Source organism: Streptomyces sp. NPDC051738, from assembly GCF_044453205.1.
Classification (GTDB): domain Bacteria; phylum Actinomycetota; class Actinomycetes; order Streptomycetales; family Streptomycetaceae; genus Streptomyces.
On record NZ_JBITCM010000017.1, the window covers coordinates 113,814 to 229,156 of the forward strand.

The following is a 115,343-nucleotide window of genomic DNA, read 5'->3' on the forward strand; positions in this document are numbered from 1 at the left end:
CCACCTGCACGGACAGGTCGCGGTACTGGACGCCCACGAGCAGCGACTGGTCGTTGACGTAGGCGTCCGCGCGGCCCTGCCGAACGGCCTGGACGCACTGGCTGTTGCCCTCGAAGAGCATCACCTGTGCCTTCGGCGCGAACTTCTTGACGTTGTTGGCGGCCGTGGAGCCGCTCTGTACGCAGACGTTCTTGCCGTTCAGGTCCTTGACGGACGTGATGCCGGAGTCGCCCTTCTTGGTGAGGATCGCGTTGCCGGAGGAGTAGTACGGCCCCGCGAAATCGATCTTCTTGGCCCGCTCCGGGGTGATGGAGTACGTGGCGAAGACGGTGTCGACCGTGCCGTTGCGCAGCAGCTGCTCCCGGGTGGCCACCGTGACCTGCACGAGCTTGGTGTCCGTGCTGCCGGTGATGTACTTCGCCAGCATCGCCGCGAGACCGGCGTCGAAGCCGGTGAGCCTGCCGGTGACCGGGTCCTTCAGGGAGAACAGGGCGGAGGTGTCGGTACCGCCGACGGCGAGCGTGCCGCGCTTCTTGATGGTGGCCATGAGGCTGCCGGCGGGTATCTGGTCGGCGGTGGCGACGGGGGCCGCGTCGAGGATCTGCTGGTAGGCGTCGGACGATCCGGCGGCGGTGGAGGATCCCGCGGAGCCGCCGGGGGCGGGGAGCGCCGCCGAACCCCCGCCGCACGCGCCGAGGGTGAGGGCGAGCGCGGCGGAGGCGCAGACGGCGGTGAGGACGCGGGAATTTCTCATGGCGGGAGCCCTTTCCAGGCGGCCGGGGAATTTGACGATCGGTGGACAGTCGGTCAGTCAGCGGGAAAGGACCTTGGAGAGGAATTCCCGGGCCCTGGCGGTACGCGGCTCGTCGAAGAACCGGTCGGGTGTCGCGGCCTCCGCGACCCTCCCGGAGTCGAGGAAGACCACCCGGTCCGCGACCCGGCGGGCGAAGCCCATCTCGTGGGTGACGACCAGCATGGTCATCCCGTCGGCCGCCAGCGCGGCCATCACGTCGAGCACCTCGCCGACCATCTCCGGGTCCAGCGCGGAGGTCGGCTCGTCGAACAGCAGCAGCTCGGGGTCCATCGCCAACGCCCGGGCGATCGCGACACGTTGCTGCTGCCCACCGGACAACTGGCCCGGATACGCGTCCGCCTTGTCGGCCAGACCGACCCTGGCCAGCAATTCCCCGGCCCGCTCGGCGGCTTCGGCCCGGGTCCTGCCGCCCACCCGCACCGGGGCCAGGGTGATGTTGTCGCGCACACTGAGATGCGAGAACAGGTTGAACGACTGGAAGACCATGCCCACCCGCGCGCGCAGCCGCGCCAGCTCCCGGCCCTCCTCGGGCAGCGGTTCCCCGGCGAGCGTGATCCGCCCGGAGTCGATCGTCTCCAGCCGGTTCACACACCGGCACAGGGTGGACTTCCCGGACCCGGACGCGCCGAGCAGGACCACGGTCTCACCGGTGTGCACATCGAGGTCGACGTCCCGCAGGACGTGATTCTCCCCGAAGTACTTGTTCACTTTTTCCAGGCGTACGAGAACAGGGTCGGCAGGCACGGGACAAGCATCGTGCGGACGATTCCGGGACGTCCAATTCGGGTTTTACGCGGAATCAATAAAAGCTCTTTATGCTTGGCTCGGTGTACGACCCCCGACAGTTGCAGGTCCTTGCCGAGGTCGCCCGAACGGGCACCTACACGGCCGCCGCCGAGGCACTCGGCTACACCCAGCCCGCGATCAGCTACCAGATGCGGATGCTGGAACGCGCCGTCGGCATTCCCCTGGCCACCCGCCGGGGCCGCGGCATCCGCCTCACCCCCGCCGGCCAGGCCCTGGCCCGGCACGCGAACACCGTGCTCGCCGCGCTGCGCTCGGCCGAGGAGGAACTCGCCGCCCTGAACGCCCCCGGCGGCGGCCGGGTCCGGCTCGCGGCCATGCAGAGCAGCTGCGTCGCCCTGGTGCCCCGCGCCCTCGGCGCCCTGCGCCGCACCCATCCGGAGCTGGAGGTCACGGTCACCCAGGCCGAGTGCCAGGTCTCCCACGGTCTGCTGCTGAACGGCGAGATCGAGCTGGCGGTGATGTGCGACGTGGACGCGGTCGACCCGGCCGCCGAGCCGGAGACCGGCCGCGACTCCCTCACCATCGAGATCGATCCGCGACTGAGCCGTATCCCCCTGCTCACCGACCGCCGCTGCGTCCTGCTGCCCGCCGACCACCCGGCCGCCGCCCAGCCCTTCGTCTCACTGGCGGACCTCGCCGGGGAACGCTGGGTGCTGGAGTCCGGCCGGGCCCGCTTCCTGGCGGCCTGTCGCGACGCCGGTTTCACCCCCCGGATCGCCGCGACCGTCGACGACCAGCTCACCCTGCACCACCTGGTGGCCCACCGCATCGGCCTCGCTGTCCTCAACACCCTGGCCGTAACCGCCCACAGCGACCCTCGTGTGGTCGCCCGCCCGCTGACCGGTTTCCCGGTCCGCCGCGTCTTCGCCCTGCTCTGGCCGGACGCCCGGAACATCCCCGCGGCGGCGGCCCTCCTGCGCGCCCTCAGCGACGCGACCCGCCCGACGGCCGACGGCGTGCCGGGCATCCTGCCCTCGGCCGTCACCGGTCCGACGTGACGTGATCGGCCGACGCGGCGAGTGACGTGCGGCGACCTAGACTCCCGCCATGAGCCTGCCCTCCCTCGCCGCCGACCTCGCGCCCACCGGTGTCCTGCGCACCTCCATCAACCTCGGCAATCCCGTCCTCGCCCAGGGCACGCCGGACGCGCCGAGCGGCATCACCGTCGATCTGGCCCAGGAGATCGCGGCCCGGCTCGGCGTGCCCGTGGAGTTCCTCTGCTTCGACGCCGCCCGGAAGTCATTCGAGGCGATGGCCGATGGACGGGCCGATGTGTGCTTCCTCGCGATCGACCCCGCCCGCGAGGCGGAGGTCGCGTTCACAGCCCCGTACGTGCTCATCGAGGGCGTGTACGCGGTGCCCCTCGACTCCGAGCTGACGAAGCCGGGGAACGTCGACGCACCCGGGGTCAGGATCGGCGTGAAGTCCGGGTCCGCGTACGACCTCCACCTCACCCGAACCCTGCGCCACGCCACCCTCGTTCGCGGTGACGAAGGCGTCGACGTCTTTGCCGCGCAAGGCCTGGAGGCGGGCGCGGGCATCCGGCAGCCGATGACCGCCTACGCGCACGCACACCCCGAAGTGCGGCTGATCCAGGAGGGGTTCATGCAGATCCGCCAGGCCGTCGGCACGACCAGGGCCCGGCGTCCGGAAACCGTGCGATTCCTGCGGGAGTTGGTCGAGGAGCTCAAGGCGAACGGCTTCGTCGCCGCGTCGTTGCGCCGCGCTGGGCAGTCCGAGAGCCTGGTCGCTCCGCCTGCCCAGCGGTGACAGGAGCCGCCCTGCAGTGTGCACGCGCAGGACAGCGGGTCAGGACTCCTTCGCGGCCGGTTCAAGGCCGAAGGGGTCGATGACCTCGACGGGTGGCTGTTCCTTGTCCCGGTGGCGACCGGGCTTGCAGCCGGCGAAGGGGCCCGAGGGGGCGCGCAGGCTGTCCATGACCGGGCCGAGGAAGTCACGGTGCCACGAGGCCGGTCCCGTAAGGCCGGCCTCGGCGCTGGTCAGCTCCTGCCAGGCCAGAAACAGCCCATGAAGACTCATCACGGCCTCCTGGTGCAGCCACCAGCGTGAGCACCACAGGGCATTGGAAGTCGTCTCGCGTCCGTAGACGGGCAGCAGTACGTGGTGAGTCCAACCGGTCAGTTCTCGCAGGGCCTCCGTGTACGCCTGCGCGCGAGGCGAGGTACTGCACAGAGTTGTAGGGCACGATCAGGAGCCCGTTGCGCTCGCGGACTCGCCCTGTGTCAATGGCAAGAGGGGGCTCGTACTCGCTCTGACTGTCCGCGAGAAACGCCACCGCGAGCCGCAACGCTTCGTCCTGCTCCATCAGTCGCCTCCGATCCCTCGGCTCGACGAAGGCACCCTAGCCCTCCTGGGATGATCTTCGCGTGGCTGGTCTGATCACGGCGTCCGAGCCGTCCTGGACAGCCCCCTTCACCGGGCCGAGTCGGCAGAAGTTCGCCAGGCTGATCACCGCGTCGCGACGTGAGAGTGCCGGGTGGCAGCCCTGGCGGACGGCTGAGTACGGAACCTCGTCCCGGGGGCATCGGGAAGGTCATCCGGTTCGTTGTCCAGGCGAATCCGCGACCTGGTCAGCGATGGACGACTTCCGGTCAACTTTGATGCGGTAATCGCGCCAACTTGACAGGTCTTCACGTCTGCTTCACAGGTAATCCCGAGCTTGAGCACGGAAGTTGTGCACGTCCAGATCCGTGAGCCTCGACTGGCACGTTTGCCCCAGCCAACCCCGACATCAAGATTTGACTTGTCCTGTCCCGTTCATGTGCGCGTATGGTGATCGTCGCGACGGGCGGCTTCTGACCACTCCGCCATCGCGTGTGTCAACCGGCGGCCGGGGGAACGGTGTCGCCACGGGGAGAGGTTGGTCGTCATGCCGCGAATCCGGCACTTCACGCATGCTGTTTCAGCCTGCTCCGCCCGTTGCTCCGGTCTCCGTACCGAGACGACGGCCTGATCTCCCCTGTCGCTTCCGCCTCTTCGGACGGTCGCCCCCGCCTGCCTTCCTTTGCGATGAAGGGATGCTCTGTTGCGCCCGAGACAAGGGTTCTTCAGCTCCAGAACCAGTACCAGATCAAGAAAATCCGGTTTCCTCACTCCCGTCGTCACGTCCGTCGTGGCCGTCTCCATGCTGAGCGGTCTGGCTGTCCAGCCGGACGTGCTCCAGTTGACCGCGGCGAAGACCGCGGCGGCGAACGACTCGTACGACTGGAACGAGGACACGGCTGCCGAGCAGTTGCGGCAGGACCAGTGCCTGATGGCCGATGTGCTGCGCCTGGGTGGGCCGTCGATGGCCACGACGGCGCAGGACGGTCTCAACCAGACTCCGGCGCAGCTGCGTGAGCTGGCCAACCGGGACCACTGGGAGAACACCCCGCTCTCCGCGGCGTACCAGAAGGACAAGGACGCGGCGAGCAAGGAGCTGAACGCCCTCAACGCGCTGCGGGACGGGTGGGGCAAGCCCCTTACCGGGCTGACCACTCCGGCCGGCTTCACTGAGACCGGCTTCCACTGGCCTCCCGGAACAGCCAATGACGGCAAGGACGACTTCTATGGCCAGACCGGCCTGACGAAGTGGACCGCGGAGCGGTTCTGGAAGGACGAGGGCGACTTCTACCAGGACTCCACCCCGAGGGCTGATGCGGCGACGGTCAAGGCGGTCAAGGACCTCGGTGCCCCGCTGTACGGCAAGGACCCGGATCCGGGTCTTCCCAGTGACGAGTGGAATCGTGCGCTCGCCGAGCGGGACGCCTTCAAGCACCTGTCCGACTGGTCGCTGGAGCCCACCGGCGCGGACAACGCCCGTCTCTTCCTCGCCTCCGGTGGCTTCCCCCGTACGTCCCCGCAGCCGGGCACGGTGGAGTACCGCATCGCGGTCGAGGACCTGAAGAGCCGGTTCTCGGCGTGTGCGTGGCGGGATCCGATCGACCCGAGCAAGGTGCTGGACGGCATCTCCTCCACCGCCGCCACCGAGTGGCAGCAGGAGGTCTCCGCGCAAGCCGCGCAGCGCAACCAGATCCTGGGCGCGAACAAGGACGCCACCACGGCGCTGGCAGCGGGCGCGAAGGCGCTGGGGGACATGCTGGGCCACTCCTGGACGGCCGACCACCTCACGCGCTGGCAGGACTACTGGTCCGCGGGCGGCGTCGGATACGTCGGTGACGCTCCGGCGGTGATCGAGGTGCCGGGCGCGTCGGGCAAGTGCCTCGACATCCCGGGTGGTGCGAAGACCAACGGCTCGCCGGTGCAGATCTACACCTGCAACGGCAAGGCTCAGCAGCAGTGGGAGGTCTACGGCGACGACAAGGGCCTGCACCTGCGGAACGTCAACTCCCTGAAGTGCCTTGATGTGTCGGGGGCCAGTGCGGAGAACGGCACGAAGATCCAGATCTGGACTTGCAACAGTTCTCCGGCGCAGACGTGGGAGTACAACCTGCGCGCCGCCACGGCCCTGAAGAACACCGCCACGGACAAGTGCCTGGACCTGGCCAACTTCACGAACAGCACTGACGGGCGGCTGTGGACGTGCTCCGGCGGCAACTCGCAGAAGTACAGCATCAAGCCGTCCGGGCACACCGGGACGGTTCCGCCGAAGGCACAGTTCGACAAGGCCAAGGCCGGTATCACGGCCGCTCAGGCGGCGGCGAAGAAGCAGCTCGCTGTGCTGAAGGCCCAGCTGGCGGCAGCGCAGAAGGCCGTCACCACTTCCGACACTGCCGAGCAGGCCGCCTACACGATCGCTGACCAGGCGGGTGCTCCGCGGGGTCGTGGTCTGCTGGTGGGTCAGCAGAAGGCGCAGGTCACCAAGGGTGCGGCGGCTGCGCTGACGGCCATGGTGAAGGCCGGTGAGACCGCTGAGGCGGCCACCCGTGCCGCGGCCGCGGACAGTGAGACGATCACGCAGCGTGCGCTGGCCCAGGCCGCGCAGGCGAAGGCGGAGTTCCGTAAGAAGGCCGCGGAGGCGGCCGAGTGGCAGGCCAAGGCCGCAGCGGATGCGGCGAAGGTGCACCGCGACAACGCCAAGAAGGACAAGGAGACCGCTGAGGCCAAGCTCGCCGTCGCATTGAAGGCGGAGGGTGACGCGAAGGCGGCTGCAGCCGACGCGCACGCCAAGCGGCTGGCCGCGGAAGCCGAAGAGAAGACCGCGAAGGCGGAGAAGGAGACCGCCGAGGCCAAGCAGGCCGAGGCAGCCCGCCACAAGGAGAACGCCCAGGCGGAAGCGTCGAACGCGAAGGAGGCCAAGGAGAAGGCCGAAGCCGCCGAAAGCACCGCGGTCGAGAAGAAGAACGCCGCCGTCCAGGCCCGCGACAACGCCAAGGCCAAGCGGGACGATGCCTGGGACGCGGAGCACAAGGCCAACGCCGCCCGAGCCAAGGCCGCGGCCAAGGACGCGTACGCCGAGGCCCACGAGTCCGACAGCAACGCGCAGGAGTCCAGGGCGGCCGCCGACGCGGCGGACGGACACGCCGACGATGCCGAAGCCGCAGCGGGCAGGGCGCGTTCCGAGGCCAACGCCGCCACCCAGGCCGCAGCAGACGCGGACGCTGCCGCCACCCGTGCCGAGGCGGCCGCCAAGCGCGCCCGCGCCCACGCGGACGGTGCTCAGGCGGCGAAGCTGCGGGCGGATGCCGCGGTGAAGACCGCGACCGCCGCTGTGGCCGATGCCATCAAGGCCGCCGCGCACGCCGCCGCCGAGGCGAAGACGGCTGTTGAGCTGGCCGATGAGGCGGAACAGCACGCCAAGACCGCCAAGTCCCAGGCGGACGAGGCGAACAAGGAGGCCGCCAAGGCCCTGGTGGCCTCGGCCAAGGCAGCAGGCTTCGCCCACGTCACCGCCCAGGCCGCCGTGGACGCGGGCAACGCGGCCGCGCAGGTTGTCCAGCCGGCCAACGACGCGATCCAGCTCGGCTCGCCCTACGTCACCACCGACTCGGCCGCCGGCTTGGTCGTCCTGACCGGGCAGGCGTCGAAGTCGATCGCCGAGCAGCAGAAGGCCGTCGCCGACGCCCACGCCAAGAACGCCCAGGAGGAAGCAGCCGCCGCCAAGGCCCTCGCCGTGCAGGCGAAGGGTGACGCCAAGGCCGCCTACCAGCACGCGGCCAACGCGGCAGGGCACGCGGCCGACGCACGCGGCTACGCCAAGGAAGCCCTCGGCTACGCCGCCGACGCCGCCCTGGCCGCGTCCAAGGCCAGCCAGTCACTGGCCCGCTCGATCGAGTACCAGCGCCAGGCCACCGAAGACGCAGCCGCCGCCGACAAGGCAGCCGGCCGCGCCGAGGGCTACGCCAAGGACGCCCGCGACGCCGCCGACCAGGCCGCCCTCGACGCCGCAGCGGCCCGCGCCGCGGCCTCGGAAGCCGAACAGGCCGCCAAGGACGCCCGCGCCGCAGCCGAACGCGCCGACGCCGCCGCGACCGAGGCCGAGGAAGCGGCCAAGGACGCCCAGAAGTACGCGGACTCGGCCCAGCAGGCGGCCGACCAGGCCGGCCGCGAGGACGCGAACAAACAGGTGCAGGCGGGCGCGGGGACCGGGGTCGGCGGGGTCTTCTCCGTCATCGACGACCTCAAGCAGAAGGGAGACCCGCAGCGTCTGCCCGACGACTGCTCGCGCCTTCCGTGCGACCTGGTGTACGAGGTCACGTTCGACGCTGTCGTCAGCTACTACCTCTGCGCCAACCCGGACGTGCCCGCCACCGAGTCCGGCTGCCCCGCCGAGGACACGTTCTTCCTCACCACGAAGACGTTCCCGAACCTGACCAAGACGGTCAAGGTCTCCTCCTGGGAGGCGACCAAGAACCTGTGGAAGGGCCTCTACGAATCGATCATCGGCGACTTCACCGGCTGCTACCACAAGCTGAACGGTGATGGCTCTGGAAGCTACGGCGACTGCGCCTGGGCCGCGTCCAACTTCATCCCGAACAAGACCTTCGACCTGCTCGCCGACGCGATCCGTGCCCTGAACACCGCCCTGCGCCGCGGGGACGGTGTCGCCGACGCGCTGAAGTCGCTGAAGGAACTGGACGTCGACCCGGAGACCCTCGCCGACATCGAGCGGACGGTGGACAGGTACGAGGAGGCGCGGACGGCCTGCAAGATCAACAGCTTCCCCGGCGGAACCGAAGTGGTCCTCGCCGACGGCAGCCGCAAGCCGATCCGGGAGGTGCGGTTCGGCGACCAGCTCCTGGCCACCGACCCCGGCACCGGAACCACACGGGGAGAGGCGGTCACCCGCACGTTCTCCCACACCACCGAGGACCTGCTGGACATCACCCTGGCGGACGGGGGAAGCCTCACCAGTACACCGGGTCACCAGGTCTTCGTCGTCGGCCGCGGCTGGACTCTCGCCTCCGACCTGCGCACCGGCGACCGCCTGCGCACGCCGGACGGCACCCTTCGCACGGTCACCGCACTGCGCGACCGGGACGAACCGAGGCCCCGGACTGTGTACGACCTGACCGTGTCCGGCCTGCACACGTTCTACGCCGTGGCGGACGACACGCCGGTCCTGGTCCACAACTGCAACGACCTCATCGTCGACGAAGGCAAGTACCCCGGCCAGGCTCACATTCTTGAGAAGCATGTGGACCAGACCCAGGCCGAAGCGCTCGCGATGGCCCAGGCCGACGGTGAGAAGGTCAGTGTGTTCATCGACCTGCAGACGGCACAGCAGGTCGTGGACTACGCGATCGTCAACAAGGCAGGAGAGATCGCGACGTGGCTTCGTGGCTCGCAACAGAAGAAGACGTTGACCGGTACGTTCGGCGGGAGAAACTCCCTCGGTTGGGTCGCCCATCCGGACGGAAGAAGGATCACCCAAGCCGGAAACCGGTACACCCTCGTCCTGAAACGGGCCCCAGGTCATAAGAGTGGCTTCTACGTCTTCACCGGGTACCCAGGGTGACATGTGATGGAGCGACACACGGAGTTCATGTTCGGCGTCCCGTGGATCATGGAATTCTTCCACCAGGACTGGAAGCTCGACGCCTCGACGCCGGCAGAAGCGGTGGCCAACGAGTTCGTGGAGGAACTTGAGCCGGCGGCCGTGCTGTCGGTGCGGCGTGACGCTCTGCTGCTCCTCGACAATCTCACCTCCGCCCAGATCAAGGCGTTGTGGAAGGGGGGCGCGGAAGCGACGGAGTCCTTCTTCCAGCGCCATGTCGGGGAAGGCGACGAGTGGATGCGGCAGGTGATCGGGGTGTGCGATGCGTGGCTGTCCCGCCGCGTGGACACCCCGGCTCTCTCCGACGCCGACCGGTACGGGGGTGTGGAGCTGGCCGGTGACGTCCTCGCGGAAGTGCACGAGTTCAGGAGCGTCCTGGACACGGAGGTGACGGATGCACTGGCCGAGTGCGCCCGCAGCTGCACTCCCGATCTCGCCCTCAGGCTGCTCCTGCGAGCTCTGCCCAAGAAGAGTGCGTCGTTGTCCCCGGAGTACCTGCATCTGTCCGAGGAGCAGTACGCGGGGCTGGAGGCACTGGGGAATGCGTTCCACTACGGGGAGTACGTCGTGAGCGACATCAAGTACCTCGTGGACACGTAGGCCGACACCCGGCTCACATCGCTCGGCCCGCGCCTTTCTACCAAGGGCGCGGGCCGCCTTCGTTGTCCACCGCGACGATGCATGGTGGAGTACCTGTGGTTCTGGGACTGCCCAGCGATGGTGTGATCGCGGGTCGGAACGAAGGTGCCGTCCACGATGAGCACGGCATCCTTGGCGAACCTCCTACGTGCCTGGAGCGCAAGCATCGGCCCAAGGTGGTCAACGATGCGGGCCGCGGCCGACTTCGAAACCCCGAACAGCGGCGCGGGTCGTCGCCAGACCAAGTCCCGACTAGCCACCGGTGACGATCGCGGTGCTGCCGGACAGGTCGATCCCGCTCAGGACGTCGTCCGCGGTGCTGAGCTATCGCAGTAGGACATTGCACGCCCCTAAGCCCCGATGTCGCCGCCGACCGCGTTGACGGTGTCATCGAGGATGTCGGTGAAACCATGGTCCAGGCCTGCCCGGTCAAGCCTTTTTCGAGGCCTCGATGACCGCCTGCTCTACCCATTCCGTGTCATCGGACTCGGACGACTGGACATGCGACCGGTTCGCGGTCGAGTCCGTCGCCACCGAGATCCGCCGGCGAGACGTTCGCGTCGGCACCCGCGGCTCGGTCAACAGGGCCAGGTCGGAAAATTGGTTGCAGCTGAAGATCGTGACATTGATGCTTCCATCGTGAAGATGCACGCCAACCAGCTGACAGTGTCACCTGAGACAGTGCGCGTATTGGTGGATCAGCAGTTTCCTGAATGGCGGGGCCTGCCAGTCAGGAGCATCCCTTCGCAGGGTACGGTCAACGCGATCTTCCGCATTGGCGATCGGTTCACAGCTCGATTCCCTCTTGAGTCCGCGGACGTCGAGTCGACGCGGCGCCAACTGGAATCCGAAGCCGCAGCGGCTCGCGAATTGGCGGGGCGCACGCGTTTCCCCACGCCCGAGCCCGTCGCGCTGGGCGAACCCGGGGCAAGCTATCCCCTTCCGTGGTCGGTGCAGACGTGGCTGCCCGGAATCGTGGCCGCCGATGAGGACCCAGGCGAATCGTCGGCGTTCGCCCGCGACATGGCCGATCTCATCGGCGACCTGCGCGCGGTCGACACACGTGGTCGCGCCTTTGCCGGCACGGGCCGGGGAGGCGACCTGCGATCCCACGACGCGTGGATGGAGACCTGCTTCGAACACAGCGAGCAGCTCCTGGATGTTCCCCGGCTTCGCCGTCTCTGGGCAACGCTGCGCGAGCTGCCGCGCGGTGCCGCGGAGGACGTGATGACCCACGGTGACCTGATTCCCGGCAACGTGCTCGTGTCCGCAGGCCGGCTGGCGGGGATTCTTGACGTCGGCGGCTTCGGGCCGGCCGATCCTTCGCTGGATCTCGTGAGCGCGTGGCATCTGCTCGATGCCGGGCCGCGGCGGGTTCTCCGCGATCACCTGGGGTGCGACGACCTTGCATGGGAACGGGGCAAGGCATGGGCCTTCGCTCAAGCCATGGGGTTGGTCTGGTACTACGTCGAAAGCAACCCGCCCATGAGCCGGATGGGCCGACGCACCTTGGAACGCATCATGGCGAGCACCTGAGGACGGCTCGGTGGCCGCAGAGGTGAGGCCAGAAACATCACTACGATCGCCGCCATGGACTGGCTTGATCGTCTCGCGAAGTTGCGGCAGTGGACCCGGAGCGGCACACGCGCTCCGCACAAGCCTCTGCTCATGCTGTATGCGCTCGGCAGGTTCCAGGAAGACTCCGACGACGAGTTGCGGTACAGCGTGGTGGAGGAGGACCTCCAGCGTCTGCTGACCGAGTACGGCCCGCCCAACAACACGACGCCGGCCTACCCGTTCCACCATCTGATCAGCGACGGCGTGTGGGAAGTGCGTACCGACCGCGGGCACGGCAGCCCCGGGAGCGGGGTGCGAGATCTCCGGGAGACCGGTGCCACCGGTCGGTTCGCACCAGAACTCAGAACCGCTCTGCGAAGCGAGCCCGAACTGCTGGGGCGTATAGCAAGGTTGCTGCTCGACCTGCACTTCCCGCCCTCGCTCCACAGTGAGTTGTGCGAAGCCGTCGGCCTTGATCCGGAGCCCACGGAGACCGAGCAGTTCTCAGTCGTGCGGAGGCGGCAACGAGACCTGGCCGGGCGTCATTCCGGGACCGGGAGGGCCGGCAGCAACTGAGGCACCGTGGTTTCCGTGCCGCCACTCGCGTCTCCGCCCGTCGCCGTGCCCTCGTCCGACTGGTCGGTGCCGGCCTCCTGGGTGACGACGACCACGGTGCTTCCCGCCTCCACCTCGCTCCCCGCCGCCGGGGTACTCGACGTCACCACCGCGTCCGACGCCTGGGAGTACCAGGTGACGACGGTGACCTGGAGGCCGAGCGCACCCAGTTCGTCCTGTACCTCGGAAAGGGTCTTGCCGACGATGTCGGTGGGGATCTGGACCGTCTGCACGGCCTTGGCGACCTTGACGTCGATCGCCGTACCCGGCTCGACCTCGTCACCGGAAGCGACGCTCTGCCCCACCACGGTCCCCGACTCGGCGTCACTCTCGACCTCGGTCGTGTCGCCCACCTTCAGGCCCTGAGCGGCCAGCAGCTCCTTGGCCTCGCTCACGGGCGCGCCACTGAGGTCCGGGACCGTGGCCTTCTCCGCCTCCTTGGCCACCGTGAGGGTGATCTCGGTACCCTTTTCGGTCTTCTCCCCGCCGTCAGGATCCTGCTTGAGGACGGTTCCGGGATCCTCGGTGTCGGATACGACGTTCCGCAGCTTGACCTTGAACCCCTTGTCCTCCAGGATCCGGGACGCATCGTCCTCGTCCTTGTCCGTCACGTCCGGCACCTCGACCTTGGGCGCCCCGGTGGAGACGGTGACCGAGACCGCCTCGCCCTTGGCGAGCTCCCCTTCCACAGGGCTCTGCTCGCAGATGTGGCCGCTCGGCTGGTCGGCGCACGGCTCCCGCTTCGCGACGGTGACGGTGAGGTCGACGTTGTCCGCGCTGCGCCGGGCCTCCGCCAGGGTCTGGCCCACGAGGTCGGGTACATCGGCCTTGCCGTCGTCGGCCGTGCCACGCCCGAACATGAACCAGCCCATGACCAGCGCCAGGACCACAACCGTCACGCCCGCCGTGATCAGAACGACGGCTCCTCCGCGCCGGCCGCTGTCCTCTTCCGGGTCGGCGTCGTCGTACGGGAAGTCGCCCTCCGCCGACGGAGGTTCGGCGCCCGACACGAGCAGGCCCGTACCGAGGTACGCCTCGACGTCGGCGAGCATCTGCTCGGCGGACTGATAGCGGTACGCGGGGTCCTTCTCCAGGGCACGCAGGACGATCGCGTCCACCTGTGGGCTGACCTCGGGGTTGTACAGGCTCGGCGGCCGCGGGACGTCTTGGATGTGCTGGTACATCACCGCCATCGGCGTCTCGCCGGTGAACGGCGTGCGGAAGGTCAGCAGTTCGTACAGCAGGCAGCCGATGGAGTACAGGTCGGACCGCGCGTCGGTCTCCCGCCCCATCGCCTGTTCCGGCGAGAGGTACTGGGCGGTCCCGATCACGACCGACGTCTGCGTCATGCCGATGTCCCGAGCGTCCCGGGCGATCCCGAAGTCCATGACCTTGACATCTCCGGCCCAGGTCAGCATGACGTTGGCCGGCTTGATGTCGCGGTGCACAATGCCGTGCTGGTGGGAGTGGGCGAGGGCCCGCAGAACTCCGGCCGTCATCTCCAGGGCCCGTTCGACGGTCATCGGCGGCCCGGAGTACAGGGCGTCGCGCAGGGTGGTCCCGTCGACGTACTCCATCACGAGGTACGGCAACTGGGCCCCGCCGTATGCCACGTCCTCCCCCGTGTCGTACACCGCGGCGATGGCGGGATGGTTGAGCGACGCGGTGGACTGCGCCTCCCTCCGGAACCGTTCCTGAAGTGCCGGTTCGTGGGCGAGGTCGCCGCGCAGGGTCTTCACGGCCACGCTGCGGTCGAGCCGGAGGTCGTGCGCGAGATGCACCTCGGCCATGCCGCCGGAGCCGAGCAGAAGGCGCAGCTCGTACCGGCCGCCGAGGAGGGCCACCGGGTGACCCGAGTGGGGGAGGGTCAGGTCGTCTGGTCCGCCGAGGTTCACTGCGCTTCTCCACAGAGGGTAGGAAGTCTGGGCCGGGCAGGACGCGACAGCCGCGCCGTCCACGAAGCCAGGAGCACAGGAAAGATAATTGCACGCGAGCGAGCAATTATGTTGCGGGCAGGAGACCGGAGACTGAGAGGCTCGTCACGGTCCACGGTCCGGCGCCCGACACCCTGGGCTCCACCCGGACGACACAACGGACAGCAGAGGACTCTGCCCCGGCGTGGTGCGCCGGGGCAGACAAGATCGCTCAGGTGTCAGGTACGACTGCGACGACGACTCAGGCGTCGGCTGCGGACTCCACGGTCACAGCCGACGCGACAGCGCCCTGGTGTTTACCGCCTCCAGCAACGCGACCCGTCATCGCTTCCAGCGGGCAAGGGCCCTCTCGACCCGACTCCGCCTTCGCCCGTTCGACACCGGCCGCGACTGCGGACCGAAGCGTTTCGGAGGCTTCCTCGACGAGGGCTTCCAACAGCGCCGCCCGCCCGGGGAAGTGACCGAACAGGGTACGCCGTACGACACAAATCGCAGGTCAGGAGCCCTTAGCCGCCGGCTCAAGAATGGCGACGCACTCCACATGATGAGTCATCGGAAACAAATCAAACGCCCGCAACATCCGCACCCGATACCCCCCATCCCGGAAGTACCCCACATCCCGAGCCAACGCCGCCGGATCGCAGGCGACATACGCGATCCTCCGCGCCCCGAGCGCCGCCAGCTGCGCCACCGTCCCCCGCCCCGCCCCCGCCCGCGGCGGATCCAGGACGATCAGATCCACCTCGGTGATCCCGGTGCGTGGCAGCACCGCCTCCACCTTGCCCTGCTCGATCCGCACCCGGTCGAAGTCGGCGAGATTGTGCCGGGCGTCCTCGACCGCGCGCTTGCCGGACTCGATGCCGAGGACCGCGCCCTTCTCGCCGAGGCGGTCGGCCAGGGCGCCGGCGAAGAGGCCCACGCCGCAGTACAGGTCGAGCGCCATCTCGCCCTTGCGGGGCAGCAGGCCCTGCATGACCGCCGTCACCAGGGTGTCCGCGGCCTTCGGGTGGACCTGCCAGAAGCCACCGCTGCCGACCCGGTGCGTACGGCCGTCCGCGCGCTCGCGGACGAAGGGGCGGCCGTGGACGCGGTGGGTACCGCCGTCCTTCTCGCCGATGCGCATCACCGACACCGGGCGGTCCAGCTCGACGATCGGCAGGCGAGCGCCCGGCCGGGGAGTCAGGATCACCTGCCGGTCCTGCGACCCCGTCGCGGCGATCGCCTCCACCGACGCCATGCCCGTCCAGTCCCGCTTCTCGATGCCCAGCTCGCTGACACCCTCGGCGGCGATCATGCAGTGGTCGACCGGCTCCACCTCGTGTGAGCGGTGCCGGCGCAGACCCGCACGGCCGTCGGCGTCGACCGCGTACTGCACCCGCGTCCGCCACTGCGGCACCTGCCCGGCCGGCAGCTTGTCGCCCTCGGCCGGCATCACCGTGCCGTCCCAGCCGACGTCCTCCGGCGTCAGCCCCGCGAGCCGCTGGAGCTGCTCGACGATGACCTCGCCCTTCATCCGGCGCTGCGCCCCCGGCTTGGCGTGCTGCCAGTCGCAGCCGCCGCAGCGGCCGGGGCCGGCGAAGGGGCAGGGCGCCTCGATGCGGTCCTTGGAGGCCGTGAGGATCTCGACGGCGTCCGCCCGCAGGAAGCGGTCGCCCTCCTCGCCCTCGGTCACCCGGGCCACGACCCGCTCGCCGGGCAGCGTGTGCCGGACGAACAGCACCTGGCCGGCGTCGGTGCGGGCGATGCAGTGCCCACCGTGGGCAACGGGGCCGATCTCGACCTCGTACTCCTCCCCCACCAGCGACTTCTTCTCTTCTGCCTGCATGGTGGGGTGACTCCAGATCAAGAGGGGGGCACGGCCCTCTCCAGAGGTCTCCTGAGGGCCTGACAACAGCCGACCAGTCTACGTGCTCCCGGCCCCCGTCACTTCCGGGCTTCCGTCTCCTTGGTCCCCTCCTGCGCCGGCCCCCGCCGCACCGCACCCGGCGCGTTCCACTCCTGCCGCTTGCCCGCCCGGGCCTTCGCCACCTCCGAGGACTGGAGCTGGTACGGCACCGAGGTCACCATGATCCCCGGCGTGAACAGCAGCCGGCCCTTCAGGCGCAGCGCGCTCTGGTTGTGCAGCAGGTGCTCGTACCAGTGGCCGACCACGTACTCGGGGATGATCACCGACACGGCGTCGCGCGGGGACTCCTTGCGCAGCCCCTTCACGTACTCGATGATCGGCCGCGTGATCTCGCGGTACGGCGAGTCGAGCACCTTCAGCGGTACGTCGATGCCGCGCCGCTCCCACTCCTCGCGCAGCGCCTTGGTCTCGGCCGGATCCACGTTGACGCTGAGCGCCTCCAGGGTGTCCGAGCGCATCAGCTTGGCGTAGGCAAGGGCCCGCAGGGCGGGGCGGTGGATCTTGGAGATCAGCACGACGGAGTGCACGCGGGACGGCCGTACGCTGTCGTCGCTCGGGCCCTCGGGGGCGGCGAGTTCCTCGGAGACGTGGTCGTAGTGGCGGCGGATGGCCGTCATCGTCACGTAGAAGATCACCATGCCGAGCAGGGCGACCCACGCGCCGTGCGTGAACTTGGTGACGAGGACGACGACCAGGACGAGTCCGGTGAAGAAGGCGCCGAAGGTGTTGATCGCGCGGGAGCGGATCATGTGGCGACGCTTGGCCGGGTCCGTCTCCGTCGCCAGGAGGCGGTTCCAGTGGCGGACCATGCCGATCTGGCTGAGCGTGAAGGACACGAACACGCCGACGATGTACAGCTGGATCAGGCGGGTGGAGTCGGCGCCGTAGATCCATACCAGCAGGATGGCCGCGCCGGCCAGGAGCACGATGCCGTTGGAGAAGGCGAGGCGGTCGCCTCGGGTGTGCAGCTGGCGCGGGAGGTAGCGGTCCTGGGCGAGGATCGAGCCGAGCACCGGGAAGCCGTTGTAGGCGGTGTTGGCCGCCAGGAACAGCACCAGCGCGGTGGCCGCGGCGAGTACCAGGAAGAAGAAGCTGCCCTTGCCGAAGACGGCCTCGGCGACCTGGGTGATCACCGGGTTCTGGACGTAGTCCGCGCCGACCGCGACACCGTCCTTCAGCAGGTCGACGGCCGGGTTCTCGGCCATGCGGACCTTGCTCACCATGGCGAGCCCGATGATGCCGCAGAACATGGTGACGGCCAGCAGGCCCATCATCGCGAGCGTCGTCGCGGCGTTCTTCGACTTGGGCTTGCGGAAGGCCGGGACACCGTTGGAGATCGCCTCGACACCGGTCAGCGCGGCACAGCCGGAGGAGAAGGCGCGCAGGAGAAGGAAGACCAGCGCGAAGCCCGCGAGGCCCTCGTGCTCCGGCTTTATCTCGTACGACGCCGTGGGCGCCCGCATGGTCTCGTCCAGGACCAGCCCGCGGAACGCACCCCACGCGATCATGATGAAGACGCCCGCGACGAAGACGTACGTCGGGATCGCGAAGAGGTTGCCGGACTCCTTCACGCCGCGCAGGTTCATCAGCGTCAGCAGCACGATCACGCCGACCGCGCACTCGACCTTGTGCTCGACGACGAACGGGATCGCGGAGCCGAGGTTCTCGATGCCGGAGGAGATGGAGACGGCGACGGTCAGGACGTAGTCGACGAGCAGGGCGCTCGCGACCGTGAGGCCCGCCTTGGGGCCGAGGTTGGTGGTGGCCACCTCGTAGTCGCCGCCACCGCTCGGGTAGGCGTGCACGTTCTGTCGGTAGGAGGCGACCACCGTGAACATCAGCACGACGACCGCGACCGCGATCCAGGGGCTGAAGTGGTAGGCCGACACGCCCGCGATGGAGAGGACCAGCAGCACCTCTCCGGGCGCGTACGCCACGGAGGACAGCGGGTCGGAGGCGAAGACGGGCAGTGCGATGCGCTTCGGCAGGAGCGTTTCCGCGAGCCGGTCACTGCGCAGCGCGCGCCCGATCAGAATCCGTTTGGGCACGTCGGTCAGTTTGGACACAACAGTGAATCGTAGGCCCCCCGCCTGGAGCAGAGCACATCCGGGTGAAATCGCGCGAGGCGCGGGGGTGAATTCCGTGCCGCGCTCGCGCCGGGCGCCGGTCCGGGCGGCGCGCGCATGCCTCCATGACCTGCGTCGGTACGCTCATCACATCCGGGAGGCCTCATGTCGCAGACGACCGCTCAGCTCGTCGGAGCCCTCGTCTCCCTCGTCGGACTCGGCGTCCTGGCACTGGCCAGCCTGCGCAGCTTCAACCGCCGTTGAGGGCTCGTACGGGACACGGCGAGCCGGAAGTTACGGTGGAGCGAGGCGCACGCGAGCCCACGATCCGAACCGCGAGGGATCATCCACGGCATTCCCCGGCATGATGTTGCCCAGCGGTCCGCCACCGGCCCGCGCCTGTTGCCCGGCGAACCGAGAGAAGGATATGAGCACCACGTTCACGCAAGTCAGACGCCTCACGAGGAGTGCGGGGTAAGCGCCGTGCACATCGTCATCATGGGTTGCGGAAGGGTGGGCTCCGCTCTGGCGCAGACCCTGGAGCAACAAGGGCATACGGTCGCCGTGATCGACCAGGACCCCACCGCGTTCCGTCGGCTGGGCCCCGGGTTCGGAGGTCGCCGGGTGACCGGCGTCGGCTTCGACCAGGACACCCTGCGCGAGGCGGGCATCGAGGAGGCGGGCGCCTTCGCCGCCGTCTCCAGCGGTGACAACTCGAACATCATCTCCGCGCGCGTTGCCCGCGAGATGTTCGGCGTGGAGAACGTCGCGGCCCGCATCTACGACCCCCGCCGCGCCGAGGTCTACCAGCGCCTGGGCATCCCCACCGTGGCCACGGTCCGCTGGACGGCCGACCAGATGCTGCGCCGTCTGCTGCCCTCGGGCGCCGAGCCGCTGTGGCGGGACCCCACCGGTGGCGTCCAGCTCGCCGAGGTGCACGCGTCCACCGAGTGGGTGGGCCACAAGATCAGCAGGCTTCAGGAGGAGACGGGCGTCCGCGTGGCGTTCCTCACCCGGCTCGGGGAGGCGATCCTGCCCACCTCGCAGACGGTGCTGCAGGAGGGCGACCTGGTGCACGTCATGATGCGCACCGACGAGGTCGACAAGGTCGAGGCGTCCTTCGCCAAGGGTCCCGAAGAGGAGGGCGGTCACTGATGAGGGTCGCCATTGCCGGTGCCGGTGCGGTGGGTCGCTCCATCGCGGGCGAACTGCTGGAGAACGGCCACGAGGTCCTGCTCGTCGACAAGGCGCCGACCGCCATCTCGGTCGAGCGCGTCCCGCAGGCGGAGTGGCTGCTGGCCGACGCCTGCGAGATCACGTCGCTCGACGAGGCGGCCCTGCAGCGCTGCAACGTGGTGATCGCCGCGACGGGCGACGACAAGGTCAACCTGGTCGTGTCCCTGCTGGCGAAGACGGAGTACGGCGTCCCGCGCGTCGTGGCCCGCGTGAACAACCCCAAGAACGAGTGGCTGTTCAACGAGTCCTGGGGCGTGGACGTGGCGGTCTCCACCCCGCGTCTGATGTCGGCCCTGGTCGAGGAGGCGGTGAGCGTCGGCGACCTGGTCCGCCTGCTGCGCTTCAGCCACGGCGACGCCAACCTCGTCGAGCTGACCCTGCCGGAGGAGTCGGCCCTGGCCGGAACCACGGTCGGTGACGTGGAGTGGCCGGAGGACACGTCCCTGGTGACGATCATCCGCGGCACCCGTGTCCTCACCCCGTCCCGCGAGGACTCCCTGGAAGCGGGCGACGAGCTGCTGTTCGTGGCGGCCCAGGCCCGCGAGGAGCAGCTGGAGGACCTGCTGTCGGTGCGGCGCGAGGACACTGCGGGCTGAGCCCTTCGGGGATACGACGGCAAAGGGCGCCCCGAGTACTCGGGGCGCCCTTGCTTTCAGCCCGTCCGGCGTTTGAGGACGAGGCCCGTTCAGGGCCGAAGCGGGGGTCTGGGGGCCGCAGGCCCCCAGCGAGGCCCGCCCGGACGACGCCGGGTGCCTACTCGGCCGAGCCGGCGGCAGCCTTCCGCTCTTCCTCGGCCTTCTCGGCCGCCTCCATCTCCGCGAACACGTCGATCGGCGCGGGCGCCTTCGCCAGGAACACCCACGTCAGCCACACGGCCAGCAGGAACGGCGGGATCTTCAGGGCGACCAGGACCCAGCCGAACTGGGTGGTGTCGGCCCACCAGTACAGCGGGAAGAGGATCGCGCACTTGGCGAGCAGGATCAGGCCCCACGCGTAACTGGCCTTCGCATACGCCTTCTTGCGACCGGGGTTGCGCTTGCGCCAGGAGAGGTTCTCCTTGAACACCGGCCCGAGGATCAGGCCGATCAGCGGCACCCCGCACAGCGTCGTGATGATGTACGCGAGCCCCAGCCCCAGCGTGTAGAGCATGCCGGGCAGATAGAAGTCCTTCGCGTTGCCGGTCATCATCGCGAACACGACACCGAAGGCGACGCCGAAGACACCACTGAACGCGTGCTTGACGGTGTCCCGCATCACCAGGCGTACCACCACGAGCAACAGGGACACCCCGAGCGCGGCGATGGCCGACAGGTGCAGATCCTTGTTGATCGTGTAGATGGTGACGAAGAGCAGACCGGGCAGCACCGTCTCGATCATGCCGCGCAGGCCGCCGAAGGCCTCGAACAGCGCGGCCTCGGTCACCGCCCGGGCGTCATGCTCGGCGCCTGTGGCGGTGTCGGTGGTGTCTTCAGTCGGCTTGTCGAGCGACGTCACCGGCTACTCCCGTCCGAGGGGTCTCAGTTCGTATTTCGGGTTGAAGAGCACCCGGCGGCCCCGGCTCATGGAGATCCGGCCCGATGCGATCAGTCGGCGTCCCGGCTCTATGCCGACGATGGAGCGCCTGCCGAGCCACACCACGTCGAGGGCGGCGGAGCCGTCGAACAGCTCGGCCTCCAGGGCCGGGACTCCCGCACGCGGCCGCAGGGTGACCGTGCGCAAGGTACCAGTAACCGTCACTATCTGTCGGTCACGACAGTCACCGATCTTGATACAGCCGGCCGTCTCGGCGTCCTCACGCAGCTCCTCGGACTCCAGGTCCTCCTGCGACGAGGAGAGCCGGTCGAGCATGCGCCGGAAACGGCCCACCGACTTTTCGGAACGAGGAACAGCACTCATGACTTGAAGCCTACCGGGCATCACTTCTCGAACCGATAGCCCATCCCCGGCTCCGTAATGCTGTACCTCCCGGGGGATAACCCCCGGACCCCCAGCCGCCTCGCAGCTCACCTCTCGAATCGGTATCCCATCCCCGGCTCCGTAATGAAGTGCTTCGGGTGCGAGGGGTCCGCCTCCAGCTTTCTGCGCAGCTGGGCCATGTAGACCCGCAGGTAGTTGGTCTCGGTCCCGTACGACGGCCCCCACACCTCCTGGAGCAGCTGCTTCTGGCTGACGAGGCGCCCGGTGTTGCGCACCAGGACCTCCAGGAGGTGCCACTCCGTCGGGGTCAGCCGGACGTCCTTGCCGCCCCGGTTGACCTTCTTCGCGGCCAGGTCGACGGTGAACTCGTCAGTCTCCACCATCACGTCCTCCTCGCCGCCCCCGGTGGGTTCGGCCCGGCGGACGGCGGCCCGCAGCCGGGCCAGCAGTTCGTCCATGCCGAACGGCTTGGTGACGTAGTCGTCGGCGCCCGCGTCCAGCGCCTCGACCTTCTCGTCGGAGGAGTGCCGGGCGGACAGCACCAGGATCGGCACCCGGGTCCAGCCGCGCAGCCCCCGGATCACCTCGACGCCGTCCATGTCGGGCAGACCGAGGTCGAGGACGACCACATCGGGGTGGCGGGCGGCGGCGAGTTCGAGGGCGGTGGCCCCGTCGTGGGCCGCGTCGACCTCGTACTTGCGGGCCTTGAGGTTGATCACGAGGGCGCGCACGATCTGCGGCTCGTCGTCGATCACCAGCACCCGGGTCATGTGGTCTGCCTTTCGGGTCGTACGGAATGCGAGAACTCGTCGGAGTGAAGAGGCCGGTCGAAGTGGCCGGGTTCCCCGCCGGGCGATGCCGCCGCCCGGAGGGTGAGCACCATGGTGAGGCCGCCTCCAGGTGTGTCCTCGGCGTTCAGGGTGCCGCCGACGGTCTCGGCGAAGCCGCGCGCCACCGCGAGACCGAGACCCACTCCGGCGCCGCGAGGGGCATCACCGTAGCGCTGGAAGGGCGCGAAGATGCGCTCCTTCGCGTCATCGGGTACGCCCGGCCCGCGGTCGACCACCCGGACCTCGACCCGATCGGCGATGGCGCTCGCGGAGACGAGGACGGTGCTGTCGTCCGGGCTGTACTTGACGGCGTTCTCGACCAGGTTGGCCACCGACCGCTCCAGCAGCCCCGGGTCCACGGCGACCATGGGCAGCGTCTCCGGGATGTCCAGCTCAACGCTGTCCTCGGGCACCCCGCCGAGCGCCATCGGCACGACCTCGTCGAGGTCGATGTCGCGGATGAGGGGCGTGACCGTGCCGGTCTGCAGCCGGGACATGTCGAGGAGGTTCCCCACGAGGTGGTCGAGCCGGTCGGCGCCCTCCTCGATGCCCTCCAGCAGCTCCGCCTCGTCCTCCTCGGACCACGCCACGTCGTCGGACCGCAGGGAGGAGACCGACGCCTTGATGCTCGCGAGAGGCGTACGGAGGTCGTGGGAGACGGCGGCCAGCAGGGCCGTGCGGATGCGGTTGCCCTCGGCCAGCTCCTTGGCCTGGTCGGCCTCGCGTTGCAGCCGCTGGCGGTCCAGGACGACGGCGGACTGCGCGGCGAAGGCGGCGAGCACCCGGCGGTCCTCGGCGGGCAGCACCCGGCCGGTCAGCGCGAGGGCCATGTGGTCGCCCACCGGTACGTCGACGTCCGCCTCCTCCGGACGCGCCAGCTCGCGTCCCAGCCCGACCCGGCCCGCGCAGGTCCACGGGTCCACGTCGCTCGCCCGCTCCAGCAGGGCCGCCGACTCCATGCCGAAGGTCTCCCGGACGCGCTCCAGCAGCTCCTCCAGGCCGGTCTCGCCGCGCAGCACGTTGCCCGCGAGGAAGGCGAGGATCTCCGACTCGGCGCGCAGCCGGGCCGCCTGGTGGGTGCGGCGGGCGGCGACGTCGACCACGGAGGCGACCGCCACCGCCACGCACACGAAGATCACGAGTGCGAGGAGGTTCTTCGGATCGGCGATCGTGAGGTGGTGCATGGGGGCGGTGAAGTACCAGTTGAGCAGCAGCGACCCGACCGCCGCCGAGGCCAGGGCGGGAAGGAGCCCGCCGAGCAGGGCCGCCGCCACCGTCAGGGTCAGGAACAGCAGCATGTCGTTCGCGAGCCCGAGATCGGCGTCGACGTGGGTCAGCAGCAGGGTGAGCAGCATGGGACCGCCGACGCCGACGAGCCAGCCCCACAGGATCCGCGGCCGTCCGAGGCGGGCTCCCCTGGCCACGGGCAGTCCGCGCCCCTTGGCGATCTCCCCGTGCGTGACGATGTGCACGTCGAGGTCGGGGCCCGACTCCCGGGCCACCGTGACGCCCACGCCCGGTCCGAGGACGTACTGCCAGCTCTTGCGGCGTGAGGAGCCGAGCACTATCTGGGTGGCGTTGGCCCCGCGTGCGAAGTCCAGCAGCGCCGCCGGGATGTCGTCGCCGACGACGTGGTGGAAGGTTCCGCCCAGGTCCTCGACGAGGGTGCGCTGGACGGCCAGTTCCTTGGGCGAGGCGGAGGTGAGGCCGTCGCTGCGGGAGATGTAGACGGCGAGCACCTCACCGCCGGCGCCCTTCTCCGCCAGCCGGGCGGCCCGGCGGATCAGCGTCCGCCCCTCCGGGCCGCCGGTCAGACCGACCACGATCCGCTCGCGCGAACCCCAGATCTTCGACACCCGGTGATCGCTGCGGTACTGCTTCAGGTACTCGTCGACCCGGTCGGCCACCCACAGCAGGGCCAGCTCGCGCAGGGCGGTGAGGTTGCCCGGACGGAAGTAGTTCGACAGGGCCGCGTCGACCTTGTCCGACTTGTAGATGTTGCCGTGCGCCATGCGGCGCCTCAGCGCCTGGGGCGACATGTCGACCAGTTCGATCTGGTCGGCCCGGCGCACCACCTCGTCGGGCACGGTCTCCTGCTGCCGTACGCCGGTGATCGACTCGACGACGTCGCCAAGCGACTCCAGGTGCTGGATGTTGACGGTCGATATCACGTCGATCCCGGCGGCGAGGAGTTCCTCCACGTCCTGCCAGCGCTTGGCGTTGCGCGAGCCGGGGATGTTGGTGTGGGCGAGCTCGTCGACGAGCGCCACCTGCGGGCGCCGGGCCAGGACGGCATCGACGTCCATCTCGGTGAAGGCGCTCCCCCGGTACTCCAGTTTCCGGCGCCGTATCTGCTCCAGCCCGTGGAGGATCACTTCGGTGCGTGGCCGGTCGTGATGCTCCACGAAGGCGACCACGCAGTCGGTGCCGCGCTCGGCACGGCGGTGCGCCTCGGACAGCATCGCGTACGTCTTGCCGACGCCCGGTGCCGCACCGAGGTAGATCCGAAGCTTGCCGCGTCCCATGGTCCCCATTGTGTTCCGGCCACTGCTGCCTACGCAGCGTCGACCTTACGACCAAGAATCGCGACAAATGGGACCGGGTACGGCGGCGGGACCGTCTTTGACAGAACTCTGACGCTCCCGCCGCCGCCCCCCGCGCCTCAGCTGGGGTTGTCTCCGTGGGTGAGGGTCTCCCAGGCCACGAAGAGGTTGTTGGTGCCGGACGGGCGGTTGCGCTCGGTGAGCGCCTCGGTGTTGGTCATGGCATGGCCGAGACGGTTCGCCAGGGCGTTGTGCCCGACCTCGGTGACCGGGCCGAGCCCGAGCTTCAGCGAGCCCCGGCACAGCCAGCTGGGCACGGCCCCGCCCAGCTCGTACTTGGCCTGGAACCCGAGCGCGTGCCGCAGCCGCTCGCCGACGTCGGTGCCGTACAGGTCCTGCCCCTGGATCCGGCTGGTCTCGGCCACGTGCGAGATCGCGGAGATGCCGTATCCGGTGTGCGTGAGGTCGCGGCAGGTCTCCTGGGTGAGGCCGGTGACGAAGGTGGACTGCCCCTGCCAGTAGTTGACGATCTTCTCGCGGGTGTCGAGGTTCTGGCTCGGCACGGTCTTCGGCAGATCGCCGTCGGAGGACAGGTAGACAAAGGCGGCGGTACGGGTGCGGAACTTCGCCATGGCCTTGTCGTACGACGCCTTGTCCTCCAGGAAGACCGAGATGCCGACGGCGGCCTCCATCATCGACAGCTCCCAGTTGCCGTTGGAGTTCGAGCCGTTGATGATCTCGGGCAGATAGACGGTGCGGAGCATGGTGGCGAACCGGCCGGAGTTCGCCCAGCTCCCGGTGTACGTGTACTTGATGATCTCGGCCGCCTTGGGCCAGGAGGAGCCGGCCCAGCCCGTCTGCAGGGGCGCGTTGCTGTTGGTGTGGTCCCTGATCACCGCGGACCAGGCGTCCATCAGCTCGATGGCCTTCTTCGCGTGCCGCTCGTCGCGAGTGAGGTACCAGGCGAGGGCGTGGGTGTAGGCGGCTATCGCGTCCTCGCGCTCGTCGGTGCAGCCGTAGTTGGGGTTCGAGTACGAGCCGCACTCGACGACCGCGCGCGGTTTGGGGACACGGTTCAGATCGGCGTACTTGCTCGCCATCATCCGGTCGAAGGCGCCCTTCCAGGGCTGGGCGCCGGCGTCGACCTTGGCGCGGGTGAAGTCCAACTGCCCCTTGGAGACGGTGACGCCGGGGTGGGCGAAGGTGGCGGGTGCGGCGTCGGCGGGCCAGGCGAGGACACCGGCGACGAGGGCGGCCGAGGCCGCGAACAGTGCGGTTCTGCGCATGCGTGGGGGGCCTTCCGTTCTCGTATGTGAACGTGAAGCGCCTTTATGAACAGACGCGTTGGCCGGAGACGGTAGGTACAGACCAATGCGTCGTCAAGGGTTCACGCACGAGAAAAGGCATGAGCCGAGAAGGGGCATGAGAAAGGGCCGCACCCCTGAGGGGTACGGCCCTTGGTTGTCTCTACGAAGCTCAGCGCACCTCGGTGATCTCCGGCCCGCGCTGGAGCTGGCCCATGCCGCCGGAGAAGCGCGAACCGGCCTCCTCCTGCTGGACGCCCTCGGGCACCATCTGGGCGTCGTTCGGCAGCTGCAGGACGATCGGGTCACGGGGGGCCATCGGACCCTCGCCACGGAGCACGACCGTGTCCCGGAAGATCTGCTCCAGCAGACCGGCCGCCTGCGGCTGCACCGCGCCCTGGCCCGAGATCACACCGCGCAGGAACCAGCGGGGACCGTCCACACCGACGAACCGCACGACCTGGAAACCACCCGTGCCGTCCGGCAGCTGTACCGGCACCTGGGCCCGCAGCTCCCAGCCCAGCGGCCCCTCGACCTCGTCGATGATGCCACCCTGCTGGGTGATGCCGGAGCCGATCTCCTCGCGCACCTCGCCCCAGATGCCCTCGCGCTTGGGGGCGGCGAAGGCCTGCAGCTGGATAGCGCTGTCGCGCAGCACCACGGTCGCCGCGACGATCGCGTCACCGGCGACCTCGACGCGCAGTTCCATGCCGTCGACTCCCGGCACGAGCAGGCCGCCCAGGTCCACCCGTCCCTCGCCGGGATCGCGGACCTCGGAACTGTCCCAGGGCCCGTCGGGCCGCGGTTCCGGCTCGAGCCGTACGCGCGCGCGCTTGCCGTCGTCGTCCGCCTCGGTGTCGATGTCGACGACCTGCTCGGGCTCGCCGGCCGCGTCCTCGGCGGCACCCTTCTTCTTGCGACGTCCGAACACGTCACTGTCCTTCCCGGTCGGATACGACCGAAGCGTATCGATTCCCACCCGCCCGGCCGCCGTCGGCGGCCTGACCGCTTGTGCTGCTTGCGCCGCCCACCGCGGCGTGGCCACCGGAGGACCCGAAGCCCCCTTCGGCCCGTACCGAATCGGGAAGCTCCGCGACCTCCTGGAAGCGAACCCTCTCGACCTGCTGGACGACCAGTTGGGCAATCCGGTCGAAGCGCTCGAACCGCACGCTCTCGTGCGGGTCGAGATTCACCACGATCACCTTGATCTCCCCACGGTACCCGGCATCAACCGTCCCCGGGGCATTCACGAGGGCGACACCGAGGCGGGCGGCGAGACCGGAGCGCGGGTGCACGAAGGCCGCGTACCCCTCCGGCAGCGCCACAGACACCCCGGTGGGCAGTACGGCCCGCTCCCCCGGCTTGAGTTCGCGGCTCTCGGTGGTGCGCAGATCGGCTCCCGCGTCACCGGGGTGCGCGTACGTCGGCAGCGGTACGTCGGGGTCGACGCGACGGATCAGCACGTCGAGTTCTCGACGGGGCTCACGGCTCACGGGTTCACCTCGAAGGCACGGGCACGCCGGACCTGGTCCGGGTCGTCCATGGCGGCCCGGATCTCCTCCGGACGGCCGTTGTCGATGAAGTGGTCGACCTTCACCTCGATGAAGAGGGCGTCGGCACGGACGGCGACGGGCCCATCGGGGCCGCCGATCCGCCCGGTGGCGGAGGAGTAGATCTTGCGGCCGGCCACCGCCGTCACCTCGGCCTCCAGATACAGCACCGTGTCCACCGGAACCGGCCGTACGAAGTCGGTCTCCAGCCGCCCGGTCACGGCGATCGTGCGCAGCAGCCAGTTGAGCGAGCCGAGGGTCTCGTCGAGGGCGGTCGCGAGCACACCGCCGTGCGCGAGCCCGGGTGCACCCTGGTGAGCGGGCTGCACGGTGAACTCGGCGGTGAGGCTGACGCCGTCCCCCGCCCGCGCCTCCAGACGCAGCCCGTGGGGCTGCTCGCCGCCACAGCCGAAACACTCGCCGTAGTGGGCGCCGAGAAGCTCTCCGGGCGCGGGAGCATCCGGGTGCCGCACGGGTTTCACCGCGTCGGCCGGGGGCTTAAGAGCTGCGGAAGTACCTCTCACAGCCGCAGACCTTACCCGCCCGCCCGTCTCCCACCGCCGCCCTGCCTGACGGCGCTTCGCGCCGGCCCCCCTGACTCCGGACGTAACCGGACACCGTGCCAAGCTTGGCTCCATGCAGCTTTCCGCCGCCCCGTACGACGAACGTCTCACCGCCCCCCGCTCCTGGTGGCTGGTCTCGTTCCTGGCCGGGATCTCCCTGGCTCTGATCGTCCTGCCCTTCGGCACGCTTCCGATGCTCGCCGGCCTGGTCGGCGGCACCGCCGCGGCGGCCGTCATGGCCAGCTCGTACGGCTCGCTCCGCATTCGTGTGGTGGGCGACTCGCTGATCGCGGGCGAGGCGAAGATTCCGGTACGGGCGCTGGGCGAGGCGCATGTCCTGGACCCGGAGGAGGCCCGTGCCTGGCGCACCCACAAGGCGGACACCCGGGCTTTCCTCCTGCTGCGCGCGTACATCCCCACGGCCCTGCGCGTGGAGGTCACGGACCCAGAGGACCCGACCCCGTACCTGTACCTGTCGACCCGTGAGCCGGAGCGGCTGGCGGAGGCGATCAAGGCGGCGAAGGCGTCGCTCTAGCACACTCGAACGGGCCGTCACCGGTCCGGTCAAGACTTGGCCCGCCGCTCGCAAAGACTTCGCCGCGCCACGAAAACCGGGCCGCGACAGCCGCGACAACCCCACGGCCTCTCGGCTGCCGGGGGCTCAGCCGCCCCCGAGTTCCTTGCGTCTGCGCGGCCGCATGATCTCCCCCATCTCCAGTGGTTGCGCGGGGCGCTCCAGCGGGGGCAGTTGCGGCAACTCGTCCCACGGCACCTGGACCTTCCGCAGGTCCGCGCGGATCCGCGCGGCGAGTTTCTTGGTGTCCCGGCGGTTCATGACCGCGCCCACGGCGGCGCCCACCAGGAAGGGCATCAGGTTCGGCAGATTGCGGACCATCCGCTTCATGATCTGCTGGCGCAGCTCCCGCTTCATCTGCCCGCCGAGCGCGGCGTTGACCGTCGCCGGCTTCATCGGGTCGATCCCGCGCTCCTCGGACCACGAGGTCAGATAGGCCATGCTGCGGCCCTTGAGGTTGCCGGGCGGGCGTACGCCGTAGACCTCGTGCAGTTCGGCGATCAGCTTCAGCTCGATCGCCGCCACACCGGTGATCTCGGCGGCCAGCTCCGTCGGCATCGCGGGTGGCACCGGCAGCATCGCCGCCGCGCCGACTCCCGCGCCGACCGTCGAGCTCGCGTTCGCCGCACCCGCCACCAGCTTGTCCGCCAGCTGCTCGGGCCCGAGGCCCGGGAACTGCCGGCGAAGCGCCGCGAGGTCCCGTACGGGGATACGCGGGGCGATCTCGATGATCCGGTCCGCCAGGTACCCGAGACCCGCTCTGGCGCGGCTGCCGCCCTTACGGACGCCTTCCCGGGCCTTCTCCCGGATCACCGCCGCCCTGCGCCTCGTGACGGGCGCGGGAGCCTCGACCGGCGCCGGGAGGTCAGCTCCGGACGTCGGTTCGAGCGAGGCCCCCTTGCCTGATGAGCCCCGCTCGTCGTCACGCGCGCCGTACGAGCCGTCGGACGGCCCTTGGTCCGCTCCCCTCTTCAGGAAGCGGCGCTTCCGAGGTGGGGTCGAGCCAGTCATGCCCGACCCGACCTCAGTCGCAGTCGCGGCAGATCGGCTGACCGTTCTTCTCCCGGGCCAGCTGGCTGCGGTGGTGCACCAGGAAGCAGCTCATGCAGGTGAACTCGTCCTGCTGCTTGGGCAGCACCCGGACGGCCAGCTCCTCATTCGAGAGGTCCGCGCCGGGCAGTTCCAGGCCTTCGGCAGCCTCGAACTCGTCGACGTCCACTGCGGACGTCGACTTGTCGTTCCGCCTGGCCTTCAGCTCTTCAAGGCTGTCCGAGTCGACGTCGTCGTCGGTCTTGCGTGGGGTGTCGTAATCCGTTGCCATGTCGCTCTCCCCCTCTGGGTGTCTGCGGTGTCTCCAGCGCACGTAACGCGTGAGAGGCCGGACTTGTGCCCGACCCGAGGCGGAGATTTTGCCTCACATCAAGGTCTGTTACTCAATCGACACCCAACCGGACTCCTCAAGAGTGATCGGCTTGGATGGCGAACGGGACCGTACACGGTCCTAATGCCGCAGTTCAAAGGCGTCTCACCGTGTACTTCCCGTGATCAAGACCCCCGAAAACCCGGATTTTCCCGGCTTTCCGACTGGGCACATGATCACGGAGAGTAGATGGCCGGAAATTCGCCCTTGTGATCGATCACACACGGGGGTGCTCGATGATTGCCCAGAAAATTCCGCGCAAAGCGAACATCCCCGTGTACCCGGTGTCTGTCGGCGCACATGGTCTCAGATCGGGAGGGTGACCCGCATCACGAGTCCTCCGCCCTCACGCGGCCGCGCCGAGATGTGCCCGCCGTGCGCCCGCGCCACGGACCGCACGATGGACAGTCCCAGACCGACCCCCTTGTCGCTGCCCGTGCGCTCGGTACGCAGGCGCCTGAACGGCTCGAAGAGGTTGTCGATCTCGTACGCCGGCACCACCGGCCCGGTGTTCGAGACGAGCAGGACCGCCTGTCCGTGCTGGACCTCGGTGGTGACCTCGACCCAGCCGCCCTCCGGGATGTTGTACCGGACCGCGTTCTGCACCAGGTTCAGCGCGATCCGCTCCAGCAGCACACCGTTGCCCTGGACGACCGCGGGCTTCTGTTCGCCGCGGATCACCACGCCCTTGGCCGCCGCCTCCGCGTGCACCTGGTCGACGGCCTGCTCGGCCACCTCCGCGAGGTCCACCGGTTTGCGCTCGACGATCTGGTTGTCGCTGCGGGCGAGCAGCAGCAGGCCCTCGACGAGCTGCTCACTGCGCTCGTTGGTGGCCAGCAACGTCTTGCCCAGCTGCTGGAGCTCCACCGGCGCGCCCGGATCGGACAGGTGCACCTCCAGAAGCGTTCGGTTGATCGCGAGCGGTGTGCGCAGTTCGTGCGAGGCGTTGCCGACGAAGCGCTGCTGGGCGGTGAAGGCCCGCTGCAGCCGCTCCAGCATCTCGTCGAACGTGTCGGCCAGCTCCTTCAGCTCGTCGTCCGGACCGTCCAGTTCGATACGGCGGGACAGGTCCGAGCCGGCCACGGCGCGGGCGGTACGGGTGATCCGGCCCAGCGGCGAGAGCACCCGGCCGGCCATGGCGTAGCCGAAGGCGAAGGCGATGATCGCGAGACCGAGGAGGGCGAGCAGGGAGCGGCTGAGGAGGTCGTCCAGGGCGACCCGGCGCTGGTCGTTGATGCAGGAGCTGATCGCCTCGTTGAACTGGGGGATCGTGAGACCCGCCTTGATCGCGCGGCAGTCCTCGCTGGAGACCTGGAGTTCCCTGCCGTCGACGATCTTGAACAGCGGTTCATTGCCCGTGTTGATCGCCTGCGCGGCCAGCAGATAGATGATCGACAGCAGCAGGATCCCGGCGATCAGGAACATGCCGCCGTACAGCAGCGTGAGCCTTATGCGGATGGTGGGGCGCAGCCACGGGAAGGGCGGCTCCGCTCTCCGGGGGTCCCACGTGGGCTTGGGGGGCGCCTGGGGAGGCGCGGGGGTCGCGGCCATGGTCGATCAGATCCGGTAGCCGGAGCCGGGCACGGTGACGATCACCGGGGGTTCGCCGAGCTTGCGGCGCAGCGTCATGACGGTCACCCGGACCACGTTGGTGAACGGGTCGGTGTTCTCGTCCCAGGCCTTCTCCAGGAGCTGCTCGGCCGAGACGACCGCGCCCTCGCTGCGCATCAGCACCTCCAGGACGGCGAACTCCTTGGGCGCGAGCTGCACCTCCTTGCCGTCGCGGAAGACCTCCCGGCGGTTCGGGTCGAGCTTGATGCCGGCGCGCTCCAGGACGGGGGGCAGCGGGATGCTCGTACGGCGGCCGAGGGCACGCACGCGTGCCGTCAGCTCGCTGAAGGCGAAGGGCTTGGGCAGATAGTCGTCGGCGCCGATCTCTAGCCCTTCGACACGGTCGCTGACGTCGCCGGAGGCCGTGAGCATCAGCACGCGTGTGGGCATGCCGAGTTCGACGATCTTGCGGCAGACGTCGTCGCCGTGCACCAGCGGGAGGTCGCGGTCGAGGACGACCACGTCGTAGTCGTTGACGCCGATGCGTTCCAGGGCGGCCGCACCGTCGTACACGACGTCGACGGCCATGGCCTCCCGGCGCAGTCCGGTGGCCACCGCATCGGCGAGCAGTTGCTCGTCCTCGACGACGAGTACGCGCACGTCGCTTGTCCTTCCTGTGTCCACCCGCGTAGCGCTGGTCCGGCGCGCGGGCAGGGTCTTGTCGGTGGTCGGTGTGGTTCTCGGCCTCCATCCTGCCCTTTTCCGCCATAAGTCGGCGGTAAGGCGGGTGGGCGGGCCAGGAAGGGCGGCCGTGGGGCCCGGGAATGCGAGATTTTCTCGTCCGGTTGAGGTTTCCGTGGAAGGGAGCGGGGGGAGGACGGCTTGTACACCCCGCGATCACGCTCTGCATGTACCGCACCACCATGCGGTACAGCGCAATCCGCTTTCCGCAGAGTGGGTGTGGGTGTCCGGCACCGTCGCCGCCCAGCATGGGCAGCGCTGGGCATCTACTGGAGACGTGATCGCCCCTTCCGAACGGCACACCCCCGTGCCACCGACCCACGACCCAGGACGAGGGGGCGCAGCATGGACGCATTCACCGCAGGACTTCTGCAGCGCATAAAGGCGACCGAGTCCGACCTGACGCGGGCTCTTGACGAGGGCGACGACTTCCTCGTCGAGGTGGAGCAGGGCGAGCTCGACGACCTGCGCCGCCTCGCCGCCGAGCACGGTGTGGAAGTCAGCGTCTAGCGTCTGACCGGCGTGTAAGCACTGCAGCGGGGTCCCGGTGAATCCAGCGCCGGGGCCCCGCTCTTGTGCGCTCAGTCGTGCCAGGCTCCGAAGTCCTCCAGGAGCTGCTGGAGGGGCTCGAAGACGCCCGGGGTGGCGGCGACCGCCAGGTCGGTGGACGGGCGCTCTCCGGGGCGTCCACCCGTGAGCGCGCCCGCTTCCCGTGCGATCAGGTCGCCCGCGGCCATGTCCCAGGCGTTGAGTCCCCGCTCGAAGTAGCCGTCCAGGCGGCCTGCCGCGAGGTCGCACAGGTCGATCGCGGCCGAGCCGCCCCGGCGGATGTCGCGCAGGAGCGGGATGAGCCGACGGGCCACGTCGGCCTGGTGGGTGCGGACCTCGGTGACGTAGTTGAAGCCGGTCGAGACCAGGGCCTGGTCCAGCGGCGCCGTGGGCCGGCAGGTGAGTCCGCGTGCGCCGTCCCAGGGTCCCGTGGCCCAGGCACCGCCGCCACGAACCGCGTGATACGTCTCGCCGCGCATCGGCGCCGCCACGACCCCCACCACCGCCTCGCCGTCCAGCTCGGCGGCGATGGAGACGGACCAGGTCGGCAGTCCGTAGAGGTAGTTGACCGTGCCGTCGAGCGGGTCGATCACCCAGCGGACACCACTCGTGCCCTCGGTGGAGGCACCCTCCTCGCCGAGGAAGCCGTCGTCGGGGCGGTGCTCGGAGATCAGGTCGGTGATCAGCTTCTCCGCCGCGATGTCCATCTCCGTGACCACGTCGATCGGGCTCGACTTGGTCGCGGCGACGGCCAGGTCGGCCGGACGGCCGTCGCGCAGCAGCTCACCCGCGCGACGTGCGGCCTGCTGGGCCAGTTCGAGCAGTTCCGTGTGCAGGGCGTCGGTCACAGGGCTCCTCATACGTAGGGGCTGTCGGCGCCCGCTGCGGCGGGCCTGGGCGCGCGGGCCGGGCAGCAGCCCACCGGGCAGAGGTTGTGGCTCGCGCCGAGCCCGCCGAGGACGCACGGCGTGACCTCCTCGGCACGCTCCACCGCGGCGCGCTCCAGGACGAGGTCACGGACCGCCTCGGCGAACCGCGGGTCGTCGCCGACGGTGGCCGAGCGGCGCATCGGCAGCCCGAGCTCCTCGGCCTTGGCCTTGGCCTCGGTGTCGAGGTCGTAGAGGACCTCCATGTGGTCGGAGACGAAGCCGATGGGCGCGATGACGACGGCCGGTGCGCCGGCCTCGTGCCGCTCCTCCAGGTGGTCGCAGATGTCGGGCTCCAGCCACGGGATGTGGGGGGCGCCGGAGCGGGACTGGTAGACGAGCTGCCAGGGGTGGTCGACGCCGGTGCGCTCGCGGACGGCCTCGGCGATCAGCCGGGAGACCTCCAGGTGCTGCTCGACGTACGCGCCGCCCTCGCCGTGGTCCTCGACGGGGCCGGAGGTGTCCGCGGAGGCGTTCGGGATCGAGTGGGTCGAGAAGGCGATGTGCGCGCCGTCCCGAACGCCCTCGGGCAGGTCGGCGAGGGACTCGAGCACGCCGTCGATCATCGGCTCCAGGAAGCCGGGGTGGTTGAAGTAGTGCCGCAGCTTGTCGATCTCGGGGAGTTCCAGGCCTTCGGCTGCCAGGGCCGCGAGCGAGTCGGCGAGGTTCTCGCGGTACTGGCGGCAGCCCGAGTAGGAGGCGTACGCGCTGGTGGCGAGGACCAGGATGCGGCGGCGGCCGTCGGCGACCATCTCGCGCAGGGTGTCCGTCAGGTACGGCGCCCAGTTGCGGTTGCCCCAGTAGATCGGCAGATCCAGGCCGTGCTCGGCGAAGTCCTTGCGGAGGGCGTCGAGCAGGGCGCGGTTCTGGTCGTTGATGGGGCTGACTCCGCCGAACAGGAAGTAGTGCTCGCCGACTTCCTTCAGGCGTTCCTTGGGGATGCCCCGCCCACGGGTGACGTTCTCCAGGAACGGGATCACGTCGTCCGGGCCCTCGGGGCCGCCGAAGGAGAGCAGGAGCAGGGCGTCGTAGGGGGTGGCATGGCGCGCGTCTGGCATGGATCGATCCTGTCATCCGGTACTGACAGCCGGGAAACGGCGGGGTGACCACCCGGGTTCCCGGTTCGTCCGGACAGGTGCGTTAGGGTCACCTAACTCGTAAGCTGTATCGGCCACCCACGCGCCTTACTGAGTCGCTCCTGAACTGCCCTTGCGCTGCCCCGAGTTGCTCCTGACGTGTCCGCCGATGCGCCCCCCGATGCGCCCCGATCTACCCCTTATTCGCCCCGAGCCGCAGCCGTCCCGCTGCTTCCGTCTGACCGGAGACCCCCGTGCCCAGCCCCTACCGCGCCCTGTTCGCCGCCCCCGGCAGCAAGGCCTTCTCCGCCGCGGGTTTCCTCGGCCGGATGCCGCTGTCGATGATGGGCATCGGCGTGGTCACGATGGTCTCCCAGCTCACCGGGCGGTACGGCCTCGCCGGTGCCCTGTCGGCCACCATCGCGCTCGCCGCGGCGGTGGCGGGCCCCCAGGTCTCGCGGCTGGTCGACCAGCACGGGCAACGACGAGTGCTCCGCCCGGCGACGCTGATCTCGCTCCTCGCGGGGGCGCTGCTGCTGTTCGCCGCGCACTACGCGTGGCCGGACTGGGTGCTCTTCGTGGCCTGCGTCGGCATCGGCTGCGTGCCGAGCGTCGGGGCGATGACCCGGGCCCGCTGGGCCGCGCTGTACCGGGGGACGCCCCAGCTGCACACCGCGTACTCACTGGAGTCCGTGGTGGACGAGGTGTGCTTCATCTTCGGGCCGATCATCTCCATCGGCCTCTCCACCGCGTGGTTCCCGGAGGCCGGACCGCTCCTCGCCGGATGCTTCCTGGCGGTCGGCGTCTTCTGGCTGACCGCACAGCGGTCCACCGAGCCCGCGCCTCATCCGCGCGAGCGCCAGGGCGGCAGCTCCGCCCTGCGCGCGCCTGGGCTGCAGGTCCTGGTGGCCACCTTCGTGGCGACCGGAGCGATCTTCGGGTCGGTCGACGTGGTCACCGTCGCCTTCGCGGACGAGCAGGGGCACAAGAGCGCCGCGAGTGTGGTCCTCGCGCTGTACGCGGCGGGCTCCTGCGCGGCGGGACTCGTCTTCGGGCTGCTGCGCTTCAAGGGGGCGCCCGAACCTCGCTGGCTGCTGGGCATATGCGCGATGGCCGTGAGTATGATCCCCCTCCTACTGGTCGGAAACTTGCCGTTTCTGGCCGTGGCGCTGTTCGTCTCGGGCATGGCGGTCGCTCCCACGATGATCACCACCATGTCCCTGATCGAAGAGCACGTACCACGCGCGCAACTGACCGAGGGCATGACCTGGGTGAGCACCGGGCTCGCGGTCGGGGTCGCGCTCGGCTCCTCCGCGGCCGGCCTGGTGATCGACGCGGCCGGCGCGGACGCCGGGTACGGGGTTCCGGCGGTGTCCGGTGCCGTCGCGGTCGCGGTCGGTTTCCTGGGGTACCGCCGGCTCAGCAGGCCGGCGCCGGGTCGGGGAGGCACCGTTGAGCAGCACAGCGAGCGGGAAGAACGGCACGTGGCGTAACTGGGGCGGCAATGTCGCCGCCCGCCCTGCGCGGGAGGTCACTCCGGCCTCGGTCGACGAGTTGTCGGCGGCGATACGCCGGGCCGCCGAGGACGGCCTGAAGGTGAAGGCGGTCGGCAGCGGGCATTCCTTCACGTCCATTGCCGCCACCGACGGCGTGTTGATCCGCCCTCAACTGTTGACCGGCATCCGCAACATTGACCGCGAGGCCATGACCGTCACGGTCGAGGCCGGCACTCCACTCAAGAGACTCAACATGGCCCTGGCGCGCGAGGGCCTGTCGCTCACGAACATGGGCGACATCATGGAGCAGACGGTCTCCGGCGCCACCAGCACCGGCACGCACGGCACCGGCCGCGACTCGGCCTCGATCGCCGCCCAGATCAAGGGACTGGAGCTGGTCACCGCCGACGGCTCGGTGCTCGCCTGCTCCGAGAAGGAGAACCCAGAGGTCTTCGCGGCCGCCCGCATCGGCCTCGGCGCACTCGGCGTCGTCACCGCGATCACCTTCGCCGTGGAGCCCGTCTTCCTGCTCACCGCGCTCGAGGAGCCGATGCCCTTCGACAAGGTCCTGGCCGACTTCGACGAACTCTGGGCCGAGAACGAGCACTTCGAGTTCTACTGGTTCCCGCACACCGGCAACACCAACACCAAGCGCAACAACCGCAGCGCCGGCCCCGAGAAGCCGGTGCCCCAGCTCCAGGGCTGGTTCGAGGACGAGTTCCTCTCCAACGGCGTCTTCCAGGTGGCCCAGTGGGTCGGCCGCGCGGCGCCCGCCGCGATCCCCGCGATCGCCCAGATCTCCAGCAAGGCCCTGTCCTCGCGGTCCTACACCGACATCCCCTACAAGGTCTTCACATCGCCGCGCCGGGTGCGCTTCGTGGAGATGGAGTACGCCGTCCCGCGCGCGGCCGCCGTCGAGACGTTGCGCGAGCTCAAGGCCATGATCGAGCGCTCCGGCCTCAGGGTCAGCTTCCCGGTCGAGGTGCGCACCGCCCCCGCCGACGACATCACGCTGTCCACCGCCTCGGGCCGCGACAGCGCCTACATCGCCGTCCACATGGTCAAGGGCACCCCGTTCCAGCGGTACTTCACCGCCGCCGAGCGGATCTTCACCGCGCACGAGGGGCGGCCGCACTGGGGCAAGGTGCACACGCGGGACGCCGAGTACTTCGCCCAGGTGTACCCGCGCTTCGACGAGTTCACCGCGCTGCGGGACCGGCTGGACCCCGACCGCCGGTTCCAGAACGACTACCTGCGCAGGGTGTTGGGGGCGTAGCGCTCGACCGGCGCGATCCAGCCGTTCGACCAACCGCGCGGCAAGGGGACGTATGCACGAAACCATTAGTTCCGTTTCTGCGGATTGCGTGAAGTGCGCCACGTAAAAGATCGGATAACCGCTCAACGCACGGCCGAGTCACGCTTCTTGCCAGAAGTTGGGCGGCGTGCCAATCCACGCACGTGGCCCAAATGGAGTACTGTTGCGAGCCCTGGGTCCGGTCTCCCGCCAGGGCGTCCGTGGCCTTCAAGGACCGCCGGGAGGGGGCTAGTTGCACAGGGTGACGGAGTTGGTCACTTAGCGTTGCGAATAGGTAACCGTGCCATAACGGCGATCCAGGGCCCGTGCCCGACACGCCGGGCAACTCGGCAAGGTTGTGGCAGGCTGCACCCGGGCAGGCCACACTCGACTAGCGGAAGCAGCGACGCACGTGACGTCGGCAGGCACCACCCGGGAGGTCCCCATGCCCGAACTGCGTGTCGTGGCCGTCTCGAATGACGGCACACGGCTGGTGCTCAAGGCTGCCGACGCGACGGAGTACACCCTTCCGATCGACGAGCGGCTGCGCGCCGCTGTGCGCGGCGATCGGCCCCGCCTCGGCCAGATCGAGATCGAGGTGGAGAGCCATCTCCGCCCGCGTGACATCCAGGCGCGTATACGAGCGGGTGCGACGGCCGAAGAGGTCGCGCAGCTCGCCGGCATCCCCGTCGACCGGGTGCGCCGCTTCGAGGGCCCCGTCCTCGCCGAGCGGGCCTTCATGGCCGAGCGCGCCCGCAAGACGCCCGTCCGCAGACCCGGCGAGAACGCCGGGCCACAGCTCGGAGAGGCCGTCCAGGAGCGTCTGTTGCTGCGCGGCGCCGACAAGGACACCGCGCAGTGGGACTCGTGGCGCCGTGATGACGGCACCTGGGAGGTCCTGCTGGTCTACCTGGTCGCGGGCGAACCGCACTCGGCGAGCTGGACGTACGACCCGCCCCGGCGGCTCGTCCAGGCCGTCGACGACGAGGCGCGCTCGCTGATCGGCGAGTCCGACGACCTCGCCGCGCCGGAACCCAGCTTCCCGTTCGTGCCGCGTATCGCCCGGCTTCCGCGCGAGCGCTCGATGGACCGCGCTCTCGAACGGCCGAGCCTGCCCGCCCAGGCCTCCGAACCGGTCGAGGAGACCACGGAGGAACGGGACTCGCTGACCAGCCTGCTGGAGGCGGTGCCCAGCTTCCGCGGCGACCTGGTGGTGCCGGAGCGCCCGTCGGAGCCGGTCGTGGAGGAGCCCCCCGCCGAACCGGAGGCGGAGGAACCTCCCGCCCCCGCCGCCTCGGCCGGTTCCGCCTACGCGGACGTCCTCATGCCCCGCTCCGTCGGCAGCCACCGCGACCGCCTCATCGGCTCCACGGACCGCCAGGCCGAAGCGGACGGCGTCCGCCCGGGCCGCCGTGCCGCCGTCCCCAGCTGGGACGAGATCGTGTTCGGGACGCGCAGGAAGAAGCAGGAGTAGGCAGCAGAAGCAGTAGGTCGTACGGCCGTGGATTCGGCCGTACGAGGACGAGGGCCGCGTTGTTCGCAACGCGGCCCTCGTGCCGTTCGGGCCTGTGCGGTGCGCCGCCCTACTGCGGATCCGGCCCCACGGCCACCGGCCGGGACGCATCCGACGACCACTGCGACCAGGAACCGACGTACAGCGCCGCCGGAATCCCCGCGACCGCCAGGGCCAGCACCTCGTGCGCCGCGGAGACACCCGAGCCGCAGTACACGCCGACCTCCGCGCCCTCGGAGGCGCCCAGCGCCTTGAAGCGGGACCGGAGTTCCTCGGCGGCCAGGAAGCGGCCGTCGGCGCCGACATTGTCGTTCGTGGGTGCGGACACCGCGCCCGGGATGTGGCCGCCGACCGGGTCGATCGGCTCGACCTCGCCGCGGTACCGCTCCCCCGCACGGGCGTCCAGCAGTACCCCTGAACGGGCGAGCGCCGCGGCGCCGTCGGCGTCGAGCAGCCCCCTCGCTCCCGGCGCGGGCTCGAAGTCGCCCTCCGCCGGAGTCGGTACGGACGTCTCCCGCGGCCCCTCCCAGGCCGCCAGTCCGCCGTCGAGGACCCGCACATCCGGGTGCCCCGTCCAGCTCAGCAGCCACCACGCGCGGGCCGCCGCCCAGCCCTGCCCGCCGTCGTACACGACCACCGGCGTCCCGGACGACACGCCCGCTCGCCGCATCGCCGCGCCGAATTCGGCCAGGTCCGGCAATGGGTGACGGCCGTGGGCACCGGGTGCGGAGGCCAGTTCGCGATCCAGGTCGACGTAGACCGCTCCGGGGATGTGCCCGGCCTCGTATGCGGTGCGGCCGTCGAACGGCGGCTCGCCGGGCGCCTTGGCCAGGCTCAGCTGCCAGCGGACGTCGAGGAGCAGTGGCGGGTTCTCGCCCGCCAGCGCGCTCGCGAGTTCGGATGCGGAGATGATGGCGTTCATGGCGACCATCCTTGCGCACGGGGTGGCCGCATCGGCCCGCTCCGGATACTCTGCCCGCCGGACAGCCTCGATCACGAGGCGTACGGGACCGGGCACATGCTGTACAGGCGATCGACATCCGTCGTCAATCGCACGGAAACGGGCGGTAAATCGCACACCGGGCATCCTCCGGGCACCGGCCGTCATGCGCGGCGCGCCCGCAGCGCGCGTGACCACGGCTGGTGCGAGCATCGGCACGGGGGTCCGGACAGCGGAAGCGACACGGCCACCGCGAGGGACCGAGGAGAGAGTGACGATGACCGAGGCACGGGGGTCGGCCGGCCCGAACGGCGCGACGCACGCCCGGCACGCGCCCGGCACGCCCTGCTGGGTGAGCCTGATGGTGCACGGGCTGGCCGCGACCGAGGACTTCTATGGTGCGCTGTTCGGCTGGGAGTTCCAGCCCGGCCCCCAGCAACTCGGCCCCTATGTGCGGGCCCTGCTGAACGGCCATGAGGTGGCCGGCATCGGCCAGTTGCCGCCCGACCGCCACCTCCCCATCGCCTGGACGCCGTATCTCGCCTCGAACAACGTGGACCTGACCGCCGAGACGGTACGGCTGTGCGGCGGCACGGTCGGGGTGGGTCCCCTGGACGCCGCCGAGGCCGGTCGGATGGCCATCTGCTCCGACCCCGCCGGCGCGGTCTTCGGCCTCTGGCAGGCGGCGGCCCATCAGGGGACGGCGGTCACGGGCGTACCCGGCACCCCGGCCTGGAACGAGCTGCTGACCTTCGAGTCCGTGAACGTCGCCAAGTTCTACGAGAGCGTGTTCGCCTACGAGGAGGAGCCGGTGGTCTCCGCCGGCTTCGACTACGTCACCCTGCACCTCGGCGGCCGGCCGGTCGCCGGGATCCACGGCGTCGGCAACGCCCTGCCCCGCGACCGGGGCCCGCACTGGGTGACGTACTTCGAAGTCGCCGACGCGGACGAGACGCTGGCCCGGATCGTCGACCTCGGCGGCCACGTCCTCAAACCGGCCCATGACAGCGTCCATGGCCGCGTGGCGACGGTGTCGGACCCGGAGGGGGCGCGGTTCTCCCTCATCGAGAATCCGCGGTGACGGGTCAGGGAGATGGGCCGTACGGCGGCTCAGGCCGGCTGCACCGGCAGGACGTCGGGGGACAGCGCCGCGGCCCGGGCGCCGGCCGCCGTCATTCGGCGGAGATGGTGGCGGCGGCACAGGACCTCGTAGCCGACGGCGTCCGCCTGGTTGACGTCGCCGACGACCACCTGGGCGCCCTCGACGACCATCTCGCCGCCTATCGTGCGGGCGTTGTGGGTCGCGCGGGCGCCGCACCAGCACAGGGCCTCGACCTGGAGCACCTCGACTCGGTCGGCGAGTTCCACCAGGCGCTGGGAGCCGGGGAACAGCTTGGTGCGGAAGTCGGTCGTGATGCCGAAGGCGTAGACGTCGAGGCCCAGGTCGTCGACCACGCGCGCGAGTTGGTCGATCTGCTGCGGCGCGAGGAACTGCGCCTCGTCGGCGATGACGTAGTCCGCGCGGCCACCCCGGGAGAGGTGGTCGACGATGTACGCGTACAGGTCCCTGCCGTCCTCGACCTCCACCGCGTCGGTGACCAGGCCGAGCCGGGAGGACAGCTTGCCCTCGCCCGCACGGTCGTCCCGCGTGAAGATGATGCCCTGCAGACCACGCGCCGAACGGTTGTGCTCGATCTGGAGAGCCAGCGTCGACTTCCCGCAGTCCATCGTTCCGGAGAAGAACACCAGCTCGGGCATGTTGAGTTGAGCACCTTTCGGCAACGCGGAGGGATGAGGACTGAGGGACGCTTCAGGAGCGTACTTCGAGCAGGGGGACGAACTGCTCGGCGGGGGTCATCGAGCCGTGGTTGCCGACCATCGCCGACTCCTTCGGCTCCCGCTCGGACGCGATGATCAGGACGTCGTCCCGCGCGGCCGCGACCACGTCGCCCAGGCGGTCGTACACCCGCTCGTCGATCCGCGGCCCGAACCAGCCGGCCGCGATCGCCTCGTCCCGCGAGGCCACCCAGAACTGCTCGCCGAGCACCTCGCGCCAGCAGGTCAGGACGTCCTGCGCGGCACCGGGCACCGCGTACACGTGCCGCGCCCGGCCCTCGCCGCCCAGCAGGGCGACGCCGGCGCGCAGCTCCCAGTCCTCGTCGAAGTCGATGCGGTGCTCCTCGTCGAAGGGCACGTCGATCATTCCGTGGTCGGCGGTGACGTAGAGGGCGCTGCGCGGCGGGAGCTGCTCGGCGAGGCGCTGGACGAGGCGGTCGACGTACATGAGCTGGCCGCGCCAGGTGTCCGAGTCGACGCCGTAGCGGTGGCCGGCGCCGTCCAGCTCGGCGTAGTACGTGTAGACCAGGGAGCGGTCGCCCGCGGCCAGTTGTTCGGCCGCGAGATCCATGCGGTCCTCGCCGGTCAGCCGCCCGTGGAACGTTCCCCCACTGAGCGCGACCTTGGTGAGGGGGGTGTTCTGGAAGGTGGGCGAGGACACCTGGGCCGCGTGCACGCCCGCCTGCTGCGCCAGCTGGAAGACGGTGGGATACGGCTGCCAGACGCTCGGTGACGTCCACGGGTTCCAGCGCAGCTGGTTCATCAGCTCGCCGGTCTCCGGGTTGCGCGCGGTGTATCCGGGCAGGCCGTGCGCGCCCGGCGGCAGGCCGGTGCCGACGGAGGCGAGGGAGGTCGCGGTGGTCGCCGGGTAGCCGGTGGTGATCGGGCGTTCGGTGCCGCCTCGCGAGCTGCTGAGCAGCGAGCTCATGAAGGGGGCTTCTTCCGGGTGCGCCTTCAGCTGCTCCCAGCCGAGGCCGTCGATCAGGAACACGCAGTTCCGGTCGGCGGGGGTCAGCTCGGGGATCGCGGCGGTCATGCCCGGTACGGCCACGCCGGCGGCCAGGGTGGGCAGCAGATCGGCGAGCGAGCCGCTGCCGTACTCGGGGAGTGGCGCGGAGTCGACGGCGAGCGGTTCCGGGTGGGAGTCCCAGGCGATGGACTGGATCATCTCAGCGGGCGACGTCCGCTGTCGCCTCGGAGAGCGACTGCGCGAAGGCGAGCGCCTGGCGCACCGTCTCCGAGCCGTCACCGGCCTCGCTGACGCGCAGGCTGAGGTCGTCCGCCGTCGAGCTGCCCGTGTAGCCGTGGTCGGCCTCGCAGTTGGGGTCGCCGCAGGCGGCGGGCTCCAGGTCGATGCGGGAGACGGCGCCCCAGCCGATGGTCAGCACGACCTCGCGGGGCAGCGTGCCCGGGCTGTACTGCTCCGGGTTGGCGACGACACGGCTGACCACGACCGACGAGATCCTGCCGAGCTTCACGGACTCCGTGGACGTCGTGGCGTACGGCGTCGGGGAGGTGCTGTCCGCTGCCTGTTCGTCGGTGTGGCTGACGATGAAGCGGTTGCCGGTGAGGACGAGGACGGTCACATGCCGCCGCACCTCGTTCTGGTCGAACGTCGTCTCCTGGTGGACCAGGTACGACCGGATGGCGTCGCCGCCTACAGCGGCCTCCACCGCCTCGGCCACGAGGGCCGGGTAGTAGCCGCTGCGCTCGATCGCCGCTCGCAGCCCCTGGGTCGTCGTACTGGTCTTGGCCATGACGTCCATCCTACGGGGGCGCACCGACTGCGAGGCACCGCTCGACGCTGTCCGCGCGGACGTCTCGGTGGACGGGCAGCGTGTCAGTAGACGGGCAGCGTGCGCGGCCCCAGGTCGTCGCGGGCGGGCGGCGGCGCGAGCCGCACGGAGGCGCCGAGCACGCTCAGGCCGTGCGTGGCGACGACGACCGGCTCCAGGGTGACCGCGACGACCTCCGGGTGATCGTCGACCAGCCGCGACACCCGCAGCAGCAGCTCCTCCAGGGCAGGTGTGTCGACGGGTGCGGAGCCGCGCCAGCCGAACAGGAGCGGTGCCGTCCGGATCGACCGGAGGATCGAGGTCGCCTCGCGGTCGGTGACCGGAATCAGCCGGTGCGCCGTGTCCCCGAGCAACTGCGAGGCCGCTCCGGCGAGCCCGAAGGACAGCACGGCGCCGGCCGCCGGGTCGATCACAGCTCGTACGACGGTGTCCACGCCGCGTGGCGCCATGCTCTGTACGACCGGGCGCAGCTCCTCCGGCTTCCCGAACAGCGTGGTCAACTCGGCGTACGCCCGCCGTAGTTGCTCCTCGTCCGCGAGATCGAGCCGTACGCCGCCGAGGTCGGCGCGGTGCCTCAGGTGGGGGGCGGTGGCCTTGAGGGCGACGGGGTAACCGAGGGTGTGGGCGGCGTCGACGGCGGCGTCGGGGGTGGGTGCGTGCAGGGCGCGGTGCACCTGGATGCCGTACTTCCCGAGCAGGTCGCAGGTCTCGTCGGTGCCGAGCGTGAGCCCCTGCCCGCGCGCGAGCAGCCCGTCGATCAGCTGGGCGGCCCCCCGCTCGTCGATGTCCTCGTACTCGGGCACCTTGCCGGGGTCGGCCGCCTCGCGTCGCCACCGGGAGTAGTTGACGGCTTCGGCGAGGGCGCGGACGGCGCGCTCGGCCGCGGGGTAGGCGGGGATGAGGCGCGTGGGGCTTTCCGAGGTGTCCGGCTGCTCGGGCGGTGTCTCGGGCAGGAAGTCGAGGGGGCGGAAGGGGTGGGGGCGGAGTGGGACGCCGGGTGCCTTCGCGCTCGCCTGTGGTGCGGTGCTGGCCGCGGCCGACAGGGCCTCGGCGAGCCCGCCCAGCTCCACGTGCACCACCAGCACCGGCTTCCCGGGCACCCGCTCGGCCGCCGACCTCAGGGCCTCCGCCAGTTCGGCGTCACCGGTCGTGGCGTCGCCGATCGCCGGGATGGCGGTGACGACGACCGCGTCGCACGTCTCGTCGGCGAGCGCGCGCGACAACGCCGCGTGGAAGTCCGCCGCCGACGCACCCGTGGTCAGATCCAGTGGCGGCAGCGGGCGCAGCCCCTCGGAGAGGCATGCGTCGTACGTCAGCAGCCCCAGCGACTCGGAGTTGCCGAGGATCGCCACGCGCGGCCCGGCCGGCAGCGGCTGACGGGCGAGCAGCAGCCCCGCGTCCACCAGCTCGGTGATCGTGTCGACCCGGATCACCCCGGCCTGCCGCAGCAGCTCGGACACCGTGGCGTGCGGCAGCCGCGTGGCCCGTACGGCGTGCCCCTGCGGCGCCGCGCCGCCGTGCCGCGCGCCCTGGACCACGACCAGCGGTTTGGCCGCCGCTGTGCGCCGGGCGAGGCGGGTGAACTTGCGCGGGTTGCCGATGGATTCCAGGTACATCAGGACGACCTCGGTGTCCGGGTCGTCGTACCAGTACTGAAGGACGTCGTTGCCGGACACGTCGGCCCTGTTGCCGGACGAGACGAAGGTGGACACGCCTGTGACCCCGGTCACCCCGCCACCGCGTCGGTGCAGCCGCGACAGCAGCGCGATCCCGATCGCGCCGGACTGGGCGAACAGGCCGATCCGACCAGGGCGGGGCATCTGGGGCGCCAGTGAGGCGTTCAGCCGTACGTCGGCTGCGGTGTTGATGATGCCGAAGGCGTTCGGTCCGATGATGCGCATGCCGTACGCGCGCGCGTGCCGTACGAGTTCGCGCTGCCGCTCGCGCCCGTCGGGCCCGCTCTCGGCGTACCCGGCGGAGACCACGACCAACCCCTGCACGCCGTGCTCGCCGCACTCGGTGACCACCTCGGGGACGTACTCGGCCGGCACGGCTACCACCGCGAGGTCGACCTGCTCCTCGATGTCCCGCACGGAGCGGTGCGCGGGCACCCCGTCGAACTCCTTGAGGTCCTCCGGGAACGCCCTGTTCACGGCGTACACCCGCCCCGTGAACCCGGCTTCCCTGATGTTGCCCAGGACGCTGCGGCCCACCCCGCCGGGCGTGCGGCCGGCGCCGATCACGGCGACGGAGCCGGGCACCAGCAGCCGCCGCACGGACCGGGCCTCGGCGCGCTGCTCGCGCGCGTACTGCACGGCGAGCGAGCGGTCGGTGGGCTCCAGGTCGAACTCCAGGCGGACGACGCCGTCCTCGAAGCTGCGCTTCTGGGTGTACCCGGCGTCCGTGAACACCTTGATCATCTTGCTGTTGGCGGGCAGCACTTCGGCGGCGAAGCGGCGGATGTCGCGCTCGCGCGCGACCGCGCCGATGTGTTCGAGGAGGGCGGAGGCGACGCCGCGCCCCTGGTGGGCGTCCTGGACGAGGAAGGCGACCTCGGCCTCGTCGGCGGGTGCCGACGCGGGCATTCCGTCGGCGCCGATCCGGTCGTAGCGTACGGTGGCGATGAACTCGCCGCCCACCGTGGCCGCGAGTCCCACCCGGTCCACAAAGTCGTGGTGCGTGAAGCGGTGGACGTCCTTCGCGGACAGTCGCGGGTAGGGCGCGAAGAAGCGGTAGTACTTCGACTCGTCCGACACCTGCTCGTAGAAGCTGACCAGGCGCTCGGCGTCATCAACGGTGATGGGGCGGATGCGCGCGGTGCCGCCGTCGCGCAGCACCACGTCGGCTTCCCAGTGGGCGGGGTACTCGTGCCGGTCCGAGGCGCTCTGCATGGGGCCCAGAGTACGGCTCGCGTACGACAACGGCGCGAGGCAGTCTGTGGAGGACGTATGTCGGATCGAGGCCGCGACCCGACAGCCATCGGAGGAGGGACGTTCCGTCCCTCCCGGCATGCTTCACGGGTGTGGGAAACTGGTCTAGACAACCCTGAACAGTGAAGGGCAGCATCACATGGCTGAGCGCCGCGTCAACGTCGGCTGGGCCGAGGGTCTCCACGCCCGCCCCGCTTCCATCTTCGTCCGGGCCGCCACGGCCGCAGGTATCCCGGTGACGATCGCCAAGGCCGACGGCAACCCCGTCAACGCGGCCTCCATGCTGGCTGTTCTGGGCCTGGGTGCCCAGGGCGGCGAGGAGATCGTCCTCGCCTCCGACGCCGAGGGCGCGGACGCCGCCCTCGACCGCCTCGCGAAGCTGGTCGCCGAGGGCCTCGAGGAGCTGCCCGAGACGGTCTGAATGACCTGAGCGGGTCTCCGTAGCAAACGGTGAAGCCGCGTCCGCCTTTCCGGCAGACGCGGCTTCGCTGTTTCCGGACAGGCGCCCACGGAATTCACGGAACGGTGGCAGCGCATCTGAAAAAGGGCAGCGGAAATTCCCCGCCTCCGAATATCTCCTCTTTGTATACGGCGCCGTTGTTAATGCCGCAGGCTCGGCATGTTTACGGGATGTTGCGAATTCCTCACGCGCTCCGCGCGATCACCGCCGGAGCCGAACCGCAGCCGGTGTGCGGAGGTCGCGCGCTCGGTGTGCAGCGCCGTGATCGCGCGGGCGCGTTCACTGTCGCCGCGCGCCACCGCGTCCACGATCGCGCCGTGCTCGGTCCAGGACTCCGCGGGGTTGGCCGACGACTCCACGGCGTACATCCAGGCGATCTTGTGGCGCAGCTGGGTCAGCGTCGAGGTCAGCGCGGGGCTGCCGGAGGCCTGGGCCAGCGTCTCGTGGAACCAGCCGCCCAGGGAGCGCAGATCCTCGCTGTTTCCCCGCCTGGCCCGCTCCTGGCCCAGCCTGACCAGGCCGCGCAGCACCTTCAGATGGGCCTCGGTGCGCCGCTGGGCGGCCCGGGCGGCGCCGAGCGGCTCCAGGAGGGTGCGCATCTCCAGCAGGTCGGCGGCCTCCCGCTCGGTCGGTTCGGCGACGCACGCGCCCGCGTGCCTCCGGGTCACCACGAAGCCCTCCGCCTCCAGGGTGCGCAGGGCCTCCCGCACGGGGACGCGGGAGACGCCGTAGCGGCGCGCGAGGAGTTCCTCGGTGAGCCGGCCGCCACGCTCGTAGACACCGGCGACGATGTCGTCCCGGATCGCCGTGCACACCGAATGCGCCGGAATACGCATGACCGACCTCCGCCTTAATCCCCGTGAAACGTCGACGAATGACGTGTGTTCAGTGACTCTATTGCAACCGGCCGGAATTTCCGACGGCGGGCCGGAATCCATGGATATTTTTTGGACAGCAGGGGTTGCGAAACGCCGAAAGCCCCGGCTCGGGGAGCCGGGGCTTCGGGGAACGGAGTGCGCGTCGGGGAGGCGTCAGAGGTTCACGCCGTGCGAGCGGAGGTAGGAGACGGGGTCGATGTCGGAGCCGTACTCCGCCGTCGTGCGGGCCTCGAAGTGCAGATGAGGTCCGGTGACGTTGCCGGTGGCGCCGGACAGGCCGATCTGCTGGCCCGGGGTGACGGTCTGGCCCACCGAGACGCCGAGGGACGACATGTGGCCGTACTGGGTGTACGTGCCGTCGTTCATCTTGATCACGACCTGGTTGCCGTACGACCCTCCCCAGCCGGCCTCCACGACGGTGCCGGAGCCGACCGCGTGGACGGACGTGCCGCTGGCGGCGTGGAAGTCGACGCCCGTGTGGCTGCCGGAGGACCAGACGGCACCGCCGGCCTTGTAGCCGGTGGAGACGTACGAGCCCGAGATCGGGGCGACGTAGGACAGCAGGCGCTTGCGCTCGGCCTCGCGGGCGGCGCGCTCCTTGGCCTCGCGCTCCTTCTCGGCCTTCTCGGCCGCCTTCTTGCGCGCGGCCTCCTGGGCGGCCTTCTTCAGGGCCGCGGCCTCCTGGGCGGCCTGCTCCTGCGCGGCGGCCTGGGCGTCGATCTGGTCGGCGATCGAGTTGTCGACGCTGATGACGGGGATGAGGCCGGTCTGCTCGGCGGCGGGCTCCGCGGCGAGCGCGGGGGCGGCCAGGGTGCCTATGACGCCGGTGGCGGTGAGAGCGGCGACTCCCGCCGCACGGGCGGTGGAGCGCTCGATCCGGCTGGGACGACGGTGCTTCCCGGTGGGACGGCTCGTCCCGGTGGCGCAGCTGAACGCCATGAAGTGGCTGGTCCTTTCCTTCCTTCTCGCCTACCGGGTTAGCTGACGGGTTCGGAGCAGGAAGGTCTCCTACGGGCCCCCTCGCTCACGCGCGGGCGTCCGATTCACCCCAGGGACTACGGGTGGGTCCCCGGCTCCCCTGGCTCGCGCCGTAGGGGGACTCGGCGATGACTGTCCGGTGCCGCGGGCGCGGCGCACTGCCTGACGGACAGCCCGGAAGACGCTAAGCGGGACGTCTTTCAATCCCCAAACGGATCGCGGCTTTTGTAGCGCATCCCACAGGCCAGACAGGCAACCTCTCCCTCAATTCGGGCATAAGGGAGCCCTGGTGACTCTCCGGTCACCAGGGCCCCTACGCGCGCGCCGTCGGCCGGCGCTGTGTCGGTCCTCTACTCGGCCGACACGACGGTGACTTCACCGATGCCGAGGGCCTCGACGGGCTCCCGGATCTCGGCCGCGTCGCCGACGAGGATCGTCACCAGACGGTCCGCCGGGAAGGCGCTCACCGCCGCGGCGGTGGCCTCGACGGTGCCGGTCGCGGCGAGCTGCTGGTACAGCGTCGCCTGGTAGTCGTCGGGCAGGTGCTGCTCGACCTGGTCGGCCAGCGTGTTCGCCACGGAGGCGGCGGTCTCGTACTTCAGCGGCGCCACCCCGACGAGGTTCTGCACGGCGAAGTCCCGCTCGGCGTCGGTGAGGCCACCGTCTGCGACGCCCCGCAGCACCGTCCAGAGGTCCTGCAGCGCGGGACCGGTGTTCGGGGTGTCGACGGAGCCGCTGATGGCCAGCATCGCCGCGCCCGTGCCGTCCGGGGCCGAGCGCATGACCTGCCCGAACGCGCGCACACCGTAGGTGTAGCCCTTCTCCTCGCGCAGGACCTTGTCCAGGCGTGAGGTGAGGGTGCCGCCGAGGCAGTACGTGCCGAGCACCTGCGCGGGCCACACGCGGTCGTGCCGGTCGGGGCCGATCCGGCCGATCAGCAGCTGCGTCTGGACGGAACCGGGGCGGTCCACGATGACGACGCGGCCGGTGTCGTCCGCCGTCACCGGCGGGACGGGCCGCGGCTCGGCCGGGGAGCCGGTCCAGGCGCCGAGGGTGTCGCCGAGCAGGGCGTCGAGGTCGACTCCGGTGAGGTCGCCGACGACCACCACGGTGGAGGTGGCGGGGCGGACGTGCCGCTCGTAGAAGGCGCGTACGCCCGCGGAGTCGATGCCCGCGACCGTGTCCTCGGTGCCCTGGCGCGGGCGGGACATGCGCGAGGTCGCCGGGAACAGCTCCTTGGAGAGCTCCTTGGCGGCGCGGCGCGAGGGGTTGGCCATCTCGTGCGGGATCTCGTCGAGCCGGTTGCGCACCAGGCGCTCGACCTCGGCATCGTCGAACGCGGGTGCCCTGAGGGCATCGGCGAGCAGGCCGAGCGCCTTGGGCAGGCGGGAGACGGGCACTTCGAGGCTGACCCGGACACCGGGGTGGTCGGCGAACGCGTCGAGGGTGGCGCCGCAGCGCTCCAGCTCGGCGGCGAACTCCTCCGCCGTGTGCTTGTCGGTGCCCTCGGAGAGGGCACGCGCCATGATCGTGGCGATGCCGTCGAGGCCCTTCGGCTCGGCGTCCAGGGGCGTGTCCAGGAGCACCTCGACGGCTACGACCTGCTGGCCGGGGCGGTGGCAGCGCAGGACCGTCAGGCCGTTGTCCAGCTTGCCGCGCTCGGGTGCCGGGAACGCCCAGGGCCGGGCCTCGCCGGCCTGGGGCTGCGGGTGGAACTCCATGCTGGCGAGCTCGGTCACTGCGCCGACTCCTCGTTCTCGTCGGTGGTCTCGGCGTCCTCGGCCTGGGTCGGCTCGTACACGAGCACCGCGCGGTTGTCGGGGCGCAGACGGGCCTTGGCGACCGCCTTGACCTCCTCGGCGGTGACGTCGAGGACACGCTGTACGGCGGTGAACGCAAGCTGCGGGTCGCCGAACAGGACGGCGTACCGGCACAGTTCGTCGGCGCGGCCCGCGACGGTGCCGAGCCGGTCCAGCCACTCGCGCTCCAGCTGGGCCTGCGCGCGCTCCATCTCCTCGGCGGTGGGGCCCTCCGCCGCGAAGCGGGCGAGCTCCTCGTCGACGGCCGCCTCGATCACGGGGACCTCGACGTCGCCGGAGGTCTTCACGTCCAGCCAGCCCAGGGAGGGCGCACCGGCCAGGCGCAGCAGACCGAACCCGGCCGCCACGGCCGTACGGTCGCGGCGTACGAGCCGGTTGTAGAGGCGCGAGGACTCGCCGCCGCCGAGGACCGTCAGCGCGAGGTCGGCCGCGTCGGCGTCGCGCGTGCCGTCCTCCGGGAGCCGGTAGGCGGCCATCATCGCGCGCGCGGGGACGTTCTCCTCGACGACCTCGCGCAGCTGCTCGCCGATGGTCTCGGGCAGCGAGCCGTCGCGCGGCTCGGGCTTGCCGTCGTGGGCCGGGATGGTGCCGAAGTACTTCTCGACCCAGGCGAGCGTCTGCTCCGGGTCGATGTCGCCGACGATCGACAGGACGGCGTTGTTGGGCGCGTAGTAGGTGCGGAAGAACGCGCGGGCGTCCTCCAGGCTGGCCGCGTCCAGGTCAGCCATCGAGCCGATCGGCGTGTGGTGGTACGGGTGTCCGTCGGGGTACGACAGCGCGGTCAGCTTCTCGAAGGCGGTGCCGTACGGGACGTTGTCGTAGCGCTGGCGGCGCTCGTTCTTGACGACGTCCCGCTGGTTCTCCAGGCCCTCCTCGTCGAGCGCCACCAGGAGGCTGCCCATGCGGTCGGCCTCCAGCCAGAGCGCGAGCTCCAGCTGGTGGGCGGGCATGGTCTCGAAGTAGTTGGTGCGCTCGAAGCTGGTCGTGCCGTTCGGTGAGCCGCCCGCGCCCTGGACGAGCTCGAAGTGGCCCGTGCCCTTCACGCTGCTCGAGCCCTGGAACATGAGGTGCTCGAAGAGGTGGGCGAGTCCGGTACGGCCCTTGACCTCGTGGCGGGAGCCGACGTCGTACCAGAGACAGACCGCGGCGACCGGCGTGAGGTGGTCCTCGGAGAGCACCACGCGCAGGCCGTTGGCCAGGCGGTGCTCCGTCGCGGTGAGGCCGCCGGATTGTGCCTCCGGTGTGGCCGTGTGACCCATGGGCAAGGTGTCCTTCCGGTCGCGTGCACTGCGTTGTGTCGAGCAGTTCGTGCTCAGTTCCTGCCACTGTATGCAGCGTCCGAAGGGTCGGCGAAGTTCCCGGTCAGAACGCCGTGCCTGTACGGGGGTGAAGATGGGCAGGGCGGCGCCGGGGAGAACGGCGCTCGATCACTCCGGCGAGTGAACGGCCGCGCGGCGCCTGCTTGCCTTCCCCGAACGGTCGCCGCCCACGTCGATCCGGGCACCCTCGGTCGCAGGTCGGTGCGTGCGTCGGTGACACTTCTCGGACGCCGGGTGGGAACCCAACATCGGGTCCTGGTCGGTGGTTGTCAGTGCCGCGGTCCACAATGGTCCGCGTCAGATCCCGTCAACGCTTCAGCAAGGAGCCGGCAGCGATGGCCCGCCGCAGCACGAAGACCCCGCCGCCCGACGACTCGTTCGAGGAGCGGATCCTCGACATCGACGTCGTCGACGAGATGCAGGGCTCCTTCCTCGAGTACGCGTACTCGGTCATCTACTCCCGAGCCCTGCCCGACGCCCGGGACGGCCTCAAGCCGGTGCACCGCCGCATCGTCTACCAGATGAACGAGATGGGGCTGCGCCCCGACCGCGGGTATGTGAAGTGCGCGCGCGTGGTCGGCGAGGTCATGGGTAAGTTGCACCCGCACGGCGACGCGTCGATCTACGACGCCCTGGTGCGCATGGCGCAGCCGTTCTCCATGCGCGTGCCGCTCGTCGACGGCCACGGCAACTTCGGCTCGCTGGGCAACGACGACCCGCCGGCCGCCATGCGGTACACCGAGTGCCGGCAGGCCCAGGCGACCAGCCTGATGACGGAGTCGATCGACGAGGACACGGTCGACTTCACCCCGAACTACGACGGCCAGGAGCGGGAGCCGGTCGCCCTGCCCGCCGCCTTCCCTAACCTCCTCGTCAACGGCGCGTCCGGCATCGCGGTGGGCATGGCCACGAACATGCCGCCGCACAACCTCGCCGAGGTCATCGCGGCGGCCCGCCATCTGATCCGCTACCCGAACGCGGATCTGGACGCCCTGATGAAGTACGTCCCCGGCCCCGACCTGCCCACCGGCGGCCGGATCGTCGGCCTCTCCGGCATCCGGGACGCGTACGAGTCGGGCCGGGGCACCTTCAAGATCCGTGCCACCGTGTCCGTGGAGACGGTGACCGCACGCCGCAAGGGCCTGGTCATCACCGAGTTGCCCTTCACGGTCGGCCCGGAGAAGGTGATCGCCAAGATCAAGGACCTGGTCGGCTCGAAGAAGATCCAGGGAATCGCCGACGTCAAGGACCTCACCGACCGCGAGCACGGCCTGCGCCTGGTCATCGAGATCAAGAACGGCTTCGTGCCGGAGGCGGTCCTGGAGCAGCTGTACAAGCTGACGCCGATGGAGGAGTCCTTCGGCATCAACAACGTCGCTCTGGTCGACGGCCAGCCCCTCACCCTGGGCCTCAAGGAACTCCTGGAGGTCTACCTCGACCACCGCTTCGAGGTCGTCCGGCGCCGCAGCGAGTTCCGTCGCAGCAAGCGCCGCGACCGCCTCCACCTGGTCGAGGGCCTGCTCACCGCGCTGCTGGACATCGACGAGGTCATCCGCCTGATCCGGTCCAGCGAGAACTCCGCACAGGCGAAGGAGCGCCTGATGGAGCACTTCTCGCTGAGCGAGATCCAGACCCAGTACATCCTCGACACGCCGCTGCGTCGTCTCACCAGGTACGACCGCATCGAGCTGGAGGCGGAGAAGGACCGGCTGGGCGAGGAGATCGCCGAACTGACCCGGATCCTCGACTCGGACGCGGAGCTGCGCAAGCTGGTCTCCACCGAACTGGCCGCGGTCGCCAAGAAGTTCGGCACGGAGCGGCGTACGGTCCTGCTGGAGTCGGCGGGCGCCCCGGTCGCCGCCGCGTCGCTGCAGGTGGCGGACGACCCGTGCCGGGTGCTGCTGTCGTCGACGGGTCTGCTGGCCCGTACGGCGAACGGCGACCCCTTCGCGGAGGACGGCGAGGCGCGGCGCACCAAGCACGACGTGATCGTCTCGGCCGTACCGGCCACGGCTCGCGGCGAGGTGGGCGCCGTGACGTCCACGGGCCGTCTGCTCCGGATCAACGTCATCGATCTGCCCCAACTGCCGGAGACGGCGTCCAGACCGAACCTCTCGGGCGGTGCGCCGGTGTCGGAGTTCGTCTCCCTCGAGGACGGCGAAACACTGGTCTGCCTGATCACGCTCGACGAGTCCTCCCCGGGCCTGGCGCTCGGCACGGAACAGGGCGTCGTCAAGCGTGTGGTGCCCGACTACCCGTCCAACAAGGAGGAGCTGGAGGTCATCACCCTCAAGGAGGGCGACCGGATCGTCGGCGCGATCGAGCTGCGCACCGGTGAGGAGGACCTGGTCTTCATCACCGACGACGCACAGCTGCTGCGCTACCAGGCCGCGCAGGTCCGCCCGCAGGGCCGTCCCGCCGGCGGCGTGGCGGGCATCAAGCTCACCGAGGGCGCGAAGGTCATCTCCTTCACCGCGGTCGACCCGGCGGCCGACGCGGTGGTGTTCACGGTCGCGGGCTCGCGCGGCACGCTCGACGACTCCGTCCAGACGACCGCCAAGCTGACCCCGTTCGACCAGTACCCCCGCAAGGGCCGTGCCACAGGGGGTGTGCGCTGCCAGCGGTTCCTGAAGGGCGAGGACTGTCTGTCCGTGGCCTGGGCGGGTGCCGCCCCGGCGCGGGCCGCGCAGAAGAACGGCACCCCGGCCGACCTCCCGGAGATGGACCCGCGCCGCGACGGCTCGGGCGTATCACTGCCGAAGACGGTGGCGGTGGTGGCGGGACCGTTCTAGGCCTCCCCGGAGGGCCCTTCCGACGGGCCCTCCGGGTCCTGTACATAGCGCAGAACGCCCCACATGCCGTGCTCGTCGGCTTGTGGGGCGTCGCTCTTGCACGCCTCCAACTCCTTACCGAGGGCGGACGCGTCGATGCCGGAGCCGATGAGCACGAGCTGGGTGAGGCGAGCGTCGGCGTTCGCCCAGGGCTCCGGGTAGAAGCGCAGGAAGCGGCCGACGGCGTGGACGGCGTACCGGTTGCGTACGTCGTTCGGCCCGAAGTCGACGTACCCCTTGATCCGGTACAGCCCCTCCGGCCTGGTGTCGAGAAAGGCGATCAACCGGCGCGGGTCGAGGGCGACTTCGGAGGTGAAGGACAGGCTGTCGTAGCCGGCGTGCAGATGGCCGGTGTGGTCCCCGTGGGACTCGTGGCCCACGTGTGACTCGTGGTCGTCATGAGACTCGTGATCCTCGTGGTGCTCGTGGTGCTCGTGGTGCTCGTGCAAGTCGTCGAAGGACAACTGCCCGATGCGCTCCTGGCTGGGCCTGCACTCGAAGAGGAACTCGGGGTCGATCCGGGCGTAGGTGGCGGGGACGACGGCGGCGCGGTCGGTGAGCTCGCGGACCAGCCCGAGGACGCGCTCACCGTCCGCCGCCCGGTCGAGCTTGTTGACGACGACGAGGTCGGCAAGGGCGAGGTGCCGGTCGATCTCGGGGTGCTTCGCGCGCGTGTCGTCGAACTCGGCCGCGTCGACGACCTCGACGAGCCCGCCGTACACGATGCCCGGATGCTCACTGGCGAGCACCATGCGCACGAGTTCCTGCGGCTCGGCGAGCCCGCTGGCCTCGATGACGATGACGTCGATGCCGGTGGACGGCCGGGCGAGCCGCTCCAGGTAGACGTCCAGCTCACTGGCGTCGACGGCGCAGCACAGGCAGCCGTTGCCGAGGGAGACGGTGGAGTCGCCGAGCGCGCCGGCGACGGCCATGGCGTCGATCTCGATGGCGCCGAAGTCGTTGACGACGGCGCCGATGCGGGTGCCTCCGCTGCGGTGGAGGAGGTGGTTGAGGAGCGTGGTCTTGCCGGAGCCCAGGAATCCGGCGAGTACGACGACCGGAATCTGCTGCGGCCCCTGGCTCGGCTGACTCAACGTGCGACCTCTCTCACGCCGACGGGTGCACCGGCTCGCGGTTCGGCGCACGTACGAGGATTGAATGCCGACCCAGGATACGAGCCGGAAGAATCTCCGCGAAGTGAACGATTGTTAGCAGCACTTGCCGGGCAGACGTTGGGCAAGGCGCCGGAGTGTGCGACCCTCGCTTCCCTCCGTGCGCCTCCTCTCCGCCTCCCCCGCCGATCAGAGCCGCTCGGCACTCTGGGAGACGGCAAGCGCCGCCCATCGCTCGCCGGTCCCCTCCAGTCGACCCGCATCCCGACGACCGGCGGACGGCCGCCTGATTCGGGGGTTGACATGGCCACAAAGAAGAACGCCGCGAGGAGGCTGGGCTCCGCCGCGGCCGGTCTGATGCTCGCCACCGCCGGGATAACGCTGGCCGCGCGCCAGCGACGCCTGGAGGAAGCTCGCCTGCAGGTGAAGCGGCTGGAACTCGAAGAGCTGGCTTCCCGCCGCAAGGCTCTGGCGCACCAGCAACGAATGCACTGGGAGCTGCTGGCGAAGGCGATCGACGACCCCTCGCTGGCCGCCGTGATCGACACCTATGACAAGAGCATCCCGGTGGAGAAGAGGCGGCAGTTCTTTTACGCAAATGCCTGGTACGTCAACCTCTACCACCTCTACCGGATGGGGATCGTGGACCAGGACGAGCTGTTCGGACGTCTGCGGGAGATCTTCCAGAGCCCTGTCCTGCGCGAATACTGGGAAGCCTCCCAAGGACAGCGCGCCAGCCTGGAACCGGCATCGGACGAGGCGCGGATCGGTCGCATGGTGGACAAGCTCATCAAGGACCTCGACGAGGCTGACACCGAATCATGGTGGGTGGTCGGCGACCCGCCGCCCCTGTGATCCAGGTTGCCCAGACCGGTCAACTCTCAGGCATCAGGGGCACAGCCGAGGGGACACTTCGCCGTGCAGCCGCACACTCCCCATGAAGCCCAGTAAGGTGCTGCCCAATCACGCCGCCCCAGAACTTTCGAAGGACCGGTAACCCTTGAAAATCGTGCGCCGTATCGGTGTGCCTCCGAGCGCCCGTGGCAGTACTTCGGGAGCCAACTGCCCCGACGTATTCGAACTCAGCGACGGCAACTTCGCCGTCATCGGCACCGAGGCCACCGAGGCGCTTGAGCCGGAGCTGCCCGCCGATGCCGCCCGCGCCGACTACGAGCGCATCGTCATCGTCAGCCGGGAGACTCTCATCCGCGCCAAGGCAGACATCCCCGACGCCTGAGTCCACCGCACGAGCACGCGTCCACCCAGACTCGTACCGTCACGCCCCCGGCCGCGCACAACCGTTGAGCGAGCCGGACCACCGACCCGGCGAGCAGCCGGCACCCCGTAACTGCTCGATCCCCACCGATGAGGCCTGGCGCCAGAACGGCACCAGGCCACACGCGTTTCTCAGGCCGCCTCCGGCACCGTCACCGGCGCCCCCGGCCCCACATACCGAGCCACCGGCCTGATGATCTTCGAGTCCTGTGATTGTTCCAGGATGTTGGCGCTCCAGCCCACGACCCGCGCCGCAGCGAACGTGGGTGTGAACATCTCCCGCGGCAGACCGCACAGTTCCATGACCACACCCGCGTAGAACTCGACGTTCGTGTGGAGTTCGCGGCCGGGCTTCAGCGCGGCGAGGATCGCCTCCACGCGGCGTTCGACCTCTACGGCGAACTCGACGCGCGGACCGCCGAAGCTCTGGGCGATCTCGCGGAGCATCCGGGAGCGGGGGTCCTCGGTGCGGTAGACGGGGTGGCCGAAGCCCATGATGCGGTCGCCGGCGAGAACGCGTTCGCGGATCCAGGAGTCGATGCGGTCGGGGGTGCCGATCGCGTCAAGGGTGTCCAGCGCACGACTGGGCGCACCGCCGTGCAGCGGCCCCGACAGCGCGCCCACGGCTCCGACGAGGCAGGCCGCGACGTCCGCACCCGTGGATGTGATGACGCGGGCCGTGAAGGTTGACGCGTTGAATCCATGGTCAATGGTTGAGATCAAGTATTGCTCGATCGCCCGCGTCCTCCTCGGATCGGGCTCCGAGCCGGTCAACATGTACAGGTAGTTCGCCGCGTACGAGAGATCCTCGCGCGGCTCAACAGGGTCGAGCCCTCCGCCCAGCCGATGCAGTGCGGTGAGCAGCGTCGGTACGACCGCGGCCGCGACGAGGGTGTCCCGGAGGCGCTCGTCGGCGTCGATGTCGTACACCGGCCGGAAGCCCTTCGCCCCGCCGAGCAGGGACAGCGCGGTACGCAGGCCCGCCAGTGGGCCGGAGCGTCCGCTCGCCGCCGCGATCGCTGGCAGGGCCGCCCGCACCTCGTCGGGCAGCCGCCGCAGGGCGGCGGCCTCGGCGGCGAAGGCGGCGGCGCGTTCGGCGTCCGGCAGTTCACCGTGGACCAGCAGATACCAGACGTCCTCGAAGGGGCGGGCCTGTGCGAGTTCGACGGCCGAGTACTGGCGGTAGTGGTAGAAGCCCTCGAGCCCTCGGACGTCGCCGATCTCGGTGTCTGTGACGACGACGCCCGCGAGTCCACGTGGCACCTCGACGAGCCCGGCTGCTGACCTGTTGACGGACATGATTCCTCCCTGGACTTGATTCGACTGTCCATGCTTGACTCTTTCTCTGTCAATGTTGATTGAGTCAATGTTAGGATCAACATCCAGCGTTCTGGATACGGTGACCCCATGCGCGATCAAGAACCCGGCCCCGGACCCGCAGGGCGGCGACTGACCACCCGGGAAGCCGCCGAGCTGCTCGGCGTGAAGCCCGAGACCGTGTACGCGTACGTGAGCCGCGGTCACCTCAGCAGCCGCCGTGCGCCCGGCGGCCGGGGCAGCTCCTTCGACGCGAAGGAGGTGGAGACGCTCGCCCGGCGCAACAAGCGGGAGAGTGCGGGCGGTTCCGGATCCGGCGGCGAGCTGTCGGTGCGGACCCGCCTGACGTTCATCGACACCGACCGTTACTACTTCCGGGGCGTGGACGCGACCGAACTGGCCGCCCGGCACTCCTATGAAGAGGTCGCCGAGTGGCTCTGGACCGGCCGGTTGCGCCGCGGCATCAGCTTCTCCGCCCCCGAGACCTCCGTTGCCGCCGCCCGTCGCGCCGTCGACGCCCTGCCCGAACACGCCGGTCCCACCGACCGGTTGCGGGTCGCCGCAATCGCCGCCGCGTCGGTGGACCCGCTGCGCTTCGACCTGTCCGAGGAGGCCGTGCTCGGCACCGCCCGCACCCTCATCCCGACCCTCGTCGCCGCCCTCACACCTGCGGGGTTCACCTATCGCGACGAGGGCTCAATCGCCCACCGCCTCTGGGGCCGGCTGAGCGGACGGCCCGCCGACGAGGCCGCGCTGCGCGTCCTGGACACGGCACTCGCCCTGCTCGTCGATCACGACCTGGCCGCCTCGACCCTCGCCGTGCGGGTCGCCGCGTCGGCCCGCGCGCATGCCTACGCGGCCGTCTCCGCCGGGCTCGGCGTGATCGAGGGTCCTCTGCACGGCGCGGCCAGCGGCCTCGCCCACAAGCTGATCATGGAGGTGCTCGACCGGGGCGACGCGGGGCCCGTCATCGCCGAGGAGCTGCGGGCCGGCCGACGTATTCCGGGGCTCGGTCACCGGCTCTACCCCGGCGAGGACCCACGCGCGCGCGTGCTGTTCGAACTCCTGGAGGAGATCCCCCACTCCGCACCCGCCCTCGCCGCGGCCCGCGACATCGTCGCCACGGCCGCCCGCCACACTGCGCTGCACGCCAACGTCGATCTGGCCCTGGCCGTGTTCACGGCTTCCTCCGCCATGTCCGCCACAGCAGGAGAGACGATCTTCGCCGTGGCCCGTACCGCGGGCTGGATCGCCCACGCCCTGGAGGAGTACGGAGAGCGACCGCTGCGTATGCGACCGAGTGGGCACTACACGGGCCCGAAGCCTCCTCAGCCGCTGCCCGAGTAGGGCTCCGGCACACCGGAACGGGGCAGGGGCCGGAGCTGGTACGGGAACAGGACGGAAGCCCCCGAACTCGGACGGGAGCCCCGGGCAGCGGACGGGAGCCCCTGGAAGCGCCACGGGGGCCCTTGGGAAGTCACCTCGACGCAAGTCAGGTTAGGCTCACCTCTGTGAGTACGTGCTCAACCGTCTCGCAGGACCTCGACGAGCCCATCGCGGGGACCGCGGCGACCGCGACGACCTGGCTGCTGCTGGAACAGCCCGGTCCGTGGGGTGCCAAGGCGCTCACCCAGAGCCACCTGGATCCCGCGCTGGGCCGTGCCCTGGAGGCGGCTGCGAAGGACACGGGCGTACGCGTCGCGCTGATCCGCCGCCCGGGTCGGCACGCCGACTGCGGGGCCCCCGCCGAGCGTCAGGTCTACGTGGCCCACACCGTGCCCGGCAACGTATGGCTGCACGCCGCCACGGCCCGCGACCCCGAGCAGCTGCTCGACCTGGACTTCGCCGCGCTGGGCATGGGTGACCCCCACACCTTCGACTCGGTCCTCCAGGGGCGTCCCCACACAGGCGACCCGCTCGCCCTCGTCTGCACCAACGGCAAGCGGGACCGCTGCTGCGCACTCCTCGGCCGGCCTCTCGCGGCCGAGCTCACCGCCTCCGGCGTCGACGGCGTCTGGGAGGTCACTCATCTGGGTGGCCACCGGTTCTCACCGACGCTGCTCGTGCTGCCGTACGGCTACGCGTACGGCCGGGCACAGGCCCACGCCGTCAAGGAGGTCCTGCACAGCGTCCAGGACGGCCGGATCGTCGTCGAGGGCTGCCGCGGGAACTCGGCCTGGGAGCGGCCGGGCCAGGCGGCCGAGCTGGCCGTGCGCCGGGCCACCGGCGAGGACGCCGCGGAGGCGCTGAGCGTCGTAGGGACGGACGGCGCGGCCCCGCGGTGGGAGGTGACCGTCGCCCACGTGGACGGGCGCCGCTGGCGGGTCCACGTGGCGCAGGGCACCTCGCTGCCGCCCCGCCCCGAGAGCTGCGGCTCGGTGCTCGGCTCGCCCGCACGGATGGACGTGGTGGCAGTGCGCGAGCTCACGATCGCGACGGCACTCGCGAGCTGAGCCGGGCAACTCGCCGGTCGCCCTGGATACAGCCGGCCCCCGATGCCGCCCCGGGTGGACCGTCCACCGAGGCCCTCCGGGGGGCGACCGAGCACTGGACGCCACTGCAGATGAACCGGCTACCCGATGCCCCCTGAGAGAACCAATCCGACCGCCCACCCGACGCCCCCTCAGGGGAACCGGCCGCCTCACACCTCCTCCGTGCCCCCTACCCGACACCGACCAAGAGATCCACGCCACACCCCTCTACGGGACTCCCCGCCCGCCCACGTACCGTCATGGGTATGAGCCCCACTCCCCCCGCCCGCCGCCTGCGCCTCGGTCTGCCCCGGCAGATGTTCGCGCAGGTGCTGCTGATGCAGGTGGCGATCGCCGCGGGAGTCGCGGTGCTCGCGACCGGACTGTTCCTCGCTCCGCTCAGCGACCAGCTGGACGACCAGGCGATGCGCCGCGCGCTGTCGATCGCGCAGACCACCGCGGCCCAGCCGCAGATCGCCGAGGACCTGCTGAGCACGCCCGCCACGACCGGCGGTCCGGTCCAGCGGGAGGCCGAGCGGATCCGCGAGGCGACCAAGGCCGAGTACGTCGTGGTGATGGACCGGCGCGGAGTGCGCTGGTCCCACCCCACGGCGAGCGAGATCGGCAGGCTCGTCTCGACCGACCCGGGCCAGGCCCTCGCCGGCCACGAGGTCATGCAGATCGACAGCGGCACCCTGGGCCGCACCGCCCGCGGCAAGGTGCCGCTACGGGACGGCGACGGGGAGATCATCGGGGCGGTCTCGGTCGGAATCGCGTACGACAGCGTGCGGGCCCGGCTGCTGCACGCCATCCCGGGACTCTTCGCCTACGCGGGCGGCGCCCTGGCGGTCGGCGCGCTGGCCGCCTGGCTCATTTCCCGCCGGGTCCAGCGGCAGACCCGTGACCTGGCCTTCTCCGACATCTCGGGGCTGCTCTCGGAGCGCGAGGCGATGCTGCACGGCATCCGGGAGGGCGTGGTCGCCCTGGACCGCGGCGGCCGTATCCGCCTCCTCAACGACGAGGCGCGGCGTCTGCTCGGCATCGGCGACGAGGCCGTCGGCCGCTCCCTCGACGAGGCGCTCGGCGAGGGCCGTACGACCGACGTGCTGGCCGGCCGGGTGACCGGCACCGATCTGCTCACGGTCCGCGGCCAGCGCGTCCTGGTCGCCAACCGCATGCCCACCGACGACGGCGGCGCCGTAGCCACCCTGCGTGACCGCACCGAGCTGGAGCAGCTGGGCCGGGAGCTCGACTCGACGCGCGGCCTGATCGACGCCCTGCGCGCCCAGGACCACGAGCACGCCAACCGGATGCACACCCTCCTCGGGCTGCTCGAACTGGAGATGTACGACGATGCCGTGGAGTTCGTCGGCGAGGTGGTCGGCGACCACCGGGCCACCGCGGAGCAGGTCGCCGAGAAGATCCAGGACCCGCTGCTCGCCGCTCTGCTGGTCGGCAAGGCGACCGTCGCGGCCGAGCGCGGCGTCGCGCTGCGCCTGGCGGACCGCACGGGTCTCCCGGACCGGCTGATCGACCCCAGGGGGCTCGTCACGATCGTCGGGAACCTCGTGGACAACGCACTGGACGCCGTCGCGGGCACGCCGCACGCGCGCGTGGAGGTCGAACTGGGCGCCGAGGGACGTACCGCGATCCTCAGGGTGCGCGACACGGGTCCGGGAATCCCCGAGGAGCAGCGCGAGTTGATCTTCACCGACGGGTGGTCCACCAAGAAGCGCCCGGCCCACCGCGAACGCGGCATCGGTCTCTCCCTCGTGCGCAGGCTCGCCGAACGGCAGGGTGGCAGTGCGACTGTGGGCGAGGCGGCCGGCGGGGGCGCGGAGTTCACCGTCGTCCTGCCCGAGGCACTGGCCGAGCCGGACCTGGAGCCCGCCCTCACCGTCCCGTCAGATGCACAGCCCGTCACCGAGGAGGAGTCGCGATGATCGAGGTCCTGGTCGTGGACGACGACACGCGCGTGGCACGCGTCAACGCCGCCTACGTCGAGAAGGTGCCGGGCTTCCACGTCGCGGGCGAGGCGCACAGCGCGGCGGAGGCGCTGCGCCAGGTGGCGGAGCTGCCCCGGCTCGACCTGGTCCTCATGGATCACTATCTGCCCGACGGGACCGGCCTTTCGGTCGTCCAGGAGATGCGGCGCCTGGGCCACCAGGCCGACGTGATCATGGTGACGGCGGCGCGGGACGTGACGACGGTGCAGGCGGCGATGCGGTACGGCGCGCTGCAGTATCTGGTCAAGCCGTTCGCCTTCGCCGGCCTGCGCGCCAAGCTGGAGGCGTACGCCGAGCTGCGCCGCACCCTCGACGGCGGCGGCGAGGCGGAACAGGCCGAGGTGGACCGCATCTTCGGCGCCCTGTCGGCCGCCTCGGAACCGGACCTGCCCAAGGGCCACTCCCCCACCACCGCGGAACTCGTACGCCGCTCCCTGATCAACGCCGAAGGCCCTCTGTCGGCCCAGGAGATCGCCGAGCGGACCGGGGTGAGCCGCCAGACCGCCCAGCGCTATCTCAAGCTCCTGGAGCGCACGGGCCGGGCCCGCCTGACCCTCAAGTACGGCGACGCGGGCCGCCCGGAACACCGTTATGTGTGGGCGACCCGCGCCTGAGGCACGGCCCGTGGGGGCGGGGGAAGGGAGCCGTGCCCGCCACTTCATACGGATGCGGGCCGCCCAAACGTCAGCCGTCCTGTGAAGGTACGGCGGTGAAGGCGCCGCCCCGCGCTGGGGCCCACGCCCCCCGGCGTGGTCGGGAGACGCCAGGCCCACGCCCCCGGCATGGTCCGGAAGACGCCTCCCTAAGCCGCCCCCGCCCCCGTCAGCGACCGCACCTCGGTCTCCGCGTGCTTGGCCTCGTCGGGGACCTCCGCCGAGGTGATGGTGCCGAGCCAGCCGGCGACGAAGCCCAGCGGGATCGAGACGAGGCCGGGGTTCTGCAGGGGGAAGTACTGGAAGTCGACCCCGGGGAACAGCGAGTCGGGGCTGCCCGACACCACCGGCGACAGCAGGACGAGCGCCACGGCCGGGATCAGACCGCCGTACACGGCCCATACGGCACCACGCGTGGTGAAGTCCCGCCAGAACAGCGAGTAGAGCAGCACCGGCAGGTTGGCGGACGCGGCGACAGCGAAGGCGAGGCCCACCAGGAAGGCGACGTTGAGGTCGCGGGCCAGCAGCCCGAGGGCGATCGCGACCACGCCGATGCCGACCGCGGCGACCCGTGCCACGGCCACCTCGCTGCGCGGCTCGGCACGCCGGCGCCGTAGCGAGGCGTACAGGTCGTGGGCCACGGAGGCCGAGGACGCGAGCGTGATGCCGGCGACCACGGCGAGGATCGTGGCGAAGGCGATGGCGGCGACGAGAGCGAAGAGAACCGTTCCTCCGGTGGAGTACGCGCCGCCGCCCAGATCGAGGGCGAGCAGCGGAACCGCCGTGTTCCCGGCCGCGTTCGACCCACGCACGGCCTCGGGCCCGACGATCGCCGCCGCACCGAAGCCGAGGACGATGGTCATCAGATAGAAGCCGCCGATGAGCCCGATCGCCCAGACCACGGAGCGCCGTGCCGCGCGGGCGGTGGGCACCGTGAAGAAGCGGGACAGGATGTGCGGCAGTCCGGCGGTGCCCAGCACCAGTGCGAGGCCCAAGCTGATGAAGTCGAATCGGGACGTCCAGTCACCGCCGTACTTCAGCCCGGGCGCCAGGAACGCATCACCGTGACCACTGCGCTCGGCCGCCGTGAGCAGCAGCCGGTCGAAGTCGCCGTGGAAGCGCAGCAGGACGAGCACGGTCAACGCGACGGTGCCGCTGAGCAGCAGGACAGCTTTGACGATCTGGATCCAGGTGGTGGCCCGCATCCCTCCCAACGACACATAGATCACCATCAGTGCGCCGACGCCGATGACGGTCCAGGCCTGCGCCGCCTCGCTCCTGCCCCCGAGCAGCAGGGCGACCAGCGTGCCCGCGCCCACCATCTGCGCCACCAGATACAGAACGGACACGACGACCGAGGAAGTTCCCGTCGCGATCCGCACCGGGCGCTCGCGCATCCGCGCGGCGACCACGTCGGCGAGGGTGAACCGCCCGCAGTTGCGCACCAGTTCGGCGACGAGGAACAGCACCACCAGCCAGGCCACGAGGAAGCCCACCGAGTACAGCAGCCCGTCGTAGCCGAACAGGGCGATGAGCCCGGTGACGCCGAGGAAGGAGGCGGCCGACATGTAGTCACCGGCGATGGCAAAACCATTCTCCATGGGCGTGAAGAGCCGGCCGCCCGCGTAGAACTCCTCCGCCGAACCACGCCGGTTGCGGCTCGCCCACGTCGTGATCGCCAGCGTGATCGCGATGAACACGGCGAACAGCAGCAGCGCCAGGGGCTGGTGATCGCCCGTCACGAGGCACCGCCCTGTGTGACGCGCGCCAACTCCTGGGTTTCCCAGCGCAGTTCGAGCGCGGCCCGGTCCCGGCGCAATCGTGCGTGGCGGGCGTAGGCCCAGGTGAACAGGAAGGTGGTGAGGAACTGTCCGAGCCCCGCGACCATGGCGACGTTCACGGCCCCCGCGACGGGCCGGGCCATCAGCTCCGGCGCGGCCGTGGCGGCCACGACGTATGCCACGTACCAGGAGAGGAACACGGCAACCGCCGGAACCACGAACCTCCGATAGCGGCTGCGCACATCCCTGAAAGCCGCGCTGCGCTGCACCTCGAGGTACACGTCGCCGACGACAGGCGGGGTGCTCTCGGGAGCGGCCGTATCGTCCGACTCCCCCCACCCGGAGGCGAGGGCGTCGTACCAGGGGTCGTCGAGCCGGGCACCTCTGGCTTCGCGGGGACGACCGTCGCTTGAGTGCATGCCCAAGCATGGACAGAACGGAAAGATCCCCGACTCTTCTTCTTTGTGCGCTTCACCCCATCAGGTGACGCACTCCACAAAACCCCGATAGCGGATAGCGCCCGGCAGCCGCCAACGGCGAGAACGCCGCACAGGGGCCACCCGCGCCCGACGACGAAAGCCGCACGGGCGGTGCGGGTGGTACCCCAAACCCGGCCGAAGGCGAAGCCGAGGCCGGCAAACCGGCCAAAGCCCAGCGCAGCGGCTACGCGTCGATTCGGGACCGGTCCAGCGTCGCCGCAGAGCTGGAGATGAACTCCTTGCGCGGCGCCACGTCGTTCCCCATCAGTAGATCGAAGACCCGCTCGGCGGCTTCCAGATCGGAGAGAGTGATCCGGCGGAGCGTGCGGTGGCGCGGGTCCATCGTCGTCTCGGCCAGCTGATCGGCGTCCATCTCACCGAGACCCTTGTACCGCTGGATGGAGTCCTTGACGCGCACGCCCTTGCTCTCGAACTCCATGAGCTTGTCGCGCAGCTCACGGTCCGAGTACGTGTAGACGTACTTGTCCTGTCCCTTCTTGGGCTGGACCAGCTCGATCCGGTGCAGGGGCGGCACCGCGGCGAACACCCGGCCCGCCTCGATCATCGGACGCATGTAGCGCTGGAACAGCGTCAGCAGCAGCGTCCGGATGTGCGAGCCGTCCACATCGGCGTCGGTCATCATGATGATCTTGCCGTAGCGCGCCGCGTCGATGTCGAAGGTCCGGCCGGACCCCGCCCCTATGACCTGGATGATCGCGCCGCACTCGACGTTCTTGAGCATGTCGGTCACGGACGACTTCTGGACGTTGAGGATCTTGCCGCGGATCGGCAGCAGTGCCTGGAACTCGGAGTTCCGGGCGAGCTTGGCGGTGCCGAGCGCGGAGTCACCCTCGACGATGAACAGCTCGCTGCGGTCGACGTCGTCACTGCGGCAGTCGGCGAGCTTCGCGGGCAGCGACGAGGACTCCAGGGCCGTCTTGCGGCGCTGTGCGTCCTTGTGCTGGCGGGCCGCGATACGTGTACGGGCTGCTGCGACGGCCTTCTCGAGGACCACGCGCGCCTGTGCCGCGGCGTCCCGCTTGGTGGACGTCAGGAACGCCTTGAGCTCCCTGGCGATCACGGTGTTCACGATGCGTCGGGCCGCCGAGGTGCCGAGGACCTCCTTGGTCTGGCCCTCGAACTGCGGCTCGGCGAGACGCACGGTGACGACCGCGGTGAGCCCCTCCAGGGCGTCGTCCTTGACGATGTCGTCCTCGGCGACGCGCAGCATCTTCTTGGTGCGCAGCACCTCGTTCATGGTGCTGGTCACGGCGGTCTCGAAGCCCGCGACGTGGGTGCCGCCCTTGGGGGTGGCGATGATGTTCACGAACGACTTCAGGGTCGTGTCGTATCCCGTCCCCCACCGCATGGCGACGTCGACGTCGAGCTCTCGGGTGACCTGGGTGGGGGTCATCTGGCCGTGCTCGTCGAGGACCGGGACGGTCTCCTTGAAGGTGCCCTGGCCGCCGAAGCGGAGGACGTCACAGACCGGCTTGTCGGCCGCCAGGTACTCGCAGAACTCGCTGATGCCGCCGTCGAAGCGGAAGGACTCCTCGCCCTTGCTGCCGCCCTCGCCGAGGCCGAACTCGTCGCGGACGACGATGGTGAGGCCGGGCACCAGGAACGCGGTCTGGCGGGCGCGCTGGTGCAGGTTCTCCAGGGAGAGCTTGGCGTCCTTGAGGAAGATCTGGCGGTCGGCCCAGTACCGCACGCGCGTGCCGTTGCGGGCCTTGGGGATCTTCTTGGTCTTGCGCAGGCCGCCGGTCTCGAACTTGGCGTTCGGGCCGTCGGCCGCGAAGGCCCCCGGGACACCACGGCGGAAGCTGATGGCGTGCGTGTGGCCGCTTCGGTCCACCTCGACGTCCAGTCGCGCGGACAGGGCGTTCACCACGGAGGCACCCACTCCGTGCAGACCGCCGGAGGCCGCGTAGGAACCGCCTCCGAACTTGCCGCCGGCGTGCAGCTTGGTCATCACGACCTCGACGCCGGAAAGGCCGGTCTTGGGCTCGACGTCGACCGGGATGCCCCGGCCGTTGTCCCGGACCTCCACGGAGCCGTCGTCGTGGAGGATCACCTCGATGTGGTCGCAGTAGCCACCGAGGGCTTCGTCGACGGAGTTGTCGATGATCTCCCAGAGGCAGTGCATCAGACCGCGGCTGTCGGTCGAACCGATGTACATACCCGGGCGCTTGCGTACGGCCTCGAGTCCTTCGAGGACGAGCAGGTGCCGCGCGGTGTAGTTGGACCCGTCCCGGTCTGCTCCTGCCAGCAGCGCTGTGGACGGCACGGACGTCTCGGCGGTCACGCGGTTCGCTCCTCGCTGAATTTCAGGTGACGCCCTGATGGGTAAGGGCGCGGCTTCGGTCGCCGTCAAGAGGGTACCGAGGCCTGGTAGAGCCGTTGTAACGCCACCCTCGTGCGAAACACAGACTAGTCCAGGGTCGCATGCGTGTTCGATCCCTCGATGGGGTGAAGTACATATCACGTTCCCTTCCAGGCATGAACCATTTAGGCTCCGGGCACGTCCTCATGAACAAACCGGCAAGCCAGCCGGGAGGACCTGACCTTGACCGACAGCGCGAAACCGTAAGCAAGACAGAGACGCAATACGGCACATTCGCCGCCAAGCCGGCAGCAACCAGCCGCCCCGGAAAAATTTCACTCTGGGAGAAGCCACGAGCGGGAACGTTTTGGGGCTGGTTGGATGTTGACCCTGGTACGACAGCTCGTCGAGCTAGAGAAGAGGCGACGTGACTACTGTTCTGACCCCCGCGAGCCCGCTGACGGCCGCTGACCGCTGCGACCGTTGCGGCGCCCAGGCGTACGTGCGCGTCGTCCTGCTCAGCGGCGGTGAACTGCTCTTCTGCGCCCACCACGGTCGCAAGTTCGAGCCGGAACTCAAGAAGATCGCCGCTGAGATACAGGACGAGACGGAGCGGCTGACGTCCGCTCCCGCATCGGCGTCCGAAGAAGAGCGCTGACACCTCGCATCCACGACGAGCCAGCTCCGGCACAGGCCGGTTGACGGGCGGCTGTCCCTGACGTCAGGGACAGCCGCCCGCGCTCATACATACCCAGCGGACCCTCAGGCCCGGTCGGCAGCCCGGACGCTCCAGCGCAGAGCCCGTGCGATCTCGGACACCCGCGTGTAGACGCCGGGACTGCCCGCGCGACCGCAGCCGGTGCCCCAGGACACCAGCCCGATCAGCTTCCCCTGAGCGACCAGCGGCCCTCCGCTGTCCCCCTGGCAGGCGTCCCGCCCTCCCAGCGGTTCCCCGGCACAGACCATGCTGTCGGCCAGGTACCTGCCTTCACCGCCGCCCGGATACGCCTTCCCGCACAGAGCGTCGGGCAGCACATGCACCCGGGCCGCCCGCAGCCCACGCGCATAGGCACCCGCGCCCGTGATGTCCCCCCACCCGTAGACCAGGGCCGCCGCCCCCGGCACATAGGCAGGATCGCCGGCACCCGCCATCGCGATCACCGAGTGGGACGGCAGCGGCGATGCGAGGGTGAGCACGGCGAAGTCACCCGCGTTGGTGGCACTGTCGTAGGCCGGGTTCACCCAAGTACGCCGGACGGGGATCTCCTGGCCACTGTTCGACAGCAGGTCGGTACGGCCCGCGATCACACTGAAGTCCCGCAGTTGGTCCGGGGTGGTCCCGAGAACCTCCTCGCCCATGCAGTGGGCCGCGGTGAGCACGGTGGACCGGCTGACCGCCACACCGACGCAGAACTGACCGGCCCGGGTACCTCCGAACCGGTCACGACTGGACAGCGCCACGGTCCAGGGACTGTCTGACACATCGACCGGGAACCCGCCGACGACGACACTGTCGGCGGTCGCAGGGGTGGTGGACATCAGCGGTATGGCGGCGGCGGCCGCCGCCAGAACCAGCGGCCGGGCCAGCGCCCGGGCAAAGGTACGACGCATGACGCTCCTCACTCTCGGGTGGTCATGGGAAACCCAGAGTGAGTCAGACGGCCGCACCCCGCACCTGCGGCGACAGCGCGAAGGCCCGGTCCCCACGCGGGAGACCGGGCCTTGTGTGTCGTACGACTGCGACCTAGTCGAGGTAGTCGCGCAGCACCTGCGACCGCGAGGGGTGGCGGAGCTTCGACATGGTCTTGGACTCGATCTGGCGGATGCGCTCGCGCGTGACGCCGTACACCTTGCCGATCTCGTCGAGGGTCTTCGGCTGACCGTCGGTGAGACCGAAGCGCATGGAGACGACGCCTGCCTCGCGCTCGGACAGGGTGTCGAGAACCGAGTGCAGCTGCTCCTGGAGGAGCGTGAAGCTGACCGCGTCGGCCGGGACGACGGCTTCGGAGTCCTCGATGAGGTCACCGAACTCGCTGTCGCCGTCCTCGCCCAGCGGAGTGTGCAGGGAGATGGGCTCGCGGCCGTACTTCTGGACCTCGATGACCTTCTCCGGGGTCATGTCGAGTTCCTTGGCCAGCTCCTCCGGGGTGGGCTCGCGGCCCAGGTCCTGGAGCATCTGGCGCTGCACGCGCGCGAGCTTGTTGATGACCTCGACCATGTGCACCGGGATACGGATGGTGCGGGCCTGGTCGGCCATGGCGCGGGTGATCGCCTGACGGATCCACCAGGTGGCGTACGTGGAGAACTTGTAGCCCTTGGTGTAGTCGAACTTCTCGACCGCGCGGATCAGACCGAGGTTGCCCTCCTGGATCAGGTCCAGGAAGAGCATGCCGCGGCCGGTGTAGCGCTTGGCGAGGGAGACCACCAGACGGAGGTTGGCCTCCAGGAGGTGGTTCTTGGCGCGGCGGCCGTCCTCGGCGATGATCTCCAGCTCACGCTTGAGCTTGGGCGCCAGCTTGTCGGCGTTGGACAGCTTGTCCTCGGCGAACAGACCGGCCTCGATGCGCTTGGCGAGCTCGACCTCCTGCTCGGCGTTGAGCAGCGGGACCTTGCCGATCTGCTTGAGGTAGTCCTTGACCGGGTCGGCGGTGGCACCGGCGGCCGCGACCTGCTGCGCGGGCGCGTCGTCCTCGTCCTCGTCGGAGAGCACGAAGCCGGCGCTCTCGGCACCCTCAGGCTCGTCACCGGGCTTGGCGTCCTCGAGGACCTCTTCCTCGACCAGCTCGGCGTCGTCCTTCTTGGCGGTGGTCTTCTTCGCCGCCGTCTTCTTGGCGACGGTCTTCTTCGCGACGGCCTTCTTGGCGGTCGTCGCCTTCTTGGCAGCGGCCTTCTTGGCGGTGGCCTCGTCCTCGACGGCGGATTCGGCGACGGGCGCTGCCGGGGTGGCGGTGGCGGTGGCCTTCTTGGTGGTCACCGTCTTGGCCGCGACCGTCTTGGTGGCGGTGCGCTTGGCCGGACTCTTCGCTGCGACGCTCTTTCGGGTGCGCTTGGGCTCCGCGGCACTGACCATCAGCGTCACACCCTCTTCCTCGAGGATCTGGTTGAGGCTGCGCAGTACGTTCTTCCACTGAGTGGCCGGAATCTGGTCGGCTTCGAAGGCCCGACGCACATCGTCGCCGGCGATCTGCCCCTCAGCCTTTCCCCGCTCGATAAGAGCCATGACAGAGACGGACTCGGCGATCTCCGGCGGGAGCGTACGGGATGTGCTGGCCGACACGAACAACCTCTCGGAACGTTGGAAAACGGCTTCCGGCCCCGTCCACGGCGGACAGGAGCCGACCACCGACCTGGGGATGGGCCGACGGTGCGGGCGGGGGCCGGGAGGATGCACAGCGCCTTGAGCGGCGTCCGTATTCCCTTCTCGGCTGTCACCTCTTAGGTCATCGCGCTGTTTCCCCGAGCGTTACGCCCAATCTGCGTGGCCCGAGTCACATCCCGTAATCGATCAAAAACGGACAGACAAGGACAGAAGAGGTCACCCACAGCTGTGGACCATGCACTGTACTGCGATTCCAGGGCCTCGTCGCACCGTCGGACCCGCAGGATCCGTGGGGGATCCTGCGGGTCCGACGGGAGGATGCACGGACCGAGCGGCGCCCCAGGAGGGGGGAGGCGCCGTCCTCAGCCGCGCATCGGGTGCGCGGTCAGTGCTCGCGGGGTGCGGGCACCACGCGCTCGACCTCGGGATGAACGGTGAGCAGTTGGCGCATGGCCGCCTCGGCGGCCATGCCGTCACCGGCGGCGAGGGCGTCGACGATCCTGCTGTGCTGCGTCAGCGACGCCTCGTTCGGCCGGTCACAGCCCGTGACAGGGCCGCCGGAGACCTGAAGGGCGGCCGAGACGATCCCGGACAGGTGCTCCAGCATGCGGTTGCCCGCCACCTGGATGAGCAGCGAGTGGAACTCGGTGTCGGCGCGGGAGAAGGTGAGGACGTCGCCCTGGCCCATCGCGTGGCTCATGATCTCGACCATGTCGGCGAGCCGCTGCTGGACGTCGTCACGCCCGTGCCCGGCCGCGAGGCGGGCGGCGAGCGGCTCGATCGTCCAGCGCAGCTCGCTCAGCTCCCGGCGCTGATCGTCGCGCTGCGGCCCGAAGGCACGCCACTCGATGATGTCCGGGTCGAGGAGGTTCCAGTCGCTGACGGGACGCACGCGCGTGCCGACGTTCGGGCGGGCGCTGACCAGGCCCTTGGCCTCCAGGACGCGGAGCGACTCACGGACGACGGTGCGGGAGACCTCGAAACGCTGGCCGATCTCCTCGGGCACGAGCGGACGGTCGGCGCCCAGGTCGCCGGAGACGATCATCTGGCCGAGCTGCTGGACGAGTTGGCCGTGCAGCCCGCGCCCACGGCTGCCGGCGGCGCGCCGGCCCACGCGGCCCAGTTCCGGGTCCCCGCCGTCCCAGACGGGGGCTCCGACGCGGTCGGCGACGGGGGCCTCGGCGTAGGGGTAGCGGTCGAGTTCGCCCGGGCCGGCGAGGCCGGAGTCTGCGGAGCGGGCGGCGGTCATCATGGTGTGCGCAAGGGTACTCACGCATCCTTTGTCGGCGCCGTCCCCAACTCCCTTGAGGTCTTTGGTGAAAAGCACACGAAAGGGTGATCGCTCACCCCGTCGCAATTGACGCCTTATCGGAAAGAAATGGGCTTTCCCCGGGGAGTTGTGGGCATGACGGAGCCGGGAAGGGCACGGACGGTCGCTATCGAACCCTGCCGCGCGTGGTGGTGAGCAGATAAGCGGCGAGCAGCGTGGCCAGCGACAACGTCAGTGCGCCTCCGACGGGTTGGGCGATCACACGCGCCACGGCGGCCACATACCGCTCCCCGCCGAACGGCCACTGCGACAGGAGCACCTCGTGCAGCCGCAGCGGAAATCCCGCCGCCGTCCGCACCGACGGCCCTTCCATCACCTTCTGCACGAGCGGCACGAGGAGAACGGGTACGGCGACCACCGCGGCGAGCCCCGCAGTGGTCGACCGGAAGAGCCCCGCGGCCAGTACGCCGGCCCAGGCGCAGCCCACCATGAGCCCCATCCAACTCGCGCTCAGCGAAAGCCAGTCGGCGGGAACCTCCGCGAGCTCTGGTCCGTAGACGAGATAGAGCACTTCGATGTCGCAGCCGATGGTGAGGACGGCCAGCACCAGCGCGGTGGCGGAGGCGACGAGGAGTTTCGCGGCCAGCAGCCCCAGCCGGCGGGGGACGGTGCCGCGATCCGCTGCCAGGGCGGGGTGGCGGAACTCCTCGCCGAACGCGATCGCCCCGAGCAGCCCGGCCCCGAGCGCCGCCGGCGGCAGCGGAAGCTCCCGCGGCCACGCGACGAGCAACCGCGGATGCGGCGTGTGCCCGACCCGAGCGAGCAGTACGGCGGTGAGGGCGGACACCACGAGTACGGCGCCGGCGGTGAGGAATCCGGTGCCGACTCCGGCGGCGCGACGGAGTTCGTAGCGGAGGGGGCGGAGGGGGCCGGGGGCGGGGCGGACCGAGATGGGGGGTGGCAGGTCGGGAAGGTGGTCGGGAGAGGAGGCAGGGAGGCGCGAACCTGCCGATTGCGAGGTCGCTTGCGAGGAAGGCCCGCGACCCTCGGTGGGCGCGTCGGCCTGTCGCGGCTCACTGGTGGGCGTGTGGAGCGCGGCCAGCCTTCCGTCCGGCGTCGGTGACGTCTCGCGCGGCGCCGGGAGGTCATCGGCTGTGGCCGATTCTTGGCGCCGCGTCGACACCCGCACCGGTGGCGTGGCCGCCCGCTCGCGATCACGCGCCGCGATCGCTTCACGGGCCGGCGTCAGCGACGCCTCGTCGGCCTGCCGCTCCGTCGAGAGGTCCGCCGCGAATGCCGGCCCCATGTCCCCGATCTCGTCGGCGAGTTGGTGGACGAGAATGCCATGGCGGTAGGCGATCTCACCGATCACGGCACATGTACTGCCGTACACGGAGAGGCGGGTGCCGCTCTCGCGCACGACCTCGACGGAGCGCTGCGTGGTGCGCGCCTCCTTGGTGAGCAGAGCGGCCAGGCGGGACGCGTGCGGGGTGCGGACGGCGACGCGGGGGCGCAGCCGGGTGCGGGCGAAGTCGGCGGCCTCCTGGTCGGCGAGGAGTCTGCCCCCCTCCAGGGTGACGACCCGGTCGGCGACGCGTGCGGCCTCCTTGGGGTCGGCCGTGGTCAGCAGGACCGTGCCGCCCTGGGCGGCGTGCGCGCCCAGCATGCGGTGCAGCCAACGGCTCTCGCGGGTCGAGAGCCCGTCCGCGGGTTCGTCGAGTACGAGGGTGTGCGGGTCGGCGAGCAGCGCGCAGGCCAGACCGAGGCGGCGGTCCATGCCGCGCGAGAGGGCGCCGAGGCGTTCCTCGCGCAGGCTGACGAGGCCGACGACCTCCAGGACTTCGTCGGCGCGCCGTGCCGGGACGCCCGCGGCGGCGCACAGCATGCGCAGATGGCCGCGGACGGTGCGGGCCGGGTGCCCCGGGACATCGCCCAGGAGTACACCCACCTCGCGCGACGGATGGGCGATGCGGTGCAGGGGGCGACCTCTGAAGTAGGTGATCCCACGGCCGCGTTGGAGCTCGAGCATGAGTCTGAGCGCCGTCGTCTTGCCCGCTCCCGCCGCCCCGAGCAGCGCGGTGACACGGCCCGCGCACGCCTCGAAGGACACGTCGTCGACGGCAGGGGGAAGCTGCTTGCGAGGGTCGCTGGTCAGTCCGATGGCCTGGATCACCCTCAGCAAGATAGCGCGTTATGTCCGTTTTTCCGGGCAGCGCAAGGCCCGTAGCCCGGGCGGCAGTCGACCCGACCGGATCCTTGTTCGCCTTTGCTCGCCCGTAATCGCCCTCCGTCCCTGCCATTCCAGGCGCGGGCGTCAGACCTCGGGGCGCAGCATCGGGGGGTTGAGCAGCGTGGCTCCGCCGGCCCGGAAGAGCTGGGCGGGGCGGCCGCCCTGACGGGTGGTGGTGCCGCCGGTGGGGACGAGGAAGCCCGGCGTGCCCGTCACCTTGCGGTGGAAGTTGCGGGGGTCGAGCGCCACGCCCCACACCGCCTCGTAGACCCGGCGCAGCTCGCCGACCGTGAACTCGGTGGGGCAGAAGGCCGTCGCCAGCGACGAGTACTCGATCTTGGAGCGAGCGCGCTCCACCCCGTCGGCCAGGATCTGCGCGTGGTCGAAAGCGAGCGGCGCGACGGGTTCGCCATCGCGGCCATGACCGCCCTGCTGCAGCAGTTCGTCGACCGGCGCCCAGCGGGCGTTGCTGGCGTCGCCGCCCGCGCGAGGCGCGGGCAGGTCGGGGGCCAGCGCGAGGTGGGCGACGCTGACCACGCGCATCCGAGGGTCCCGCTTGGGGTCGCCGTAGGTCGCGAGCTGCTCCAGGTGAGCACCGTTGTCGTGCGCGGGAACGGACGGGTCGTGGGCGCGCAGCCCGGTCTCCTCCGCCAACTCGCGTGCCGCCGCCTGCGCCAGGTCCTCGTCGGCCCGTACGAACCCGCCGGGCAGTGCCCAGCGCCCCTGGAACGGCGGTTCGCCCCTGCGCACCGCCAGCGCGCACAGGGCATGGCGGCGCACGGTCAGCACGACCAGGTCCACGGTGACGGCAAAGGGCGGAAAGGCTGACGGGTCGTAGGGCATGCGGCGATCATAGTCGTCTGCCTGACGATAAACACTCCCTTCGCCGACCCCGTCGACGGTTGATCCAATTCGGCCGGGAATGCACCTCACCGGGTTCCCGCTTGTCGTGCCGCGTGGCGTCGTCCGAGGTCACGTGGGTCGTGCCGCGTGGCGTCGTCCGAGGTCACGTGGGTCGTTCCGGATCGCGTCGGCCAAGGTCACGCTCGCAGTTGGAGTCCGTCGGCCGCCTCCTCGACCATGGCGAGGCCCAGCCTGCTGACGCGGATGGAGAAAGGGGCACCGGCGACCCGCAAGCCCGTCAGGACGATCTCGCCCAGAGGGGCGCTGCGCATCGGCCGCAGAGTGACCGTCCCTCCGGGAGCGTCCGGGCGGATGCCTGCGAGCGTGGTCAGCAGGAGCACCCCGGCCGCCGCCGACGTGGCAGCGGGGCGGCAGGCCGCGGGGTGCGGGAGAGGAGCGCTGCCGTCGGTGCGCTGCTCCCCCGCGTACATTTCGGGGAGCCGGTGGCCGAACGCCTCTGCCGCCGCCAGGACGCCCCGTAGCAGCGCGCTCGCCTCCTTCTCGTAGTCGGCCGCGGCCAAGCCTGCTACGGCAAGCGCGGTCGCGTGGACCCGTACGGCGCCGCTGCGGTGACCGAACGGGTTGTGTCCCGCCTCCTTCGCGCCCAGCCCTCGAAGGCCCCAGCCCGAGTCCATGGCCGGAGCACCGAGCAGTCGGGCGAGTTGTTCGGTCCGCACCTTGTCGAGCAGGCCGGGCGCCAGTTCTCCCCCGCCCAGCAGGCCGGTGTCGAGGAGATGGACGGCTGCGGCGCCCAGCTGCGGCACAAGGCGTCCGTCCGGGGTCCGGGCGGCGGCGGGTCGCCCACCGCCCACGTCGTCGATCCAGAGATCCGCACGGAACGCCGCCCGCAACGCGCCGGCCCAATCCCGCAGCCCGGCGCCGCCCGGTCTGCCGCAGGCGTCGAGGAGATCGGCGCCGAGCAGTGCCGCACGATGCGCGTGGGCCTGGGTCTCGCAGCGGACGGGGCTGCCGGGATGCGGGTCGCGCAGATATGTGCCGTCGCCCACAGTGGTACGCAGCCAGGTCAGACACCGCTCGGCCACCGGGAGGAGTTCCGCCGCCTCGGCCTCGGGCATGCCCCAGCGTCGGGCTTCCGCGAGCAGTACGGGGAAGAGCAGCGTGGCCTCCGTGCCGGTGCAGCCCGGGGGCAGGTGCGTGCCCGCGTCCCGGAGCGGCCCGGGGATCATGCCGGACTGCTGTCCCTGGCCCCGGAGTTGGGTGCGGGCGAGCGTGCGCAGCGTGCCCACGGCCAGCCGAGTGCCCAAGGGCAGGGTCATCCGGGCCGCGGCCAGGGCGTCGGCCGGGGCCGGACCGCAGCGCCAGGGCACTCCGGCGGCAAGGTGGGTGTCGGAGGGAAGGGCGGGGTCGCGCAGCAGAAGGGCCTGGAGGTCCTCGACGCTGGTCCGCATCAGGGCCTGCACTCTGGGGTCGTCGCCGGACGCGCGCGCGGAGGCCAGCGGGCTGGTCGCCGTGCGGCCCACGGCCCGTAGGGGCCCCGCTCCGTCCGGCCGCACCCGCAGCTCGATGCTCGCGCTGCCGCCCGGGGGCAGCGCGAACTCCCAGCGCAACAGCCCCGCAGAGGCCAGCGCGTCAGTGGGCGGCGGGTCGGCCGTCACCGTCGAGTTGCCTCGAGGGGACGACCAGCGCAGCCCGGAGTCGTGGACGCTGGCGGGCAGTTCCGGTCCCGGGTTGCCCCACGCGATCCCACCGAGGTCGGCCAGGTCCGTGCCGAGGGCGACCTCGACCGGCACCCGCAGGGGGCGAACGGCCGCGCTGTTCAGTGTGATCCGCTCGGTGCCGTCCGCGTGACGGGTCCGCTCGACGACGACGTCCGGGTCGGGGCCCGCCTGCGGGGAGACGCGCAGTGTGCCGACGAAGCGGGCGCAGTCGGCCGTGGTCATCCGGGCCTGCACCGCCAGTGGTTCGCGTCCGGCCACGCGAAGTTGGCAGCGTGAGAGCACACGCCGACCCGCGCGGTAGAACCCCTCGAGTCCCCGGCCGGTCAACTGCCCCTGGTTCGTGGAGATGGCGAGGCCCGGCAGGGCGACGCAGATCATGGCGTCGTGGGTGGGAGGGAGGTCGGTGGGCCGGAGCGCGGAGGAGGGTGGTGTTGGTGAGGGGGCCGATGGCCGAGTCGGGGAGAGGGTGTCTTGAGGTGGGCGGAAGGGTGGGCGGGAGCGCCGCGCGGAGTCGGCAGGCGGCGGCGCTGTCGAGCCCTGGTGGACGGGCGACGCGGGCGCGGGGCTCGGGCTCGGGCTCCGGTTTGTGGGCCTCCCCCGTCGTGTCGGTCCTGTCGGCTGCACGGGGAGCTCGGTCCGTCCGGCCCATGGGTATGGGCGACCGTCCTGGTCTGCCGTTGGCAGCCGGACAGGGGGTGGGGTCCGGTCCACCGATCGGGGGGTTGGTCGACCCTGATCCACAGGACCCGGAGGGTCCGGAGGGGACGAGCCACCCGGAGAGGGCCGGCCGCGGCTGCTCGGTGGGGAACTGCGAGCGGCATCCCGCACGGGCATGGGCGCGCCCCGCCCCTGGCCGCCCTCGCCCGGCGGCGGCCCTTCGTCCAGCCCGAAGGACGGTAACGGTCCATCGGCCGTCGTGCGATCGTCGGCGGTTCGGGACGTCGGGGTGGGTTGTGGCATGGGGCGGTTTCCTCTGTGCTCAGTGCGCCTCGGGTGGGTGCGGCGCCGGCTGGGGGATCCGGAGTGACATCCGAAGTGACAAGGGCGGTGCGGCAGCACGGTCGGTCCAGCCGTTCCGCCACTCAGGTGAACGGGGAGGTGCTCCTCCGGGTCACGCCCGGGAGGGGGTAACCCCGCCTAAGAGGAGCCGCGTTCAGCGTGTTCACCAGGTAGGTTGAGGCGGGGCGGGCGCCGACGCGCTGACCCGTCGGGCAGGCTCGGTTGTGCGCGTCCGCTGTGCGGGTCGGATGTGCGGGTCGGCTCGGACCGGGAGTTGCTCGTGGCGACCCGGCTCACGGACATCGCGGTCTGAGGGGCCTCGGCGGCTCACGTATCCCCCTCGGCGCCCGCGTTCTTGGAACGCACCCCGTCCGGACGGGCTGCCCCACTCCGACCCACGCCTCCCTTCTTCGCGGTGCGCGGAGCCGTGCTCTTCGAGGTCCGCGCACCCGTACCTTTCGGCGTGCGCGACCCTGTGCTGCCCGGGTGGGGGAGGCCAAGTGGCACACTCGCCGACGCACGAGGACGCGACACACGGGTAACCCGTCCTCGCCCGGCGGCCGTTGCAGGACGAGGGAGACTTCCGGCCGAACCCGTGGGGCGCCGAACCCGGCGACGGGCGCCCGCGGCAGGCGTCCGCCCAGTGCTCACCGCCTCACCCTCCACCGGCTCTTCGACGCCTTCCGGCTGGTCGAGCGGGCCGGGGTCCCGCTGGTCGAGCCGCTCGGCGTCCCGTTGGCCGAGTCGCCCGGCGTCCCGCTGGTCGCGGCCGACGCGTTCCGCGCGCAGGCAGCGGCGGATCGACTCGGGGTCCAGACCCTCGTTGCAGGCCTGATGCAGGAGGCGGGCGAAGAGGTAGTCGGAGTCGGCGCCGAGTGCCATGGCAAGGGCTTCTCGGGACTCCAATTCGTCGCCGGTGGACCAAGCGACCCAGCCGGCGAGCGTGAGGGGCGCCGCAGCGTGCTCGCTGTACGGTCCGACACAGCGGCGGGCCAGCGCTCGCCAGAGCCGGAGGGCGGGACCGGCCTCGTCGCCCTCCATCCATTCGGCCGCGCGGTCACGGGTCGCGCGGTCCTGCAGGCCCAGAATGAGCCTCGCGGCTTCGTCATGACCGAGCAGTTCGTCGTCGCGGAGATCCGCGGTGAGTGTCCCGGACGCGGGCGTTACCTCGGCGAACCGGCTCATGAGCCGCTCGGCCAGCCGCAGCGTCTCCTCTGCCACGCCCACGCGGGTCGCGTCGTCGAGGATCCTGGGGACCAGTGCCATGCCCGCGGTGTCCAGGGCGATCTCCTGCTCCAGGGCGGCTGCGGTCTCCCAGGGCAGCAGCCTGGCCCGCAACTCGCGCAGCGTGCCGCGCACCTGAACTCCGGCGTAGGTGGCCGCGGCGGCCAGCACGGACGTACCGGGCAGGCCCATCGGTCGGCCCTCGGGCGGGCAGCACTCCTCCCTGTCACAGCAGTAGGACCAGAAGCGCCCGTCCGAGATGCACAGGGCCTCGATCACCGGTACGTCCAGACTGCCGCAGGCGACACGCATCTTCTGGGCCAGTGGCTGCAGCCGTTCCCTGACCTGTCGGCCCGTCTCCCCCGTGGCCGGTTCCTGGCAGAGGAAGGCGACCATCTGCTCGGGCCGGGCTCCTCTGCGCTCGCTGCCCCTCACCAGCCCGTCGGCCAACTGCCCGGCCGCCGCGTCCCAGTCGTCCGCGCTCGCGGGAATGCCGAGCCGTGCACGTCCGCCGAACCGGCCACGGCCGTCCTTGTCGTGCAGGGCGACGAGCACGATGCTGTCCTCGGGGCGGTACCCCAGGAGATACGGCAGCGCGTCGGCCAGCTCGTCCGGGGTGCGCAGGGTGACCTGGTGCTCGGCGGGTTGCCTGTCGTACGCGGCGCGGTCGGGTCGGTCCGCCTGGTGCTGTTCGGTGCCCGTGGTGTCGTCGTTTTCGGGCGAGCCAGTTGTTTCGTGATGCGTCATGCGCAGACGATCTCGCGGATCGCCAACCTCCACTTCGCCCTGTGGATAAGTCCGACCAGGGACACGACAAGGCGCCCTTTCGGGTGGGGCCCGGGGCAGGTGCCCTGCAGGCCACTTAGGCATGCCGACGCGCAGCAGCGTGGCAGGCAGGGGCGCCTCGCCAACCTCCCGGGCTCGCAGCGCCCCGGTCTCCATGGCGTGCCTGTGCTCCAGGAAGCCCTCGGCGGGCGGGGCGACAACTGGCTGGCTCCTGTCGATGTGGTCCGGAAGGGCCCCGAACTCCTACGGCCCCATCATGGTGCCGAAGCCCCTGCCCTCCTCCTCCGCGCACAGGGCCGAAGTGGAAACGATCACGGCGGAGCCCACCAGTCCGGCCAGCGAGGGCAGTTGGCGCCTGGGCCGGGCGGTGTAGGCGACCACGTCGACCAGGGCGTCGCAGCCGGACCCGACGGCGACCCGCAGCTGTGCGTCGTCGCCGCGGTCGGCCCGCACGGTCCGTACGCCACGCTGTGGATCCCACGCCTCGTCTTAGTCACCACGGCTGACGGCCCGTAGGCGCCAGCCGTCCTCCACGAGGGCGCGCACCACGGCGGGCCCCTATCTGGCCCGTGGCCCCCGAGTACGACCGCGGTCCTTTCCACGTACTGGTCCTGTCCATGTACCGGTCTCCATGTGCGGGTCCTGTCCATGCACCGCTCCTTCCGTCGTGTTCCGTGCGGCCGGCATCGCAGCTTTCGATCGAGCCCGCCTGGAACCCGGGTGGACGGTCAGCCCCCGTCGGCGGACACCCCCGCGAAGAGGTCGTCCTCGGGCAGCGGGGAGGGGACGTGGGAGGCGACGAGGTGGTAGTCCTCCGTGGGCCAGGCCGCGGCCTCCAGCTCTAGCGGGCAGGACAGTTCGGGGCCGTCCGGGTCGACCTGCGTCTCGTGGGCGAGGAGCGCCGCACGGCGGACGGGGAAGTACTCGGCGCACTCGACCCGGGTGGTCGCCTCCCAGGTAGGCCAGGCGTCGGGCCAGTTGTCCAGTACGGCGCGGGCCGGCGAGTCGAGTCCGGCCCCGCTCATGGCCGTATCGATCGCTTCGAAGTACTCCTTGTTGAACGCGCAGGTGTAGTACAGCTTCCGCGGCTGCCACGCCTCGCCCGTGCCGGGGTAGCGGGCGGCATCGCCGGCGGCCTCGAAGGCCTCCACCGCCACCTGGTTGGTCTTGATGTGGTCTGGGTGGGGATAGCCGCCGTTCTCGTCGTAGGTGACGACGACGTGCGGCCGGAAGGCGCGCATGGCCTCCACCAGGGGGCGGGCGGCGGTCTGCAGGGGTTGGCGGGCGAAACACCCTTCGGGAAGCTCCTCGCCGTCCTTGGGCAGCCCGGAGTCGGTGAACCCGAGGAACCGCTGGTCGACGCCGAGGATCTCGCGGGCCCGGGCCATCTCGCGACGGCGGCGCTCGGGGAGTTCGGCCCACACCTCGGGCCGGTCCAGGCGGGGGTTGAGCACGTCGCCGCGTTCACCGCCGGTCATGGTGCACACCAGGACCCCGGCGCCCTCGCGGGTGTACTTGACGAGCGTGGCGGCGCCCTTGCTGGACTCGTCGTCCGGGTGCGCGTGCACCGCCATCAACCGCAGTCCCGTGCGGCTCGGTCGAACGCTGGTGGTCATTGCTTCTCCTGTCATGCGAAGTGCCGTGCGGGGGCGTCGGGTTCCGGGGGGGGGCGGGACGTCCTGGGTATCCGAGATATCCAGGACGGTCGAGATATCCAGGACAGCCAAGGCATCCAGGACGTCCGAGGCATCCGGGGCAGTACGGCCGTACGTCACCCCTTGCCCGGCGCGAGCCGGGGATACAGCGCGGCCGGGACCAGGGTGAGGGTGCTGAGGACCAGGGCCCACCAGAAGGTCTGGGCATAGGCGTCCCGCACGCCCTGCGTCCCGTCGGCGGCGCCTGCCAGGGCCGACTGCAGGATGGCGGCGAGCACGGCGGTGCCGAGGGAGCCGCCGACGCGGTTCAGGACGGTGCGGGCGCTGGTGGCGGCCGGGATCTGGCTGCGCTGCACGGACGTGTAGGTGGCCGCGACGTTCGGCGGCGTGATCGTGCCGAGCCCGACTCCCCTGACGAACAGCGCGACGACGAGCACGGCGGTGCCCGGCCCCGTCCCGGTGAGGGCGAAGGGCACAGTTCCGGCGACGGTGAGCAGGATGCCCGCGACCGCGACGGTGCGCGGCCCGTAGGTGTCGGTGATCCGGCCCGCGTACGGGGTGACCACGGCGGTGCCGAGCGCCTGCGGGGCCAGCATCAGTGCCGCCTCCAGCACGCTCAGGCCGCGCACCTGCACGAAGTACAGCGGCAGAAGCAGCATCGAGCCGTAGAGGGCGGCGCCGAGCAGGAACGTGTTGACGGCGGCGAGGGTGAAGCCCCGTCCGGCGAAGAGCCTGAGATCGACCAGCGGGGCGTTGCGGGTGCGCAGCGCGTGGACGACGTAGCCGGCCAGCAGGACGACGCCCGCGACGAGCAGCGCGCTGTCGAGCCGCGCGAGGCCGCCGCCGTCGAACTGCGCGAGGGCGTAGACGAGCAGCGCGAGCCCAGGGGGAAGCAGGGACAGGCCTAGGCCGTCGGGCCTCAGGCCGCTGACCCGTTCGCCGTCGTCGCGGGGGACGATGCGGGCGGCGAGGACGAGGGTGACCAGGCCGACGGGGACGTTGACGTAGAACAGCCAGCGCCATTCGGCGGTGTGGACGATCAGGCCGCCGATGACCGGTCCGAGGATCGGCGCGAGGGCGACCGGCGCGGTGATGACGCCGACCAGCCGCCCGATCCGTTGCGGTCCGGCGATCCGGGCGATGACGGTCTGCGCGATGGGCTGCATGAGCCCTCCGGCCAGGCCCTGCAGGACCCGGAAAGCGATCAGGGAGCCGGGCGACCATGCCGCCCCGCACAGCGCGGAGGCCCCGACGAAGAGGGCGACCGACAGCAGCCAGGTCCGCTTGCCGCCGAACCGGTCCACGAGCCAGCCGGACAGGGGTGCCACAAGGGCGACGGCCAGCAGGTATCCCGTACTGACCCACTGGATGGCGGTCAGCGACGCGTCCAGTCCGTCGGCCATGGAGCCCACGCCGACGTTGACGATCGTCGTGTCGAGCTGCGCCAGGACGGCGCCGAGGACCAGCACCGCGCCGATTCGCAGCAGCGCGGGGTCGAGAGGGTCCCCCGTCTCGGCCGGGGCTATGGGGCGGGGAGCGAGCGAGCGCGTCAAGAACCCTCCGGGACGGATGCGTTGGCGGGCTGGACATCAAGAAACTTAGGTCGACCCAGGTTTTATGTCAAACCTAAATTTAGCCTGGATCAAAGGATGGCTACCATGAGCCGCATGCAGGCATCGGGAACGGGAACGGGACTGCGAGAGCGCAAGAAGCAGCAGACACGGGAGCGACTGGCCCATGTGGCGACGCTGCTGTTCATCGAGCAGGGCTTCGACAACGTGACGATCAGCGAAATCGCCGAGGCCGTGGGTGTCTCGAAGATGACCGTCACGAACTACTTCCCGCTCAAGGAGGACCTCGTCTTCGACGCCCACGACCTCGCCGTCGACAGCCTGGCGCGGACGGTGCGGGAGCGGGTAACGGGCGAGTCTGCCTGCCACGCACTGCATCGGGCGTACGTCGCCGGACTCGGCGGCGCCGACCCCGTGCTCACCGGCCACGCCTCGCACGGCTTCGCCCGGCTGGTGCACGACAGCACCCGGCTGCGGGCACGCGAGCGCGAGATCGACGAGCAGCGCGAGCAGGCGCTCACCGCGGCCCTCGCCACCGCCACGGGCACCGCCGCCGATGACCTCACGCCCCGCCTCGCCGCCGCCCAACTGGCCGCCGCTCACCGGGTGGTGTTCCAACTGGTCCGCCGCCTGGTGCGGAACGAGACCCCCACCGCGGAGGTGGACGACGCGGCCACCGTGGCCGCCCGCCAGGCCTTCGCCCAGCTTGAGCCGTCGCTCGGCGGCTACGCGGTGCGCGGGGCCTGAGAGCCTGCGCCGCCTCCGTCAGCCGGACCAGCGCCCGGATTGCCGCCGCCGGCAGCCGGCGGTCGCGAGCGACGGCGAGCGGCCCGCTCTCGGCCGCCGTCACCGCGGCTGACAAGGTCCCTTGAGATCGCCGACCTGCTCCGGCCGGAGCGCATCGGCGTCCACCCCTCCGATGCGGACGGCAAGGCGCTGACCGTGCTCTCCGAGGGCCGGCTGCTGAACCTGGGCAACGCCACCGGTCGCCCGTCGTCCGTGATGTCCAACTCGTTCGCGGATCAGACGCCGGCCCAGATCGGCTGTTCACCGAGCCGGACGCCTACCCGACAGGCGTGCACACGCTGCCCAAGCACCTGGACGAGAAGGTCGCCCGTCTCCACCTGGACGCCCTCAGCGTGAGACTGCGCCAGCTCCGCCCCGAGCAGGCCGCATACATCGGAGTCGAGGTCGAGCGCCCGCACAAGCCCCACCACTACCGCTACAGACGGCGTCCAGATAGCCGGATACACCCGGGCGAAGGCGGACACGCGCCCGCCCACGGCAGAGGCAGCGAGCCGGAGCCGGAGCCGGAGCAGGCGCACCCCGGCCGGGAAGCTCAGCCCGCCGCAGCGAGGACCAGCGGAAGAACCTCTTCGCTCCCAGCCCGGCGCAACAACCGGGCAGCAACCGCGAGAGTCCAGCCGGACTCGGTGTAGTCGTCCACGAGCAGGACGGGGCCGGGAGAGCGGGCCAGGGCGCCGGCCAGGTCCTCGGAGACGTGGAAGGCGTCGGAGAGCGCTCTGAGGCGTTGGGCGGAGTTGCTGCGGCGTGCCGAGTGCGCGCCACCCGGCCCGCCGTACGTCAGCGTGCCCAGGAAGGGGAGGCGGCCGACGGCCGCGATTCCCTGGGCGAGAGAACCGACCAACTGCGGGCGGGTGACGGACGGTACGGCGACAACCCCCACCGGCCGGGCAGAGGCGTCCGGGGCATCGGTTGCCCAGCCGCCCGGGGAGCGCGCCCAGTCGGCGAGGACCGCCACCGCGGCCCGGAGGACATCGTCGGGGACCGGACCGTCGGGCGCGCTCTCCGCCAGGAGCGGGCGCAGCCGGTTGCCCCAGCCGATGTCCGAGAGCCGCCCCAGGGCCCGACCGGTGGAGCACTGCTCCTTGACCGGGATGCGCCCCTTGAGGTCGATGCCCAGCGCCGGCATGCCCGTCGGCCACATGCGGCGCGGCTCGATCTCCACGCCCGGCCGGTCCAGTTCCTTCACCGCCCCCGTCAACGTCTCCGCCGAGACGTCGGCGTCGACCCAGGAGCCCGCGCAGGTGTCGCAACGGCCGCACGGGACGGCCCCTTCGTCGTCCAGCTGCCGGCGCAGAAACTCCATCCGGCACTGGGACGTGCTCACGTAGTCGCGCATGGCCTGCTGCTCGGCCGCCCGCTGCCTAGCGACCCACGCATAACGCTCGGCGTCGTAGTTCCACTGCTCCCCCGTGGAGATCCAGCCGCCCTTCACACGTTTGACGGCTCCGTCCACGTCGAGCACCTTGAGCATGGTCTCCAGCCGGGTGCGCCGGAGGTCGACGACTGCCTCCAGGGCCGGCACGGACAGCGGCCGTCCCGCACCGGCGAGGGCCGACAGGGTCTCGCGGACCCGCGCCTCCGGCGGGAAGGCCGTATCGGCGAAGTAGCGCCAGATGGCCTCGTCCTCCTTGCCCGGCAGCAGCAGCACATCGGCATGCTCCACGCCGCGCCCCGCACGCCCCACCTGCTGGTAGTAGGCGATCGGCGAGGACGGCGAGCCGAGGTGGACCACGAATCCCAGGTCCGGTTTGTCGAAGCCCATACCCAGCGCCGAGGTCGCGATCAGCGCCTTGACGCGATTGCCCTGCAGGTCGGCCTCGGCCTGCAGCCGGTCGGCGTTCTCGGTGCGCCCCGTGTAGGAGGCCACCCTGAAGCCACGCTGCCGCAGGAAGGCGGTGGCCTCCTCGGCCGCGGCGACCGTGAGGGCGTAGACGATCCCCGAGCCCTGCAGATCGTCCAGGTGCTCGGCGAGCCAGGCCAGACGGTGCGCGGCGTCCGGCAGCCGCACCACGCCGAGCCGGAGGCTCTCCCTGTCCAGCGGACCCCGCAGCACCAGGGCCTCGCCGCCACCGGTGCCCAGCTGCTCGGCCACATCCGCGGTGACCCGGGCGTTGGCGGTCGCGGTGGTGGCCAGGACCGGCACACCGGCGGGCAGCTCGGCCAGCATCGCCCGCAGCCGCCGGTAGTCCGGACGGAAGTCGTGGCCCCAGTCGGAGATGCAGTGCGCCTCGTCGACCACCAGCAGTCCGGTCGTGGCCGCGAGCTTGGGCAGCACCTGCTCACGGAAATCCATGGAATTAAGACGTTCCGGACTCACCAGGAGAACATCGGTCTCGCCGCGTTCGACCTCCCCGTGGATGGCATCCCACTCCTCCGGATTGGCCGAGTTGATCGTGTGCGCCCGGATACCCGCCCGCGCCGCCGCCTCGACCTGGTTGCGCATGAGGGCCAGCAACGGCGAGACGATCACCGTGGGACCGGAGCCACGTCGGCGCAGCAGGGCGGTGGCCACGAAGTACACCGCCGACTTTCCCCAGCCGGTGCGCTGCACCACCAGGGCACGCCGACGCTCCTCCACCAGCGCCGCCACCGCCTGCCACTGGTCCTCCCGCAGCCGCGCCGCCCCGCCGGGGGCACCGACGAGCTCGGCGAGGATGGCATCGGCTTCAGCACGCAGCTCAAGAACGTTCATGCCCCCATGCAACCCGACGGCACTGACAATCGGCCACCGGTGGGGCCTCGGACCCCTCCGTGGCGAAGCCGTACGACCTGGTTGTGTACCGTCGCCCTATGCGTCGCGGCTATGCGTCGCGGTGTGACGCACTGGGTAGGGATATAACCCGCACACCATTGGATATCGGACGGTGGCCCCAATTGCTCGTTGCCGCATCCCGGTTCGGCAGGAAGAATTGAGGTCCGCTCCCCGCACGGCCGGCCCGTGATCCGGTAGGGCTCTGCTGCGGTGCGCGTTCCCCCGATTCCGACCCCGCCCGCAGTGTGGGCGCGTAGCCGAAGGGAGGACCGTGACCTTCGGATTCGCTCCGTCCTCCGCGTCATCCGCCAACCCCCTGGCCCGCATGCTCGAACCCGCGGAGTGGTCTGCCGCGGGAATCCCGCTGCTGCGCAACCCTCGAGAGGTCGTCAGCGGTCTGCACTCACGGCACCACCCCCGGCCGACCACCGCGATCGTGGCCGTACTCGACGCGGACGAACGCCTGCTGGCGAGCGCCTCGTTCACCCGCCGCCAGGACCCGGCGGACGGCTGGATGTTCCGCAACGCCCTGCTCTCCCAGTTGCGCCGCGTCATCCCCCACGACCTGCGCCGCCGCACCCCGGTACGCACCGCGGTGCTGCTCTACTGCCGTGAGGGCGACGCCCGTTGGACGGAGGAGGACGGCGCCTGGATGTGGGGTCTGCGTGACGCCTGCACCCTGCACGGCCTGCGCTGCGGCGCGTACATCACGCTGACCCGTGACGGCTGGCAGGTCCTCGGTGAGGGGCGCGGCGGACGCCGCCCCAACACCGACTCACCGCCGGAGCCCTTCGCCACGTCCGAGGCACCGCTCCCGCTGCCCCGCACCGGCGGCGCGGCCTCGGAGGTCCTGCGCCGCGCGGCGGCCCGCTGAGGACACCGACCGGAATTCTCGGCCACGGCCCGAACGGCCGCGCCGTACTGCGTATGCGATACGACGGCCGAGACAGCCCCCGGACCCCTGGTCCCTGATCCTTGGCACGACAACCAAGGCCGACACACGACCGGACGCCCTCACGGCGACACATGCCTACGCCATGGAGACGCCCCATGAGTACGCCATGGAGTGGCATCGGCACACCGACGCGACGGCGCACGCGCAGGGCAAGCCGGCAACCTCAGGTCACCTCGCCCACCCGTCCGGGCACGCCGAAAGCCTCGCCGTGCAGACGCCGCCACAGCGGCGCCCTGTCCCCCGGTGTCCTGCGGAGTGTCCCCCGGACGAGCCGGAACGGACTCAGACGCCCGCGCCCAGCACCGAGTTGATCCGCTGCGGGTCACCGCAGACGATCAGCAGGGCGCTCGCCTGGCCGAGGGCCAGCGGCAGGGCGGCGGCGGCAGCGGTGTCAGGACCGCCGTTGACGGCGACCACGACCACGGGACGCGACGTGGCACGGCCGACGGCGGAGGCGTCGGCGTAGAAGACGTCGTCACCCGCGTCATGCTGCGCCCAGTACGAGGCTTCACCGAAGGACAGCTCGTGGGCGGCCCACGGGTGCTGTTCGCCCGTGGTGATCACCAGTACGTCGCCGGGGGCACGGCCCGAATCCAGGAGCAGGTCGACGGCCTCCTCGGCAGCGTCGAGCGCGCCCTCGGGCGAGGCCGGGATCAGCTGGATCTGCGGGGTCGCCACAGCCTGGGCAGAGGCGGCAGGGGCAGCCGGACCCGAGGGGCCGGGCTTGGCAACGGCCACGTCACGCGGCGCGCGTTGCACCGGCGGCGCGGGCCTCGGGGGCCCGGGTCGGCCGGGGCGCGACGAAGCCGCGGGGCGGGGGCCGGGTACGGGGCGGGGGGTCGGCGCGGTACGGCCGCTGGCCGGAGTGGCGCGGGGACCCTGGGCACTCTCGTGAATCTGAGGCTCCTCGGGAATGAGAGGCATGAGCTGATGTTTATCAAACGCTGGTACGACCCGCGCGAGCGGGTGGCACACAAGTGCGAGCGGAATCGTCAGAAGTCGAAGCCGAGCTGACCCTCGATCTTCGGAACGTTTCCATCCGCCCAGGTGCGGACCTTCTTGAGGTGCCGCCACTGGGGCAGCGCATCAAGATACGCCCACGACAACCGATGGTGCGGGGTGGGTCCCCGCTCCGCCAGTGCGGCCTTGTGCACGGGCGACGGATACCCGGCGTTGGCCGCAAAACCGAAGTCTGCATGGTCGATACCCAGTTCGGCCATCATTTTGTCGCGCTGGACCTTGGCGATCACCGAGGCCGCCGCGACCGCCACGCAGGACTGGTCACCCTTGATCACCGTACGGACCCTCCAGGGGTCCCCGAGATAGTCGTGCTTCCCATCGAGGATCACGGCGTCGGGACGGACCGGCAGAGCTTCAAGGGCGCGCACCGCGGCGAGCCGCAACGCGGCCGTCATCCCCACCTCGTCGATCTCCTCCGGAGAGGCGTGCCCCAGAGCGAACGAGGTCACCCACGTCCGCAGCTGCTCGGCGAGCTCGGTACGTCGCTTGATGGTGAGCAACTTGGAGTCTGTGAGGCCTTCGGGAGGCCGACGCAGTCCGGTGATCGCCGCACAGACCGTGACGGGCCCGGCCCACGCACCCCTCCCCACCTCGTCGACACCGGCAATGATCTTCGCTCCGGTCGTGGCTCGAAGGGAGCGCTCGACGGTGTGAGTAGGCGGTTCGTACGGCATGGCGCCCTTAGCCTACGCCGCCCGGAACGCGCTTCGACACCCTGGTTCACCGAAGCAACCTCCTGGCCACCGACGTGGCCACTCGGCGCCTCGTCGAGCGGCGCATCAGAGCCCCGCCGGGCGGAGCAGAGGAACCATCAACTGGTCGATCATCTCCTCCAGATCCCGGTCGTTCCATTCACTTGCGCACATCTTTGACCGGTACATCATCATCGCCGGGATGGCATCGAAGACATAGCCGTTCGCCGCGTCCACCCGCACCTCACCCCGCTCAATTCCGCGGGTGATCACCTCCCGGAGCAACGCGATCGTCGGCTCCACAACCCCCTCGAAGATCACGCCATGAAAGCGCTCGGCCTGGAGGCTGTCGCATTCGTGAATCACCGAGCGCAGCGCGAATCCCGGGCGCGAGAACATCGCCTCCCGCGCCTGCCGGCACAGCTGGAGCAGATCCTCGCGCACGCTCCCCAGGTCGGGAGCCGACTCGAAACTCGGCAGTCCGGACCGCAGCGCATCGGCGACGAGGTCCTCCTTGGACGGCCACCGGCGATAGACGGCAGCCTTGCCGGTCTGAGCACCGGCGGCGACACCCTCCATCGTGAGGCCGTTCCAGCCGACCGTACTGAGCTGTTCCAGCGCGGAATCCAGGATCGCGCGTTCGAGCACAGCACCGCGCCGACGGAGGGAGGCCGCCTGAGCGGGGGCGGCCGTCCAGCGCGAGGTATCCATCTGAGCGTCTCCAACGAACAAGGGAAGCGGGGATTGGGGGGACTTCGGGGATTGGTACGGGGACTTCAGGGGTGTTTCGAGGGCTTCGGGGATCGGTGGGCGTTTGGGGATTGCGGGGAACACGGGACCACCGCCACGCGGCAACTGCGGGGAACGCACCGCGCGGTGACGACACAAGTGAACGCTTGCGTTCACTACTGGGGACTCACTACGGTTGACGCGACAGTGAACGCGAGCGTTCACTAACGCTCTTGTGGGGGACCCATAGTGACAACCTCTCAGTTGATCAAGGACCAGAAACCAGGTGCGGCCCGCCGGGAGGGGCATCCCGGCATCGCGCTCACCGTCATCGCGGCCTGCCAACTCATGGTGGTACTCGACGCGACGATTGTGAACATCGCGCTCCCGCACATTCAAGACGCGCTCAAGTTCAGCACCACCGACCTCACCTGGGTCGTCAGTGCCTACACGCTCACCTTCGGCGGTCTGCTGCTTCTCGGTGGCCGCGCCGGTGACATCCTGGGGCGCCGCCGGGTCTTCATGACCGGCATCCTGCTCTTCACCCTCGCCTCGCTGCTCGGCGGACTCGCCCAGGAACCCTGGCAGTTGCTGGCCGCACGCGTGCTCCAGGGCGTGGGTGGTGCGATCGCGTCGCCCACCTCGCTGGCGCTCATCACGACCACGTTCCCCGAAGGCCCGGAACGCAACCGCGCGTTCGGCGTCTTCGCCGCCGTCTCCGCAGGTGGTGGCGCCATCGGCCTGCTTGCGGGCGGCATGCTCACCGAGTGGCTCGACTGGCGGTGGGTGCTCTTCGTCAACGTGCCGATCGGCATCGTGATCGCCGTGCTCACACCGCTGTACATCAGCGAGTCCGAACGGCACACCGGCCGCTTCGACATAGCGGGCGCACTGACCTCGACGGCGGGCATGGCGTCCCTCGTCTACGGCTTCATCCGCGCGGCGGACGAGGGATGGCGGGACAGCCTGACCATAGGGTCCTTCGGCGCCGCGGTGGTCCTGCTGCTGGCCTTCGCGTTCATCGAGTCGCGGGCCAAGGAGCCGATCACCCCGCTCAGGATGTTCGCCGACCGCAACCGCTCGGGCACGTACGTGATCATGCTCAGCCTGGCCGCGGCGATGTTCGGCATGTTCTTCTACATCGTGCTGTTCGTGCAGAACGTGCTGCTGTACAGCCCGATCGAAGCCGGTCTCGCCTTCCTGCCGGTGACGGTCGTGATCGCACTCGGAGCCGGCCTCTCCCAGCGCTTCCTGCCGGTGCTCGGCCCCAAGCCGTTCATGCTCGTGGGCTCGGCGCTCACGGCGGTCGGACTGGCCTGGCAGACACTCATCAGTGCCGACAGTTCGTACGTCGGCGGAGTGCTCGGGCCGATGCTGCTGTTCGGCTTCGGCATGGGACTGAACTTCGTGACGCTGACGATCACCGCGGTCTCCGGCGTCGCCCAACACGAGGCCGGTGCGGCGTCCGGGCTGCTCAACGCCACGCAACAGGTGGGCGGTTCGCTCGGGCTGTCCATTCTTACGACGGTGTTCGGCTCGGCCAGCAAGGACGAGGCCGAGAAGCAACTGCCGACGTTCATGGCCCAGGCGTCGCCCGAACAGAAGGCGGAGTTCGCCAAGACACAGCAGCTGCCCGGCCCTTGGGGGCACGAGGTGCTCACGCAGGGCATCTCGACGGGCTTCGTGGCCGCCGCCGTGATGGCCGTACTCGCCCTGGCCACCGCTTGGTTGGTGATCCGGGTCCGCAAGAGCGATCTGGAAGCCCTCTCTGGGACGGCGGGTCCGATGGCCGGCTGACCCGGCCGGGCCCGCGAAGGGCCGCGGATGGCCGGATCGCGTCCGGGGGACCGACAGCGACGACGAGCCGGCCATCCGCACCACCCTCACGACGACCGACGTCGGGCAGCCCACGGTGACGCAGAAAAGCCGAAGCCCGCGCCACCCGGTAGCCGCCAAGGCGATCAGCGCACCCAGCACCGACATGGTCCCCATGACATTCCACCCCCTGCGCCCCTCGCGTGCCCCTGCTTGTGCGGCCCCAGCGGTCGCACGGCAACTGCCACGACAACGGACCGATGGTCACGCAGAGTTCCCGGCGCGCACAGAAAGTTATTTGAGGATGCGGCCGAGCGAGGATTTCGACAGGTCGGATTCGAAGGTCAGAGGCGCCGCACTACACCGACGTCGGCATCCACTCCGGGAATGCCTCGGTCCGCTCCGCCCACTCGGACGGCACCGACCCGGCCTTCCCGGAGCCGATCACGCCGCCCACGATGGCGCACGTGGTGTCCACGTCGCCGCCGACCTGCGCGGTTGTCCAAAAGGCCTGCTGGTAATCACCGAGAGACCGCGCGGCCGACCAGAGCGCGAACGGCACGGTGTCATGAGCCGTCGTACGCCGCCCGCAGCCGAGGACAGCCGCGACGGTGGCCGCGTCGTCGTAGTCGAGCATGTCCCGGGCACGCCGCAGGCCCGCTCCGACCGCGCTCTTCGGGACCAGGGCGACGACGTCGTCGAGGAGCGCTCCAGGGCTGGGCGGACCGCCGGGTGCGGCGGCCAGCGAGGCAGCCGCGGCGACGGCCATGGCTCCCACGACGGCCTCGCGGTGCTGATGCGTGGGGTAGGCCGAGATCTCGGCCTGGTGGGTCGCCTGCTCCGGGTCGTCCGCGTACCAGGCGCCGAGGGGCGCGATGCGCATCGCGGCGCCGTTGCCCCAGGACCCCTGTCCGTTGAACAGCGTGGCAGAGAGCTCGCGCCAGTCCCCGCCCTCCCGGACCAGGCGCAGCAGCCGATTGACCGCAGGGCCGTAGCCCCGGTCGAAGTCGTGGTGCTCGGCGAAGGAGCGGGCCAGAGCGTCCTGGTCGATGCGGTGGTGGGTGGCCAGGACGGCGACCACGGAGCAGGCCATCTCCGTGTCGTCCGTCCACTGCCAGGGACCGGAGGGCAGCTCGCGGCGCTTGAGCAGCGGGTAGTTCACCGGCACGAAGAACTGTGAGCCCAGCGCGTCCCCCACCGCGAGTCCGCGCAGGCTGGCGAGGGCGCGCTCCAGGCGCCCTTCGGTGGAGGAGTCAGCGGTCATCGCCCTGCCACTCTATCCGGTGATCCCGTACGGCTCCGGATCTCGCCAGCGTTCGAAGGGCCGGTCGAGCGTGTACTTGCCGTCGTCCCCGAGAACGAGCATCCGCATCTCCGCGTTCCCGGGGTTCGACAGCGACTCGAACTCCGCGACCGTCCAGTGGAACCAGCGCATGCAGAACAGCCGCATGGCCAGGCCGTGGGTCACGAGCAGTACGTTCGGCGGATGGTCGGCGGCCTCGAAGCTGCGGTACAGGCTCTCCAGGAAGTTGCCGACCCGGTCGTACACATCGGCGCCGGACTCGCCCTGCGCGAAGCGGTAGAAGAAGTGGCCGTAGGCGTCGCGGTAGGACTTCTGGAGGCGTACGTCGTCGCGGTCCTGCCAGTTTCCCCAGTCCTGCTCGCGCAGCCGGGGCTCCTCGCGCACCCGTATGAGCTCGGGATCCAGGTGGAAGGCTCGCAGCGTCTCGTGCGTTCGGCGGTAGGGCGAGACGTAAACGCTGACACGCTCCCGGCCGAGCACCTCCCGCAGCCGTTTTCCCGTCTCCTCGGCCTGCCGCCAGCCCCGCTCGGTCAGGGCAAGCGCGTGGTCGGGCTCACGCTCGTACACGGTGTCATCAACATTGCCCGTTGACTCGCCGTGCCGGACAAGGATGATGCGCCGTGGTCGTGCCATGCCAAGACCCTAGATCGAGTGAGGGCCGATCGAGCACTTGTACAGGCCTCATACGGCGTAGGTCACACATTTCCTGCACCATCGGCCCCATCAGAGAGCACGCTTAACAGGTCCGGAATTCAAACGATCCAGGTGGGTTCGAGCGCCACGATGTCACCCGTCAGAGCCGCGACGTCCGCTTCCGTCTGGGCTCTCAGTGCCAGTCGCTCCACGCGCTCGGTGCGGTACTTGCCGTGCTCCGCGGCCGACTGCCACATGGAAAGCACCAGGAACTCATGGCCGGGCGCCTCGCCGAACAGTCCGCGGACCATGCCCGGCGAACCGGCCATCGCGGGGTTCCAGACCTTCTCCTGCATGAGCGTGAAGTGCTCGGCGCGCTCCTCGTGCACACGACAGTGCGCCACCCTGACGAGGTCCGCCTCGGTGAAGCGCGGCTCGAAGCCGGTCTTCACGTCGAAGCGGTAGTCGAAGAGTTTGACCTGCATGTCCTTGTAGGTGCCCGACTGGGCCGCCGCCAGCCTGTCGTGGGAGCGGGCCATGAAGGAGTCGTAGAAGGAGCGGCTCTCCCAGAACGAGAAGATGTGCGCCACCCCCTGCCGCCCCCGGCTCCAGCCACCTCCCTGCCCCCGAAATCCCGGCTCCCCCAGAAGCCCCGCCCATTTTCGCTGCCCCCGCTCGAAGCCGCGGCGGTCCACCACGGTGCAGCGAATCCACTTGACCAGCACCGCGCCATGGTAAGGCCACGGAGCGTGGCGTCGGTCACTCTCGACCTCAGAGCTCCCCGGCGCACGATCCCGCGCGCGTGGCAGGATGGACAACCGGCCTCTTCTGCTGGGCAGTTCAGGCTGAGGGCATAAGCGGAACGGGGAAGGGGAAGCCTGGTGAGCGCCATCAACAAGGGAATCCGGAAGGTCGAGATCTCGGTCAAGTGGGATCCCAGTCAGTCCGGGCAACCGCCCACCGACCTGGACATCGTCGCAGCGACCTATCTGGAGAGCGACCCGTACGGCGATCCCGCCTACGTGGTGCACTTCGACAGCCGCTCGCCCGACGGCACTATCTATCTCAACCGGGACAGCAAGGACGGCAAGGGCTTCGGCTGGGACGAGGTCATGACGCTGGAGCTCCACCGGCTCGACAGCCGGTACGCGCGCGTGATGGTCGGCGTCCTGATCCAGCAACACCCGGCGAAGCGCACCTTCGTCAGCGTCATCAAGCCGGCCCTACGCATCCGCGAGGAGTACACCGTCCTGGCCGAGGACGACTTCGGCGGCGTGCTCGGTTCGACGGCGACGACGGTCGCGGAGTTCGTACGCCAGGATTCGGGCACGTGGGAGTTCCGCCCCGGCATCCACGGTTTCAACGACGATCCGGGGACGTTCGCGGCGACCATGGGCAGGCGCCAACCGTAGGACTCGCTTCCATGTGCGGGCCGAACAGCGCCACGCGCGCGTGGGCATACGGCAAGGAGGGGCGCCGACCACATGGTCGGCGCCCCTCCTGTATGACCTTCCGTCAGGTCCCCTCAAGGGCTACCCGACGTCGGGGCGATGCCCTGCCCGGCGTCAGCTGCAGCCGCTCGTCGAGCCGCAGCCCTCGCAGATGTAGCAGGAACCGGCCCGCTGCATCTTCGTACCGCAGGAGAAGCACAGCGGGGCGTCGGCCTGGATGCCCAGCTGCATCTCGACCAGCTCGGCGCTGGTGTGCGCCTGCTGCGGGGCGGGCTTGGCCGCCTCGACCTCGGCCTTCGGCGTGGCGACGGCCTTCAGCTCCTGGGCGCGCGGCGCCGACTGGGCCAGGCCCTCGACGTCGACCTCGTCCTCGGAGGGCTCGTACGAACCGGTCTCCAGGTGACGCTGGCGCTCCTCGGCGGAGTGGATGCCGAGCGCGGAGCGCGTCTCGAAGGGCAGGAAGTCGAGCGCCAGGCGGCGGAAGATGTAGTCGACGATCGACTGCGCCATCCGCACGTCCGGGTCGTCCGTCATGCCGGCCGGCTCGAAGCGCATGTTGGTGAACTTCGAGACGTACGTCTCCAGTGGCACGCCGTACTGCAGGCCCACCGAGACGGCGATCGAGAAGGCGTCCATCATGCCCGCGAGAGTCGAGCCCTGCTTGGACATCTTCAGGAAGACCTCACCGAGACCGTCGTCCGGGTAGGAGTTGGCGGTCATGTAACCCTCGGCGCCACCGACGGTGAAGGACGTCGTGATGCCGGGACGGCCCTTGGGGAGGCGCTTGCGGACCGGGCGGTACTCGACGACCTTCTCGACCGTCTCACGGATGGTGGCCTCGGCCTTCTCCGTGATCTCGGTCTTCTCCTTCTCCTTGGTCTTCGCGGAGAGGGGCTGGCCGACCTTGCAGTTGTCGCGGTAGATGGCGAGCGCCTTGACGCCCAGCTTCCAGGCCTCGAAGTAGATCTCCTCGACCTCCTCGACGGTCGCCGACTCCGGCATGTTGACCGTCTTGGACAGGGCGCCGGAGATCCACGGCTGGATCGCGGCCATCATGCGGACGTGGCCCATCGCGGAGATGGAACGCTCGCCCATGGCGCAGTCGAACACCTCGTAGTGCTCGTGCTTGAGGCCGGGGGCGTCGACGACATTGCCGTGATCGGCGATGTGGGCGACGATCGCCTCGATCTGCTCCTCCTGGTAGCCCAGGCGGCGCAGGGCCTGCGGGACGGTGCCGTTGACGATCTGCATCGAGCCGCCGCCGACCAGCTTCTTGAACTTGACCAGCGCGAGGTCGGGCTCAAGACCGGTGGTGTCGCAGGACATGGCCAGACCGATGGTGCCGGTCGGGGCGATGACGGATGCCTGGGAGTTACGGAAACCGTTCTTCTCACCGAGGCGCAGCACGTCCTGCCAGGACTCCGTGGCCGCGGCCCAGATCGGCGTGTCCAGGTCGTCCACGCGGACGGCCGCGGTGTTGGCGTCGGCGTGCTGCTTCATGACGCGCAGGTGCGGCTGGGCGTTGCGGGCGTAGCCGTCGTACGCGCCGACGACCGCGGCGAGTTCAGCGGAACGCTTGTACGAGGTGCCGGTCATCAAGGAGGTGATGGCACCGGCGAGGGCACGGCCACCGTCGGAGTCGTACGCGTGGCCGGTCGCCATCAGCAGGGCGCCGAGGTTGGCGTAGCCGATGCCGAGCTGGCGGAACGCGCGCGTGTTCTCACCGATCTTCTGCGTCGGGAAGTCCGCGAAGCAGATGGAGATGTCCATCGCGGTGATGACGAGCTCGACGACCTTCGCGAAGCGCTCGACCTCGAAGGACTGGTTGCCCTTGCCGTCGTCCTTCAGGAACTTCATCAGGTTCAGCGAGGCGAGGTTGCAGGACGTGTTGTCCAGGTGCATGTACTCGCTGCAGGGGTTCGAGCCGTTGATACGGCCGGACTCCGGGCAGGTGTGCCAGTGGTTGATGGTGTCGTCGTACTGAATGCCGGGGTCGGCGCAGGCCCAGGCGGCCTCGGCCATCTTGCGGAACAGGGCCTTGGCGTCGACCTCTTCGATGACCTCGCCGGTCATACGGGAGGTGAGGCCGAACTTGCCGCCCGACTCCACGGCCTTCATGAACGTGTCGTTCACACGGACCGAGTTGTTGGCGTTCTGGTACTGGACGGACGTGATGTCGTCGCCGCCCAGGTCCATGTCGAAGCCCGCGTCACGCAGGGCGCGGATCTTCTCCTCTTCCTTCACCTTGGTCTCGATGAAGTCCTCGATGTCGGGGTGGTCGACGTCGAGGATGACCATCTTGGCGGCGCGGCGGGTGGCACCGCCCGACTTGATCGTTCCTGCGGAGGCGTCGGCGCCACGCATGAAGGAGACCGGACCCGAGGCGTTGCCGCCGGAGGACAGCAGCTCCTTGGAGGAGCGGATGCGGGAGAGATTCAGGCCGGCGCCGGAACCGCCCTTGAAGATCATGCCCTCTTCCTTGTACCAGTCGAGGATCGACTCCATGGAGTCGTCGACGGACAGGATGAAGCAGGCCGAGACCTGCTGGGGCTGCGGGGTGCCCACGTTGAACCACACGGGACTGTTGAAGCTGAAGACCTGGTGCAGGAGGGCGTACGCCAGCTCGTGCTCGAAGATCTCGGCGTCGGCAGGCGAGGCGAAGTACTTGTAGTCCTCGCCGGCCTTCCGGTACGTCTTCACGATGCGGTCGATGAGCTGCTTGAGGCTCACCTCGCGCTGCGGGGTGCCGACGGCACCGCGGAAGTACTTGCTGGTGACGATGTTGACCGCGTTCACCGACCAGAAGTCAGGGAACTCGACGCCACGCTGCTCGAAGTTGACCGAGCCGTCGCGCCAGTTGGTCATGACGACGTCACGGCGCTCCCAGGCCACCTCGTCGTACGGGTGCACGCCGGGGGTGGTGTGGATGCGCTCGATACGCAGTCCCTTGGTCGCCTTGGTGCCCTTGGCGCGGGAACTCCGTGCCGGACCGCTCGCCGTCTCTGTCATGCCGCCTCCCTGTACGGGCTAAAACGCCCTGAAGTGCCCCGATGTTCCCCGTGGCACGTGTTCTGTCTGGTGCTGCGGGCACCCTCTGATCGCCACCCGCAGCAGGTCTTGTGTCGCCGCCCTTCGGCCGGATCCTGAGTCCTGGGACCGGAACCGGCCCTCCCTCAGTCGGCGGCGTTGGCGGGCACGGGGACCTGTGCAGCCCCGCCGGACCCGCGATCGTCTTCCTGGCCCCCCGCGACAGCCTCTGTGTCGCCTTCGCGGTCGTCGTCGTCCGCGGCGGGGCGCCCCGTCGCCTCCCTCAGTTCCGCGATCGCGGCCTCGAAGTCCTCGAGCGAGTCGAACGCCCGGTAGACGGAGGCGAATCGCAGATATGCGACGAGGTCGAGCTCCTGCAACGGGCCGAGTATGGCCAGCCCCACGTCATGAGTGGTCAGCTCGGCGCTTCCGGTGGCCCGCACCGCCTCCTCGACCCGTTGGCCGAGCTGGGCAAGCGCGTCCTCGGTGACAGGCCGTCCCTGGCATGCCTTGCGCACGCCGTTGATGACCTTGGTACGGCTGAACGGCTCGGTGACTCCGGACCGCTTGATCACCATCAGCGAGCAAGTCTCCACAGTCGTGAAACGACGGGAGCAGTCAGGACACTGGCGGCGCCTGCGGATCGACGTGCCGTCGTCGGTCGTACGGCTGTCGACGACACGACTGTCGGGGTGCCTGCAGAAGGGGCAGTGCATAACTCTCAACCCTCCTCACAGCAGACTCAATAGCCTCGCTGGGCCTCATGGGCCCCTCGAAGCAGCCCCAAGCATAGGCGATCTCCGAGCGTCCGAAGACCGGGGGGACCACAACTTCTGGGCTGCTGCCGCAATCCAACCACTAGATGTGGGGATTGGCTCATACATGCACGCCCCGCGCGCGTGTCGCGTGCACACAGGCAGGTGCCGTACTGCGATACCGACACACCGCAGCCATCCCTGCACGGCCGTATCGCTGCGACACATACGGAGATACCGTGAGCGCCACACGGAGGGCACGTGGGACTCCCGCACAGATGGGGGTCACTTCACGGTTGATCCGGTGCCGGATGGCAGACTGGGGCGACAACCCACGAGGTCGTAAACCGACGGTGAAGAGTACAACAATCGCCCCTTTTGCCCGCCGGGAAGCTCGTTAGCCATACACCCAGACACATACCCACGTCAGGTGATTCGCGATTTTTCACTCGAACGTGTGTTTGGCGCAACCTTTCGAAAGCAACTACCGTTGTGCAGCAGGGAGACCATCGAGAGGGGCCGACGTGACCACCACCGCAGACAGTGCCACCATCACTGCCCAGGACCGCTCCCAGGGCCGACTCGAGCCGGTGCATGCGATGAACGAAGCCATGAATCCCGAGGGACATAAGCGCTCCCTCCCTGGCCGACCTCCGGGCATCCGGGCGGACAGCTCGGGGCTCACGGACCGGCAGCGCCGAGTGATCGAGGTCATCAGGGATTCCGTGCAACGGCGCGGCTACCCGCCGTCGATGCGGGAGATCGGCCAGGCGGTCGGCCTGTCCAGCACGTCCTCGGTCGCACACCAGCTGATGGCACTGGAACGCAAGGGCTTCCTCCGCCGCGACCCGCACCGCCCGCGTGCGTACGAGGTGCGCGGCTCCGACCAGGCCGCCTCCGTGCAGCCCACGGACACCGCGGGCAAGCCCGCCGCGTCGTACGTCCCGCTGGTCGGCCGTATCGCCGCCGGTGGCCCGATTCTCGCCGAGGAGTCGGTCGAGGACGTCTTCCCTCTCCCCCGGCAGCTGGTCGGTGATGGCGAGCTGTTCGTGCTGAAGGTCGTCGGTGACTCGATGATCGAGGCCGCGATCTGCGACGGCGACTGGGTCACGGTCCGGCGCCAGCCGGTCGCCGAGAACGGCGACATCGTGGCCGCGATGCTCGACGGCGAGGCTACGGTCAAGCGTTTCAAGCGCGAGGACGGCCACGTGTGGCTCCTCCCGCACAACTCGGCGTACGAGCCGATCCCGGGCGACGACGCGACCATCCTGGGCAAGGTAGTGGCCGTGCTGCGCCGCGTGTGACGGCTGCGGCGGGCGAAGCCGAAGGCATCGCCCCCTGACCGGGCCCCGGAACCCCTGCGCCGGTTCCGGGGCCCTGTGCTGTTCCGGGCCACCTGTGCTGTTTCGGGCCTGGCGCTCTGCGGGGCTGTTTCCCGGCCCAGCGCTCTGCGGGCTGCGCCGCCCCGATTGTGTGCGGGTCCGACGGCAACGCATTCCGGATCGGGGGGTGCCTGTCGCGTCGACGCGACAGGCACCCCCCGATCACTGCGCCTGGTCCGCCTCGGCCTGCTTCGCCGTCGCGTCGATCGCGGCCAGCGACTTCCGGACCTGGTTACGGTCCGTCGTGTACCAGAAGTCGGGCAGTGACGCCTTCAGATAGCTCCCGTACCGGGCCGTGGCCAGCCGCTGGTCCAGTACGGCGACCACGCCGCGGTCCCCCGACGCCCGTACGAGGCGGCCGGCGCCCTGAGCCATGAGCAGCGCGGCATGGGTGGCTGCGACCGCCATGAAGCCGTTGCCGCCGGCGTCCTCCACCGCCTTCTGGCGGGCGCTCATCAGCGGGTCGTCCGGGCGGGGGAACGGGATCTTGTCCATGACGACCAGCTGGCAGCTGGCGCCGGGCACGTCGACGCCCTGCCAGAGGGACAGGGTGCCGAACAGGCAGGTCTTCGGGTCGGCCGCGAAGTTCTTGATCAGCTCGCCGAGCGTCTCCTCCCCCTGCAGGAGGATCGGGAACTCGGGGATGCGGGAGCGAAGTTCCTCCGCGGCCAGCTGGGCGGCCCGCATCGAGGAGAACAGGCCGAGCGTGCGGCCGCCGGCCGCCTGGATCAGGTCGGTCAGCTCATCGAGCATGTCGACACGGTCGCCGTCGCGCGCGGGGCGTGACAGGTGCTTGGCGACATACAGGATTCCCTGCTTGCGGTACTCGAAGGGCGAGCCGACGTCCACTCCCTTCCACTGCGGCAGGTCGTCGCCCTCCGTCCCCTCGGGGGCGAGCCCGAGGGACGCGCCGACGCCGTTGAAGTCGCCGCCCAGCTTCAGGGTCGCGGAGGTCAGGACGACGGAGCGGTCCGCGAACAGCTTCTCCCTCAGGAGTCCCGACACGGACATGGGGGCCACACGCAGGGACGCTCCGAAGCGGTCATGGCGCTCGTACCAGACGACATCCCACTCAGAGCCGTTGGTGATCCGCTCCGCCACGTCGTGCACGGTCTCGACCGAGGCGAGCGCCTGCTTGCGGACCGCGTCCTCGTCCTGCACCGACTTGTCACGAGTGGCGCCGATCGCGGAGATGACGGTGCGGCAGGCGTCGCGCAGTGCCATGAGCGCGTAGGCGAGGTCCTCGGGGATCTCCTCCAGACGGCCCGGCAGGGCCAGCTCCATCAGCCGCTCGAAGCCCTCGGCGGCGGTCTGGAGCTGGTCGGCGGCCTTTTCATTGGCGAGCTTCGCGGCTCGGCGGACCGCGCGGTTGACCTGGCCGGGAGTGAGTTCGCCTGTGGCGACACCGGTGACCCGGGAAACCAGTTCGTGCGCCTCGTCGACGATCAGGACCTCGTGCTGCGGGAGGACCGGTGCGCCCTCGATGGCGTCGATCGCGAGCAGCGCGTGGTTGGTGACGACGACCTCCGACAGCTTGGCCCGCTCACGGGCCATCTCTGCGAAGCACTCGGCGCCGTACGCGCACTTCGAAGCGCCGAGGCACTCACGCGACGACACCGAGACCTGGGCCCAGGCCCGGTCGGACACACCGGGCGTCAGTCCGTCGCGATCGCCCGTCTCCGTCTCGTCCGCCCAGTCGCGCATCCTCAGCAGGTCCTGGCCCAGTTTGCTGGTGGGTGCGGCCGCCTCGAACTGGTCGAAGAGGCCTTCCTCCTCGTCCTGCGGGGCTCCCTCGTGCAGACGGTGCAGACACAGGTAGTTGGACCTGCCCTTGAGCATCGCGAACTCGGGGCGACGGCGCAGCAGCGGGTGCAGCGCATCCACGGTGCGCGGCAGGTCCCGCTCCACGAGCTGGCGCTGCAGGGCCAGCGTGGCCGTCGCCACGACGACACGCTCCCCGTGCGCCAGCGCGGGCACGAGATAGCCCAGCGACTTTCCGGTGCCGGTGCCGGCCTGGACCAGCAGATGGGAGCTGCCGTCGATCGCCTCCGCGACGGATTCGGCCATGGTCACCTGGCCGGGGCGCTCCGTACCGCCGACGGCAGCGACGGCAGCATGCAGGAGTTCGGGGAGTGAGGGCTTCGTCATAGCCCGACCACCCTACGGCCCGGCACTGACAAGCAGGCGATCACGGTGGGGACGAGGGGCAGGATCAAGACCGGGGTTCCTTGGGTGGGAATCGGATCGGTTCGGGTTCGTGCGGGGTCGGTTCGATTGAGGTCAGGGATGGTTCGAGCGCGATCGAGGTCGGTTCGGGGGCCGTCAGGGTCGGATCGGAGGTGTCCGGGCGATTCGGGCTCGGGGCAGAGTCGGCTGTCGTGGGATGCCCGGCCGGCCCTGTTCGTCAGGCGCCTCAGGGAATCGACCTGGTCTTGGGAGAGATCGGCTCGGCCTGGAGTTGGCTCAGCCCGGGGCTCGGCCTGGAATTGGCCTGGCCCAGGGCTCGGCGCGGAAATGACCCGACCCCGACCCCGACCCGGACCCGACCCCGGCCCGGAACTGACCCGGCCTGGACCCGGACCCGGCCCGGAAGCGACCCAGGCCTGGAATTGGCTCGGCGGGATCTCAGATCGGTCAGCCGACAGTGGGAACCGGATTCGCGCGAGCGGTGTACCAAAAGTGATGACGCCACGACTTGGCGTCACAGCAGATGGCGCAGGCTCCGGTCTCTGACCATGAGGACGGCCCGCTTGGCGGGCAGATCGATCTCGGCGGAGAACCGGAAGCCGGCGCTCAGGAAAGCGGCGACGGAAGGAGTGTTGCGAATGTCGGGTTCGGCGACGACGCGAGCGCAGGCAGGCCGCCTGTCCAGCACGAGGTCGGCGACGGCTCGGAGCAGAGTTCCACCGAGTCCTCTCCCTCGATCGCCGACGGCACCGATAAGGAGATGAAGCCCGGTGTCATGGGGCCGAGCCGGGTAGTGCCGGGCCAGCGGGTCGAGGTCGGCCCGGTAGATCTCCCAGTAGCTCATCGGTGTGCCCTCCAGCATGCCCAGGCACGGAACGCTACGACCGTCACCGCAGAGCTGGGACCGCAGATGCTCCTCAGCCGCTGAATGAGGTCCGCCGAGTCCCCAGAACGCCGCGACAGCAGGGTCGTTCATCCACCGGCTGATGATCGGGAGGTCTCGCTCAACATGCACGGGGACCAGGTGAAGCACTCCTGCCGGTGTGCTGATCGGCCCCCAGTCGGCAACGCGGTCAAGCAGATCATCGGCGATAGGGAGGACGGACGCGGGTCCGGCCGCCCCGAGACCGCCCCGGCTCCGCTGCCCGTCCGCATCCGTGCTCACCGCGAAGAGCGCGACGAATTCGTCCGGCAAGCGCAGATCCAGCGTGTCTTCACCGTCCGCGCCCTCGTCGGCGGTCTTGGTGATCGGGCTCTCACGAGTACCCGGGCTCGTGGCGATGCCGATATCGGTGACGGGGACGGTGCCGGCGTTGACACTCGCGTCAGTGGGAGGCACGGCGACACTCCTCTCAGGAGGCTGGGTGGGTCATGTTTCCCACGGATGAAGGGAGTTGGCGAAAGTCAGAGGCATTGATCAGGGACTCAGACGCCGAGCGGGGTTGGTCGACCGTGGTCGAAAGTGCGAGGTGACGAGGTACGCAGGTGGTGAATCAGGAATGAAGGGGGTTGGCGATGGTGACATAGACGGACTGGGTGTCGACCGGGCCGACGAGTTCATCGAGGCCGTGCAGCCGGGTCAGCAGGTTGGCCTTGCAGCGCAGAACCGGTGAGTCGAGCAGGTAGGCAGGTAGTGACGTGCGCAGCCGGGCGGGACCGAGGGCTACCTTGCCCAGGAACCGGCGCAAGGCGGCGAGCAGCAACTGTTCGTCGGCGAGACGCTGGGAGCCGAACGCCCCGATGAGGCCGAACACGTTGTTGATCGCGAGGTAGTACGCGAAGCGTTCGTCGGTGACCTCGTCCGAGACGAAGCTGTCGCTGTGCTCGCCGATACCGGGCAGCCGGGCGTCGAGATCCGTGTGCCGGGACTCACGGAAGTAGTAGCCCTGATTGTCACGGTAGCGGCCACCCGAGGGCCAGCCGTCGCCGTCCAGCAGGAGCAGCGTGTTCTGCTGGTGTGCCTCCAGCGCGATCCCCGCCTCGGCGTCCAGCCACAGCACTGGCCGGACGACCTGTTCGAGGTAGCGCAGAAACCACTCGGCGGCTACGGCCCCGCGAGGGCGGCCTGTCCGGGCGGCAAGGCACGTGATCAGGTCGGCAAGACGGGACTGCAGGGGTTGCCTGTCCGACCGGGATCGACTCGCGACGGCGGCGGCCTGTGCCTGAGGTCGCGGCGAGACGAGTCCGGCTACGCAGGACACATCGTCGGAAGGCTTGAACGGGTTGTGCCGGATCATCACGTCAAGGCCGGCCACGGGATCACCGTTCGGCTCATCGACGGCTAGCCAGGCCGGGTCGCGAACGATGTCGAATCCGGGGTGCGCGTCCCGCCACTGCGTCGAGAGGCCGCTGCGCAGGAGTCGATGGACCTCGACCCCGCGGTGCAGCTCTTTGCGGAGGTTCTCCCGCCGGGAGTTGGTGATGCGTAGGCCCAGCGACAGCTTGAGCATGGCTGTGGCGTCGGATCTGTAAACAGTTCGGACGGAGGAGGTGGGATGCCAGGGTGCGCCGTGGGTGCCGAGATCCCGGAGCAGTCCGGCATCGAGCAGGGCTGCGGTCTGGGGACGGTGCCGGACCTCGCGCAACTGCCAGGGATGCAGAGGCAGAGCCGTGTACCCGTCGGGCAACGGCAGCCCAGGCCCGGCCAGGCGAGCGGTGAGCTGGGACGCGGGCAGGACACGGCCGCGCTCGGTCCATGCCGAGTCGGTGGCGAGGAGGGAGGGAGCGACAGCCAGCCACTGCAAGGGGAAGGAGCCGCGCAACTCGGGTGAGTACAACCGCGCTTCGGCCTCGGAGAGACCCTCGCGGCTCTTCGGGGTCGGGTGGAGCGGGTGTCCGAGCATGAGTGCCTGTTCGGCCGTGAGGAAGAGGTCGGAGCCCTCAGCGGGATTGTCCCGGCGCTCGCTGATGAACGTGACGGTTCGTCGGACGGAGTCGGCGACGCGGGCGACGAGGTCGGTGGCCCCCGAAGCACCCGCTTCCCCGAGCGTCTCCCGGCTGAGCAGTGCCGCGAGGGTGACGGCGTCGGTCGGTGGGGAGTGGTCCGGTGCGTCGGCCAGGCGGGGGAGACCGAAACGGTGCCATCCCGTCGGGGACCAGTAGCGGACCGGGATCACCAGGGCCGTACCGGTGGCAGGCAGGGAGAGGCGGAGGGTCCCGTTTCCGGGATCAGGGATGTCGGTCTCACGTACCCAGCAGCGGAGCAGGTTCTCCACGGCGGCGGCCTGGGCCACTGTGTGCGGGTGGGGGTGCTCCAAGAGGTCGGCAGTGGCATCGTGCTCCGGCTCGGGGTGCGGGGCCTCTGCCTGCATCGGCGTCGGTACCGGCACCCGCGCACCGGCAACTGCCTGCGCCGACACGGGTCCCTGCGGCACGCCTCCCTCCAGCGCCGGTGCACTCGCCTGTGCAGGAGTTCCTGGCCGTTCAGGTGTGGCTGCCTGTTCTGGTGTGGCTGCCTGTTCTGGTGTTACCTGCCGTGCGCGTGCTGCTGCCTGTTCCGGTGTTCCCGGCTGTACGGGCGTAGCTCCCTGTTCCGGCGTTCCCGGCCGTACGGGTGTAGCGGCAAGGGCCGATGCGCCTGCCGAAGCGGGAGCACCTGCCGCCGCTGGTTTGCCGACCGGCTCGAAAGCGGGTCCCTGCCCACGAGGAGTCTGTGCGGTCGCTGATGCGGACGGCTCCTGCTGGGGGAGGTGTGCGTCGGAGGAGCCTCGCGCGCGGGTGTCGGCACGGCCGTCGGGGGCGGGGGTGGTGATCAAGGCTGGTCCTCTTGAGGTGGTTCCGGCTCGTGCGGGACGGCCGACGTTCCGCGACGAGGGTGGGCGTGGGCTCAAGGCCGCGTTCCGAAGTGCGGCTGGAGGAGTGCGAAGTGGGTGTTGGAGGTGCGCAGGTTGGGAGCGAGGTCCGAAGGGGAAGTGATGTGCCGTTTCGTAGTGAGCCGTGGCTCGGGAGTGGGTACGTCGACGGACGCCGACGCGGGGGCACCGGTCGGAGTGCGCGCCGATGCGCCCTTCTCGGCTGCCGCGCTACCCCGCCCAGTCGGCCCGATCGTCGCGTTGCCGGTGCCGTGCGTCTGGCTGGTGTGTCCGGTCGTTGCCCGCGTGGCCGCGGGACACCGTGTCCACCGCGTCGGCCAGCCGGTCCAGCACCGCGGCTGCCTGCTCGTCGCTGATGGTCAGGGGCGGAAGCAGCCGTACGACGCTGGAGTGGCGGCCGCCGAGTTCGACGATCAGGCCACGTCGCAGACACTCCCGCTGGATGGCGAGCGCGAGTTCGGGGGCAGCGGGTCGAGGGTGACGATCCGTGCCCTGCGTTGCCGCCGCTCCCGCACCGCGGCCAATGGAGGCAGTGCCTTGCGAGGAGCCGCCCGCGTCTCCGGCAGGGTCGAGCCCTACAAGGACGCCCCTCCCACCACCAGCACGACCGAGATCGGCAGCACCACCTTCGGTGCGGCCCGGCGCCTCCCCGCGTCCCTCGGAAGCAGCCAGAAGCTCCAGTCCCGGTCCGCTTAAGGTTCCCTCGATCCCCGCCAGGGTCTCCGGACGCCCCTCGCCGTGATCGGGATCGCTCGACGGCTCCACCACCTCGACCCCGATCATCAGTCCCCTCCCTCGCACATCGCCGATGCACGCGAACTCTCCCGCGAGTCCGTGGAGTTGCCTGAGCATCCGGGAGCCCAGTTCAGCAGCCCGCTCAGCCAGCCGGTTCTCGCGGACGTAGGCGAGCGTCGCCGTGCCGGCGGCCATGGCGAGTTGGTTGCCGCGGAAGGTGCCGGCGTGGGCACCGGGCTGCCAGGCGTCGAGGTCGTCGCGGTAGACGATGACGGCCAGCGGAAGGCTGCCGCCGATGGCCTTGGAGAGGACCATCACATCGGGGGTGACACCGCTGTGCTCCACCGCCCAGAAGGAGCCGGTGCGCCCGACCCCCGTCTGGACCTCGTCGGCGATCAGTGGGATGGATCGGTCGGCCGTGATCTGCCGCATGCGTCGCATCCAGCCGTCCGGCGCGGGGATCACGCCGCCCTCACCCTGGACGGGTTCGAGGATCATCCCGGCGGGGCGCGGTACGCCGGACTTCGGATCGTCGAGGACGGATTCGGTCCAGCGGGCGGCGAGTTCGGCGCCGTCTTCGCCGCCGACGCCGAAGGGGCAGCGGTAGTCCTGCGGGTAGGGAAGGCGCGCGACCCGTACGTCGTAGGCGCCCCCGGATGCTTCGAGCGCGCCGGCGGTCATCCCGTGATAGGCGCCGCTGAAGGCGAGTATGCCGGTTCGTCCTGTCGCGGCCCGGACGAGCTTGAACGCGGCCTCCACCGCATCGGTGCCGGCCGGTCCACAGAACTGCACGCGCGCGTGCCCGGCGAGACCGGGCGGCAGGGTGTGGAACAACTCGGTGATGAAGGCATCCTTGACAGGGGTCGCCAGGTCGAGGACGTGCAGCGGTGCGCCCGAGTCGAGGACCTTGCGGATGGCCTCCAGGACGACCGGGTGGTTGTGTCCGAGCGCCAAGGTCCCGGCACCCGAGAGACAGTCCAGGTAGCGGCGGCCGTCCGCGCCCTCGATGGTCAGCCCACGCGCCCGCACCGGCACGATCGGCAGGGCGCGCGCGTAGGTGCGTGCCGCCGACTCGCGCGCCGACTGCCGCCGCAAGATCCCTTCGTGGACGGCGCGCGCCCCCGTCGAGTCGGACGTCCCCCCACGCAAAGATTCGGTAACGGCCATGGCTCCCTGTCCTCCCGCTGTCCACGGGCGAGCAGGTCTCTCGTATCCTCGCCCGACCCGACATACGAAGCCCCGCGAGCGTCCACTCGAAACTCCGGGGAACTGGGCACTGGAGGCCGCCCACGGGCGGCGGGCCCCCAACCGCTACCAACCGCGGACCGTTCAGCGGGTTACGGGTTGCTTCAAGATCCTTGCCGTAGTGAAACCGTTGCCTGTCCCACACACCACGGCGCCGTCGCGCTACAGAGGTGCGCCCATCGACGTCCGTCCTCCGTCACCGAGTCCGCTGCCCGGCCAGGGACGGTGAGATGCCGCGGGCGTACTGCGCCGCGCCGATGCCGGCTTCGCTGCCGCCGACGGCGACGTTGCACTTGCCCGGCCGGACCGTTGGTCTTCCGGAGCCGCCCTGCCCCGACCGCCACGATCAACTCACGCGCCCCACCCGTCGGCGCGCCCGCGACGAGTCCGTACACGAGAGGACGTCAAATCAACCAGTCTCCGGACGAATTGCCAGGTCAGCACGCCCGTAGCGAAACCGTTGCCGTTCCGTCGGAACTCCCCCGCAGCGACGGCATAGTGTGTGATGCCGTCCCAACCGCGCCGTGCCATCACGCGGAACCAACGAGTGATCAGCAGGAGTTCACGGTCGCGGCGCCCAAGTACTTTCACCTCAGGGGGAGTCAGACCATGCGATCGATTCGGCCGTCGTTCACCGCACGTCGGGGGAGGAGCGCGCGCCGCAGAACCTCCCCGCTGTCCGTGGTCGCCCTCGCTGCGGCGCTGGCCCTCACCGCCACGGCCTGTGAGTCGGGCGACGCCGAGGCGGGCGGCGAGGCCACCGCGTCCGCAGCGGCCGGGGGCGACGGCAAGATCACGATCCCGGACGACATCAAGGACAAGCTCAAAGAGCACGGGATCGACCTCGACAAGTGGAAGGACGGCGCCTGGAAGAACTGGGACAAGGACGACTGGCTGCGCGAGGCCAAGGACTACATCAACCCGATCATCGAGGGGTTGTGGGACCCGGACCGTATGCGGGAGGCCGACGACCCGGACCGGGGTGTCGACGACAGTGACCTCTCCGGCGACCAGGGTGTGACCGACCCGACGCCCGAGCCGGTGGACGCGCAGGCCGTGGCGCCTACGTATCACGCCAACGCCCCCCAGGCGGGCAAGGTGTTCTTCGACTCCCCCGACGGCCCGGCCGTCTGCTCGGCGACGGTCGTGAAGGACCCGGCCAACCCCGGCAAGTCCAACATGGTGTGGACCGCGGGCCACTGTGTGCACGCGGGCAAGACCGGTGGTTGGTACCGGAACATCGCGTTCGTGCCCTCGTACAACGACGCGGGCATGGAAACCGCGGAGTTGGAAGGCGCCGCCAGGGAGAAGATCGCTCCGTACGGCGTGTGGTGGGCCGACTGGGCGCAGACCTCGGACCAGTGGATCGCGCAGGGCGGTAAGACGGGCGGGGACGGCGCGTCGTACGACTTCGCCGTGCTGCACGTGAAGCCGGAGGCCGGCGGCAACGGCAAGTCCCTGGAGGAGACGGTGGGTTCGGCTCTTCCGGTGAACTTCAACGCCCCGGCCGTGCCCGACGTGGCCGGCATCAAGGCGATCGGTTACCCGGCCGCTGCCCCGTTCGACGGCCAGAAGCTGTACCAGTGCCAGGACAAGCCGGGTCGGCTGTCGATCAACGCGTCGGACCCGACGATGTACCGCATCGGCTGCACCATGACCGGCGGCTCGTCCGGTGGTGGCTGGGTCGCGACGGGCTCGGACGGCAAGCCGGCGCTCGTGTCCAACACCTCGATCGGGCCGGTGGAATCGGGCTGGCTCGCGGGCCCGCGGCTGGGCAAGGGAGCCAAGGACATCTTCGACTCGGTGAGTGAGAAGTACGCCGGTCAGTAACGTTCCCCGAGTAGCCGTCCGGCCAGCGACGGCATCGAGGCTCGGCGGTGGGGCGGTGGGGAGAAACCTTCACCGCCCCACCGCCGTTCGCCCTCAACTCCCCGGGCATAGTGGGGTGTCGCGTTCGAGGGGCGGCACCGGAGCCTGTCCGTCCCGCGCGAAAAGCGCCTGCCATCAGGCACGACACCACGGCACGTTCCCACGGGGGTTACCGCACCATGCGTTCCACACGTACGCCCGCAGCGCCACGCCGCAGGCGGCACTCCGTCCTCACCGCCACTGGGCTCGTCGCCGCCCTGGCACTGACCGCGACCGCCTGTGGCGGCTCGGCACAGGACACGACGAACGACAAGGCCGACGCAGCCGCGTCCCAGGCCGCCGACCTCGGCAACGGCAAGATCCAGATCCCGGCCGACATCGCGGACAAGCTCAAAGAGCACGGCATCGATGTCGACAAGTGGAAGGACGGCGCCTGGAAGAACTGGGACAAGGACAAGTGGCTCAGCGAAGCCAAGGACTTCGTCAACCCGGTGATCGAGGGCCTCTGGAAGCCTGAGCGGATGCAGTCCGCCAAGGAGGCCAACAAGACGATCACCACGCAGGACGCCGCGGCCGACCAGGGCGTCAGCGACCCGGAGCCAGCACCTGTCGAGGCCACGGCGGAGAAGACGCCGTACCACCAGAACGCGGCCCCCGTCGGCAAGGTCTTCTTCGACTCCCCCGACGGCCCGGCCGTCTGCTCCGGCACGGTCATCAAGGACGTCAACCACCCCGGCAAGTCCAACCTCGTCTGGACGGCCGGCCACTGCGTGCACGCCGGTGGCAAGGGCGGCTGGTACCGCAACATCGTCTTCGTGCCCGCCTACAACGACCTCGGCAAGTCCGCGGCACAGCTCAGCAACGCGAACGCCTCCGAGGTCGCCCCGTACGGCAACTGGTGGGCCGACTGGGTCTCGACCTCGAACGAGTGGATCCAGGGCGGCTCGGAGACCGGCGGCGCGGGTGCCACGTACGACTACTCCGTCCTGCATGTGAAGCCGGAGCAGGGCTCCAAGTCCCTTGAGGAGACGGTCGGCGCCGCGCTCGACGTGGACTTCTCGACCCCGTCGGCGAGCGACGTCGCCACGATGGGCGCCTGGGGCTACCCGGCGGCACCGCCGTACAGCGGCCTGCAGATGTTCAGGTGTGTCGACCGGCCGGGCCGTCTCTCGCTGGGCCAGACCCTGCCGACGATGTACCGCATCGGCTGCACCATGACCGGCGGCTCGTCGGGCGGCGGCTGGTTCCGCGTGGTGGACGGCGAGACCAAGCTGGTGTCGAACACGTCGATCGGCCCGGCGGACAACACCTGGCTCGCGGGCCCGCAGTTGGGGGCGAAGGCCGAGGCGCTGTACCAGAACATGAGCAAGACGTACGGCGGTAAGTGACACGGGCTGACCTGCCCGGACGGACACATGCTGAAGGCCCGCTCCCCTGCGACAGGGGGCGGGCCTTCCGCGGTTCTACGGCAGGTCAGGCGGTCGGCGTCGGAACGTACGGCGTGAGATCCGCCGCCAGCTCCTCGTGCACCCGCACCTTGAGCATCGTGCCCTCCGGGGTGTGCTCCTCGGAGATCACCTCGCCCTCGGTGTGGGCGCGGGCGACCAGCTTGCCGTGCGTGTACGGCACGAGCGCCTCGATCTCTACCGACGGACGCGGCAGCTCGTTGTCGATCAGCGCGAGCAGCTCGTCGATGCCCTTGCCGGTACGGGCCGAGACGGCGATGGAATGCTTCTCGATCCGCATCAGCCGCTGCAGCGTCAGCGGATCGGCCGCGTCCGCCTTGTTGATCACGACGATCTCCGGCACGTCGGTCGCGCCGACGTCCCTGATCACCTCGCGCACGGCGGCCAGCTGCTCCTCCGGGTTCGGGTGCGAACCGTCCACCACGTGCAGGATCAGGTCGGAGTCGCCGACCTCTTCCATGGTGGAACGGAACGCCTCGACGAGGTGGTGCGGCAGGTGTCGTACGAAGCCGACCGTGTCGGCCAGCGTGTACTGCCGGCCGCCCGGGGTCTCGGCCCGGCGCACGGTCGGGTCGAGGGTCGCGAACAGGGCGTTCTCGACCAGCACGCCCGCGCCGGTGAGGCGGTTGAGCAGGGACGACTTGCCAGCGTTGGTGTAGCCCGCGATGGCGACGGACGGCACCTTGTTGCGCCGGCGCACCTGGCGCTGGATGTCGCGGCCGGTCTTCATCTCCGCGATCTCCCGGCGCATCTTCGCCATCTTCTCGCGGATCCGACGCCGGTCCGTCTCGATCTTGGTCTCACCGGGACCACGGGTGGCCAGGCCGCCGCCCTTGCCGCCGCCCATCTGCCGGGACAGCGACTGACCCCAGCCTCGGAGCCTCGGCAGCATGTACTGCATCTGCGCGAGCGCGACCTGCGCCTTGCCCTCTCGGGACTTGGCGTGCTGGGCGAAGATGTCGAGGATCAGGGCCGTACGGTCGATGACCTTGACCTTGACGACGTCTTCCAGGTGGATGAGCTGGCCCGGGCTGAGCTCACCGTCACAGATGACGGTGTCGGCGCCGGTCTCGAGGACGATGTCCCTGAGCTCGGTGGCCTTACCGGAGCCGATGTAGGTGGCCGCGTCGGGCTTGTCGCGGCGCTGGGTCACGCCGTCGAGCACCAGCGCACCGGCGGTCTCCGCGAGGGCGGCGAGCTCCGCGAGGGAGTTGTCGGCGTCCTGCACGGTCCCCGAGGTCCAGACACCGACGAGCACGACCCGCTCCAGGCGGAGCTGGCGGTACTCGACCTCGGTGACGTCCTCGAGCTCGGTGGAGAGGCCCGCCACGCGGCGCAGAGCCGCGCGCTCGGAGCGGTCGAACTGGTCGCCGTCCCGCTCTCCGTCGATCTCGTGGCTCCAGGCGACGTCCTCTTCCATCAGGGCATCGGCCCGAAGACCTTCGGGATAGCTGTGCGCGAGGCGCTGAGTGTCCTGGGAAAAGGAAGAGGAGGTCATTGGGTCCTTACGTCTAGGGGAATCCGTTCGCGCCGACGGCGGCAGTGGCGCCGGTGCCTCGGAAGGTGTCCGTAGCACCCGGGAACTGATCCGTCACTGCTCCCAACGCACGAGTACCCCGGGAGATTCCCGTGTCCCGTGCCGCGCCGACCCGAAAATGGTCGCACGGCACGGGACGTCTCGTCACCGCCTTATTTCGCGCTCCTCGCGCTCCTAGCGGTCAGCCCGTCTTCTTGGCCTTCCCGGACTTCGCGGTCTTCGCGGTCTTCGCGGCCTTCCCGCTCTTCGCGGGCTTCTTCTCGGGGTCCGCCGCCTTCCACTCCGGCTGACCGGGCATCGGCGGGGTCTTCTTGCTGTACAGCCAGGAGTGCATGAACCCGTCGAGGTGGCGTCCGGAGATCTCCTCCGCGAGCTCGACGAAGTCCGCGGTCGAGGCGGAAGCATCCTGGTGACGGCTCACCCACGCGCGTTCCAGGCTCTCGAAGGCCGGGCTGCCGATCTCCTGGCGCAGGGCGTACAGGACCAGGGCCGCGCCGTCGTAGACGTTCGGCCGGAAGATGGCGTTCTTCTTGCCGGGCTCGGGCGCCTTGGGTGCCGCGGGCGGTCCGCCGGCCGCGCGCCAGCGGTCGGAGGCGGCGTACGCGGCCTTCATCCGTGCCTCCAGCGGCTTGTCGGCCTTCTCCGCCGCGTACAGGGCCTCGTACCAGGTGGCGTGTCCCTCACTGAGCCACAGGTCGGACCAGGTGCGCGGGCTGACGCTGTCGCCGAACCACTGGTGGGCCAGCTCATGCACCATGATCGACTCGACGTACCACTTGGGGAACACGGACTCGGTGAAGAGCCCTCTCTCGAAGAGGGAGAGGGTTTGGGTCTCCAACTCGAAGCCGGTGGCGGCGTCGGCGATGAGCAGGCCGTACGTCTCGAAGGGGTACCGGCCGATCTTGCTCTCCATCCAGGAGAGCTGGCCGGGGGTCTTCTCCAGCCACGGTTC

The 115,343-nt window shown here is 70.1% G+C and carries 88 protein-coding genes, 5 pseudogenes and 1 riboswitch (2 of these 94 cut by a window edge); of the genes and pseudogenes, 32 read left to right on the forward strand and 61 right to left on the reverse strand.

Going from position 1 to position 115,343, the window contains the following annotated elements:
• Both ACIA8X_RS33775 and ACIA8X_RS33780 read right to left on the reverse strand, forming a co-directional pair.
• Positions 1-754: the 5' portion of a glutamate ABC transporter substrate-binding protein gene (locus ACIA8X_RS33775; RefSeq protein ID WP_399459897.1), read on the reverse strand. It extends 200 nt beyond the left edge of the window; the window shows 754 of its 954 coding nt (coding positions 1-754); the start codon lies at positions 752-754; its stop codon lies off the left edge, out of view.
• Between the two features lie 57 nt (positions 755-811).
• The gene (locus ACIA8X_RS33780; protein ID WP_399459898.1) at positions 812-1,558 is read right to left on the reverse strand and encodes an amino acid ABC transporter ATP-binding protein; all 747 of its coding nucleotides are present in this window, start codon (positions 1,556-1,558) and stop codon (positions 812-814) included.
• 83 nt (positions 1,559-1,641) lie between these two features.
• Here ACIA8X_RS33780 and ACIA8X_RS33785 point away from each other — a divergent pair, with 83 nt between their 5' ends.
• The gene (locus tag ACIA8X_RS33785; protein ID WP_393456699.1) at positions 1,642-2,619 is read left to right on the forward strand and encodes a LysR family transcriptional regulator; all 978 of its coding nucleotides are present in this window, start codon (positions 1,642-1,644) and stop codon (positions 2,617-2,619) included.
• Between the two features lie 49 nt (positions 2,620-2,668).
• Positions 2,669-3,391 carry a transporter substrate-binding domain-containing protein gene (locus ACIA8X_RS33790; RefSeq protein ID WP_399459899.1) on the forward strand — a complete coding sequence of 241 codons (723 nt, stop codon included), beginning with the start codon at positions 2,669-2,671 and terminating at the stop codon, positions 3,389-3,391.
• Between the two features lie 39 nt (positions 3,392-3,430).
• On the opposite strand, the gene ACIA8X_RS33795 is transcribed toward ACIA8X_RS33790, so the two are convergent.
• Positions 3,431-3,814, reverse strand: coding sequence for a DUF4913 domain-containing protein (locus tag ACIA8X_RS33795; RefSeq protein ID WP_393456971.1), 384 nt, complete (start codon positions 3,812-3,814; stop codon positions 3,431-3,433).
• Between the two features lie 194 nt (positions 3,815-4,008).
• On the opposite strand from ACIA8X_RS33795, the pseudogene ACIA8X_RS33800 reads away from it, so the two are divergent.
• From ACIA8X_RS33800 to ACIA8X_RS33810, 3 genes and pseudogenes are all read left to right on the forward strand, one after another.
• Positions 4,009-4,131 (forward strand): annotated as a pseudogene (locus tag ACIA8X_RS33800) (IS5/IS1182 family transposase); the annotation flags it as partial.
• A 764-nt stretch (positions 4,132-4,895) separates the two neighbouring features.
• A complete protein-coding gene (locus tag ACIA8X_RS33805) occupies positions 4,896-9,539 on the forward strand; it encodes an RICIN domain-containing protein (RefSeq protein ID WP_399459937.1) in 4,644 nt (1,547 codons plus the stop codon).
• A 6-nt stretch (positions 9,540-9,545) separates the two neighbouring features.
• Entirely contained in the window at positions 9,546-10,178 is a 633-nt protein-coding gene (locus tag ACIA8X_RS33810; RefSeq protein WP_393456693.1) for a hypothetical protein, read from the forward strand.
• Between the two features lie 74 nt (positions 10,179-10,252).
• Here ACIA8X_RS33810 and ACIA8X_RS33815 read toward each other — a convergent pair.
• Positions 10,253-10,453, reverse strand: a pseudogene (locus tag ACIA8X_RS33815) (IS5/IS1182 family transposase); the annotation flags it as partial.
• A gap of 403 nt (positions 10,454-10,856) precedes the next feature.
• Between ACIA8X_RS33815 and ACIA8X_RS33820 the strand changes: the two are divergent.
• Positions 10,857-11,753 (forward strand): aminoglycoside phosphotransferase family protein, encoded by an 897-nt coding sequence (locus tag ACIA8X_RS33820; RefSeq protein WP_399459900.1) that lies wholly within the window; start codon positions 10,857-10,859, stop codon positions 11,751-11,753.
• Between the two features lie 54 nt (positions 11,754-11,807).
• Positions 11,808-12,305, forward strand: a pseudogene (locus ACIA8X_RS33825) (restriction endonuclease); the annotation flags it as partial.
• An 11-nt stretch (positions 12,306-12,316) separates the two neighbouring features.
• On the opposite strand, the gene ACIA8X_RS33830 reads toward ACIA8X_RS33825, so the two are convergent.
• From ACIA8X_RS33830 to ACIA8X_RS33845, 4 genes and pseudogenes are all read right to left on the reverse strand, one after another.
• Positions 12,317-14,284, reverse strand: a complete 1,968-nt coding sequence (locus tag ACIA8X_RS33830) for a PASTA domain-containing protein (protein WP_399459901.1) — start codon at positions 14,282-14,284, stop codon at positions 12,317-12,319.
• Positions 14,285-14,699: 415 nt separating this feature from the next.
• Positions 14,700-14,807 (reverse strand): annotated as a pseudogene (locus ACIA8X_RS33835) (TetR/AcrR family transcriptional regulator); the annotation flags it as partial.
• Positions 14,808-14,819: 12 nt separating this feature from the next.
• On the reverse strand, positions 14,820-16,148 hold the full coding sequence (locus ACIA8X_RS33840) for a class I SAM-dependent RNA methyltransferase (RefSeq protein ID WP_399459902.1): 1,329 nt from the start codon (positions 16,146-16,148) through the stop codon (positions 14,820-14,822).
• Between the two features lie 98 nt (positions 16,149-16,246).
• Positions 16,247-18,295: an APC family permease gene (locus ACIA8X_RS33845; protein ID WP_393456681.1), complete on the reverse strand. Its 2,049-nt coding sequence runs from the start codon at positions 18,293-18,295 to the stop codon at positions 16,247-16,249.
• A gap of 483 nt (positions 18,296-18,778) precedes the next feature.
• Between ACIA8X_RS33845 and ACIA8X_RS33850 the strand changes: the two genes are divergently transcribed.
• Positions 18,779-19,450, forward strand: a complete 672-nt coding sequence (locus tag ACIA8X_RS33850; protein ID WP_393456678.1) for a potassium channel family protein — start codon at positions 18,779-18,781, stop codon at positions 19,448-19,450.
• Positions 19,450-20,127: a TrkA family potassium uptake protein gene (locus ACIA8X_RS33855; protein WP_093909693.1), complete on the forward strand. Its 678-nt coding sequence runs from the start codon at positions 19,450-19,452 to the stop codon at positions 20,125-20,127. The genes ACIA8X_RS33850 and ACIA8X_RS33855 overlap by 1 nt, the downstream gene beginning before the upstream one ends.
• A 157-nt stretch (positions 20,128-20,284) precedes the next feature.
• Here ACIA8X_RS33855 and ACIA8X_RS33860 read toward each other — a convergent pair whose 3' ends face one another.
• From ACIA8X_RS33860 to ACIA8X_RS33895, 8 genes are all read right to left on the reverse strand, one after another.
• Positions 20,285-21,025 carry a DUF3159 domain-containing protein gene (locus tag ACIA8X_RS33860; RefSeq protein WP_393456674.1) on the reverse strand — a complete coding sequence of 247 codons (741 nt, stop codon included), beginning with the start codon at positions 21,023-21,025 and terminating at the stop codon, positions 20,285-20,287.
• Between the two features lie 3 nt (positions 21,026-21,028).
• A complete protein-coding gene (locus ACIA8X_RS33865) occupies positions 21,029-21,427 on the reverse strand; it encodes an OB-fold nucleic acid binding domain-containing protein (protein ID WP_037642785.1) in 399 nt (132 codons plus the stop codon).
• Between the two features lie 107 nt (positions 21,428-21,534).
• On the reverse strand, positions 21,535-22,218 hold the full coding sequence (locus ACIA8X_RS33870) for a response regulator (RefSeq protein ID WP_399459904.1): 684 nt from the start codon (positions 22,216-22,218) through the stop codon (positions 21,535-21,537).
• The gene (locus ACIA8X_RS33875) at positions 22,215-24,803 is read right to left on the reverse strand and encodes a DUF4118 domain-containing protein (RefSeq protein WP_399459905.1); all 2,589 of its coding nucleotides are present in this window, start codon (positions 24,801-24,803) and stop codon (positions 22,215-22,217) included. Before ACIA8X_RS33875 ends, ACIA8X_RS33870 begins: the two co-directional genes overlap by 4 nt.
• Positions 24,804-24,940: 137 nt before the next feature.
• On the reverse strand, positions 24,941-26,107 hold the full coding sequence (locus tag ACIA8X_RS33880) for an alginate lyase family protein (RefSeq protein ID WP_399459906.1): 1,167 nt from the start codon (positions 26,105-26,107) through the stop codon (positions 24,941-24,943).
• Between the two features lie 190 nt (positions 26,108-26,297).
• A complete protein-coding gene (locus tag ACIA8X_RS33885) occupies positions 26,298-27,056 on the reverse strand; it encodes a DUF3710 domain-containing protein (RefSeq protein ID WP_393456662.1) in 759 nt (252 codons plus the stop codon).
• A gap of 1 nt (position 27,057) precedes the next feature.
• A complete protein-coding gene (gene dut / locus ACIA8X_RS33890) occupies positions 27,058-27,618 on the reverse strand; it encodes a dUTP diphosphatase (protein WP_393456660.1) in 561 nt (186 codons plus the stop codon).
• Positions 27,615-28,199, reverse strand: a complete 585-nt coding sequence (locus ACIA8X_RS33895) for a PaaI family thioesterase (protein WP_393456657.1) — start codon at positions 28,197-28,199, stop codon at positions 27,615-27,617. The genes dut and ACIA8X_RS33895 overlap by 4 nt, the downstream gene beginning before the upstream one ends.
• Before the next feature lie 112 nt (positions 28,200-28,311).
• On the opposite strand from ACIA8X_RS33895, the gene ACIA8X_RS33900 reads away from it, so the two are divergent.
• On the forward strand, positions 28,312-28,773 hold the full coding sequence (locus tag ACIA8X_RS33900; protein WP_399459907.1) for a DUF3093 domain-containing protein: 462 nt from the start codon (positions 28,312-28,314) through the stop codon (positions 28,771-28,773).
• A gap of 126 nt (positions 28,774-28,899) precedes the next feature.
• Here the strand turns inward: ACIA8X_RS33900 and ACIA8X_RS33905 are convergent, their stop codons facing one another.
• The 4 genes from ACIA8X_RS33905 to ACIA8X_RS33920 form a co-directional block, all read right to left on the reverse strand.
• On the reverse strand, positions 28,900-29,823 hold the full coding sequence (locus ACIA8X_RS33905; RefSeq protein WP_393456651.1) for a hypothetical protein: 924 nt from the start codon (positions 29,821-29,823) through the stop codon (positions 28,900-28,902).
• A gap of 13 nt (positions 29,824-29,836) precedes the next feature.
• Positions 29,837-30,133, reverse strand: a complete 297-nt coding sequence (locus ACIA8X_RS33910) for a DUF4193 domain-containing protein (RefSeq protein ID WP_005481602.1) — start codon at positions 30,131-30,133, stop codon at positions 29,837-29,839.
• 405 nt (positions 30,134-30,538) lie between these two features.
• Complete coding sequence (locus tag ACIA8X_RS33915; protein ID WP_393456648.1) at positions 30,539-31,783, reverse strand: sensor histidine kinase; 1,245 nt, start codon at positions 31,781-31,783, stop codon at positions 30,539-30,541.
• 6 nt (positions 31,784-31,789) lie between these two features.
• Positions 31,790-32,443 carry a response regulator transcription factor gene (locus ACIA8X_RS33920; protein WP_393456645.1) on the reverse strand — a complete coding sequence of 218 codons (654 nt, stop codon included), beginning with the start codon at positions 32,441-32,443 and terminating at the stop codon, positions 31,790-31,792.
• Positions 32,444-32,869: 426 nt separating this feature from the next.
• Here ACIA8X_RS33920 and ACIA8X_RS33925 point away from each other — a divergent pair, with 426 nt between their 5' ends.
• Positions 32,870-33,034, forward strand: a complete 165-nt coding sequence (locus tag ACIA8X_RS33925; RefSeq protein ID WP_393456642.1) for a hypothetical protein — start codon at positions 32,870-32,872, stop codon at positions 33,032-33,034.
• 71 nt (positions 33,035-33,105) lie between these two features.
• Here the strand turns inward: ACIA8X_RS33925 and ACIA8X_RS33930 are convergent, their stop codons facing one another.
• The gene (locus tag ACIA8X_RS33930) at positions 33,106-33,921 is read right to left on the reverse strand and encodes an inositol monophosphatase family protein (RefSeq protein WP_393456639.1); all 816 of its coding nucleotides are present in this window, start codon (positions 33,919-33,921) and stop codon (positions 33,106-33,108) included.
• A gap of 8 nt (positions 33,922-33,929) precedes the next feature.
• Positions 33,930-35,057, reverse strand: a complete 1,128-nt coding sequence (locus ACIA8X_RS33935) for a ferrochelatase (protein ID WP_393456636.1) — start codon at positions 35,055-35,057, stop codon at positions 33,930-33,932.
• A 272-nt stretch (positions 35,058-35,329) separates the two neighbouring features.
• Between ACIA8X_RS33935 and ACIA8X_RS33940 the strand changes: the two genes are divergently transcribed.
• The 3 genes from ACIA8X_RS33940 (at position 35,330) to sepH (ending at position 39,339) form a co-directional block, all read left to right on the forward strand.
• Positions 35,330-36,568, forward strand: coding sequence for an MFS transporter (locus ACIA8X_RS33940; RefSeq protein ID WP_399459908.1), 1,239 nt, complete (start codon positions 35,330-35,332; stop codon positions 36,566-36,568).
• Positions 36,528-37,847 carry a D-arabinono-1,4-lactone oxidase gene (locus ACIA8X_RS33945; RefSeq protein ID WP_399459909.1) on the forward strand — a complete coding sequence of 440 codons (1,320 nt, stop codon included), beginning with the start codon at positions 36,528-36,530 and terminating at the stop codon, positions 37,845-37,847. The genes ACIA8X_RS33940 and ACIA8X_RS33945 overlap by 41 nt, the downstream gene beginning before the upstream one ends.
• A 463-nt stretch (positions 37,848-38,310) precedes the next feature.
• Positions 38,311-39,339 (forward strand): septation protein SepH, encoded by a 1,029-nt coding sequence (gene sepH, locus ACIA8X_RS33950; protein WP_393456628.1) that lies wholly within the window; start codon positions 38,311-38,313, stop codon positions 39,337-39,339.
• Between the two features lie 109 nt (positions 39,340-39,448).
• Here sepH and ACIA8X_RS33955 read toward each other — a convergent pair whose 3' ends face one another.
• Positions 39,449-40,300, reverse strand: a complete 852-nt coding sequence (locus ACIA8X_RS33955) for a sulfurtransferase (protein ID WP_399459910.1) — start codon at positions 40,298-40,300, stop codon at positions 39,449-39,451.
• Between the two features lie 295 nt (positions 40,301-40,595).
• Here ACIA8X_RS33955 and ACIA8X_RS33960 point away from each other — a divergent pair, with 295 nt between their 5' ends.
• Positions 40,596-41,399 carry a VOC family protein gene (locus ACIA8X_RS33960; protein ID WP_393456623.1) on the forward strand — a complete coding sequence of 268 codons (804 nt, stop codon included), beginning with the start codon at positions 40,596-40,598 and terminating at the stop codon, positions 41,397-41,399.
• 29 nt (positions 41,400-41,428) lie between these two features.
• Here ACIA8X_RS33960 and ACIA8X_RS33965 read toward each other — a convergent pair whose 3' ends face one another.
• From ACIA8X_RS33965 to ACIA8X_RS33980, 4 genes are all read right to left on the reverse strand, one after another.
• Positions 41,429-42,076, reverse strand: coding sequence for a thymidine kinase (locus ACIA8X_RS33965; protein ID WP_093909710.1), 648 nt, complete (start codon positions 42,074-42,076; stop codon positions 41,429-41,431).
• Between the two features lie 52 nt (positions 42,077-42,128).
• Complete coding sequence (locus ACIA8X_RS33970) at positions 42,129-43,322, reverse strand: alkaline phosphatase family protein (RefSeq protein ID WP_399459911.1); 1,194 nt, start codon at positions 43,320-43,322, stop codon at positions 42,129-42,131.
• Position 43,323: 1 nt separating this feature from the next.
• Positions 43,324-43,911: a DUF5998 family protein gene (locus tag ACIA8X_RS33975; protein WP_393456616.1), complete on the reverse strand. Its 588-nt coding sequence runs from the start codon at positions 43,909-43,911 to the stop codon at positions 43,324-43,326.
• Between the two features lie 83 nt (positions 43,912-43,994).
• On the reverse strand, positions 43,995-46,841 hold the full coding sequence (locus ACIA8X_RS33980; protein WP_393456613.1) for a GNAT family N-acetyltransferase: 2,847 nt from the start codon (positions 46,839-46,841) through the stop codon (positions 43,995-43,997).
• Positions 46,842-47,019: 178 nt separating this feature from the next.
• On the opposite strand from ACIA8X_RS33980, the gene ACIA8X_RS33985 reads away from it, so the two are divergent.
• The gene (locus ACIA8X_RS33985; protein WP_007385204.1) at positions 47,020-47,301 is read left to right on the forward strand and encodes an HPr family phosphocarrier protein; all 282 of its coding nucleotides are present in this window, start codon (positions 47,020-47,022) and stop codon (positions 47,299-47,301) included.
• A 179-nt stretch (positions 47,302-47,480) separates the two neighbouring features.
• Here the strand turns inward: ACIA8X_RS33985 and ACIA8X_RS33990 are convergent, their stop codons facing one another.
• The 4 genes from ACIA8X_RS33990 to ACIA8X_RS34005 form a co-directional block, all read right to left on the reverse strand.
• Positions 47,481-48,176 (reverse strand): GntR family transcriptional regulator, encoded by a 696-nt coding sequence (locus tag ACIA8X_RS33990; RefSeq protein ID WP_393456610.1) that lies wholly within the window; start codon positions 48,174-48,176, stop codon positions 47,481-47,483.
• A 195-nt stretch (positions 48,177-48,371) separates the two neighbouring features.
• Entirely contained in the window at positions 48,372-49,157 is a 786-nt protein-coding gene (locus ACIA8X_RS33995) for a M23 family metallopeptidase (RefSeq protein WP_393456607.1), read from the reverse strand.
• A gap of 13 nt (positions 49,158-49,170) precedes the next feature.
• Positions 49,171-49,334, reverse strand: a riboswitch (cyclic di-AMP (ydaO/yuaA leader).
• Positions 49,335-49,546: 212 nt separating this feature from the next.
• Positions 49,547-50,935: a M16 family metallopeptidase gene (locus ACIA8X_RS34000; RefSeq protein ID WP_393456604.1), complete on the reverse strand. Its 1,389-nt coding sequence runs from the start codon at positions 50,933-50,935 to the stop codon at positions 49,547-49,549.
• Positions 50,932-52,275: a M16 family metallopeptidase gene (locus ACIA8X_RS34005; protein WP_393456601.1), complete on the reverse strand. Its 1,344-nt coding sequence runs from the start codon at positions 52,273-52,275 to the stop codon at positions 50,932-50,934. The genes ACIA8X_RS34000 and ACIA8X_RS34005 overlap by 4 nt, the downstream gene beginning before the upstream one ends.
• 395 nt (positions 52,276-52,670) lie before the next feature.
• On the opposite strand from ACIA8X_RS34005, the gene ACIA8X_RS34010 reads away from it, so the two are divergent.
• Positions 52,671-55,127, forward strand: coding sequence for a DNA topoisomerase (ATP-hydrolyzing) subunit A (locus ACIA8X_RS34010; protein ID WP_393456598.1), 2,457 nt, complete (start codon positions 52,671-52,673; stop codon positions 55,125-55,127).
• On the opposite strand, the gene ACIA8X_RS34015 is transcribed toward ACIA8X_RS34010, so the two are convergent.
• A complete protein-coding gene (locus ACIA8X_RS34015; protein ID WP_399459913.1) occupies positions 55,124-56,260 on the reverse strand; it encodes a CobW family GTP-binding protein in 1,137 nt (378 codons plus the stop codon). The genes ACIA8X_RS34010 and ACIA8X_RS34015 overlap by 4 nt on opposite strands.
• Positions 56,261-56,581: 321 nt before the next feature.
• Here ACIA8X_RS34015 and ACIA8X_RS34020 point away from each other — a divergent pair, with 321 nt between their 5' ends.
• Both ACIA8X_RS34020 and ACIA8X_RS34025 read left to right on the forward strand, forming a co-directional pair.
• Positions 56,582-57,133, forward strand: coding sequence for a DUF6082 family protein (locus ACIA8X_RS34020; protein WP_393456592.1), 552 nt, complete (start codon positions 56,582-56,584; stop codon positions 57,131-57,133).
• A gap of 145 nt (positions 57,134-57,278) precedes the next feature.
• The gene (locus ACIA8X_RS34025; RefSeq protein WP_328422532.1) at positions 57,279-57,515 is read left to right on the forward strand and encodes a hypothetical protein; all 237 of its coding nucleotides are present in this window, start codon (positions 57,279-57,281) and stop codon (positions 57,513-57,515) included.
• 170 nt (positions 57,516-57,685) lie between these two features.
• Here ACIA8X_RS34025 and ACIA8X_RS34030 read toward each other — a convergent pair whose 3' ends face one another.
• On the reverse strand, positions 57,686-58,852 hold the full coding sequence (locus tag ACIA8X_RS34030; RefSeq protein ID WP_393456589.1) for a citrate synthase/methylcitrate synthase: 1,167 nt from the start codon (positions 58,850-58,852) through the stop codon (positions 57,686-57,688).
• A gap of 108 nt (positions 58,853-58,960) precedes the next feature.
• Here ACIA8X_RS34030 and ACIA8X_RS34035 point away from each other — a divergent pair, with 108 nt between their 5' ends.
• The 4 genes from ACIA8X_RS34035 (at position 58,961) to ACIA8X_RS34050 (ending at position 63,961) form a co-directional block, all read left to right on the forward strand.
• Positions 58,961-60,217 (forward strand): citrate synthase, encoded by a 1,257-nt coding sequence (locus ACIA8X_RS34035; RefSeq protein ID WP_393456586.1) that lies wholly within the window; start codon positions 58,961-58,963, stop codon positions 60,215-60,217.
• A 164-nt stretch (positions 60,218-60,381) separates the two neighbouring features.
• Complete coding sequence (locus ACIA8X_RS34040) at positions 60,382-61,323, forward strand: sucrase ferredoxin (protein WP_393456583.1); 942 nt, start codon at positions 60,382-60,384, stop codon at positions 61,321-61,323.
• Between the two features lie 284 nt (positions 61,324-61,607).
• Positions 61,608-63,284 (forward strand): ATP-binding protein, encoded by a 1,677-nt coding sequence (locus tag ACIA8X_RS34045; protein WP_393456580.1) that lies wholly within the window; start codon positions 61,608-61,610, stop codon positions 63,282-63,284.
• A complete protein-coding gene (locus ACIA8X_RS34050) occupies positions 63,281-63,961 on the forward strand; it encodes a response regulator (protein WP_393456577.1) in 681 nt (226 codons plus the stop codon). The genes ACIA8X_RS34045 and ACIA8X_RS34050 overlap by 4 nt, the downstream gene beginning before the upstream one ends.
• A 188-nt stretch (positions 63,962-64,149) precedes the next feature.
• On the opposite strand, the gene ACIA8X_RS34055 is transcribed toward ACIA8X_RS34050, so the two are convergent.
• The 3 genes from ACIA8X_RS34055 to ACIA8X_RS34065 form a co-directional block, all read right to left on the reverse strand.
• Entirely contained in the window at positions 64,150-65,742 is a 1,593-nt protein-coding gene (locus ACIA8X_RS34055; RefSeq protein ID WP_393456574.1) for a cation acetate symporter, read from the reverse strand.
• Positions 65,739-66,200 (reverse strand): DUF485 domain-containing protein, encoded by a 462-nt coding sequence (locus ACIA8X_RS34060; RefSeq protein WP_399459914.1) that lies wholly within the window; start codon positions 66,198-66,200, stop codon positions 65,739-65,741. Before ACIA8X_RS34060 ends, ACIA8X_RS34055 begins: the two co-directional genes overlap by 4 nt.
• Before the next feature lie 244 nt (positions 66,201-66,444).
• Positions 66,445-68,565, reverse strand: coding sequence for a type IIA DNA topoisomerase subunit B (locus ACIA8X_RS34065; protein WP_393456568.1), 2,121 nt, complete (start codon positions 68,563-68,565; stop codon positions 66,445-66,447).
• Positions 68,566-69,010: 445 nt separating this feature from the next.
• On the opposite strand from ACIA8X_RS34065, the gene ACIA8X_RS34070 reads away from it, so the two are divergent.
• Entirely contained in the window at positions 69,011-69,241 is a 231-nt protein-coding gene (locus ACIA8X_RS34070; RefSeq protein ID WP_266961483.1) for a hypothetical protein, read from the forward strand.
• A 104-nt stretch (positions 69,242-69,345) separates the two neighbouring features.
• On the opposite strand, the gene ACIA8X_RS34075 is transcribed toward ACIA8X_RS34070, so the two are convergent.
• The 10 genes from ACIA8X_RS34075 to ACIA8X_RS34120 form a co-directional block, all read right to left on the reverse strand.
• On the reverse strand, positions 69,346-70,194 hold the full coding sequence (locus ACIA8X_RS34075) for a serine protease (protein WP_393456565.1): 849 nt from the start codon (positions 70,192-70,194) through the stop codon (positions 69,346-69,348).
• A gap of 133 nt (positions 70,195-70,327) precedes the next feature.
• Positions 70,328-71,860, reverse strand: a complete 1,533-nt coding sequence (locus tag ACIA8X_RS34080; RefSeq protein WP_393456562.1) for an RNA polymerase sigma factor — start codon at positions 71,858-71,860, stop codon at positions 70,328-70,330.
• 427 nt (positions 71,861-72,287) lie between these two features.
• Entirely contained in the window at positions 72,288-73,175 is an 888-nt protein-coding gene (locus tag ACIA8X_RS34085) for a FadR/GntR family transcriptional regulator (RefSeq protein ID WP_393456559.1), read from the reverse strand.
• 163 nt (positions 73,176-73,338) lie between these two features.
• Positions 73,339-75,345 (reverse strand): ATP-binding cassette domain-containing protein, encoded by a 2,007-nt coding sequence (locus ACIA8X_RS34090; RefSeq protein WP_399459915.1) that lies wholly within the window; start codon positions 75,343-75,345, stop codon positions 73,339-73,341.
• Between the two features lie 141 nt (positions 75,346-75,486).
• Positions 75,487-76,245 carry an NUDIX domain-containing protein gene (locus ACIA8X_RS34095; protein ID WP_393456553.1) on the reverse strand — a complete coding sequence of 253 codons (759 nt, stop codon included), beginning with the start codon at positions 76,243-76,245 and terminating at the stop codon, positions 75,487-75,489.
• Between the two features lie 197 nt (positions 76,246-76,442).
• The gene (locus ACIA8X_RS34100) at positions 76,443-78,362 is read right to left on the reverse strand and encodes a glycogen debranching N-terminal domain-containing protein (protein WP_399459916.1); all 1,920 of its coding nucleotides are present in this window, start codon (positions 78,360-78,362) and stop codon (positions 76,443-76,445) included.
• Positions 78,363-79,310: 948 nt separating this feature from the next.
• The gene (locus ACIA8X_RS34105) at positions 79,311-80,954 is read right to left on the reverse strand and encodes a DUF4192 domain-containing protein (RefSeq protein ID WP_399459917.1); all 1,644 of its coding nucleotides are present in this window, start codon (positions 80,952-80,954) and stop codon (positions 79,311-79,313) included.
• 282 nt (positions 80,955-81,236) lie between these two features.
• Entirely contained in the window at positions 81,237-81,446 is a 210-nt protein-coding gene (locus ACIA8X_RS34110) for a hypothetical protein (protein WP_393456544.1), read from the reverse strand.
• A gap of 275 nt (positions 81,447-81,721) precedes the next feature.
• Positions 81,722-82,609 (reverse strand): mycothiol conjugate amidase Mca, encoded by an 888-nt coding sequence (gene mca / locus ACIA8X_RS34115; RefSeq protein ID WP_399459918.1) that lies wholly within the window; start codon positions 82,607-82,609, stop codon positions 81,722-81,724.
• 155 nt (positions 82,610-82,764) lie between these two features.
• A complete protein-coding gene (locus tag ACIA8X_RS34120; RefSeq protein WP_399459919.1) occupies positions 82,765-84,201 on the reverse strand; it encodes an MDR family MFS transporter in 1,437 nt (478 codons plus the stop codon).
• Positions 84,202-84,315: 114 nt separating this feature from the next.
• Between ACIA8X_RS34120 and ACIA8X_RS34125 the strand changes: the two genes are divergently transcribed.
• Positions 84,316-84,966, forward strand: a complete 651-nt coding sequence (locus tag ACIA8X_RS34125; RefSeq protein ID WP_399459920.1) for a TetR/AcrR family transcriptional regulator — start codon at positions 84,316-84,318, stop codon at positions 84,964-84,966.
• Between the two features lie 177 nt (positions 84,967-85,143).
• A pseudogene (locus ACIA8X_RS34130) lies at positions 85,144-85,445 on the forward strand (adenosylhomocysteinase); the annotation flags it as partial.
• Between the two features lie 113 nt (positions 85,446-85,558).
• Here ACIA8X_RS34130 and ACIA8X_RS34135 read toward each other — a convergent pair.
• Entirely contained in the window at positions 85,559-87,718 is a 2,160-nt protein-coding gene (locus ACIA8X_RS34135) for a RecQ family ATP-dependent DNA helicase (RefSeq protein WP_393456532.1), read from the reverse strand.
• 331 nt (positions 87,719-88,049) lie between these two features.
• On the opposite strand from ACIA8X_RS34135, the gene ACIA8X_RS34140 reads away from it, so the two are divergent.
• Complete coding sequence (locus tag ACIA8X_RS34140) at positions 88,050-88,652, forward strand: hypothetical protein (RefSeq protein WP_393456529.1); 603 nt, start codon at positions 88,050-88,052, stop codon at positions 88,650-88,652.
• Between the two features lie 363 nt (positions 88,653-89,015).
• Here ACIA8X_RS34140 and ACIA8X_RS34145 read toward each other — a convergent pair whose 3' ends face one another.
• The 3 genes from ACIA8X_RS34145 to ACIA8X_RS34155 form a co-directional block, all read right to left on the reverse strand.
• A complete protein-coding gene (locus tag ACIA8X_RS34145) occupies positions 89,016-89,657 on the reverse strand; it encodes a hypothetical protein (protein ID WP_393456527.1) in 642 nt (213 codons plus the stop codon).
• A gap of 68 nt (positions 89,658-89,725) precedes the next feature.
• Positions 89,726-90,427, reverse strand: coding sequence for a ribonuclease HII (locus ACIA8X_RS34150; protein ID WP_393456525.1), 702 nt, complete (start codon positions 90,425-90,427; stop codon positions 89,726-89,728).
• A gap of 105 nt (positions 90,428-90,532) precedes the next feature.
• A complete protein-coding gene (locus ACIA8X_RS34155) occupies positions 90,533-91,156 on the reverse strand; it encodes a TetR/AcrR family transcriptional regulator (RefSeq protein ID WP_393456522.1) in 624 nt (207 codons plus the stop codon).
• Positions 91,157-91,423: 267 nt separating this feature from the next.
• On the opposite strand from ACIA8X_RS34155, the gene ACIA8X_RS34160 reads away from it, so the two are divergent.
• Positions 91,424-92,971 carry an MFS transporter gene (locus ACIA8X_RS34160; protein ID WP_399459921.1) on the forward strand — a complete coding sequence of 516 codons (1,548 nt, stop codon included), beginning with the start codon at positions 91,424-91,426 and terminating at the stop codon, positions 92,969-92,971.
• A gap of 376 nt (positions 92,972-93,347) precedes the next feature.
• On the opposite strand, the gene ACIA8X_RS34165 is transcribed toward ACIA8X_RS34160, so the two are convergent.
• The 3 genes from ACIA8X_RS34165 to ACIA8X_RS34175 form a co-directional block, all read right to left on the reverse strand.
• Positions 93,348-94,253: an ADP-ribosylglycohydrolase family protein gene (locus ACIA8X_RS34165; RefSeq protein ID WP_393456516.1), complete on the reverse strand. Its 906-nt coding sequence runs from the start codon at positions 94,251-94,253 to the stop codon at positions 93,348-93,350.
• Between the two features lie 12 nt (positions 94,254-94,265).
• Positions 94,266-94,925 (reverse strand): histidine phosphatase family protein, encoded by a 660-nt coding sequence (locus ACIA8X_RS34170; RefSeq protein WP_393456514.1) that lies wholly within the window; start codon positions 94,923-94,925, stop codon positions 94,266-94,268.
• Positions 94,926-95,044: 119 nt separating this feature from the next.
• Entirely contained in the window at positions 95,045-95,650 is a 606-nt protein-coding gene (locus tag ACIA8X_RS34175) for a YdbC family protein (protein WP_393456511.1), read from the reverse strand.
• 156 nt (positions 95,651-95,806) lie between these two features.
• On the opposite strand from ACIA8X_RS34175, the gene ACIA8X_RS34180 reads away from it, so the two are divergent.
• The gene (locus ACIA8X_RS34180; protein ID WP_399459922.1) at positions 95,807-96,337 is read left to right on the forward strand and encodes a TerD family protein; all 531 of its coding nucleotides are present in this window, start codon (positions 95,807-95,809) and stop codon (positions 96,335-96,337) included.
• Positions 96,338-96,490: 153 nt separating this feature from the next.
• Here ACIA8X_RS34180 and ACIA8X_RS34185 read toward each other — a convergent pair whose 3' ends face one another.
• Together ACIA8X_RS34185 and nrdR are read right to left on the reverse strand one after the other, a co-directional pair.
• Positions 96,491-99,385, reverse strand: a complete 2,895-nt coding sequence (locus ACIA8X_RS34185; RefSeq protein WP_399459923.1) for a vitamin B12-dependent ribonucleotide reductase — start codon at positions 99,383-99,385, stop codon at positions 96,491-96,493.
• 164 nt (positions 99,386-99,549) lie between these two features.
• Complete coding sequence (nrdR, locus tag ACIA8X_RS34190) at positions 99,550-100,119, reverse strand: transcriptional regulator NrdR (protein ID WP_393456502.1); 570 nt, start codon at positions 100,117-100,119, stop codon at positions 99,550-99,552.
• Between the two features lie 563 nt (positions 100,120-100,682).
• On the opposite strand from nrdR, the gene lexA reads away from it, so the two are divergent.
• On the forward strand, positions 100,683-101,462 hold the full coding sequence (lexA, locus tag ACIA8X_RS34195) for a transcriptional repressor LexA (protein WP_093911680.1): 780 nt from the start codon (positions 100,683-100,685) through the stop codon (positions 101,460-101,462).
• Between the two features lie 240 nt (positions 101,463-101,702).
• Here the strand turns inward: lexA and ACIA8X_RS34200 are convergent, their stop codons facing one another.
• The 4 genes from ACIA8X_RS34200 to ACIA8X_RS34215 form a co-directional block, all read right to left on the reverse strand.
• The gene (locus ACIA8X_RS34200) at positions 101,703-103,688 is read right to left on the reverse strand and encodes an ATP-dependent DNA helicase (protein ID WP_393456498.1); all 1,986 of its coding nucleotides are present in this window, start codon (positions 103,686-103,688) and stop codon (positions 101,703-101,705) included.
• Positions 103,689-104,241: 553 nt separating this feature from the next.
• Positions 104,242-105,066, reverse strand: a complete 825-nt coding sequence (locus ACIA8X_RS34205) for a GNAT family N-acetyltransferase (protein ID WP_393456495.1) — start codon at positions 105,064-105,066, stop codon at positions 104,242-104,244.
• A 154-nt stretch (positions 105,067-105,220) separates the two neighbouring features.
• The gene (locus ACIA8X_RS34210) at positions 105,221-107,038 is read right to left on the reverse strand and encodes an IucA/IucC family protein (RefSeq protein ID WP_393456962.1); all 1,818 of its coding nucleotides are present in this window, start codon (positions 107,036-107,038) and stop codon (positions 105,221-105,223) included.
• Between the two features lie 711 nt (positions 107,039-107,749).
• Positions 107,750-109,441, reverse strand: a complete 1,692-nt coding sequence (locus ACIA8X_RS34215; protein WP_393456492.1) for a diaminobutyrate--2-oxoglutarate transaminase family protein — start codon at positions 109,439-109,441, stop codon at positions 107,750-107,752.
• Positions 109,442-110,128: 687 nt separating this feature from the next.
• Here ACIA8X_RS34215 and ACIA8X_RS34220 point away from each other — a divergent pair.
• Complete coding sequence (locus ACIA8X_RS34220; RefSeq protein ID WP_393456489.1) at positions 110,129-111,349, forward strand: trypsin-like serine peptidase; 1,221 nt, start codon at positions 110,129-110,131, stop codon at positions 111,347-111,349.
• Positions 111,350-111,567: 218 nt separating this feature from the next.
• Positions 111,568-112,776, forward strand: coding sequence for a trypsin-like serine peptidase (locus tag ACIA8X_RS34225; protein ID WP_393456486.1), 1,209 nt, complete (start codon positions 111,568-111,570; stop codon positions 112,774-112,776).
• A gap of 85 nt (positions 112,777-112,861) precedes the next feature.
• On the opposite strand, the gene hflX is transcribed toward ACIA8X_RS34225, so the two are convergent.
• Together hflX and ACIA8X_RS34235 are read right to left on the reverse strand one after the other, a co-directional pair.
• Entirely contained in the window at positions 112,862-114,352 is a 1,491-nt protein-coding gene (gene hflX / locus ACIA8X_RS34230) for a GTPase HflX (RefSeq protein WP_393456483.1), read from the reverse strand.
• Positions 114,353-114,572: 220 nt separating this feature from the next.
• Positions 114,573-115,343: the 3' end of a M1 family metallopeptidase gene (locus ACIA8X_RS34235; protein ID WP_393456480.1), read on the reverse strand. It continues 813 nt past the right edge of the window; only the last 771 of its 1,584 coding nucleotides appear in the window; the start codon falls outside the window, past its right edge; the stop codon is at positions 114,573-114,575.

What these genes read in the sequence shown, in the direction of transcription:
- ACIA8X_RS33790 (WP_399459899.1), top strand. Translation starts at nt 2,669, where the DNA reads ATGAGCCTGCCCTCCCTCGCCGCCGACCTCGCGCCCACCGGTGTCCTG.
- ACIA8X_RS33965 (WP_093909710.1), bottom strand. Translation starts at nt 42,076, where the DNA reads ATGCCCGAGCTGGTGTTCTTCTCCGGAACGATGGACTGCGGGAAGTCG.
- ACIA8X_RS33960 (WP_393456623.1), top strand. Translation starts at nt 40,596, where the DNA reads ATGACCGAGGCACGGGGGTCGGCCGGCCCGAACGGCGCGACGCACGCC.
- nrdR (WP_393456502.1), bottom strand. Translation starts at nt 100,119, where the DNA reads ATGCACTGCCCCTTCTGCAGGCACCCCGACAGTCGTGTCGTCGACAGC.
- ACIA8X_RS33805 (WP_399459937.1), top strand. Translation starts at nt 4,896, where the DNA reads ATGGCCGATGTGCTGCGCCTGGGTGGGCCGTCGATGGCCACGACGGCG.
- ACIA8X_RS33915 (WP_393456648.1), bottom strand. Translation starts at nt 31,783, where the DNA reads ATGGCCGCGACCCCCGCGCCTCCCCAGGCGCCCCCCAAGCCCACGTGG.
- ACIA8X_RS33810 (WP_393456693.1), top strand. Translation starts at nt 9,546, where the DNA reads ATGGAGCGACACACGGAGTTCATGTTCGGCGTCCCGTGGATCATGGAA.
- ACIA8X_RS33970 (WP_399459911.1), bottom strand. Translation starts at nt 43,322, where the DNA reads ATGATCCAGTCCATCGCCTGGGACTCCCACCCGGAACCGCTCGCCGTC.
- ACIA8X_RS34035 (WP_393456586.1), top strand. Translation starts at nt 58,961, where the DNA reads ATGCGCGATCAAGAACCCGGCCCCGGACCCGCAGGGCGGCGACTGACC.
- ACIA8X_RS34095 (WP_393456553.1), bottom strand. Translation starts at nt 76,245, where the DNA reads ATGCCCTACGACCCGTCAGCCTTTCCGCCCTTTGCCGTCACCGTGGAC.
- ACIA8X_RS33875 (WP_399459905.1), bottom strand. Translation starts at nt 24,803, where the DNA reads ATGGGACGCGGCAAGCTTCGGATCTACCTCGGTGCGGCACCGGGCGTC.
- ACIA8X_RS34170 (WP_393456514.1), bottom strand. Translation starts at nt 94,925, where the DNA reads ATGGCACGACCACGGCGCATCATCCTTGTCCGGCACGGCGAGTCAACG.
- ACIA8X_RS34145 (WP_393456527.1), bottom strand. Translation starts at nt 89,657, where the DNA reads ATGCCTCTCATTCCCGAGGAGCCTCAGATTCACGAGAGTGCCCAGGGT.
- ACIA8X_RS34150 (WP_393456525.1), bottom strand. Translation starts at nt 90,427, where the DNA reads ATGCCGTACGAACCGCCTACTCACACCGTCGAGCGCTCCCTTCGAGCC.
- ACIA8X_RS33975 (WP_393456616.1), bottom strand. Translation starts at nt 43,911, where the DNA reads ATGGCCAAGACCAGTACGACGACCCAGGGGCTGCGAGCGGCGATCGAG.
- sepH (WP_393456628.1), top strand. Translation starts at nt 38,311, where the DNA reads ATGCCCGAACTGCGTGTCGTGGCCGTCTCGAATGACGGCACACGGCTG.
- ACIA8X_RS33855 (WP_093909693.1), top strand. Translation starts at nt 19,450, where the DNA reads ATGAGGGTCGCCATTGCCGGTGCCGGTGCGGTGGGTCGCTCCATCGCG.
- ACIA8X_RS34005 (WP_393456601.1), bottom strand. Translation starts at nt 52,275, where the DNA reads ATGGGTCACACGGCCACACCGGAGGCACAATCCGGCGGCCTCACCGCG.
- ACIA8X_RS34125 (WP_399459920.1), top strand. Translation starts at nt 84,316, where the DNA reads ATGCAGGCATCGGGAACGGGAACGGGACTGCGAGAGCGCAAGAAGCAG.
- ACIA8X_RS34075 (WP_393456565.1), bottom strand. Translation starts at nt 70,194, where the DNA reads ATGCGTCGTACCTTTGCCCGGGCGCTGGCCCGGCCGCTGGTTCTGGCG.
- ACIA8X_RS33925 (WP_393456642.1), top strand. Translation starts at nt 32,870, where the DNA reads ATGGACGCATTCACCGCAGGACTTCTGCAGCGCATAAAGGCGACCGAG.
- ACIA8X_RS34165 (WP_393456516.1), bottom strand. Translation starts at nt 94,253, where the DNA reads ATGACCGCTGACTCCTCCACCGAAGGGCGCCTGGAGCGCGCCCTCGCC.
- ACIA8X_RS34010 (WP_393456598.1), top strand. Translation starts at nt 52,671, where the DNA reads ATGGCCCGCCGCAGCACGAAGACCCCGCCGCCCGACGACTCGTTCGAG.
- ACIA8X_RS34030 (WP_393456589.1), bottom strand. Translation starts at nt 58,852, where the DNA reads ATGTCCGTCAACAGGTCAGCAGCCGGGCTCGTCGAGGTGCCACGTGGA.
- ACIA8X_RS34105 (WP_399459917.1), bottom strand. Translation starts at nt 80,954, where the DNA reads ATGACGCATCACGAAACAACTGGCTCGCCCGAAAACGACGACACCACG.
- ACIA8X_RS33935 (WP_393456636.1), bottom strand. Translation starts at nt 35,057, where the DNA reads ATGCCAGACGCGCGCCATGCCACCCCCTACGACGCCCTGCTCCTGCTC.
- ACIA8X_RS33870 (WP_399459904.1), bottom strand. Translation starts at nt 22,218, where the DNA reads ATGACCCGGGTGCTGGTGATCGACGACGAGCCGCAGATCGTGCGCGCC.
- hflX (WP_393456483.1), bottom strand. Translation starts at nt 114,352, where the DNA reads ATGACCTCCTCTTCCTTTTCCCAGGACACTCAGCGCCTCGCGCACAGC.
- ACIA8X_RS33955 (WP_399459910.1), bottom strand. Translation starts at nt 40,300, where the DNA reads ATGAACGCCATCATCTCCGCATCCGAACTCGCGAGCGCGCTGGCGGGC.
- ACIA8X_RS33980 (WP_393456613.1), bottom strand. Translation starts at nt 46,841, where the DNA reads ATGCAGAGCGCCTCGGACCGGCACGAGTACCCCGCCCACTGGGAAGCC.
- ACIA8X_RS34100 (WP_399459916.1), bottom strand. Translation starts at nt 78,362, where the DNA reads ATGATCTGCGTCGCCCTGCCGGGCCTCGCCATCTCCACGAACCAGGGG.
- mca (WP_399459918.1), bottom strand. Translation starts at nt 82,609, where the DNA reads ATGACCACCAGCGTTCGACCGAGCCGCACGGGACTGCGGTTGATGGCG.
- ACIA8X_RS34210 (WP_393456962.1), bottom strand. Translation starts at nt 107,038, where the DNA reads ATGCAGGCAGAGGCCCCGCACCCCGAGCCGGAGCACGATGCCACTGCC.
- ACIA8X_RS33985 (WP_007385204.1), top strand. Translation starts at nt 47,020, where the DNA reads ATGGCTGAGCGCCGCGTCAACGTCGGCTGGGCCGAGGGTCTCCACGCC.
- ACIA8X_RS33910 (WP_005481602.1), bottom strand. Translation starts at nt 30,133, where the DNA reads ATGGCAACGGATTACGACACCCCACGCAAGACCGACGACGACGTCGAC.
- ACIA8X_RS34220 (WP_393456489.1), top strand. Translation starts at nt 110,129, where the DNA reads ATGCGATCGATTCGGCCGTCGTTCACCGCACGTCGGGGGAGGAGCGCG.
- ACIA8X_RS34185 (WP_399459923.1), bottom strand. Translation starts at nt 99,385, where the DNA reads ATGACAGAGACGGCGAGCGGTCCGGCACGGAGTTCCCGCGCCAAGGGC.
- ACIA8X_RS33865 (WP_037642785.1), bottom strand. Translation starts at nt 21,427, where the DNA reads ATGAGTGCTGTTCCTCGTTCCGAAAAGTCGGTGGGCCGTTTCCGGCGC.
- ACIA8X_RS33990 (WP_393456610.1), bottom strand. Translation starts at nt 48,176, where the DNA reads ATGCGTATTCCGGCGCATTCGGTGTGCACGGCGATCCGGGACGACATC.
- ACIA8X_RS34225 (WP_393456486.1), top strand. Translation starts at nt 111,568, where the DNA reads ATGCGTTCCACACGTACGCCCGCAGCGCCACGCCGCAGGCGGCACTCC.
- ACIA8X_RS33880 (WP_399459906.1), bottom strand. Translation starts at nt 26,107, where the DNA reads ATGCGCAGAACCGCACTGTTCGCGGCCTCGGCCGCCCTCGTCGCCGGT.
- ACIA8X_RS34060 (WP_399459914.1), bottom strand. Translation starts at nt 66,200, where the DNA reads ATGCACTCAAGCGACGGTCGTCCCCGCGAAGCCAGAGGTGCCCGGCTC.
- ACIA8X_RS34200 (WP_393456498.1), bottom strand. Translation starts at nt 103,688, where the DNA reads ATGACGAAGCCCTCACTCCCCGAACTCCTGCATGCTGCCGTCGCTGCC.
- ACIA8X_RS33840 (WP_399459902.1), bottom strand. Translation starts at nt 16,148, where the DNA reads ATGCAGGCAGAAGAGAAGAAGTCGCTGGTGGGGGAGGAGTACGAGGTC.
- ACIA8X_RS33995 (WP_393456607.1), bottom strand. Translation starts at nt 49,157, where the DNA reads ATGGCGTTCAGCTGCGCCACCGGGACGAGCCGTCCCACCGGGAAGCAC.
- ACIA8X_RS33905 (WP_393456651.1), bottom strand. Translation starts at nt 29,823, where the DNA reads ATGACTGGCTCGACCCCACCTCGGAAGCGCCGCTTCCTGAAGAGGGGA.
- ACIA8X_RS34020 (WP_393456592.1), top strand. Translation starts at nt 56,582, where the DNA reads ATGGCCACAAAGAAGAACGCCGCGAGGAGGCTGGGCTCCGCCGCGGCC.
- ACIA8X_RS34135 (WP_393456532.1), bottom strand. Translation starts at nt 87,718, where the DNA reads ATGAACGTTCTTGAGCTGCGTGCTGAAGCCGATGCCATCCTCGCCGAG.
- ACIA8X_RS34215 (WP_393456492.1), bottom strand. Translation starts at nt 109,441, where the DNA reads ATGGCCGTTACCGAATCTTTGCGTGGGGGGACGTCCGACTCGACGGGG.
- ACIA8X_RS34050 (WP_393456577.1), top strand. Translation starts at nt 63,281, where the DNA reads ATGATCGAGGTCCTGGTCGTGGACGACGACACGCGCGTGGCACGCGTC.
- ACIA8X_RS34155 (WP_393456522.1), bottom strand. Translation starts at nt 91,156, where the DNA reads ATGGATACCTCGCGCTGGACGGCCGCCCCCGCTCAGGCGGCCTCCCTC.
- ACIA8X_RS33900 (WP_399459907.1), top strand. Translation starts at nt 28,312, where the DNA reads ATGCAGCTTTCCGCCGCCCCGTACGACGAACGTCTCACCGCCCCCCGC.
- ACIA8X_RS34045 (WP_393456580.1), top strand. Translation starts at nt 61,608, where the DNA reads ATGAGCCCCACTCCCCCCGCCCGCCGCCTGCGCCTCGGTCTGCCCCGG.